General features: G+C 71.8%; 107 protein-coding genes and 2 pseudogenes (1 of these 109 running past the window's edge). 51 read left to right on the forward strand and 58 right to left on the reverse strand.

Features of this window, described 5'->3' with window-relative positions; genetic code table 11:
• Positions 1–331: 331 nt before the first annotated feature.
• Entirely contained in the window at positions 332–1,102 is a 771-nt protein-coding gene (locus ACIPSJ_RS46355) for a DeoR/GlpR family DNA-binding transcription regulator (protein WP_401355473.1), read from the forward strand.
• Positions 1,103–1,178: 76 nt separating this feature from the next.
• Here the strand turns inward: ACIPSJ_RS46355 and ACIPSJ_RS46360 are convergent, their stop codons facing one another.
• From ACIPSJ_RS46360 to ACIPSJ_RS46375, 4 genes are all read right to left on the reverse strand, one after another.
• A complete protein-coding gene (locus tag ACIPSJ_RS46360) occupies positions 1,179–1,664 on the reverse strand; it encodes a hypothetical protein (RefSeq protein ID WP_401355476.1) in 486 nt (161 codons plus the stop codon).
• A gap of 91 nt (positions 1,665–1,755) precedes the next feature.
• Positions 1,756–2,310: a DUF402 domain-containing protein gene (locus tag ACIPSJ_RS46365; RefSeq protein ID WP_401355479.1), complete on the reverse strand. Its 555-nt coding sequence runs from the start codon at positions 2,308–2,310 to the stop codon at positions 1,756–1,758.
• A 267-nt stretch (positions 2,311–2,577) separates the two neighbouring features.
• Positions 2,578–2,922, reverse strand: a complete 345-nt coding sequence (locus ACIPSJ_RS46370; protein WP_401355481.1) for a hypothetical protein — start codon at positions 2,920–2,922, stop codon at positions 2,578–2,580.
• Positions 2,919–3,380, reverse strand: coding sequence for a cupin domain-containing protein (locus tag ACIPSJ_RS46375; RefSeq protein ID WP_401355484.1), 462 nt, complete (start codon positions 3,378–3,380; stop codon positions 2,919–2,921). The genes ACIPSJ_RS46370 and ACIPSJ_RS46375 overlap by 4 nt, the downstream gene beginning before the upstream one ends.
• Before the next feature lie 145 nt (positions 3,381–3,525).
• Between ACIPSJ_RS46375 and ACIPSJ_RS46380 the strand changes: the two genes are divergently transcribed.
• Positions 3,526–4,146 (forward strand): TetR/AcrR family transcriptional regulator, encoded by a 621-nt coding sequence (locus ACIPSJ_RS46380; protein WP_401355487.1) that lies wholly within the window; start codon positions 3,526–3,528, stop codon positions 4,144–4,146.
• A 31-nt stretch (positions 4,147–4,177) separates the two neighbouring features.
• On the opposite strand, the gene ACIPSJ_RS46385 is transcribed toward ACIPSJ_RS46380, so the two are convergent.
• A complete protein-coding gene (locus ACIPSJ_RS46385) occupies positions 4,178–4,819 on the reverse strand; it encodes a LysE family translocator (RefSeq protein WP_401355489.1) in 642 nt (213 codons plus the stop codon).
• A 114-nt stretch (positions 4,820–4,933) separates the two neighbouring features.
• On the opposite strand from ACIPSJ_RS46385, the gene ACIPSJ_RS46390 reads away from it, so the two are divergent.
• Entirely contained in the window at positions 4,934–5,869 is a 936-nt protein-coding gene (locus tag ACIPSJ_RS46390; protein ID WP_401356021.1) for a LysR family transcriptional regulator, read from the forward strand.
• 21 nt (positions 5,870–5,890) lie between these two features.
• On the opposite strand, the gene ACIPSJ_RS46395 is transcribed toward ACIPSJ_RS46390, so the two are convergent.
• Entirely contained in the window at positions 5,891–7,084 is a 1,194-nt protein-coding gene (locus ACIPSJ_RS46395; protein WP_401355492.1) for a hypothetical protein, read from the reverse strand.
• 176 nt (positions 7,085–7,260) lie between these two features.
• Here ACIPSJ_RS46395 and ACIPSJ_RS46400 point away from each other — a divergent pair, with 176 nt between their 5' ends.
• The 4 genes from ACIPSJ_RS46400 to ACIPSJ_RS46415 all read left to right on the forward strand — a co-directional run bounded on the left by ACIPSJ_RS46400 (position 7,261) and on the right by ACIPSJ_RS46415 (position 12,735).
• Positions 7,261–8,706 (forward strand): glyceraldehyde-3-phosphate dehydrogenase, encoded by a 1,446-nt coding sequence (locus tag ACIPSJ_RS46400; protein ID WP_359214677.1) that lies wholly within the window; start codon positions 7,261–7,263, stop codon positions 8,704–8,706.
• 164 nt (positions 8,707–8,870) lie between these two features.
• Positions 8,871–10,394 carry an alpha-N-arabinofuranosidase gene (locus tag ACIPSJ_RS46405; protein ID WP_401355496.1) on the forward strand — a complete coding sequence of 508 codons (1,524 nt, stop codon included), beginning with the start codon at positions 8,871–8,873 and terminating at the stop codon, positions 10,392–10,394.
• Positions 10,395–10,411: 17 nt separating this feature from the next.
• Entirely contained in the window at positions 10,412–11,725 is a 1,314-nt protein-coding gene (locus tag ACIPSJ_RS46410) for a glycoside hydrolase family 27 protein (protein WP_401355499.1), read from the forward strand.
• A gap of 2 nt (positions 11,726–11,727) precedes the next feature.
• The gene (locus ACIPSJ_RS46415) at positions 11,728–12,735 is read left to right on the forward strand and encodes a LacI family DNA-binding transcriptional regulator (RefSeq protein ID WP_401355502.1); all 1,008 of its coding nucleotides are present in this window, start codon (positions 11,728–11,730) and stop codon (positions 12,733–12,735) included.
• A 37-nt stretch (positions 12,736–12,772) separates the two neighbouring features.
• Here the strand turns inward: ACIPSJ_RS46415 and ACIPSJ_RS46420 are convergent, their stop codons facing one another.
• The 5 genes from ACIPSJ_RS46420 to ACIPSJ_RS46440 all read right to left on the reverse strand — a co-directional run bounded on the left by ACIPSJ_RS46420 (position 12,773) and on the right by ACIPSJ_RS46440 (position 19,843).
• Entirely contained in the window at positions 12,773–14,137 is a 1,365-nt protein-coding gene (locus tag ACIPSJ_RS46420; protein ID WP_401355505.1) for a cytochrome P450, read from the reverse strand.
• 93 nt (positions 14,138–14,230) lie between these two features.
• Positions 14,231–14,950, reverse strand: a complete 720-nt coding sequence (locus ACIPSJ_RS46425) for a class F sortase (protein WP_401355508.1) — start codon at positions 14,948–14,950, stop codon at positions 14,231–14,233.
• Positions 14,951–15,060: 110 nt separating this feature from the next.
• Positions 15,061–15,540, reverse strand: coding sequence for a hypothetical protein (locus tag ACIPSJ_RS46430; RefSeq protein WP_359214694.1), 480 nt, complete (start codon positions 15,538–15,540; stop codon positions 15,061–15,063).
• 235 nt (positions 15,541–15,775) lie between these two features.
• The gene (locus ACIPSJ_RS46435) at positions 15,776–17,164 is read right to left on the reverse strand and encodes a glycoside hydrolase family 43 protein (protein ID WP_401355510.1); all 1,389 of its coding nucleotides are present in this window, start codon (positions 17,162–17,164) and stop codon (positions 15,776–15,778) included.
• A 108-nt stretch (positions 17,165–17,272) separates the two neighbouring features.
• Positions 17,273–19,843: a glycoside hydrolase family 2 TIM barrel-domain containing protein gene (locus ACIPSJ_RS46440; RefSeq protein ID WP_401355512.1), complete on the reverse strand. Its 2,571-nt coding sequence runs from the start codon at positions 19,841–19,843 to the stop codon at positions 17,273–17,275.
• 110 nt (positions 19,844–19,953) lie between these two features.
• Here ACIPSJ_RS46440 and ACIPSJ_RS46445 point away from each other — a divergent pair, with 110 nt between their 5' ends.
• The 3 genes from ACIPSJ_RS46445 (at position 19,954) to ACIPSJ_RS46455 (ending at position 23,604) form a co-directional block, all read left to right on the forward strand.
• Positions 19,954–21,183 (forward strand): MFS transporter, encoded by a 1,230-nt coding sequence (locus ACIPSJ_RS46445; protein WP_401355514.1) that lies wholly within the window; start codon positions 19,954–19,956, stop codon positions 21,181–21,183.
• 363 nt (positions 21,184–21,546) lie between these two features.
• On the forward strand, positions 21,547–22,524 hold the full coding sequence (locus ACIPSJ_RS46450) for a hypothetical protein (RefSeq protein ID WP_401355517.1): 978 nt from the start codon (positions 21,547–21,549) through the stop codon (positions 22,522–22,524).
• A gap of 153 nt (positions 22,525–22,677) precedes the next feature.
• Positions 22,678–23,604, forward strand: a complete 927-nt coding sequence (locus ACIPSJ_RS46455) for a GNAT family N-acetyltransferase (protein WP_401355520.1) — start codon at positions 22,678–22,680, stop codon at positions 23,602–23,604.
• Positions 23,605–23,661: 57 nt separating this feature from the next.
• Here ACIPSJ_RS46455 and ACIPSJ_RS46460 read toward each other — a convergent pair whose 3' ends face one another.
• Positions 23,662–24,408: a phosphotransferase family protein gene (locus ACIPSJ_RS46460; protein ID WP_401355523.1), complete on the reverse strand. Its 747-nt coding sequence runs from the start codon at positions 24,406–24,408 to the stop codon at positions 23,662–23,664.
• A 188-nt stretch (positions 24,409–24,596) separates the two neighbouring features.
• Here ACIPSJ_RS46460 and ACIPSJ_RS46465 point away from each other — a divergent pair, with 188 nt between their 5' ends.
• From ACIPSJ_RS46465 to ACIPSJ_RS46485, 5 genes are all read left to right on the forward strand, one after another.
• Entirely contained in the window at positions 24,597–25,064 is a 468-nt protein-coding gene (locus ACIPSJ_RS46465; protein ID WP_401355525.1) for a hypothetical protein, read from the forward strand.
• A 27-nt stretch (positions 25,065–25,091) separates the two neighbouring features.
• On the forward strand, positions 25,092–25,958 hold the full coding sequence (locus ACIPSJ_RS46470; protein WP_401355528.1) for a fructosamine kinase family protein: 867 nt from the start codon (positions 25,092–25,094) through the stop codon (positions 25,956–25,958).
• Between the two features lie 176 nt (positions 25,959–26,134).
• The gene (tgmA, locus tag ACIPSJ_RS46475; protein ID WP_089102565.1) at positions 26,135–26,326 is read left to right on the forward strand and encodes a putative ATP-grasp-modified RiPP; all 192 of its coding nucleotides are present in this window, start codon (positions 26,135–26,137) and stop codon (positions 26,324–26,326) included.
• Between the two features lie 15 nt (positions 26,327–26,341).
• Positions 26,342–27,325 carry an ATP-grasp ribosomal peptide maturase gene (gene tgmB / locus ACIPSJ_RS46480; protein WP_355722096.1) on the forward strand — a complete coding sequence of 328 codons (984 nt, stop codon included), beginning with the start codon at positions 26,342–26,344 and terminating at the stop codon, positions 27,323–27,325.
• Positions 27,326–27,372: 47 nt separating this feature from the next.
• Complete coding sequence (locus ACIPSJ_RS46485) at positions 27,373–28,260, forward strand: Gfo/Idh/MocA family oxidoreductase (protein ID WP_359214726.1); 888 nt, start codon at positions 27,373–27,375, stop codon at positions 28,258–28,260.
• Between the two features lie 7 nt (positions 28,261–28,267).
• On the opposite strand, the gene ACIPSJ_RS46490 is transcribed toward ACIPSJ_RS46485, so the two are convergent.
• Both ACIPSJ_RS46490 and ACIPSJ_RS46495 read right to left on the reverse strand, forming a co-directional pair.
• Positions 28,268–28,600, reverse strand: a complete 333-nt coding sequence (locus tag ACIPSJ_RS46490; protein WP_401355531.1) for a hypothetical protein — start codon at positions 28,598–28,600, stop codon at positions 28,268–28,270.
• 46 nt (positions 28,601–28,646) lie between these two features.
• Positions 28,647–29,555: a GNAT family N-acetyltransferase gene (locus ACIPSJ_RS46495; protein ID WP_401355533.1), complete on the reverse strand. Its 909-nt coding sequence runs from the start codon at positions 29,553–29,555 to the stop codon at positions 28,647–28,649.
• A gap of 243 nt (positions 29,556–29,798) precedes the next feature.
• Here ACIPSJ_RS46495 and ACIPSJ_RS46500 point away from each other — a divergent pair, with 243 nt between their 5' ends.
• Positions 29,799–30,896, forward strand: coding sequence for a PP2C family protein-serine/threonine phosphatase (locus ACIPSJ_RS46500; protein ID WP_401355536.1), 1,098 nt, complete (start codon positions 29,799–29,801; stop codon positions 30,894–30,896).
• A gap of 12 nt (positions 30,897–30,908) precedes the next feature.
• Here the strand turns inward: ACIPSJ_RS46500 and ACIPSJ_RS46505 are convergent, their stop codons facing one another.
• Positions 30,909–31,349: an Lrp/AsnC family transcriptional regulator gene (locus ACIPSJ_RS46505; protein ID WP_359214735.1), complete on the reverse strand. Its 441-nt coding sequence runs from the start codon at positions 31,347–31,349 to the stop codon at positions 30,909–30,911.
• Positions 31,350–31,369: 20 nt separating this feature from the next.
• Positions 31,370–32,719: a transaminase gene (locus tag ACIPSJ_RS46510; protein WP_401355538.1), complete on the reverse strand. Its 1,350-nt coding sequence runs from the start codon at positions 32,717–32,719 to the stop codon at positions 31,370–31,372.
• Positions 32,720–33,018: 299 nt separating this feature from the next.
• Here ACIPSJ_RS46510 and ACIPSJ_RS46515 point away from each other — a divergent pair, with 299 nt between their 5' ends.
• Positions 33,019–33,486, forward strand: coding sequence for a hypothetical protein (locus tag ACIPSJ_RS46515; RefSeq protein WP_401355541.1), 468 nt, complete (start codon positions 33,019–33,021; stop codon positions 33,484–33,486).
• A gap of 14 nt (positions 33,487–33,500) precedes the next feature.
• Here the strand turns inward: ACIPSJ_RS46515 and ACIPSJ_RS46520 are convergent, their stop codons facing one another.
• The gene (locus tag ACIPSJ_RS46520) at positions 33,501–33,659 is read right to left on the reverse strand and encodes a hypothetical protein (protein WP_401355544.1); all 159 of its coding nucleotides are present in this window, start codon (positions 33,657–33,659) and stop codon (positions 33,501–33,503) included.
• 252 nt (positions 33,660–33,911) lie between these two features.
• Between ACIPSJ_RS46520 and ACIPSJ_RS46525 the strand changes: the two genes are divergently transcribed.
• The 7 genes from ACIPSJ_RS46525 to ACIPSJ_RS46555 all read left to right on the forward strand — a co-directional run bounded on the left by ACIPSJ_RS46525 (position 33,912) and on the right by ACIPSJ_RS46555 (position 40,704).
• Entirely contained in the window at positions 33,912–35,171 is a 1,260-nt protein-coding gene (locus ACIPSJ_RS46525) for a serine hydrolase domain-containing protein (protein WP_359214744.1), read from the forward strand.
• 217 nt (positions 35,172–35,388) lie between these two features.
• On the forward strand, positions 35,389–36,879 hold the full coding sequence (locus tag ACIPSJ_RS46530; RefSeq protein WP_401355547.1) for an ATP-binding protein: 1,491 nt from the start codon (positions 35,389–35,391) through the stop codon (positions 36,877–36,879).
• Positions 36,876–37,298: a roadblock/LC7 domain-containing protein gene (locus ACIPSJ_RS46535; protein ID WP_355722127.1), complete on the forward strand. Its 423-nt coding sequence runs from the start codon at positions 36,876–36,878 to the stop codon at positions 37,296–37,298. The genes ACIPSJ_RS46530 and ACIPSJ_RS46535 overlap by 4 nt, the downstream gene beginning before the upstream one ends.
• Entirely contained in the window at positions 37,295–37,657 is a 363-nt protein-coding gene (locus ACIPSJ_RS46540) for a DUF742 domain-containing protein (RefSeq protein WP_359214750.1), read from the forward strand. Before ACIPSJ_RS46535 ends, ACIPSJ_RS46540 begins: the two co-directional genes overlap by 4 nt.
• A complete protein-coding gene (locus ACIPSJ_RS46545) occupies positions 37,629–38,252 on the forward strand; it encodes a GTP-binding protein (RefSeq protein ID WP_401355551.1) in 624 nt (207 codons plus the stop codon). The genes ACIPSJ_RS46540 and ACIPSJ_RS46545 overlap by 29 nt, the downstream gene beginning before the upstream one ends.
• Positions 38,249–39,475, forward strand: coding sequence for a cytochrome P450 (locus ACIPSJ_RS46550; protein WP_359214757.1), 1,227 nt, complete (start codon positions 38,249–38,251; stop codon positions 39,473–39,475). The genes ACIPSJ_RS46545 and ACIPSJ_RS46550 overlap by 4 nt, the downstream gene beginning before the upstream one ends.
• On the forward strand, positions 39,472–40,704 hold the full coding sequence (locus ACIPSJ_RS46555; protein ID WP_359214760.1) for a cytochrome P450: 1,233 nt from the start codon (positions 39,472–39,474) through the stop codon (positions 40,702–40,704). The genes ACIPSJ_RS46550 and ACIPSJ_RS46555 overlap by 4 nt, the downstream gene beginning before the upstream one ends.
• A 122-nt stretch (positions 40,705–40,826) precedes the next feature.
• Here ACIPSJ_RS46555 and ACIPSJ_RS46560 read toward each other — a convergent pair whose 3' ends face one another.
• Positions 40,827–42,356, reverse strand: coding sequence for a helix-turn-helix domain-containing protein (locus ACIPSJ_RS46560; RefSeq protein ID WP_401355553.1), 1,530 nt, complete (start codon positions 42,354–42,356; stop codon positions 40,827–40,829).
• Between the two features lie 441 nt (positions 42,357–42,797).
• Here ACIPSJ_RS46560 and ACIPSJ_RS46565 point away from each other — a divergent pair, with 441 nt between their 5' ends.
• The 3 genes from ACIPSJ_RS46565 to ACIPSJ_RS46575 all read left to right on the forward strand — a co-directional run bounded on the left by ACIPSJ_RS46565 (position 42,798) and on the right by ACIPSJ_RS46575 (position 45,646).
• The gene (locus tag ACIPSJ_RS46565) at positions 42,798–43,418 is read left to right on the forward strand and encodes an L-threonylcarbamoyladenylate synthase (RefSeq protein WP_355729751.1); all 621 of its coding nucleotides are present in this window, start codon (positions 42,798–42,800) and stop codon (positions 43,416–43,418) included.
• Positions 43,419–43,530: 112 nt separating this feature from the next.
• Positions 43,531–44,286, forward strand: a complete 756-nt coding sequence (locus tag ACIPSJ_RS46570) for a dienelactone hydrolase family protein (RefSeq protein ID WP_401355556.1) — start codon at positions 43,531–43,533, stop codon at positions 44,284–44,286.
• 193 nt (positions 44,287–44,479) lie between these two features.
• Entirely contained in the window at positions 44,480–45,646 is a 1,167-nt protein-coding gene (locus ACIPSJ_RS46575) for a glycoside hydrolase family 64 protein (RefSeq protein WP_401356023.1), read from the forward strand.
• Between the two features lie 58 nt (positions 45,647–45,704).
• On the opposite strand, the gene ACIPSJ_RS46580 is transcribed toward ACIPSJ_RS46575, so the two are convergent.
• Positions 45,705–48,107, reverse strand: coding sequence for a M4 family metallopeptidase (locus ACIPSJ_RS46580; RefSeq protein ID WP_401355558.1), 2,403 nt, complete (start codon positions 48,105–48,107; stop codon positions 45,705–45,707).
• Between the two features lie 289 nt (positions 48,108–48,396).
• Positions 48,397–48,840, reverse strand: coding sequence for a GNAT family N-acetyltransferase (locus tag ACIPSJ_RS46585; protein ID WP_401355561.1), 444 nt, complete (start codon positions 48,838–48,840; stop codon positions 48,397–48,399).
• Between the two features lie 403 nt (positions 48,841–49,243).
• Between ACIPSJ_RS46585 and ACIPSJ_RS46590 the strand changes: the two genes are divergently transcribed.
• From ACIPSJ_RS46590 to ACIPSJ_RS46605, 4 genes and pseudogenes are all read left to right on the forward strand, one after another.
• The gene (locus ACIPSJ_RS46590; protein WP_401355564.1) at positions 49,244–49,945 is read left to right on the forward strand and encodes an NADPH-dependent F420 reductase; all 702 of its coding nucleotides are present in this window, start codon (positions 49,244–49,246) and stop codon (positions 49,943–49,945) included.
• Positions 49,946–50,056: 111 nt separating this feature from the next.
• Positions 50,057–50,914, forward strand: a pseudogene (locus ACIPSJ_RS46595) (MHYT domain-containing protein); the annotation flags it as partial.
• 285 nt (positions 50,915–51,199) lie between these two features.
• A complete protein-coding gene (locus tag ACIPSJ_RS46600; protein WP_401355567.1) occupies positions 51,200–52,702 on the forward strand; it encodes a metallophosphoesterase family protein in 1,503 nt (500 codons plus the stop codon).
• A gap of 77 nt (positions 52,703–52,779) precedes the next feature.
• Complete coding sequence (locus tag ACIPSJ_RS46605; protein ID WP_401355570.1) at positions 52,780–53,814, forward strand: LLM class flavin-dependent oxidoreductase; 1,035 nt, start codon at positions 52,780–52,782, stop codon at positions 53,812–53,814.
• A gap of 1 nt (position 53,815) precedes the next feature.
• Here ACIPSJ_RS46605 and ACIPSJ_RS46610 read toward each other — a convergent pair whose 3' ends face one another.
• Positions 53,816–54,775 (reverse strand): TauD/TfdA dioxygenase family protein, encoded by a 960-nt coding sequence (locus ACIPSJ_RS46610; RefSeq protein ID WP_401355573.1) that lies wholly within the window; start codon positions 54,773–54,775, stop codon positions 53,816–53,818.
• Between the two features lie 137 nt (positions 54,776–54,912).
• Between ACIPSJ_RS46610 and ACIPSJ_RS46615 the strand changes: the two genes are divergently transcribed.
• Entirely contained in the window at positions 54,913–55,890 is a 978-nt protein-coding gene (locus tag ACIPSJ_RS46615; protein ID WP_401355575.1) for a phosphotransferase enzyme family protein, read from the forward strand.
• Here the strand turns inward: ACIPSJ_RS46615 and ACIPSJ_RS46620 are convergent.
• The gene (locus tag ACIPSJ_RS46620; RefSeq protein ID WP_401355577.1) at positions 55,880–57,430 is read right to left on the reverse strand and encodes a glycoside hydrolase family 32 protein; all 1,551 of its coding nucleotides are present in this window, start codon (positions 57,428–57,430) and stop codon (positions 55,880–55,882) included. The genes ACIPSJ_RS46615 and ACIPSJ_RS46620 overlap by 11 nt on opposite strands.
• Before the next feature lie 181 nt (positions 57,431–57,611).
• On the opposite strand from ACIPSJ_RS46620, the gene ACIPSJ_RS46625 reads away from it, so the two are divergent.
• The 4 genes from ACIPSJ_RS46625 to ACIPSJ_RS46640 are packed head-to-tail and all read left to right on the forward strand — an operon-like array spanning position 57,612 to position 62,215.
• Positions 57,612–59,021: an extracellular solute-binding protein gene (locus ACIPSJ_RS46625; RefSeq protein ID WP_401355579.1), complete on the forward strand. Its 1,410-nt coding sequence runs from the start codon at positions 57,612–57,614 to the stop codon at positions 59,019–59,021.
• Positions 59,018–59,971, forward strand: a complete 954-nt coding sequence (locus ACIPSJ_RS46630; protein ID WP_401355582.1) for a carbohydrate ABC transporter permease — start codon at positions 59,018–59,020, stop codon at positions 59,969–59,971. Before ACIPSJ_RS46625 ends, ACIPSJ_RS46630 begins: the two co-directional genes overlap by 4 nt.
• A 28-nt stretch (positions 59,972–59,999) precedes the next feature.
• Positions 60,000–60,854 (forward strand): carbohydrate ABC transporter permease, encoded by an 855-nt coding sequence (locus ACIPSJ_RS46635; RefSeq protein ID WP_359223423.1) that lies wholly within the window; start codon positions 60,000–60,002, stop codon positions 60,852–60,854.
• Positions 60,851–62,215, forward strand: coding sequence for a glycoside hydrolase family 32 protein (locus ACIPSJ_RS46640; protein WP_401355585.1), 1,365 nt, complete (start codon positions 60,851–60,853; stop codon positions 62,213–62,215). The genes ACIPSJ_RS46635 and ACIPSJ_RS46640 overlap by 4 nt, the downstream gene beginning before the upstream one ends.
• On the opposite strand, the gene ACIPSJ_RS46645 is transcribed toward ACIPSJ_RS46640, so the two are convergent.
• Positions 62,178–63,242: a LacI family DNA-binding transcriptional regulator gene (locus tag ACIPSJ_RS46645; RefSeq protein ID WP_401356026.1), complete on the reverse strand. Its 1,065-nt coding sequence runs from the start codon at positions 63,240–63,242 to the stop codon at positions 62,178–62,180. The two genes, ACIPSJ_RS46640 and ACIPSJ_RS46645, sit on opposite strands and share 38 nt — an antisense overlap.
• Before the next feature lie 96 nt (positions 63,243–63,338).
• Here ACIPSJ_RS46645 and ACIPSJ_RS46650 point away from each other — a divergent pair, with 96 nt between their 5' ends.
• Together ACIPSJ_RS46650 and ACIPSJ_RS46655 are read left to right on the forward strand one after the other, a co-directional pair.
• Entirely contained in the window at positions 63,339–64,169 is an 831-nt protein-coding gene (locus ACIPSJ_RS46650; protein WP_401355587.1) for an aldo/keto reductase, read from the forward strand.
• 90 nt (positions 64,170–64,259) lie between these two features.
• Complete coding sequence (locus tag ACIPSJ_RS46655) at positions 64,260–64,697, forward strand: cupin domain-containing protein (protein WP_359223428.1); 438 nt, start codon at positions 64,260–64,262, stop codon at positions 64,695–64,697.
• 15 nt (positions 64,698–64,712) lie between these two features.
• Here ACIPSJ_RS46655 and ACIPSJ_RS46660 read toward each other — a convergent pair whose 3' ends face one another.
• The 7 genes from ACIPSJ_RS46660 to ACIPSJ_RS46690 all read right to left on the reverse strand — a co-directional run bounded on the left by ACIPSJ_RS46660 (position 64,713) and on the right by ACIPSJ_RS46690 (position 72,124).
• Entirely contained in the window at positions 64,713–67,076 is a 2,364-nt protein-coding gene (locus tag ACIPSJ_RS46660) for a SpoIIE family protein phosphatase (RefSeq protein WP_401355590.1), read from the reverse strand.
• Positions 67,077–67,130: 54 nt separating this feature from the next.
• Positions 67,131–67,598: a peroxiredoxin gene (locus tag ACIPSJ_RS46665; protein ID WP_359223433.1), complete on the reverse strand. Its 468-nt coding sequence runs from the start codon at positions 67,596–67,598 to the stop codon at positions 67,131–67,133.
• Positions 67,599–67,976 (reverse strand): DoxX family protein, encoded by a 378-nt coding sequence (locus ACIPSJ_RS46670; RefSeq protein WP_359223435.1) that lies wholly within the window; start codon positions 67,974–67,976, stop codon positions 67,599–67,601.
• A gap of 66 nt (positions 67,977–68,042) precedes the next feature.
• The gene (locus ACIPSJ_RS46675) at positions 68,043–69,485 is read right to left on the reverse strand and encodes a family 43 glycosylhydrolase (RefSeq protein ID WP_401355594.1); all 1,443 of its coding nucleotides are present in this window, start codon (positions 69,483–69,485) and stop codon (positions 68,043–68,045) included.
• Between the two features lie 37 nt (positions 69,486–69,522).
• Positions 69,523–71,007, reverse strand: a complete 1,485-nt coding sequence (locus ACIPSJ_RS46680) for a family 43 glycosylhydrolase (protein ID WP_401355597.1) — start codon at positions 71,005–71,007, stop codon at positions 69,523–69,525.
• 151 nt (positions 71,008–71,158) lie between these two features.
• Complete coding sequence (locus ACIPSJ_RS46685) at positions 71,159–71,581, reverse strand: VOC family protein (RefSeq protein WP_401355600.1); 423 nt, start codon at positions 71,579–71,581, stop codon at positions 71,159–71,161.
• A gap of 9 nt (positions 71,582–71,590) precedes the next feature.
• Positions 71,591–72,124, reverse strand: coding sequence for a MarR family winged helix-turn-helix transcriptional regulator (locus tag ACIPSJ_RS46690; RefSeq protein ID WP_401355602.1), 534 nt, complete (start codon positions 72,122–72,124; stop codon positions 71,591–71,593).
• A gap of 99 nt (positions 72,125–72,223) precedes the next feature.
• Between ACIPSJ_RS46690 and ACIPSJ_RS46695 the strand changes: the two genes are divergently transcribed.
• The gene (locus ACIPSJ_RS46695; RefSeq protein WP_401355605.1) at positions 72,224–73,162 is read left to right on the forward strand and encodes an alpha/beta hydrolase fold domain-containing protein; all 939 of its coding nucleotides are present in this window, start codon (positions 72,224–72,226) and stop codon (positions 73,160–73,162) included.
• A gap of 93 nt (positions 73,163–73,255) precedes the next feature.
• On the opposite strand, the gene ACIPSJ_RS46700 is transcribed toward ACIPSJ_RS46695, so the two are convergent.
• The 5 genes from ACIPSJ_RS46700 to ACIPSJ_RS46720 all read right to left on the reverse strand — a co-directional run bounded on the left by ACIPSJ_RS46700 (position 73,256) and on the right by ACIPSJ_RS46720 (position 79,706).
• Positions 73,256–74,299 carry an Ldh family oxidoreductase gene (locus ACIPSJ_RS46700; protein WP_401355607.1) on the reverse strand — a complete coding sequence of 348 codons (1,044 nt, stop codon included), beginning with the start codon at positions 74,297–74,299 and terminating at the stop codon, positions 73,256–73,258.
• A gap of 18 nt (positions 74,300–74,317) precedes the next feature.
• Positions 74,318–76,027 (reverse strand): thiamine pyrophosphate-dependent enzyme, encoded by a 1,710-nt coding sequence (locus ACIPSJ_RS46705; protein ID WP_401355609.1) that lies wholly within the window; start codon positions 76,025–76,027, stop codon positions 74,318–74,320.
• Between the two features lie 13 nt (positions 76,028–76,040).
• The gene (locus tag ACIPSJ_RS46710) at positions 76,041–76,901 is read right to left on the reverse strand and encodes an amidohydrolase family protein (RefSeq protein ID WP_355723464.1); all 861 of its coding nucleotides are present in this window, start codon (positions 76,899–76,901) and stop codon (positions 76,041–76,043) included.
• A gap of 131 nt (positions 76,902–77,032) precedes the next feature.
• Entirely contained in the window at positions 77,033–78,253 is a 1,221-nt protein-coding gene (gene lhgO / locus ACIPSJ_RS46715; RefSeq protein WP_401355611.1) for an L-2-hydroxyglutarate oxidase, read from the reverse strand.
• Entirely contained in the window at positions 78,246–79,706 is a 1,461-nt protein-coding gene (locus ACIPSJ_RS46720; RefSeq protein WP_401355613.1) for an aldehyde dehydrogenase family protein, read from the reverse strand. Before ACIPSJ_RS46720 ends, lhgO begins: the two co-directional genes overlap by 8 nt.
• A gap of 181 nt (positions 79,707–79,887) precedes the next feature.
• Between ACIPSJ_RS46720 and ACIPSJ_RS46725 the strand changes: the two genes are divergently transcribed.
• Positions 79,888–80,175: a putative quinol monooxygenase gene (locus ACIPSJ_RS46725; protein ID WP_401355615.1), complete on the forward strand. Its 288-nt coding sequence runs from the start codon at positions 79,888–79,890 to the stop codon at positions 80,173–80,175.
• A 119-nt stretch (positions 80,176–80,294) separates the two neighbouring features.
• On the opposite strand, the gene ACIPSJ_RS46730 is transcribed toward ACIPSJ_RS46725, so the two are convergent.
• The 9 genes from ACIPSJ_RS46730 to ACIPSJ_RS46770 all read right to left on the reverse strand — a co-directional run bounded on the left by ACIPSJ_RS46730 (position 80,295) and on the right by ACIPSJ_RS46770 (position 87,788).
• The gene (locus tag ACIPSJ_RS46730; protein ID WP_401355617.1) at positions 80,295–81,299 is read right to left on the reverse strand and encodes a methionine synthase II (cobalamin-independent)-like protein; all 1,005 of its coding nucleotides are present in this window, start codon (positions 81,297–81,299) and stop codon (positions 80,295–80,297) included.
• Positions 81,300–81,303: 4 nt separating this feature from the next.
• Positions 81,304–81,768, reverse strand: coding sequence for a heme-binding protein (locus ACIPSJ_RS46735; RefSeq protein ID WP_355723478.1), 465 nt, complete (start codon positions 81,766–81,768; stop codon positions 81,304–81,306).
• Positions 81,765–82,550, reverse strand: coding sequence for an alpha/beta fold hydrolase (locus ACIPSJ_RS46740; protein WP_401355620.1), 786 nt, complete (start codon positions 82,548–82,550; stop codon positions 81,765–81,767). The genes ACIPSJ_RS46735 and ACIPSJ_RS46740 overlap by 4 nt, the downstream gene beginning before the upstream one ends.
• Before the next feature lie 25 nt (positions 82,551–82,575).
• On the reverse strand, positions 82,576–82,947 hold the full coding sequence (locus tag ACIPSJ_RS46745; RefSeq protein ID WP_355723483.1) for a VOC family protein: 372 nt from the start codon (positions 82,945–82,947) through the stop codon (positions 82,576–82,578).
• Positions 82,944–83,714 carry a fumarylacetoacetate hydrolase family protein gene (locus ACIPSJ_RS46750; protein WP_401355624.1) on the reverse strand — a complete coding sequence of 257 codons (771 nt, stop codon included), beginning with the start codon at positions 83,712–83,714 and terminating at the stop codon, positions 82,944–82,946. The genes ACIPSJ_RS46745 and ACIPSJ_RS46750 overlap by 4 nt, the downstream gene beginning before the upstream one ends.
• Positions 83,711–85,159 carry an NAD-dependent succinate-semialdehyde dehydrogenase gene (locus ACIPSJ_RS46755; protein ID WP_401355627.1) on the reverse strand — a complete coding sequence of 483 codons (1,449 nt, stop codon included), beginning with the start codon at positions 85,157–85,159 and terminating at the stop codon, positions 83,711–83,713. Before ACIPSJ_RS46755 ends, ACIPSJ_RS46750 begins: the two co-directional genes overlap by 4 nt.
• Positions 85,160–85,179: 20 nt before the next feature.
• Positions 85,180–86,100, reverse strand: coding sequence for a VOC family protein (locus ACIPSJ_RS46760; RefSeq protein WP_401355629.1), 921 nt, complete (start codon positions 86,098–86,100; stop codon positions 85,180–85,182).
• A gap of 103 nt (positions 86,101–86,203) precedes the next feature.
• Complete coding sequence (locus ACIPSJ_RS46765) at positions 86,204–87,115, reverse strand: LysR family transcriptional regulator (protein ID WP_359223468.1); 912 nt, start codon at positions 87,113–87,115, stop codon at positions 86,204–86,206.
• Positions 87,116–87,236: 121 nt separating this feature from the next.
• Complete coding sequence (locus tag ACIPSJ_RS46770; RefSeq protein ID WP_355723529.1) at positions 87,237–87,788, reverse strand: carboxymuconolactone decarboxylase family protein; 552 nt, start codon at positions 87,786–87,788, stop codon at positions 87,237–87,239.
• Between the two features lie 219 nt (positions 87,789–88,007).
• Between ACIPSJ_RS46770 and ACIPSJ_RS46775 the strand changes: the two genes are divergently transcribed.
• From ACIPSJ_RS46775 to ACIPSJ_RS46785, 3 genes are all read left to right on the forward strand, one after another.
• Positions 88,008–88,412, forward strand: a complete 405-nt coding sequence (locus ACIPSJ_RS46775; protein WP_355723496.1) for a cupin domain-containing protein — start codon at positions 88,008–88,010, stop codon at positions 88,410–88,412.
• A gap of 128 nt (positions 88,413–88,540) precedes the next feature.
• The gene (locus ACIPSJ_RS46780) at positions 88,541–88,966 is read left to right on the forward strand and encodes an SH3 domain-containing protein (RefSeq protein WP_355723498.1); all 426 of its coding nucleotides are present in this window, start codon (positions 88,541–88,543) and stop codon (positions 88,964–88,966) included.
• Positions 88,967–89,160: 194 nt separating this feature from the next.
• Positions 89,161–89,919: a DUF2690 domain-containing protein gene (locus ACIPSJ_RS46785; protein WP_401355632.1), complete on the forward strand. Its 759-nt coding sequence runs from the start codon at positions 89,161–89,163 to the stop codon at positions 89,917–89,919.
• 61 nt (positions 89,920–89,980) lie between these two features.
• Here ACIPSJ_RS46785 and ACIPSJ_RS46790 read toward each other — a convergent pair whose 3' ends face one another.
• The 7 genes from ACIPSJ_RS46790 to ACIPSJ_RS46820 form a co-directional block, all read right to left on the reverse strand.
• Entirely contained in the window at positions 89,981–91,306 is a 1,326-nt protein-coding gene (locus ACIPSJ_RS46790) for an MFS transporter (RefSeq protein WP_401355635.1), read from the reverse strand.
• A gap of 246 nt (positions 91,307–91,552) precedes the next feature.
• Positions 91,553–92,503 (reverse strand): catechol 2,3-dioxygenase, encoded by a 951-nt coding sequence (locus tag ACIPSJ_RS46795; RefSeq protein ID WP_359223473.1) that lies wholly within the window; start codon positions 92,501–92,503, stop codon positions 91,553–91,555.
• Complete coding sequence (locus tag ACIPSJ_RS46800; protein ID WP_401355638.1) at positions 92,484–93,611, reverse strand: 4-oxalomesaconate tautomerase; 1,128 nt, start codon at positions 93,609–93,611, stop codon at positions 92,484–92,486. The genes ACIPSJ_RS46795 and ACIPSJ_RS46800 overlap by 20 nt, the downstream gene beginning before the upstream one ends.
• Positions 93,608–94,303, reverse strand: coding sequence for a 4-carboxy-4-hydroxy-2-oxoadipate aldolase/oxaloacetate decarboxylase (locus ACIPSJ_RS46805; protein WP_401355641.1), 696 nt, complete (start codon positions 94,301–94,303; stop codon positions 93,608–93,610). Before ACIPSJ_RS46805 ends, ACIPSJ_RS46800 begins: the two co-directional genes overlap by 4 nt.
• Positions 94,300–95,052 carry a PIG-L deacetylase family protein gene (locus tag ACIPSJ_RS46810; RefSeq protein WP_401355644.1) on the reverse strand — a complete coding sequence of 251 codons (753 nt, stop codon included), beginning with the start codon at positions 95,050–95,052 and terminating at the stop codon, positions 94,300–94,302. Before ACIPSJ_RS46810 ends, ACIPSJ_RS46805 begins: the two co-directional genes overlap by 4 nt.
• A 51-nt stretch (positions 95,053–95,103) precedes the next feature.
• Positions 95,104–95,754 (reverse strand): GntR family transcriptional regulator, encoded by a 651-nt coding sequence (locus ACIPSJ_RS46815; protein ID WP_355723516.1) that lies wholly within the window; start codon positions 95,752–95,754, stop codon positions 95,104–95,106.
• Between the two features lie 116 nt (positions 95,755–95,870).
• On the reverse strand, positions 95,871–96,728 hold the full coding sequence (locus ACIPSJ_RS46820) for a LysR family transcriptional regulator (protein WP_401355646.1): 858 nt from the start codon (positions 96,726–96,728) through the stop codon (positions 95,871–95,873).
• Between the two features lie 68 nt (positions 96,729–96,796).
• On the opposite strand from ACIPSJ_RS46820, the gene ACIPSJ_RS46825 reads away from it, so the two are divergent.
• Positions 96,797–97,654 carry an EamA family transporter gene (locus tag ACIPSJ_RS46825; RefSeq protein ID WP_401355649.1) on the forward strand — a complete coding sequence of 286 codons (858 nt, stop codon included), beginning with the start codon at positions 96,797–96,799 and terminating at the stop codon, positions 97,652–97,654.
• A 91-nt stretch (positions 97,655–97,745) separates the two neighbouring features.
• On the opposite strand, the gene ACIPSJ_RS46830 is transcribed toward ACIPSJ_RS46825, so the two are convergent.
• The 4 genes and pseudogenes from ACIPSJ_RS46830 to ACIPSJ_RS46845 form a co-directional block, all read right to left on the reverse strand.
• Entirely contained in the window at positions 97,746–98,906 is a 1,161-nt protein-coding gene (locus ACIPSJ_RS46830; protein WP_359223484.1) for an FAD-dependent oxidoreductase, read from the reverse strand.
• Positions 98,903–99,100, reverse strand: coding sequence for a ferredoxin (locus tag ACIPSJ_RS46835; protein ID WP_401355653.1), 198 nt, complete (start codon positions 99,098–99,100; stop codon positions 98,903–98,905). Before ACIPSJ_RS46835 ends, ACIPSJ_RS46830 begins: the two co-directional genes overlap by 4 nt.
• Before the next feature lie 34 nt (positions 99,101–99,134).
• A pseudogene (locus tag ACIPSJ_RS46840) lies at positions 99,135–99,278 on the reverse strand (cytochrome P450); the annotation flags it as partial.
• Positions 99,279–99,636: 358 nt separating this feature from the next.
• Positions 99,637–100,362 carry a response regulator transcription factor gene (locus ACIPSJ_RS46845; protein WP_359223488.1) on the reverse strand — a complete coding sequence of 242 codons (726 nt, stop codon included), beginning with the start codon at positions 100,360–100,362 and terminating at the stop codon, positions 99,637–99,639.
• A 304-nt stretch (positions 100,363–100,666) separates the two neighbouring features.
• Between ACIPSJ_RS46845 and ACIPSJ_RS46850 the strand changes: the two genes are divergently transcribed.
• Complete coding sequence (locus ACIPSJ_RS46850; protein ID WP_401355655.1) at positions 100,667–101,707, forward strand: zinc-binding dehydrogenase; 1,041 nt, start codon at positions 100,667–100,669, stop codon at positions 101,705–101,707.
• Here ACIPSJ_RS46850 and ACIPSJ_RS46855 read toward each other — a convergent pair.
• A complete protein-coding gene (locus tag ACIPSJ_RS46855; protein ID WP_401355657.1) occupies positions 101,691–102,347 on the reverse strand; it encodes a TetR/AcrR family transcriptional regulator in 657 nt (218 codons plus the stop codon). The two genes, ACIPSJ_RS46850 and ACIPSJ_RS46855, sit on opposite strands and share 17 nt — an antisense overlap.
• 209 nt (positions 102,348–102,556) lie before the next feature.
• Between ACIPSJ_RS46855 and ACIPSJ_RS46860 the strand changes: the two genes are divergently transcribed.
• From ACIPSJ_RS46860 to hemC, 6 genes are all read left to right on the forward strand, one after another.
• A complete protein-coding gene (locus ACIPSJ_RS46860; RefSeq protein ID WP_401355659.1) occupies positions 102,557–104,038 on the forward strand; it encodes an MFS transporter in 1,482 nt (493 codons plus the stop codon).
• 314 nt (positions 104,039–104,352) lie between these two features.
• Positions 104,353–105,567 (forward strand): sensor histidine kinase, encoded by a 1,215-nt coding sequence (locus ACIPSJ_RS46865; protein WP_359223495.1) that lies wholly within the window; start codon positions 104,353–104,355, stop codon positions 105,565–105,567.
• Positions 105,564–106,250: a response regulator gene (locus ACIPSJ_RS46870; protein WP_401355663.1), complete on the forward strand. Its 687-nt coding sequence runs from the start codon at positions 105,564–105,566 to the stop codon at positions 106,248–106,250. Before ACIPSJ_RS46865 ends, ACIPSJ_RS46870 begins: the two co-directional genes overlap by 4 nt.
• A gap of 93 nt (positions 106,251–106,343) precedes the next feature.
• Positions 106,344–107,303: an ATP-dependent DNA ligase gene (locus ACIPSJ_RS46875; RefSeq protein ID WP_401356028.1), complete on the forward strand. Its 960-nt coding sequence runs from the start codon at positions 106,344–106,346 to the stop codon at positions 107,301–107,303.
• A gap of 110 nt (positions 107,304–107,413) precedes the next feature.
• Complete coding sequence (locus ACIPSJ_RS46880) at positions 107,414–108,190, forward strand: NPP1 family protein (protein ID WP_359223499.1); 777 nt, start codon at positions 107,414–107,416, stop codon at positions 108,188–108,190.
• 150 nt (positions 108,191–108,340) lie between these two features.
• Positions 108,341–109,276 carry a hydroxymethylbilane synthase gene (gene hemC, locus ACIPSJ_RS46885; protein ID WP_401355666.1) on the forward strand — a complete coding sequence of 312 codons (936 nt, stop codon included), beginning with the start codon at positions 108,341–108,343 and terminating at the stop codon, positions 109,274–109,276.
• A 138-nt stretch (positions 109,277–109,414) separates the two neighbouring features.
• On the opposite strand, the gene ACIPSJ_RS46890 is transcribed toward hemC, so the two are convergent.
• On the reverse strand, positions 109,415–109,945 hold the full coding sequence (locus ACIPSJ_RS46890; protein WP_401355669.1) for a hypothetical protein: 531 nt from the start codon (positions 109,943–109,945) through the stop codon (positions 109,415–109,417).
• 197 nt (positions 109,946–110,142) lie between these two features.
• On the reverse strand, positions 110,143–110,384 hold the 3' end of the coding sequence (locus ACIPSJ_RS46895) for an ABC transporter permease (protein WP_401355672.1). 613 nt of this gene lie beyond the right edge of the window; only the last 242 of its 855 coding nucleotides appear in the window; the start codon falls outside the window, past its right edge; its stop codon occupies positions 110,143–110,145.

The raw sequence follows: 110,384 nt of genomic DNA on the forward strand, positions 1-110,384 counted from the left end.
CCGCTACGAGCGCAAGCCGGAACACTTCCTCGCCTTCACCGCCATCGCCGCGACCCTCATATGTCACCGCCGACTCACCAAATGAAATGGCGTCTAAAACAGCCAACACAATGCGACGGACGGCCATCAGAGCCACCTGCCCTGCACGAGAGTGAGCAGTCTCTCGACGATGTGTGGTGCCCTGGTCCGTCTTCGAGCGGTCTGAACCGATCGGTTCGTGGGCTGGGCGAGCGGCACAGCGTCAGGGCCGCCTGGGTCTGTATGCCTGGTCGTCAACTGCGGTTAGAAGCAGGGAGGTTGCCTTACCCGGCAGCGTGTAGTGTCCCGTTGCGTGCTGGCTGAACAACGACACCAACTCATCCTGCGGTCCCTGCGTTCCGGCGGCACTGCCTCCGTGACCGACCTCGCCGAGCAGCTTGACGCCAGCGCGGCAACTATCCGCCGGGACCTCCTCAAACTGGAGGCGGACGGGCTGATCACCCGCGTCCACGGCGGAGCAGTGATCGAGGATGGTCAACCGCCCTTCAACGAGGCCGCCGAAGTTCAGGTGGCGGAGAAGGACGCCATTGCCGCCCGAGCAGCCGCATTGGTCGAGGACGGCCAGTCGGTCATTCTCGACAGTGGCACAACGGTCCACCGGCTGGCACTTCAGCTGCGCGGTCGCCGGATCACCGTGATCACCAACAACCTCGCTGTGTATGACGAACTCATCAGTGACGAGAACGTCGACCTGATGTTGCTGGGGGGCATGGTCGTCCGTGAGTCACGCATGCTGGACGGCTTCATGGCCGAGGACAACCTCCGCCAGGTTCACGCAGACTGGCTCTTCATGGGTGCTTGCGGCCTCCGGCCCGGGGGCCAGGTCATGGACACCACCGTGGCCGAGGTGCCCGCCCGCCGAGCCATGATCGCCGCTGGCGACAAGGTGGTGCTCTTGGCCGACAAGACCAAGTTCCCCGGAACCGGCATGGTGAAGATTTGCGGTCCCGAGGACCTGGACATAATCATCACGAACGCATCCAAAGACGACGCGACCTGTGTGGCCCTGCGGGAAGCCGGTGTAAGGGTGGTGCTGACGGCTTCGGCCACAATCGACGGCTGACAAGCAAGGAACAGCACTGGTCCTAGTGGACCAGCCGACCGCCGGAGGTCGCGAGGGAATTGGGCTGCCTGGTCGCCTACCTGTCCGGTGAGTTGGCGAGAAGGACGACTCGATCGGCCTCGACGTCGAAGCCGAGGACCGGATGGCCGTAGTCGCCTTCCGGGTCCATCAGCACCGGTTTGCCCAGCCGCCGCCCGATCTCCCGAAGGAAGTCGCAGAACACATCGAGTCGGTCCTGGCCCTGCAACTCCCGCAGGTCGACATCGAAGTCGACATCGTCATCGGCCTGGAAGCGGAAGATCACCAGCACATCGGCCGTCGGCCAGACCCGCAGCTCCGGGAACTCGGTACCCGCCGGACGGGACAGCACGGTCTCCGCCCGAGGGACCGCAAGCACCGTTTGTCCTTCGGAGTACTGGCACGTCCAGCCCTTCTCCGTGACGAGGTCGAGGACCTCCTGCCAGTCCTCCACCGAGGTGTTCGGGACCCGCACGTCCGGCAACGACCCCACCAGGTCAAGGTCGAAGAAGCACTTCACGTCATCCCACAACAGGTCGGCCACCCCGCCATGCTGCCGGGCTCATCGGCTCACCGCACTCCCGTTTCCCCTTGGCCCAAGGCACAGGGGCCCGTTGCCGCCGGGCGTCGGCCGATCAGTCGAGACCGAACGTCCGGACGTCGGCGGGCAGGGCGGGGGGCGGCCCGTTGGGCTCGGGGTGCCAGTCCCGCCAGTGCGCCCCGGCCGCGAACGGTCCGCCGCGTTCCTCAACCATCGCCACCGCCTGCCGGCGGGCTTCTTCGACTGCCCGATGATCGGCGTCGTTCACCACGCCGAGCCGACGGCCGTGGGCGTACTCGCCCTCGTCCTTCCACTCCCACCGCGACAGGTCAGGCGCTACGACCAGATCCAGGAGGAGGTCGAAGGTGTCGAAGCCCAGGGCCGTGCGGTGCATCGGCCGCTGGAAGTTGACGTACCAGTGAGTCAGCCGATGGCCGTCCGAGGCGTCGTAGAACGCGTTCACGCTGAACCATGCCCCCGGCGGGACCCACTGCAGATGCGCCGTGTCGCGCCAGGACCAGTGCCCGAGCCGCCACGAACCACGGGCGAGGTTCGGCAGGGCCTGAAACCTCAGTTCGTCGTCGCCGGTCAGCAGCCACTCGATCCAGGTCGTCGGAGCCAGAACCTCCGCGCCGGGAACGCACCCCACGACAAGCGCCTCAGCCCCGTCCTCAACGACGTGGAACGCCTGCGCGCTCCACACCTTCTGACGGAACACATCGCGTCGAACAGCGGTCTCACCCGGCCGGAACCGTCGCATGGAGCACCCCCGGCCATCATGACGCGCAACGCGGTCGCGGAGGTTGCGCGTCGGACCCTTCGCTGCCCCATGCACGATCGTTCCAAGACCGAGTACGTCGCGTCCTGCCGCTGCCGCCGGCGCCGGGCCGAATGCGCGGCCGGGAGTGAGCCGCGCTCACGCGGTGGCGACGGCCGTCGCGGCGTGTACGACCGTCAGGAGCGAGGCACCCGCGATCATCGTCCATTTCCGCGTGGCGATCCCGATGGCGGCGTCGCCCACCTGGGCCGCGGCCGCCGCGGACAGAATGAGTGAACTGGCCGGCCCCGACCACGCGAGCGGTGCGACGAGGGCAGCCACCCCCAGTGGCACTCCCCTGGTCGCGTACATCCAGCCGTAGAAGCGTTCCCCGGCACTCGGCGTGCCGCTGTCGCTCAGCGCCGCCGGGCGCGCACCTCCCACGAGCGCGAAGGCGATGGCGGCGACAGCCGCGACGGCGTTGGCCGCAAGCAGGGCGTTCACGAGGCGTAGTCGGTCGACGGTTCGGTGCCGTACTTCGTCCAGACCGCCGCGATGGAGTCGTGCGACAACGGCTGCCCGGAGTCGACCATCGCCTTGAGGTCGCGGAAGTACTGCACGTACAGGTCCGGGGTGAAGGTGTTGAGCATGACCGCCGTTTCGTCGCTCACGTTGGCGAAGGTGTGCGGTGCGCCCGGCGGGACCATGACCCACGTGCCGGTTCCGGCGTCGTAGTCCTCCTGCCCGACGGTGAAACGCACGCGGCCCGACAGTACGTAGAAGCCTTCGTCGTGCTGTGCGTGGCGGTGTTGCGGAGGACCCGGGGTGTGCGGCGGGATCGTGATCTCGCCCATTCCCAGCCGGTGTTCGGTGTTGCTGCCGTCTTCGAGGATCCGGATCGTCGAGGGCCCGCTGGCGATTAACTCGCCCTCGCCGGGACCGATGATCGACACCTTGGCCATGAAGCCTCCCTGCCTGGTGGTTGCGAACACCAGGACCATATGATCAGTGGCGATCCGCATGCAAGTCCACTCTCAAAAAAAGAGTGTGCTCTCATAGCGATGGTGATCCCGCCGGTATGCTCTCGGTCGGCAGGAAAGGACGATCATGGTCGAGCGGAGTGGCCCGCACGGGCTCAGCAGTCAGATGGAACGCACCAGGTCGGCGATCGTGGCGGCGGCCCGCGACCTCGCCGATACCGGGGCGGAGATCACGATGCCGAAGGTCGCGGCCGGGGCGCGGGTCTCGGAAGCGACCGCCTACCGCTACTTTCCCGACCTCCTCTCGCTCCTGCGTGCCGCGGTGATGTCGGAGGATCTGGTCGCGGTCCTGCGCTCGGCGACACGCAGCGACGACCCCGTCGAACGGATCGGTCAGGCCGCGGAGATCCTGGGCCGGGCGGTGCTGCGGCGGCAGGGCGCCGTCCGGGTGGTCGTCGCCTCGACCATCGCGAAACCCTCGACGGCCAAGGACCGTCCCGCGCACCGCTTCGGACTCATCGAGCATGCTCTCGCCCCCTGGATCGAAAGGTCCGGCTCCGCAGGACGCTCGGACGTGGAACAACTGGTGCGTGGGCTCGCCCTGGTGATCAGCGCCGAGTCGCTGTTCGCTCTGATCGACCTCTGTGACCTGGCTCCCGACGACGCGATCGCCGGCCTGGTGACCACGGCACGGCAGATGACCGCAGCAGCGGTCGCGGCAGCGGTCGCGACCCCCGCCGCCGACTGAACCCCCGGCGCCCGCCGCTCACACGCCCCCGTCACACGCCCCCGGCGACCGCGACGCCCAGCCCGCACAGCACCACGCCGGTGACGATGTTCAGGGTGCGGCGGACCGCCGGGCGGGACACCAGGGCCCGGCCGCGGCCGACGGCCCAGGTGAAGAGGAGGTACCAGCAGACCTGGACGACGGCCCAGAGGACGCCCAGCGCGATGCTGCTCAGCAGGACGGGACCGTGCGGGGAGACGAACTGCGGGAGCACCGAGACGGCGAAGACTCCGGCCTTCGGGTTGCCCAGCGTCGTCCCAAGGCCGGCGCCGTACGCACCCCAGAGCCCGCTGGGGCCGACGGCCGCGGCCCCCGTGGCGCTCACGGAGGAGGTGTCGGCAGCGGCCTGCCGGGCCGCCGCCCTGAGGGTGCTGACCCCGAGCGCGAGCAGCACCGCCCCGCCCGCGAGTCGGACCGCCAGATAGGCGTGCGGGTTGGCGAGAAGGACGGCGGAGAGGCCCACCGCGGCGGCGGTCGACCAGACCAGCAGTCCGGTCGCGTTGCCCGCGACGGTGGCCCGGGCTGGGCGGGGGCCGAACTCCAGGGTCTGGCGGATCATGAGCGCCTGCCCGGCGCCCGGGAGCACGGCCAGCAGCCAGGTGGTGATCACGAACAGGGGCAGATGGGTGGGCACGGTGCCGCTGACCTTCTTCCTGGGGTGGGAGGCGATCCACCACCAGGCTGGCGCGGGGCACGTGTGAAGAGAAGTTAGGGATCTATCGGTCAGCATTAAGATGATTTAGTGACGATGACCTCGGATCCGGGCCAGCTGCGGCTGCTCGCCCTCATCGACCGCCATGGCTCGCTCACCGGCGCCGCGCACGCGCTGGGTGTCACTCCGGCGGCCGTGACCCAGCAGGTGGCCCGGGCGGAACGAGACTGGAACGCGCCGCTGGTGGTGCGCGGGCCGCGCGGGGCGTCGCTCACCGCGGCCGGGGCGCTGCTCGCGGAGCACGGGCGGATCATCGACGAGCAGACCGACCGGGCCGGCGAGCGGCTCGCCGCGCTCCTCGGTCATCTGTCGCTGCGGCTGCGGGTCGGCGCCTTCCTGGCCGCCGCGCTGCATCTGCTCCCGCCCGCCCTGACCGCGCTGCGCCACCGGTATCCGAAGGCGGACGTGTCGGTGGAGGACCTGCTGTCCGACCGCGGTGTCGAGCGGGTCGCGGCGGGCGAGCTCGACGTCGCGGTGATCGCCTCCTGGGCCCTGCCCCCGGAGCCGCTCCCGAACGTCGCCGTCCACACCCTGCTGCGCGACCCCATGGTGATCGTGCTGCCCGACCACCACCCGCTGGTCACCGGCTCCCCCGACGGCACACCGCTGCGCCTTGAGCAGCTCCGCGACGAGTCCTGGGTGACGATCCTGGCCGGGCACGCCGCCCGCGAGCAGCTCGACCGGGCGGCGGGCGGAGCCGGGTTCACGCCCAGGATCCGCTTCCAGACGGCGTCGTACGACCTCGCCCAGGCGCTGGTCAGCACCGGTTACGGCGTGGCGCTCGTCTCCCGGCTGGCCCTCACCCGGGTCCCCGGGACCACGCACCGCCCGATCGCCGAGCCGCCGCTCCACCGCGATCTGCACGCCGTGACCCGCTCCGACACCGCGCTCACCCCGCTGGCGGACGTCTTCTGCGCCCTGCTGCTGGACGTGGCGGCCGAGCTGAAGGACGCCTGGCCGTCACAGGGATGAGGCCGCCACCAGGCTGAGGCCTCACAAGGGTGAGCGGGCGACCGTCATGACGTAGGCCCCGAACAGCAGCGAGACCGCGGTGAGGGCGCCGACGACGAGGACCGCCTGCGCCGGCCGCGCCCGGCGGCTCCTGACCAGGGCCCGGGCCAGCGGGATCAGCAGGGGGAAGGCGGGGAGCAGGAAGCGGGGCTTGGAGGAGAAGTCGCCCGAGCCGCCCACGACGACCAGGACCAGGACCCCCGCGAAGACCACCAGGACCAGCGGGGCCCGGTCCAGGCACAGCAGGCAGAAGAGCAGTACGCCCGCAGCGACGACCGCCAGGTCCACGGTGTGGACGAAGGCGCCGCCGCGCAGCAGCAGCCCCTTGAGGAAACGCAGGGACCCGGCGCCGAAGTCGAAGCGGGAGCTCCAGGCGCGCTGCACCTCGAAGTAGCCGCCGAGCAGGTCCCCGGTGCGGTGTCCCACCCACAGGACGTAGCCGAGCCAGCCGAGCGGGGCCAGCAGGCACCCCGCCCACAGTTCCACGGGGACGCGGCCCCGTCGTCGTACCGCTTCGTACCCGCCCGCGACCACGACGGCCGCCGCGACCGCGAAGCCGCTCGGGCGGGACAGACCGGCCAGGGCGGCCAGGGAACCGGCCCACAGCCAGCGGCCCTTGAGCACGCAGTACAGGGACCAGGCGGCGAGGGCGGAGAAGAGGGACTCGGTGTAGCCGATGGTGAGTTCGACCGACTGGGGCAGGACCGCCCACAGCACGACCAGCGCGGTGGCGACGGCGCCGCCGTACAGGTGGTCGCCGATCCGGTGGATGCCCCAGGCCGCCACCGCGGCGGCGGCCGCGGCGACCAGGAAGGCGGCCTGGCCGGGGGTGAGGAGCAGCACGGTCGTCAGGGCACGGACGAGTCCGGGGTAGAGCGGGAAGAACGCCCAGTCGGTCTGTACGGCTCCCTGGCGGGTGATCTCGATGAGGTGCCCGTAGCCGTGGGCGGCGATGTGCTGGTACCAGCGGGCGTCCCAGGCGTGCGCCAGGTCCCTGACCAGGGGGCGTCCGGTGAAGTGGTTCGCCGCGACGACGGCGGCGACTCCGGCGAGCCGGACGGCCGTGAAGAGCGCCAGGGCGCGCGCCGGGCCGGACGGGGTGCGGCGGAGGGCCGGGGGGTGGGCGGGACCGAGCTGCGCGGCGGATCCGGGCCGCGGGACGGATGACGTGCTCACGCTCCGACGATCGGCAGCGGCCCGCGGCGGCGCAACGCGTCACGGAGGTTTCTTACGGTCTTCCGCACCCGTTCAGACCCGGGCGACCCGCATCACACGGAGACCCCCTTGATCGATCATTCCCCTGTCGGTTTACCATATGAGCGCCACCCAGCTCGATCGAGAGATGCAGGTCTGTGACTGTCAACGAGGACTCGTTCACCAACTGGAAGAACCGTGAGGAGATCGCGGAGTCGATGATCCCGATCATCGGGAAGCTGCACCGGGAGCGGGACGTGACGGTCCTCCTCCACAGCCGCTCCCTGGTGAACAAGTCGGTGGTCAGCATCCTCAAGACCCACCGCTTCGCCCGCCAGATCGACGGCGCCGAGCTCTCGGTCACCGAGACGATGCCCTTCCTCCGGGCGCTCACCACGCTCGACCTCGGCCCGTCCCAGATCGACATCGGCATGCTCGCGGCCACCCACAAGGCCGACGACCGGGGCCTGAGCGTCGAGGCCTTCACCGCGGAGGCGGTCGCCGGGGCCACCGGCGCCAACAAGATCGAGCAGCGGGAACCGCGGGACGTCGTCCTGTACGGCTTCGGCCGCATCGGCCGTCTGGTCGCCCGGCTGCTCATCGAGAAGTCCGGCTCCGGCAACGGCCTGCGGCTGCGCGCCATCGTGGTGCGCGGGGCCGGCGGCGAGGACATCGTCAAGCGCGCCTCGCTGCTGCGCCGGGACTCCATCCACGGCCAGTTCCAGGGCACGATCACCGTGGACGAGGAGAACAGCACGATCCTCGCCAACGGCAACGAGATCAAGGTGATCTACGCCGACGACCCGTCCGCCGTGGACTACACGGAGTACGGCATCCGGGACGCCATCCTCATCGACAACACGGGCAAGTGGCGGGACCGCGAGGGTCTGTCCAAGCACCTGCGCCCCGGTATCGAGAAGGTCGTGCTGACCGCGCCGGGCAAGGGCGACGTCCCGAACATCGTGCACGGCGTCAACCACGACACCGTCAAGCCGGACGAGCAGATCCTGTCCTGCGCGTCCTGCACCACCAACGCGATCGTGCCGCCGCTGAAGGCGATGGCCGACGAGTACGGGGTGCTGCGCGGGCACGTGGAGACGGTGCACTCGTTCACCAACGACCAGAACCTGCTGGACAATTACCACAAGTCGGAGCGTCGCGGCCGGTCCGCGCCGCTCAACATGGTGATCACCGAGACGGGTGCCGCCTCCGCCGTCGCGAAGGCGCTGCCCGACCTGAAGGCGCGGATCACCGGCAGCTCGATCCGGGTCCCGGTGCCGGACGTGTCGATCGCGATCCTCAACCTCCAGCTGGCCCGCGAGGCCTCCCGCGAGGAGGTCCTCGACTACCTCCGCGAGGTGTCGCTGACCTCGCCGCTCAAGCGCCAGATCGACTTCATCACCGCCCCGGACGCGGTCTCCAGCGACTTCATCGGCTCGCGCCACGCGTCGATCGTCGACGCCGGCGCGCTGAAGGTGGAGGGCGACAACGCGATCCTCTACCTCTGGTACGACAACGAGTTCGGCTACTCCTGCCAGGTGGTCCGGGTCGTCCAGCACGTCTCGGGCGTGGAGTACCCGACGTTCCCCTCCCCGGCGGTCTGACCCTCCCCGCCTCCGACGGCCCGGCCCCCTGCGACCGCAGGGGGCCGGGCCGTCCGCGCTCTTGACGCGGCCACGGTCCGATGGCAGTTTTTTATCGATACAACCGGAGTCACGAACGCCGTTCTGTATATCGAACAACCCTAGGCCTGGACAGGAGTACCCGCGTGCCCACCGCCACCGCGATCATCAACCTCGACATCGAGGGCCCGACGATCAGCCGCCATCTCTACGGCCACTTCGCCGAGCATCTCGGCCGCTGCGTCTACGGCGGTTTCTGGGTCGGCGAGGACTCCCCGATACCCAACGAAGGAGGCATCCGCCTCGACGTCGTGGCGGCCCTGCGCGCCCTGGACATCCCCAATCTCCGCTGGCCGGGCGGCTGTTTCGCCGACGAGTACCACTGGCGGGACGGCATCGGACCGCGCGAGCAGCGGCCCCGGATGGTCAACACCCACTGGGGCAACGTCGAGGAGAACAACCACTTCGGCACCCACGAGTTCATGGCCCTGTGCGAGCTGCTGGGCGCGGAGCCCTACATCAGCGGCAACGTCGGCTCCGGGACCGTCCGCGAGATGAGCGAGTGGGTGGAGTACCTCACCCGGGACGGCGACAGCCCGATGGTGCGGCTGCGCAAGGAGAACGGGCGCGAGGAGCCCTGGCGGGTGAAGTACTGGGGCATCGGCAACGAGACCTGGGGCTGCGGCGGCAACATGCGCGCCGAGTACTCCGCCGACCTGGCCCGCCAGTACGCCACCTACTGCCGGGACCACGGCGACAACAAGCTCTACCGGATCGCCTCGGGCGCCTCGGACGCCGACTACAAGTGGACCGAGACCCTGATGCAGCAGATCAGCTGCTTCGGCTGCGAGGCCACCCCGAAGAACTTCTTCCAGGGCCTCTCGGTGCACTACTACACCCTCGCGGGCCCCTGGGAGGCCAAGGGCAGCGCCACCGACTTCGACACCGACGACTACTACCGCACCCTGCTGTCGGCCCGCCGTATCGACCGCATCCTCACCGGCCACTCCACGGTCATGGACGTCTACGACCCGGGCCGCACGGTCGGCCTCGTCCTGGACGAGTGGGGCACCTGGTGGGACGTGGAGCCCGGCACCAACCCCGGCTTCCTCTTCCAGCAGAACACCCTGCGCGACGCGCTGGTGGCGAGCACCCACTTCGACATCTTCCACAAGCACGCCGCCCGCCTGCACATGGCCAACATCGCCCAGACGGTCAACGTCCTCCAGGCGATGATCCTCACCGACGGCGACGCACTCGTCCTGACCCCGAGCTACCACGTCTTCGAGATGAACAAGGGCCACCAGGACGCCACCTCGCTCACCGTGCACCTCAACGGCGAGGGCGCCCGGCGCCGGGCCGGGGACGGGGAGCTGGAGACGCTGTCCGCCTCCGCCAGCGTCAAGGACGGCCAGGTGCTGGTCTCGGTGAGCAACCTGGACGCCGAGGAACCCGCCGAGGTCACCCTCGACCTGCGCGGCGGCACCCTCGGGACGCCGGCCGCGCGCATCCTCACGGCCGACAGGCTCCAGGCCCACAACACCCCCGAGGCGTCGACGACGGTCGCGCCGCGGCCGTTCGACGGCCTGGCGGTGACCCCCGGCGGACTGCGGCTCACCCTCCCGCCGCACTCGTTCGTCACCGTCCAGGCCCCGCTGAACCAGCGCTGACCGGAAGGAGTGCGCACATGACCCGATCCCCGCGCCCGCTGCCCGCCCGGAAGCTGCGCCCGCCGATGGGCTGGAACAGCTGGGACTGCTACGGCACCACCGTCACCGAGGACGAGGTCCTCGCCAACGCGGAGTTCATGAGCGAGCACCTGCTCCCGCACGGCTGGGACACCGTCGTGGTGGACATCCAGTGGTACGAACCCACCGCGCGCTCCCACGGCTACAACCCGGACGCGCCGCTCGTCCTGGACGGCCACGGCCGCCAGCTCCCGGCGCCCAACAGGTTCCCCTCCGCCACGGCCGGGGCCGGGTTCGGGCCGCTGGCCGCGCGGGTGCACGCCATGGGCCTGCGGTTCGGGCTGCACATCATGCGCGGCATCCCCCGGCGGGCCGTGGCGGCCGAACTGCCCGTGCTAGGCACGGAGTTCACCGCCGACCAGGTCGCCGACACCGACTCCGTCTGCCCCTGGAACTCCGACAACTACGGCCTGAACCACGACCATCCCGGCGCCCAGGCGTACTACGACGCGCAGGTCGCCCAGTTCGCCGCATGGGGCGTGGACTTCGTCAAGGCCGACGACATGCTCTTCCCGTACCACGAGCGGGAGATCGCCGCCTACGCACGGGCGATCGAGCGCAGCGGGCGCCCGATCGAGCTGAGCCTCTCCCCCGGCACCGACATGTCGGTCGCCCGCCTGGACCATCTGCGGGAGCACGCCACCATGTGGCGGGTCTGCGACGACCTGTGGGACCGCTGGGAGGACGTCGAGGCGCAGTTCGCGCGCATGGCCCGCTGGGCCCCCTGGCAGGACGGCCCCGGCTGGGCGGACGCCGACATGCTGCCGCTGGGCCACATCGGCATCCGCGCGGAGCGGGGCGCGGACCGGCAGTCCGCCCTCACCCATGCCGAGCAGACCAGCCTCCTCACCCTCTGGCTGATCTCCCGCTCGCCGCTGATGATGGGCGGCGACCTGCCCACCTCACCGCCCGAGACCATCGCCCTGCTCAGCAACGACGAGGCGCTCGACGTCCTGTGGCACAGCACCGGCAACCGGGAGGTGCTGCGCGAACGGGACCTGGTGCTGTGGACCGCCCGGGACACCGACGGGCGCACCCGGTACGCGGCGGTGTTCTCGCTCGCGGACCAGGCGCGCCGCTTCGAGGTGCCGCTGGGGTCGGTCGGGGCCCTGCCCGGCGACCGGGTCCGGGAGCTGTGGACCCACGCCGACACCGCCCACGACGGCCGGCGGCTGGTCGTCGAACTGCCCCCGCACGGCGCCGCCCTCTATCGTCTTGCGGAGGCCGGCGGGGAGGACAGCGGACGGGAGTGAGCGTGGCGACCATCCAGGACGTGGCGAAGGCGGCCGGGGTGTCGGCGATGACCGTCTCCAACGTGATCAACGGCCACCCCAACGTCCGCCCGGCCACCCGGGACCGCGTCCTGGCGGCCATCACCCGGCTCGACTACCGGGTCAACGTCGCCGCCCGCAACCTGCGCAAGGGCCGTACCGGGACCATCGGTCTGGCGGTCCCCGAGATCAACCGCCCGTACTACGGCCGGCTGGCCGCCTCGATCATCGCGGCGGCCGACCGGCACGGCCTCCGGGTGAGCATCGAGCAGACCGGTGCCCGCCGCGAGAGCGAGCTGGCGGCTCTGTCGCTGTCCCGCAACCGGCTCTACGACGGCCTCATCCTCGCCACCGTGGGGATGGGGCCGGCCGATGCCGAGGCGCTGGACGTCGACCATCCGGTGGTGATCCTGGGCGAGCGGATCTTCGGCGGTCCCGTCGACCACGTCGCCATGCCGAACGAGGCCGCGTCGGAGGCGGCGACCCGTCATCTCGTCGAGCGGGGCTGCCGGCGGATCGCGATCGTGTGCGGGCGGCTCGGCGGCGAGGCCGGTGTGTCGACCCTGCGGCACACCGGGTACCTGCGGGCGCTGGCCGCCGCGGGCCTGCCGGCGGATCCGGAGCTGGTCGTGACCGCCGAGTCGCTCACCATGCAAGGGGGCGCCCGTGCCCTCCGGGACAGGCTGGCGGACGGCCTCGACGCCGACGGGGTGTTCTGTGTGACGGACTCGGTGGCCATGGGGGTGCTGCGCGCGCTCGCCGACGCCGGGATCCGGGTGCCGGAGCAGGTCAGGGTGATCGGCTTCGACAACGTCGACGAGAGCGCGTATCTCGTCCCCTCCCTCTCCACCGTCGACCCGGACCACGACCTGATGGCCGAACGCGCGGTCGCCCTGCTGGCGGCGCGCATCGACGGGGCCGGGCCCGGGCCGGAGCGGGAGGAGTTCACCGGTCCCTTCCGCCTGGTGGTGCGGGAGTCGACGGGCGGCTGAACCGGTCGGCCGCCCTGTTACCTCGCCCCCGCCGGCGTCACTCCGCCGCGGTGCGTGACCGTACCCGCATCACGAGGGTGCGCGGCCGGACCGTGGCCCGGGCCACCGGCCGGACGGTCCGGCCGGGGTCGAGCTCCAGGCGGACCCGCCGGAGCAGGGTCGCCAGGGCGGTGATCAGCTCGGTGACGGCGAACCGGTCGCCGATGCACTTGTGCCGGCCCGCGCCCCAGGGCAGGAACGCGCCCGGCGGCAGGCTCCGTTCGCCGTCCAGCCAGCGGTCCGGGTCGAAGGCCAGGGGGTCGGGGAAGAACGCGGGGTCGCGGTGCAGGGCGTGCTGGCAGTAGGCGAGTTCGGTGCCGGGCGGCAGGGTCCAGTCGCCCAGCCGGGTCTCGGTCATCGTCCGGCGGGTGACCAGCCAGCCGGTGTGGTGCAGCCGCAGCGCCTCCTTGATCACGCGGTCCAGGTAGGGCAGCCGGGTGATGTCCCCGAAGGCCACCGGACGGTCGCCGAGCACCTCGTCGAGTTCGGCCAGGACCCGGGACTCGATCGCGGGGTCGCGGGCGAGCTCGTAGAGGATCCAGGACAGCACGGACGCCGTGGTCTCGGTGCCCGCCACAGCCAGGGTGAGGATCTCCGAGCAGATCTGGTCCTCGGTCAGCGGCTCCCCGGTCGACTCGTCGGTGGCGGCCATCAGCATCGAGAGCATGTCGCCGGTGCCGGTGCCGGTGGCCTGGAGTGCGGCGATGGCTTCGTTGATGGTGGCGCGCGCGTCGTCGCGGGCGCGGTCGAAGCGGCGGTTGAAGGGAAGGGGCAGGCGTTCGAACCAGTCGGGCAGCATGATGCGGACGCCGACCCCGTTCATGACCACGGAGAGGTCGCGCCGCAGCTGAGTAAACGTTTCTGCGTTGATGCTGCCCGAGAACACGGTCTTCACGAGCATGTCGAGGGAGAGCTTGACCATGGCTTCACGGACATCCAGGTCCTCGCCCTCGGTCCACCGGTCCACGGCGGAGTCGGCCTCGCCGCGCATCAGGTCGACATAGCGGGCGATCTCCGCGCGGCCGAAAGCGGGCTGCAGCTGCCGCCGTTTCCGGACATGCTCCGGCCCGGCGACGGTGACCACCGACTCGCCCATCAACTGGCCCATCTTCTCGAAGAACCGGCCCTTGTCCAGGCTCGGTCCCAGGTCGGTGAGCATCGTCCGGATGAGTTCGGGGTCCTGTACGACGATGGTGCGGGTGCCCGGCTGGAGGGTGATCTCGACGAGGGGGCCGTACTTCTCGCGGAGTCCGGCGATGAAGGCGAGGTTGTCCCGGCCGAGTTGTACGGCGTGACCCAGCAGCGGGAGCGAACCCGCCGCCCTGGGTATGGGGGGAGGCGCCACAAGCGTCACGAGTCTCATGTCCCTTCACGGCGATCATGACCTCGCTCATGGCTGCCCATCTCCGGCCATGGCCCAATCTGTGCTGTCCGACACGCGATCACGCGTTCGAAATCAGACGAGGTGGCCGAAGACCACCAGGTTCTCCGTGTAGTCCTTGACGTCGTGGTCGTAGTCGCCGGCGCAGGTGATCAGCCGGACCTCGGGACGGCGGGTGTCCGCGTAGACGCGTTCGCTCGGGAAGTCGTCCTTCGCGAAGGTGTCGGCGCTGTCGACCACGAAGTGGGCGTCGGTGCCGTCGGCTCGGCTCACCGTGAAGCGGTCGCCGGGTTCGAGTTCGTCCAGCCGGACGAAGACGGCCGCCGAGATCTTGGTGTCGACATGGCCCGCGATGATCGCGGTGCCCGCCTCACCGGGAGCCGGTCCCCCGGAGTACCAGCCGACGAGGTTGATGTCGTCGGACGGCGGGGGCTGGAGCTGGCCGGCGGGGCCGAGGGTGAGGTCGGTGAAGGGGGCGTCCACGGAGATCTTCGGGATCACCAGACGCGTCGGAGCGGACCGGGACAGCGCCGTGGCGGTCCCGCGGACACCGGCCGAGGGGGCCGCGTCCGCGCTCTCGGTGGGCGCGGTGCCCGAGCCGTCGGAGGCCTTGCCGTGTCCGCCGAACAGCGCCACGGCCAGCAGCAGCACGGCCACGGCCCACACGGGCAAGCGTCCGCCGCGACGCGGGCCGTCCGGTTCCCCGGTGTTCGGGCTGTCGGGAGGCGCGCCGACGGTGTGCGGGGGGTCGGCGTGCGGGGCGCCGGGGCGCGGGGAGGAGGCGCCAGCTGCCATCGGGGATCACCTTTCTGGGGCACGGCAGCGGGATGGTCGGCAACGGGGGTCGCGGTGCCGTCGGCGTGTCGGACGTCGGCGGCACCGCGGCCCCCGGCTGCGTATGCCCATCAGGACACGGAGCCCGGGACTCTCCTGCGCCGCAGCGCGTAGGCGCCGGTGGCCGCTACGCCGAGGACGGCCAGCCCGCCGGCCGTGACCCCGGGCGTGGCGAGGCCGCCGCCTCCGGTGTGCATGCCGCCGTGCGGCTTGCCGCTCTCCTCGTCGTCACCCCACGAGCCGCCCTGGTCGTCGCCCTTGTCCCCCTTGCCGCCCTGGTCTCCCTTACCGCTCTGGTCTCCCTTGCCGCTCTGGTCTCCTTTACCTCCCTGGTCCTCCTTGCCTCCCTGGTTTCCCTTGCCTCCCTGGCCCTCGTCCTCCTGGTCCTTGTAGGTGTCGGGGTCGAACTTGCTGTCGCTGCTGCTGTAGGAAGAGTCGTCACGGCCTCCGTCGTCCCAGTCACCCGCGACCGCGGCGTGGGCCGCGGGGGCGGCGAACGCGAGGGCGGCGGTGGCGGCCGTCGTCGCGAGGATCATGCGGGCAGAACGCATCTCGATGTCCTTCCGCCGTGGCCGGGCGCCGATACTCCATCAGCTGTAACGACCCGGCTCCGACATGAACCACCGTCAGCCAGGCCCCCGCCCGGCACCATCCCGGCCGCCCATCCGTGGTGACGACACGCCCAACACCGCCCGGCTGGGTCAATCCTCGGGGCGGGCACACCGCCATTCGGGCACGAACGGGCCCGCCGTCGGCGTGTCCGCGGACAGCGGGCCCGCCGCCGCGTCAGTAGCCGACGTAGAAGGTGGCGTCGGCCTGCTCCGTGCTCGTGGAGATGGGGTCGATCCGCAGGACGTAGTTGGAGTGGCGGATGTAGCGGGTCGGGTAGTTGTACGACCGGAACGAGGACCACGAGGAATCGGCGAGGCCGGCCGTACGGTAGAACGTGGCGTCCTGCGCGAAGGACGTGGTGCTGTCGTTGACGTCGAGCTGCAGCTGGTAGTTGTAGTGGCGCAGATAGCGGGTCGGGTAGTTGACCGACTGGAAGGACACGCCGCTGCTGTCGGCGAGGCCCGGGACCAGCTTCCACAGGCCGTCGGTGTACGGGTCGAAGGCGTACTCGTCGATCCGGCCGACGAAGTTGCTGTGCCGGACGTACCGGGCCGGGTAGTTGTACGACTTCAGCCGGTTCCAGGTGGGGGTGGACCACTGGGCGACGAGGTTGGTGTACTCGGTCGAGGTGATCGGCTGGATGCCGCAGTGCTTGGAGTTGAGCGGCTGGGTGTAGGTCTTCTGGTCGAGGGCCGTCCAGGTGCCGGCCGACAGGGCCGAGGTCTGCCAGGCGTAGAACACGCCGTTGGGGTCCCAGGTGTCGCCCCACAGGTACCAGGTGGAGCTGGACGTGAGGGACTTGACCAGTGTCGGGGCCTCGGTTCCGTTGTGCGAGACGGCCGTGCTGAACTCGGTGAAGCTGCCCGGGTCCAGTGAGGTGGAGCGGGCGCCGACGAGCGTGGAGTTCTTCTTGAAGTACAGGTAGTTGACGCCGCTGACACCGACCGCCAGGTCGCCGTCGATGACGTCGTAGCCGGGGTCGAAGAAGACCTGGGGGTCGCCGGCGGTGACGAAGTCACCGGTGTAGTTGATCATGATGACGTTGTGGCCGCTGCTGTTGACCGCGGAGTAGATGACGCCGTACTGACCGCGGCCCGCGTCCCAGAACGCCTCCGGCGCCCAGCTGTGGGTGTCCATGTCGTGCAGCTTCATCCGCCGGTAGCCGGTGAAGCTGCGCAGGTCGGTGGAGTCCCAGACGTGGATGTACTGGCTGACGTAGGTCCAGTCGGTGCCGTTCAGGTCGGTGGCGAGCACCACGAAGGTGCCGTCCTGCTTGCGCAGGATGAACGGGTCGCGCAGGCCGAGGGAGCCGGCCGTGGGGGTGGCGACGGGGTTGTTCTGGTTGAGCGGGGTCCACTGGAGGCCGTCGGTGCTGACGGCCAGGTGCAGGCCGTAGTTGGCGGCCAGCATGTCCGGGGACTCGGTGAAATAGCACATCACGTAGGCCGAGTTGGTGGCGGCCTGTGCGCTTCCGGCGCCGAGGGCCAGGGCACCGGTGGCGGCGAGGGGGACGGTCGCGGTCATGCCGAGGAAGTGGCGGCGCGACAGGGGGGTGCCGTTCATGTGCGCTCCAGACAGGGGGGATTGTCCGAGATATCGGACGCGGTTCGGAAAACCGATCAGAAACTAGAGGGACGCGTGAGGCGCGTCAATCCTTGCGTAACAAGGGAGTTACTCGGATTTCCCACTCTCCACCGCGAGCGTCAGGGTCGCCGGACGCAGTCCGGGGGCCGTCGCTGTGAGCCTCATGTGACCTGGCTGTTTGCCGGGACGCAGGACGGCCAGCGCCCGGCCGTGCCAGGTGTGGTGGCGCGGGCGCCGGAAGCTGTCCACGTTGTGCGGGTTGCCGTTGGCGACCCCGGCCAGCTCACCGGCGCCCCCGACCTCGAACCCGGCCTGGACCGTCGCGTCGGGGACGAGCCGGCCGTGCGCGTCGACGACCTCGACGAGGACATGGGCCAGGTCGTCGCGCCCCGTGGTCAGGGACCGTACGTCGGGGACGAGACGCAGGGCCGCCGGGGCACCGGCCGTGCGCAGGGCCGTCCGGCCGATCTCCCCGCCGTCGCGGAACGCCACGGCCGTCAGCTCGCCCGGCCGGTAGGGCACGGTGAGGGTGGCCATGGCGCGTTCGGGAGCCGCCCGGCCGATCTCCTCGCCGTCGAGCAGGAGCAGGACGCCGTCACCGGGCGTGTAGACGTGCACGGTCATCGGATGGCCGGGATCCACGTCCCAGGTCCAGCCGGCGAGTTCGTCGAAGTAGCCCCACCAGACGGCGACCTGCTCGGTGCCGGGCAGCGTCGGGCGTTCCACCAGGACCTCCACCGGGCTGCGGCCGGTGAGCGCGGCCCGCCAGTGGTTCTGCGGCTTGCGCTGCCCGATGAGGTCCAGGTCGCCGCAGTTGCCCTGGAAGTAGGGGTACGGATAGCCGAAGCCGCCCCAGGAGTGGTGCAGGGTACGGGCCAGGGACCAGCCCGGCATGACACTCTGGTCGCCGATCGAGGCGGCCGTGCCCTCCGGAGCCATCGGCGTCTTGCCGATGCCGGACTCGCCGAGGTAGTCCCAGGCGGCCCACACCCAGTTGCCGACGGCCCAGGCGTGCTCCTCCACGAACCTGGTGTCCTGGTGGATGGTGGCCGGGAAGCCCTCGCTCTGGGTCATCGCCCGCTCCGGGTGGGCGTCGTGCATCGGGCCGTACGTCTTGCCGTTGGCGTTGTAGTGGACGTCCCCGACGTCCACATAGCTCCAGGACGGGTCGTCGGCGCTGAAGGTGGAGCCGCCGCCGAGAGTGAGGGGGCGGGTCGGGTCGAGGGCGCGGACGGCGGCGGCCAGTTGGGCGCCCCTTCGGCCGTTCGTCGTGTCGGTGATCTCGTTGCCCAGGGACCAGATCACCACGCTGGGGTGGTTGCGGTCGCGCAGGACGGTGGCGGTCAGGTCGCGCTCCCACCACTCGGCGAAGTGCAGCGCGTAGTCGTCCGGGTTCTTCCCGGTGTCCCAGACGTCGAAGAACTCGTCCATCACCAGCATGCCGAGCCGGTCGCAGGCGTCGAGAAGGGCGGGGGTCGGCGGGTTGTGGGCGGTGCGCAGGGCGTTGAAGCCGGCCGCCTTGAGGAGTTCGACCCGGCGTTCCTCGGAACGGTCGAGGGCGACGGCGCCCAGCGGCCCGTGGTCGTGGTGGACACAGCCGCCGGTGATCTTGACGGTCTCGCCGTTCAGCCGGAAGCCGACCTCGCCGTTCCAGAGCAGGGAGCGGATGCCGAAGGCGGTGCTGACGGTGTCGACGACCCGGCCGCCGACCAGCACCTCGGCGCGGGCGGTGTAGAGATCGGGCGAGTCCGGGGACCACAGCGCGGCGGAGCGGACGGGCAGGTCGAGGGCGGCCGTGCCGGTGGTGCCGGTGGCGGTGCGCCGGGTCGCGACCGGGTCGCCGTGCGGGTCGAGGACAGTGACGCGCACCTCCGCGGGAGCGCCCTCGACGGTCACCTCCACATGCACCGTCGAGCGCTGGGCACCGACCTCGGGGGTGGTGACATGGACGCCCCACAGGGGGATGCGGACCGGGCCGGTCACGGTGAGCCAGGTGTGGCGGTAGATGCCCGAGCCCGAGTACCAGCGGCTGTTGCGCCCGCTGTTGTCGACCCGGACGGCCAGCAGGTTGGGTCCCGTGCGGTCGAGGTGCGGGCCCAGGTCGTACGCGAAGGAGGTGTAGCCGTAGGGGTGGAACCCGAGGTGGACGCCGTTGAGCCAGACGTCGGCGTTCTGGTAGACGCCGTCGAAGCGCAACTCCGCGTGTTCCGCGTCGAGTTCGAAGTGCTTGCGGTACCAGCCGAGGCCGCCGACGGTGTAGCCGGTCGAGCCGCCGTTCTGGCTGCGCGCGGTGTCGAACGGACCGATCTCCTGCGGGGCCGGGGGCTGGGCCGGGTCCGGGTCCTTGAGGACGAGCAGCGAGGGGTCGCTGGTGGCGGCGCCGTCCGTGGAGCCGGCGTAGGGCAGGTCCTCGATGCTCCAGTCGTGCGGGAGGTCCAGCGTGCGCCAGGCGGTGTCGTCGTACGACGGCTGCTGCGCGCCGTCGGGGTCGCCGCGCAGGAAGAGCCAGCCCGCGTCGAAGGACCGCTCGCGCGGCACCCGGGCAGCGGTGGCCGCCGCCCGCGCCGCCGGCAGGCCGACCTCCAGGGCCGCCGCCGTCGCCGCGGCCAGCCCGAGGGCCTGACGTCGGGTCACTCCGCCGGTGTGCTGTTCGCTCATGGTCGGCTCTCCGTCTCCTGAGAGGAATTCAGCAAAGGGTTTGTTCCTGCAAGTAATATGCAACAAGCTGTCGGGGTCCTTACCGTCGCCTCACGACGCGGAGTCCTGCCATGCCCCGACTCATGCCGGACACCGGCCCGCAGCGCGTCCTCGCCCTCTCCAACCTCGTCTTCACGGTCGGCAGCGGCCTGTATCTGACGGCGGGCGTGCTGTACTTCACCGAGGCCGTGGGGCTGCCCGCCGGACAGGTGGGGCTCGGGCTCGCGGTCGCGGGGCTGGTCTCCCTGGCGCTGGCCGTCGCCGTCGGCCATCTGGCGGACCGGCGCGGGGCGCGCGGTGTGTACGCGGCCACGCTCGTGGCGCAGTCGCTGGCGACGGCCGCGTTCCTGTCGACGGCCGCCTTCTGGCCGTTCGTCCTCGTGGTGTCCGTGGCGAGCGCGGCGAAGGCGGCCGGGACGGCGGCCCGCAGCCCCCTGATCCGGCACTACGGAGGCGACCGCCCGCAGGAGTTCCGCGCCTATCTGCGGGCCGTGACCAACGTCGGCGTCTCCGTCGGCGCGCTGGGCGCCGGCTGGGCGGTCCAGGTCGGCACGGTCACCTCGTACCGGCTCCTGGTCGTCGGACTGTCGGTGTCCTGTGCCGCCGCCGCGCTGGTCCTTCTCGCCCTGCCGCCGGTCACACCCGCTGCCGCCGCCGACGGCCCCCGCCGGGCGGCGCTGCGGGACCGGCCGTATCTCCTGCTGACCGCTCTGGACGGAGTCATGGCGGTGCAGTTCAAGGTGCTGACCGTGGCCGTGCCCCTGTGGCTGATCGGTGCGACGGCCGCGCCGCGCTGGCTCGTCTCGGGCACCATGCTCACCTGCACGGTGATCGTCGTCGCGTTCCAGGTGCGGGCGAGCAGGGGCGTCGACTCGCCGGCGGCCGGCGGGCGCGCTTACCGCCGCGCCGGGATGGCGTTCCTCCTCTCCTGCTCGCTGATCCCGCTGGCCGCCGGGGTGCCCGGCCGGGTGGCGACGGGTGTGCTGCTGGGGGCGGTGGTCGTGCACACGGTCGGCGAGCTGTGGCATGCGGCGGCGGGCTTCGAGGTGTCCTTCGGGCTCGCCCCGGAGCGGGCGACCGGGCAGTACCTCGGCGTCTTCGGGATGGGCGCCGGGCTGGCCGAGGCCTTCGGCCCGGGCCTGCTGATCTGGCTGTGCATCGACCGGGGCCGGCCCGGCTGGTACGTCATGGGCGCGCTGTTCGCCGTCACCGGACTGGCGGCGCCGCCCGCCGTGCGCTGGGCGGAGCGCCGCCGGACGGCCGCCGGACCGGAGCGGGTACCGGTGACGGCCGCGTCCTGAACCCGTCACGCCCCGGCCGGGGTGGGGCGGGCTCGTCCGTTCAGGATCGGGGGCACGGGGTCCTCCGCATGTCGAGGGCGTGGGGCGAGGGAGTCCCGTTCCCCGCCCCACGAGCTGTCGTTCGATATGCCGAAAGCAGTGCGACATGCTGTGCTGAGTTCCACGGTAGGGGACGGACCGGTGATGTCAATGACGCCTCCCGAGCCCCTTCGCCTCTCTCCCTCGACGGCATCGCCTCCCCCGTCCGGACGGGCCGGGTCGTACGGCCGTGCCACCGCGCCTAGCCTCGATCTGACACTCCGTCCGAGACTCGGCCCCCGCGTCCGGGACTCGACCCGACACCGCGTCCGAGAAGGGCCCCACATGCCCGGCCGCCTCCCCCGCCGCCTGTTCGCCCTCCTGCTCGGCGCCCTCACCGGCGCCTCGGCCGTCGCGGCCCCCGCCCGCGCCGACGCCAGGGATGTGACGGAGTATCCGATCACCACCACCGCCGACAGCCTGCCCGCCGGAATCACCGCCGGGCCGGACGGCGCCCTGTGGTTCGCCCAGTCCGCGGCGGGCCGGATCGGGCGCATCGCCACGGACGGCACGGTCGCCGACTACCGCACCCCGACCCGGGACAGCGGCCCCTTCGGCATCGCCGCGGGACCGGGCCGTGCCCTCTGGTTCACCGAGCAGTCGGCCGGACGGATCGGACGGATCACCACGTCCGGCACCGTCACCGAGTTCGCCCTGCCCAGGGCCGCGAGTGCCCCGGCCGGCATCGTGCAGGGCCGCGACGGCGCGCTGTGGTTCACCGAGCTGGGCACCGACCGGATCGGCCGGATCACGGCCGGGGGCAGGATCACCGAGTACCGGGTACCCACACCGCACAGCCTCCCGTACGGCATCGCGGCGGGCGCCGACGGAGCCCTCTGGTTCACCGAGCTGGCCGGCGGCAGGATCGGGCGGATCCGACCCGGCGGCCGGATCACCGAGTTCCCGCTGCCGAGCCACGTGGACTTCCCCGAGGACATCGTCGCCGGGCCGGGCGGGATGTGGTTCACCGCGTCCGGGTCGAACTCCGTCGACCGGATCGACCGCACCGGCCACGTCACCCGGTACCGGCTGCCCGACGCCGACGGCGACCCCGGTGGGATCGCCGCGGGGCCCGACGGCCGGGTGTGGTTCACCGACGAGTCCGGCCGGATCGGCCGGGTGACGGCAGCCGGCCGGATCACCGTCGTACGGGTGCCGCACGGCCCCGACAAGGCACCCTTCCGGCTCACCACCGGCCCGGACCGCACGGTGTGGTTCACCGAACTGCTGGGCAACGCGATCGGACGGATCCGGTCCCTCTGACGCACGCCACCGGGTCCCTGAGCGCCGACCGCCCGCCCGCCGCGGACGGCGCGGAGGTCACCCCCTTGTGACGCCCGACGCCCGACGCCATGGCGGGCGGGGAAGGCGAAAACTCGATTGCGGCCGGCCGGCCGCCTCCCGGACGCTGCCCCCATGTCCCCTTTCGTGCGCCCCGCCACGCTCGCCGACGCGCCGGCCGTCACCGGTCTCCTCAACGAGATCGACCGCATCGAGATCGGGCGGCCGGAGACCGATCTGCACACGGTGGAGGCCGACCTCCACCACCCCGACGTCGATCTGGCGCGCGACTCCTGGCTGGCCTTCCACGGCGAACGGCTGGTGGCGTACGCGCTGGTCTGGGACGAGTCGCACGGCGAGCGGATCGACGCCGACCACTACGTGCTCCCCGACCACCAGGACGCGGGACAGCTGCTCCTGGCGGCCCTGGAGGCCAGGGCCCTGGAGATGGCCCGGGCCAACGGCGCCGAACGGGCCGTGCTGCACCTGCATCTCAACGTGGCGCCCACCGTCGACCAGGCGCTCGTCCGCGCGCGGGGCTGGACCGTCGTACGCCGGTACCACGTGCTGGAGAGGGCGCTGCGGCCCGCCGACGGCCCGCTGCCCGAGCCACCCGCGGGCGTCCGGGTGCGGTCGTGTGCCGGTGAGGCGGACCGGGAGGCCGTGCACGCGCTGTACCAGGCGGCCTTCGCCGAGCACTTCGACTTCCAGCCGCGGACCTACCGGCAGTGGCTGAACGACATCGACGCCGACGGGCTCGACTGGTCGCTGGTGTGGATCGTCGCCACGGACGGACCGGGCGACGCCGGTTTCCTGATCGCGCGGGACGACCGGGAGGCCATGGGCTGGATCCGCAGCATCGGCGTCCTGGGCGAGGCCCGCGGGCGGGGCCTGGGCGGGCTGTTGCTCCGCCACGCGTTCGCGGCCTTCGCCGCGCGGGGACGGCGGACCGTGGGGCTCGGCGTGGACACCGCGAACGAGACCGGGGCACCCGAGCTGTACGCCCGCCACGGCATGACCGTCCACTTCGCCGTGGACACCTGGGAGATGGTCGCGGGCTGAGGGACGACGGGCGGGCGGGCCGGTGAACGCACAGGTGGCGGCCCGGCCCGCGCGGCCTCACATCCGGGATCTCAGCACGTCGACCTCGCAGCCCGGCGCGAAGGGGTCGAAGCCGTGCTCGGTCAGCCAGCGAACGATCAGCAGGCTCCGCAACGACCACCATGCGTGGATCACGTCGAGGTCGATGTCGGTGCCGTAGCCGGCGATGACGTCGTCGAGGTGTTCCTCGTGGCCGAGGGTGAAGGTGGCGAGGTCGTACAGGGCATCGCCCCGGCCCGCCTCGGACCAGTCGATGATGCCCGTGACCTCGTCACCGTCGACGAAGACGTGCGCGATCTGCAGGTCGCCGTGGGTGAACGCCGCAGTCCACGGCCGCAGCGCGGCCTGGGCGACCTGGCGGTTGCGGGTGACCAGGTCGGCGGGCAGGACGCCGTTCGTCACGAGCGACGCGCACTCGGCGTCGAGTTCCGCCGTCAGCGCGTCGATGCTCCGGCCGGCCTGTCCCCGCCGGGCCGGCAGCGGCGCGTCGTGCAGCTTCCGGATGGCGGCGCCCGCCGCGGCCCACGCCGCCGGCGACCCGGTCGACGGCCCGCCGAGGCGCCCGAGTGTCGTGCCCGGGAGTGCGGCGAGCGCCAGCACGGGCGGCCTGCGCCACAGGATCTCCGGGGTCGGGACCGGCGCCAGGGCCATCGCCTCGACCTCGGCGTCGATGCGCGCCTGGTCGGCGTCCACCTTCAGGAACACGTCACCCACGCGCAGCGTCGCGCGCTCGGAATGGGCGACGACGACTTCGACCTCATCCATGGACGACCAGTATCCCGGAGGTGATCGCCGACGTCACCGCCCTCCACTCAACCTGGCCCGGACTGGAGTTCGGACAGGCCCTCTATGGAAGTCCTGTGGAAATTCGGCTGCTTTCGGGTGGGCGAGATGGGAATCTTCTCTACGGTCCGATGAGTACCACAGGGGGAGGTATCACCACAGTGAACCGTATGAACACGTCTTTCGGGGTGCTGGTCGCCACCGGCATCGTCACCGCCGCCCAGCTCGGCCTGGCCACCGGGGCGTCGGCGCGGGCCGAGGCGCCGCAGAGCACGGGGTGCCCGGTCGACATCGTCTATCCGAGCCGTTTCTATGTGAACTCGAGCGGCTGGGTGACCAACGGCGGCCTGTACTTCGCGGTGAAGAACAAGAGCGCGACCACCAGCTTCAAGAAGGTCACGTTCACCGTCACGGACGTCAAGAACATCCGCTTCGGCAGTGCCACCGCCAAGGGCGGCAAGGTCACCCACAAGACGTCGAAGACGGTGTCGGTGTACACGACGACGCTGAAGAAGAAGGCCAGCCTCGGGGTGAAGGTGCAGACGCACCTGCTGAACACCAGCACCTACAAGGTGAAGTTCGCGCTGCACGGCACGGGGTGGAACTGCGCCGTGGACCAGGGCACCTGGGGCTCCTGATCCCGGCCGGACCGTACGCTGGGAGCCGTGGTCGACTGCGGCGAGGATGCGGGCGCGGCGGCCGCCCGGCTCACCGGGCGGCCGGTCTCTGCCGAGCGGACCCGGTCGGGCGGCCCGGCGGAGGTGCTGCTCGCGGACGGGCGTGCCGTCATGGTCAAGCGCGGCGACGGTCCCGGCGCGGCACGGGCGGAGGCGGCCGGGCTGCGCTGGCTGGCCGCCGCGGGGGCGGTCCCGGTCCCGGAGGTCCTGGGGCATGACGAGCGGTGGCTGGTGACCGAGCTGGTCCCGACGGGACAGCCGGACGCGGAGGCCGCGATCCGCTTCGGCGCGCAGCTGGCCGCCCTGCACGGTGCGGGCGCCCCGGCCTTCGGGGCGGCCCCGCCGGACGGCCCGCGCGACGCCTGGATCGGGCGCGCCCCGATGCGCAACGAGCCGGGCGCCGACTGGCCGCGCTGGTACGCGGAGCAGCGGGTGCTGCCGTACGTGCGCGCGGCGGTGGACCGGGGGACCCTGCGGCCCGGTGAGGCCGTGGTGGTCGAGCGGGTCTGCGAGCGGCTGCCGGAACTGGCGGGTCCGGCCGAGCCGCCCGCACGGCTGCACGGCGACCTGTGGAGCGGCAACGTCCTGTGGGGCGCCGACGGCAGGCTCCGGCTGATCGACCCAGCCGCGCACGGCGGGCACCGCGAGACCGACCTCGCGATGCTCCGCCTCTTCGGCTGCCCGTTCCTGGACCGGATCCTGACGGGCTACCAGGACGCGGCCCCGCTCGCCGACGGCTGGGCGGAGCGCGTCGGCATGCACCAGCTGTTCCCGCTTCTGGTGCATGCGGTGCTCTTCGGACGGAGCTACGCCGAACAGGCGTTGGCGACATCCCGGACGATCTCTGACATGTGACGCCGTCATGTGCCGGACGGGCATGTGAAATCGGCCACGTGCGGTGACGATTCGCCGCTGGTTCCCCGCTGGTTCCTTAACAAGCTCTTAATTAGGACTGAGATTACGCAGAGTAAGGAAACCAACCACGCGTTCGAATCGTATAAGTGCATGGAAGAACGAAACAGGGAGAGACCATGCAACCGTTCGCGCTCAACTACGCACGCCCCGCAGTGCAGTTGGACGTCACCACTCCGTACGCGTATGACTCCGGACTGCAGTTGAACGTTCTCCATGATGGCCGGATCGCAGCCACCGATCACGCAACGCTCAGAGCCCTGGGGACCACGACCTCCACCGCGGGCTCCAAGACGCACTTCGACGACTGAGCGCGGACCCCGACGATGACCGTGCTCATCCTGACCAGTGACGAGGACGTGACGGCGGACATGGTGGTCCTCCGGCTGCACGAGGCCGGAGTGCCCGTCGTCCGCCTCGATCCTGCCGATCTGACCAGTGGTGTGGCCCTGTCGGGCGAGTATGTGCAGGGCGCCAGTCGCGGACACCTGTCCGTGAACGGGCGGCTGGTGAGCGTGAACGGCCTGCGCTCCATCTGGGTGCGCAGGCCGGGAGCGGCGGCCTCCCGGGCCGCCCAGCCGTCCCCGTGGCTGACGGAGGAGTCCGCGCAGGCGCTGTACGGCATGCTGCGCGGCACCGACGCGCGCTGGATGAACCATCCGGACGCGTCCCTGCGGGCCCGCCACAAGCCGTGGCAGCTGCGGCTGGCGCAGCGCAGCGGGCTCGCCGTGCCCGCGACGCTGATCACCACCTTCCCGCAGGCGGCCCGGGAGTTCGCGGAGCGGTTCCCGGACCTGGTCGTCAAGCCGGTGTCGGGGGCGCATCCGCAGGAGCCCCCGCGGGCGGTGCCCACCAGCCGGGTGGCACCGGACACCGACTTCGCGGCGGTGGCGTTCGGGCCGACGCTGCTCCAGCGTCGGGTCGCCAAGCGGGCCGACATCCGGCTGACGGTGGTCGGCGAGCAGCTGCTGGCCGCCCGCAAACCGGTGCACCCGGACGCCCATCCCGACGACGTGGACGTCCGGTTCGCCCCGTCCGTCTCGCCCTGGGTGGCGGCGGAGGTACCGCCCCGGGTCGCCGAGGCCGTCCACACGTACATGAAGGACGCCGAGCTGGCCTACGGCGCCTTCGACTTCGCGGAGGACGCCGACGGCATCTGGTGGTTCCTGGAGTGCAACCAGTCGGGCCAGTTCGGGTTCGTCGAGATGGACACCGGACAGCCGATCGCCGGGGCCATCGCCGGGTGGCTGGCGCACGGCACGCAAGAATGCGGGTCGTACGCCGGCGGCGGGCGGAGCACGACGTCTTGACCGCCCGGTCGGCGGTGTGGAAGCGGGTACGGAGAAAGGAACGGGACATGCGCATCGGACTGCTGGGGACCGGGCCGTGGGCGCGGGCGGCCTACGCCCCCGCGCTGGCGGGACACGGTTCGCTGGACTTCGTCGGGGTGTGGGGCCGCCGCCCGGAGGCCGCGGCGGAGCTGGCCGAGGAGTACGGCGTCCGGGCGTTCGACACGGTGGACGCCCTGTTCGCCGAGGTCGACGCGGTGGCGGTGGCGCTGCCGCCGGCCGTCCAGGCGGAGCTGGCGGCGCGGGCGGCGGACGCCGGGCGGCATCTGCTCCTTGACAAGCCCCTGGCGATCGGCGTCGCCGAGGGCCGGGCGGTGGTGGAGGCGGCCGAGCGGGCCAAGGTCGCCTCGGTGGTGTTCTTCACCACCCGGTTCCAGCAGGAGCCGGAGGCGTGGATCGGCGAACAGGCCGCCGCGGCGGGCTGGTTCACGGCGCGGGCGCAGTGGCTGGGCTCGGTGTTCACCGGCGACAGTCCGTTCGCCGACTCGCCGTGGCGCCGGGAGAAGGGGGCGCTGTGGGACGTGGGCCCGCACGCCCTGTCCGTGCTGCTGCCGGTGCTGGGCGACGTACGGCGGGTGGCGGCCGCCGTGCACGGGCCCGCGGACACCGTCCATCTCGTGCTCGACCACACCGGCGGGGCGTCGAGCACGGTGACGCTGAGCCTCACCGCGCCCGAAGCGGCGGCCGGGGCCGATGTCGAGCTGCGGGGCGAGGCGGGGGTGACTCTCCTTCCGAGGAGTGCGGAAGGAGCCGTCCCCGCCCTGACCCGGGCCGCCGACGCCCTGCTGACGGCCGTACGCACGGGCCGGGCGCATCCCTGTGACGCCACGTTCGGGCTGCGGGTCACCGAGATCCTCACGGAAGCGGAGGCCCTCCTGGGCAAGGACATCGGCTAACCGCCGGCTACGCCTCGTCGGGCGGCGGGTCGAACGGCTCGTCGCTCCATCGGAACCAGGCCCGGTCCCCCTCGATGTGCAGCAGGAACTCGGGGACCGGGCCGTCCGGCGCGATCAGCGACAGCTGCCGGCGGATCTCGTCGTGGACCTCCTCCCAGGCCGTCCAGTCCTCGGCCTCGGCCAGCAGCAGCTCCCGGGCGAACAGGTCCCGGACCGCGGCGAAGCCGGGCCCGGGCGTGAAGCCGCCGGACAGCCAGGGGAAGTCGGCCTCGTCGATGACGATCTCGCCGACCGGCTCGCGCCCGCCGCGCACCTGCCAGACACCGCCCTCGAACCCCATGCCGACTCCCCCCCCGTGAGCGGTCGATCAACGTCCTCTCAGCATGTCACCCGGCACTGACAGCGGCCGACGCCCAGAAGTTCACCCGTTCCCGGGTGACGGGGTAGCCCGCCCTGGCGAAGTGCGCGGCCATCGGGAAGTTGTCCTGGTCGGTGGCGGCGCCGATGGCCTCGGCGCCGTGTTCGACGAGGAAGCGGGTGCACTCCACGAGCAGGTCGTAGGCGTAACCGTGGCCGCGCTGCCCGGGCAGGACGCCGATGAACCCGATGCACGGGCCCGACGGGTTGCGGACGGGGATGTGGATGCCGACCGGCTCCCCGTCGGGGGTGCGGGCGACCTGCCACCACTCGCGGGGCGAGGGGAACCAGTGAAAAATCTCCAGGTCCTCCTGGGCCGCCAGTTCCACTCCGCCCTTCTCGATGGCCCGGCGGGAGTGGGCGTCCAGGGTGGCGGAGTTGACGGCGCGCAGGACGTCGAGGAAGACCTCGTCGTCGGGTTCGGCGGTGAAGACGAGGCGGCCGGGTCGCTCGGGCAGACCGCACTCGGGTGTCCAGCGGTAGTTGTAGCGCTCGACGAGCAGTTCGAAGCCCGCCTTGCGGGCGGCGCCGAAGCGGATCTCGGCGGCCGTGCGCAGTGCGGGGTCGTCGCGCCAGCCGGCGGGCAGGTCGAGTTCCAGTTCGTCGACCTGCCAGGGTGCGGTGCGCAGCAGCTCGGCGCCGGCCTCCTCCTCGCCCTCGGCGACGTCGAACCAGTTGACCAGGAGCGGAGCGGTGTCTTCGGGCCGGGCCCACCAGGCGGCGCGGGCCACGACCCGGCCGTCGCGCAGGGCCACCCGCTTCCAGTCGGAGCGGTACTGGGTGTTCTGGTGCTTCTCGCGCAGGCGCAGCGGGTCGGGCAGGTCGTCGAAGAGGTGGGCGGTGCTGTCGTCGAGCGTACGGATGACCGGATCGGTCACGGATTCCTCCGGGATGCGTGCAGCGGGACGCGCTCCCGGGTCAGCTCAGACCAGTCACGCCCGGGAAACGGGGAGGGAGCGCGGGATGGGTGTGATGTACATCGCACTCGCCTCCTTCCATGGGGTCTCGGGCGTGCGCTCATACGTTAGGGGCCGGGCCCGGGCGCGTCCACGGGTTTTCGCACCCCCGGAATTCAAGATCGGGACGAGTCGGGCGTACGGGCACGGGCGTAGCTTAGGGATGTGACTTCGGTGCGCGGCTGGTCGCCGCGTGGCTACCGGGACGGTCGTGGCTGGTTGCAGGGTGCGCCGCCGCCACGCTGGGTCCGGGTGCTGCCCGTGGTGCTGCTCGGAGTGGTGGCCGCGGCGACGCTGCTCAGCCCCAACGGCCACGACTTCGGCTTCCTCCTCGGGGCCATCCCGCCGCTCGCCGTCCTGTCGTACGGCCCGCTGGCGACGGCCGTGCTCAGCTGCCTGGTCGTGGTCCTGCTGAACGTGCCCGCGACCCATCTGAACCACCCCGGCGACACCGACCTGCTCACGGTCACCTTCGTCGCGGTACTGAGCGTGTTCGTGTCCTATGTGCGCAGTCACCGGGACGCGCAGCTGCTCACCGAGCGGGCGGTGGGCGAGGCGGTGCAGCGGGCCGTGCTGCCGCCGCTGCCGGAGCGGGTCGGGGCGGTGGGGTGCGTGGGGCTGTACCGGGCCGCGCAGCACGGGACGCTGGTCGGCGGCGACTTCTTCGACGTGCGCGACGGGCCGTACGGGGTGCGGGCGGTGATGGGGGACGTACGGGGGCACGGGCTGGCCGCCGTCTCCACGGTGGTGTCGCTGCTCGGGGCCTTCCGGGAGGCGGTCCTCGACGAGCAGGACCTGGAGTCGGTGGCGGCGCGGATGGACCGCAGGCTGACGGTGGACTCGGCCGACGTACCGCACACGGAGCTGTTCGCCACGGTTCTGCTGCTGGAGTTCTCCGCCGATCTGCGGTCGGTGCGGGTCGTGGTCTGCGGTCATCCGGCGCCCGTGCTGCTGCGGGACGGCCGGACCCAGGAGCTGGCCGTCCCGCCGGGCGCACCGTTGGGAATCGGGCTGGTGGGGGTGGAGCAGGCCAAGGAGGTCACGGTCGAGCTGGGGCCGGGAGACCGGCTGTTCGTCGCCTCGGACGGGGTCTGGGAGGCACGTGACAAGGCAGGGAGCTTCTACCCGCTCGCGGAGCGGCTCGCCGGGTTCGCCGGCGCGGAGGCGGCCGCGCTCACCGAACTGGTGTGGGCCGACCTGACCCGCCACTTCGAGGTGCGGGACGACGCCACCATGCTCGTCCTGACGCCCGTCATCGTCTGAGGCGGAGGGGTCTCAGCCCACGTCCCACAGGAAGCGGTGGGTGTGGATGCCGAAGTACGGGAAGGGCTGGACCTCACGGACGCCCTCGATCGGCCGGACCACGTCGTTGACGAAGTCGAGCAGCTCCTTGGGGCCGGGGGTGACCACCTCGGCGAACAGGTCGAAGCCGCCCGAGGTGAACACGGAGTACACCACCTCGGGGTGGGCGGCGAGGGCGTCGGCGACGGCCCGCGGGTCGCCGTCCGCGGCGATGCCGAGCAGCGCCATCGCCTGGCCGCCCATGGCCATCGGGTCGGTGACGCCCACGACCTGCACGGCCCGGGAGTCCAGCAGGCGCTGCAGCCGCTGGCGGGCCGCGGAGGCGGACAGGCCCACCTTCGGTCCGAGGTCGGCGTACGCGATGCGGCCGTCGGTCTGTAGCTCGCGCAGGATGGCCCGGTCGATGTCGTCCACGGGTGTCCCGGCCCCCTTCCTCAGCCGGCCAGTTCGAGCAGGGCGGCCCCGAACACGGCGGTGTGGGTGTCGACGTCCTGCTCGGTGGTGTCGGGGCACATCAGCGCCATGTTGTGGAACGGGGTGAGGAGGATGCCCCGGTTGGCGAGGTAGAGGTGCAGGAAGTCCTCCAGCTCGGCGTCGGCGGCGGCCTCGGACTCGGTGCCGGTGCGCGGGGCCGGGGAGGCGAAGCGGTACTCGGTGCGGGCGCCGAGGCGGCTGACCGACCAGGGCAGGGCATGGGCCTCGACGGCCGCGCGGACGCCCGTCTCGAAGCGTTCGGAGAGCGCCGTCATACGGGCGAACGCCTCGTCGGTGAGCACGTGCTCCAGGGTGGCCCGGGTCGCGGCGACCGAGAGCGCGTTGCCGGCGAGGGTGCCGCCGACTCCGCCCATGTCGACCAGGTCCAGGTCGGCGCGGGCGAGCAGGCGTTCGGCGAGCTCGGCGGAGAGGCCGTAGGCACCGGCCGGGATGCCGCCGCCGATGGCCTTGCCGATGGTGAGCAGGTCGGGTTCCAGCTCCCAGGCCGCGGTGCAGCCGCCGGGTCCGGCGGAGAAGGTGTGCGTCTCGTCGTTGACGAGCAGCGTGCCGTACTGCCGGGTCAGGGCGCGTACGCCCGCCAGGTAGCCGGGCTCGGGCAGGACGATGCCGATGTTGGTGAGCGCGGGTTCCATGAGGACGGCCGCCACGTCGCCGTGGGCGAGCTCGCGCTCCAGCTGCTCCAGGTCGTTGAACTCGGCGACCCGGCTGGTCAGGGTGACGTCGCAGGGCGCGCCCACGTTGCCGGGGCGGGGTGCCCCCTTGCCGTCGGGTCCGACGACGATGAGGGACTCGTCGACGCTGCCGTGGTAGCTGTAGCTGTTGACCAGGATCTTCGGCCGGCCGGTGACGGCGCGGGCGAGCCGGATCGCCCAGCGGTTGGCGTCGGTCGCGGTCAGCGAGAAGCTCCAGCGGGCGAGCCCGAAGCGGCGGGTCAGCTCCGCGCCGACCCACTCCGCGTCCTCCGTCGGCAGCATCGCGGTGGCCCCGCCCAGCTCGGCGAACCTGCGGTGCACCGCCTCGGTCACGACGGCCGGCGAGTGGCCGGCCATCGCGCCGGTGTCGCCCAGGCAGAAGTCGATGTAGGTGTGCCCGTCGACGTCGGTGACCCGGGCGCCGCGCGCGGTCGCCAGATAGCGGGGGAAGGCGCCGGCGGTCTTGTTCATCCAGGTCATCGGGACCCGGCCGAAGAGGTGCTCGGCGCCGGCATATGCCGCTCGGGAGCGGGGATTGCGCCGCTCGGCCTCGGCGCTCTCCCGGGCCAGGAGGGTGTGCAGTCGGGTGCGGTCCATGGAGTACCCCTGGTCGGGAGCGGCGGCGACGGAACGACGGGAGCGTACGACCGATATCGACCGCATTTCAAGATGTGACGCTCGAATCAATTGCCAGGACGACGGATTCGAGTGCCACCTCCTCCCGAGTGCGACCAGGCTGCGACCAGGCTTGAAGCCCGGCAACCGGACGGGCGTTCCGTGTTCGAACATTCGCCCTGAAACGCCATGGTTCGCCACCCCTTCCGCCAGTTAGAAATATCTACCAGCATGCATATGCCGGGTTGGCGTGCGGACGCGGAGATTCCTCGGAGCAGTGCATGACGAACAGGATGTGGATGCAGGGTGTGGAGTGGCTCGCGGCGGCCTCGGCGGACCCGCGGGCGTGCAAGTGGGAGTGGGACCACGGAGAGGGCGTCACGCTGCTGGAGGCGGGCCGCTTCTGGGATGTGCTGAGCGTGCCCGACCAGCTCGGTCTGCTCACGCTGGACCTGCTGTGGCGGCCTTCGCTGCCGGTGCCGGGGCCGACTCTGGTGGACACCGCGGCGGGCCGGGTCGGCTTCTTCCTGCCGCCCGATCCGTCCGGCGGCTGGATCGGTTCCGGGCTGCGGTACGCGTGCAAGGGGACGTGGGTCGCCGTACCGCCGCCGTACCGGCCCGCGCGTTACCTCGAATGGCTGGTGCCGCCCGACGGCAGCGGTGGACTGCACGCGCCGGGCACGCTGGAGCTGGCGTTGCAGGAGGCCAACGGCACACTGGCGGTGCTGCGGCCGCTCAGCGCCGAGTAGCGGGGCCGGCGGGGTCAGCGGCGGGGCGCCAGGACCAGGACGGTGGCCCAGCGGCCGTCCGGGTCGGCCGGTACGGCACGGCCCTGGTCCCGCCACTCCCGGACGAGCTGGGCGTAGATCGGTTCACGGCAGCACAGCGCCCGGGGCTGCGGGGCGGGGCGCCAGGGCGTCAAGGAGGTTCCGTCCATGACGGGGCAACGCCGGGAACGCGCCGGTGGTACGCGCCGTCCGGCGTGCTCACCGGGTCGGGTGAGCGGGTCGCCCGATCGGGCCCGCCGGTCCGTCGTACAAGCACTCCGGCGGCCGGGCATTCCGGCGGCCCGCGGCCGACAGGCGCCGCCGGGGGCACGCTCGTATCCTGGGGAGCCAGGGTTCTGACGTCCGACCCCACCGCACGTTCCCTTCCACGTGCTTGGAGTCAGCCCATGTCGCACTCGTCCGCCAAGCCGCGCCGCGGGGCCGCGACGGTCCTCGCCCTGGGGATCCTGTCGGTGCCGCTCGCCGGAGGGACGGCCGGCGCCCTGCCCGCCGCCGTACCGGCCGCGTTCGCCGCGCCCTCCCCCACCCCGTCGCCGTCCGGCAGCGCGGCCGTGCGGGACATGACACCGGCGGTCGCCCGCCGGCTCGACGCGGCCGTGCAGCACGTCATGCGTGAGGCGGACGTGCCGGGTGTGACCGTCGGCGTGTGGACCCCCGGCCAGGCCGACTACGTTCGCTCGTTCGGGACCGCGAACAAGGCCACCGGTCAGCGCATGTCGTCCGACCTGTACACGCGGATCGGCAGCGAGACCAAGATGTTCACCGTGACGGCGGTGCTGCAACTGGTCGACCAGGGCAAGGTCGGTCTCGACGATCCGATCGGCAAGTACGTCGACGGGGTGCCGAACGGCGACCGGATCACCCTGCGGGAGCTGGCCGGGATGCGCAGCGGACTGTTCAACTACTCCGAGGACGACGGCTTCTTCAAGGCCCTGACCACGGACCCCCGACGCCACTTCACCCCGCAGGAGTTGCTCGCCTACTCCTTCAGGCACCCGGTGATGTTCCAGCCCGGGCAGAAGTTCTACTACTCCAACACCAACCTGATCCTGCTCGGCCTGCTCGTCGAGAAGGAGAGCGGGCAGGGGCTCGGCGACTACATCGGGCAGCACATCCTCGCTCCGGCGGGCATGCGCCACACCCTGTTCCCGACCGGGAACGAGTTCCCCACCCCGCACGCACAGGGCTACACCGACCAGACGGCGACCGGAAAGGTCGAGGAGACCGCCGGCTGGGACCCGTCCTGGGCCTGGGCGGCCGGCGCGATGATCTCCGACCTGGACGACCTGCACAGCTGGGCCCGCACGGCGGCCACGGGGGTCTTCCCCGACGGCAGCACCATGGTCAGCCCCGCCGTCCAGCGGCAGCGGCTGACGACCCCGCCGACCGGGATCACCGGCGCCGGATACGGCCTCGGCATCTTCGACGTCCAGGGCTGGATCGGGCACAACGGCTCACTGCCGGGCTACGAGGCCCTGACCGTCTATCTGCCGTCGACGCGGACGACCGTGGTCGTCCTGCTCAACACCGACATCAGCTACCGCGGAAACATCGAGCCCAGCACCCTCTTCGGCCAGGCGATCACCCGGATCATCTCCCCGGCCCATGTCTTCGACCTGCCCGCGCCGGCCGCCGCCACCCGGTGACTCCGCACGACACGCCGGACCTCAACTCACCCTCTGTGCACGGCATTTCAGACACTTGACACAGAAGCGAACAGTCACCGAGCGGATTCGAAGCGATGTAACGATTCACCGTGCGGGGCCGGTCAATGACGGTGTGTACTGTGCTGCGAGCGCCACATGGGAGGGCCCTGGGCTCCCCCCTGCCCACTGCTGCCCTACTCCCCTGGAAACCGATTCCATGATCGAATTACCGGAACTGGTGGCCGGTGGTCTCGCCGCCGGAACGCTCTCCGCGCTCGTCCTCGGCGGCGGCCTGCTGCGGTCGCGGCGCCAGAAGGCGCTGCTGCGGGCCGAGGTGGCGGAGTTACGGACCCGACTGGACGGTTCCGAGGGCGCGTTCGTCTCCGAGATCGAGCATCTCGCCGCCCGCCGGATGCCCGCGGCCGCGGCCCAGCTCGCCCATCCGCACCTCAAGGTGCCGGGTCCGGTGCGGCCGAACACGCCCGGGACTCCGACCGGGATCGCGATGGAGTACGTGCTGACCGCGCTGCGCGAGGAGCTGACCGCGCAGCGGGTGCGGATCGACGCGGCCGCGCAGGCCGGCCTGAGGGGCGCCACCCGGGAGATCCAGGCCGCCCTGTACCGGCTGCAGGACGCGTTGCGGGGACTCCAGCAGCGCTACGACGAGCCGGAGTTGGCGCAGACCCTGTTCGCGCTCGACCACGAGAACGAGCAGTCGCTGCGGCGGGCGCAGGTCGCGGCGGTGGTGTGCGGGGCCTGGGTGGGGCTGGCCCGCGAGGAGTCCCATGTGGTGGACGCGGTGACCGGTGGCCAGGCCCGGCTCGCGGGCTACCACCGGGTCAAGGTCCACAACCATCTGGAGCCGGGCACCGCCCTGGTGTCCCACGCGGTGGAGCCGGTCGCCATCATCGTCGCCGAACTCCTCGACAACGCGCTCAGGCACTCGGCGCCGGACACCGATGTCGTGGTCAACCTGGAGCACGTCCACCACGGGGTGTGCGTCACCGTCGACGACGCGGGCCTCGGCATGACCCAGGACGAACGGGCCCGCGCGCAGCGGCTGGTGGCGGGCAGCGACCCGATCCTGCTGACCGACCTCGGCGACCCGCCGCGCATGGGGCTGGCCGCGATCGGCCAGCTCACCCGCCAGTTCGACCTGGGCGTCGACGTCTCCTCGCCCTCGCCCTACGGCGGGGTGCGCGCGGTGCTGCGGGTGGACACCCACCTGCTCGGCCGGATCGACCCGGAGGAACGGCCGCCGTCGGTCAGCGCACCCCGTTCGACCCGGGAGCGCCCGGAGCGTGCGGCCCGCCGGGAACCGGTGCGCGAGCCGGCCGTGCCGACGACGACGCCGGCCGAGCCCGCGGCGCCGGCCGCACCCCTCGTACCGGCGCCCGCGCCCCTCGTACCCGCGCCCGCACCTGTCGTACCGGCGCCCGAGCCCGTCGCGTCCGCCCACGAGGCCGAGCACGAACGCGCTGTCGGCCACCAGGAGCCGGGTGACCTGGGCGGTCTGCCGAGGCGACGGCGGCGTAGCCGTACCCCGGCCGCCGGCGCACCCCAGCAGCAGCCCGCCGCGCGACGGCCCGAGGAGGCGGCCGCCGCGCTCGCGGCGCTCCAGTACGGCACCGCGGCGGCGCGGACCCCCAAGCGGGCGAGCGCGCCCGAATCCCAGCGGACCGAAGACGAAGGAGGAGCGACCGGATGACCAGCCGCGACGCGGGCGAGACGGCATGGGTGCTGGAGCCCGTCCTGCAGGTACCGCATGTACTGGCCGCCGTCCTGCTCACCCGGGACGGCCTCGCGACCGGTTACACGGACGCCCTCTCCCGGGCGACCGCCGAGCGGGTGGCCGCGATCACCAGCACCGTGCAGGGCGCCTGCCGGGCCGCGGCCGCCGCGTTCGCGGACCGGGACCGGGCCGAGGTGCGGCAGGTGGTCATCGAGTCGGACCACGGGTACGTGCTGATCGTGCCGACCGACCACGGCACCTGTGTGGCGGCCTACGGCGACCCGGAGGTGCGCCTGGACCTGCTGGCGCACCGGGTGCACTCGCAGGTGGCCCGGCTGGGCGAGAAGGCGATGGCGGCATCGCCCAGAGGCTCCGACGGCGGCGCGCCGGCATGACCGGCCGCCGTGGCGGCCGTCCCCTGGTCCCCGCGTATCTGTCGACCGGCGGGCTGGCCCGGCCCAGCCGTCCGTATCTGGAACGGCTGACGGTGCTCAGCCGCGACGGCACCCCGCTGCCCGCCGGTCTGCCCGCCGCCGAACTGGCCCTGCTGGAGCTGCTGTCCGGCGGCGCGCTGACGGTGGTGGAGGCGGCGGCGCTGCTGCGGCTGCCGGTCTCCGCCGTCCGGGTGCTGGCCGCCGACCTCGTGGACCGGGACCTGGTCCGGGCCCGCGCGCCGATCCCGCCCGCCGAACGGTTCGACCCCGACCTGCTGAAGAGAGTGGCCGATGGCCTCCGCGCCCTCAAGCACCGGTGAGCTGCCCCGCGCGGGCGGCTCCCATCTCCCCGAATCCGCCCGGGACCTGGTGAAGATCCTGGTCACGGGAGCGTTCGGGGTGGGCAAGACGACCCTGATCGACTCGGTGTCGGAGATCCGCCCGCTGCACACCGAGGAGCACCTCACCGAGGCCTCCGTCCATGTCGACGACCTCGACGGGGTACGGGAGAAGGAGACGACGACCGTCGCGATCGACTTCGGGCGGATCAGCCTGGCCGGCGGGATCGTGCTGTACCTGTTCGGGACGCCGGGGCAGGACCGGTTCCGGACGCTGTGGGACGACATCTCCTACGGCGCGCTCGGCGCCCTGGTCCTGGTCGACAGCCGCCGGATCGACGCCTCGTTCGACGTGCTGGGCCTGGTGGAGGAGTCGGGGCTGCCGTACGCGGTCGCCTTCAACACGTTCCCCGACTCGCCGGACCACTACACCGGCGAGCAGCTGCGGGCCGCCCTGGACCTGGAGCCGGGCACCCCGCTGGTGACCTGCGACGCCCGGGACGCGCACTCCTCGGTCGACGCGCTGCTCGCCCTCGTACAGCATCTGATCGACGACCGGCCGACGGAGGCCACATGACCGCGCAGCAGTCCTTCACCGTGTCCGGTCCGGTACGGCTGTGGGAGGACGGCTTCGCCCGGAACCCGCACGGCTACTACGCGGCGCTGCGCGCCCAGGGCCCGGTCGGCTGGGCGGAGCTGGCGCCGGGCACGCCCGCGTACGTGGTGACCGAACGGCGGGCCGCCCTCGATGTACTGCGGGACGTGCGGACCTTCTCGCACGACCCGCGGGACTGGGAGGCGACCGTCCCGGAGGACTCCCCGCTGCTCGGCATGATGCGCTGGCGGCCCAACGCCCTGTTCTCCGACTCCGACGCGCACCTGCGCTACCGGGCCGCGCTCATCGACGTGTTCGACCTGATCGAGCCGCACGATCTGCGCTCGCTGGTGCACCGCGCGGTGCGGCTGCTGGTGGACCGGTTCGCGCCCCGGGGCGAGGCGGATCTCGTCGTCGATTTCGCCCGCCCGCTGATGGCGCTGGTGTTCAACAACCTGTTCGGGCTGCCGGACAGCCAGGGCGACCGGCTGAACGCGGGCGTCCACAAGATGATGGAGGGCGGCGCGCAGGCCGCCGAGGGCGAGGCGGAGTTCGCCGACTACGTGCTGCGGCTGATCGCCGCCAAGGTCGAGGAGCGCGGCGAGGACCTGCCGAGCATGCTCCTGGACCACCCCGCCCGGCTCACCCCGGAGGAGGTCACCTGGCAGGTGTTCCTCACTCTCGGCGCGGGCTACGAGCCGACCACGAACCTGGTGTCCAACGCGCTCTCCCGGATCCTCGGCAACCCGCTCTACTACTCCACGCTCACCAGCGGGGCCCGCCCGGTCATGGACGCGGTGGTGGAGGTCCTGCACCACGAGACCCCGCTGTCCAACTACGGCATCTACTACGCCCGCAGACCCCTCTCCTTCCACGGGGCGTGGGTGCGGCCCGCGATCCCGGTGGTCGTCTCCTTCGGTGCCATGGGGCTGTTCGCCGAGCGGGAGATCACCGACGGGCGGCGGACCGGGGACGCCTCGCACCTGTCCTGGGGGGCGGGACCGCACGCCTGCCCGGTCCGGCACCACGCGCTGCTCATCGCGACCGAGGCGATCGAACGGCTCACCCTGTGGCTGCCCGACCTCGACCCCGTCCTGCCCCGCGAACGGCTCAGCTGGCGGCCCGGCCCATTCCACCGCTCGCTGACGTCGCTTCCCGTCCGGTTCAGCCCCCGCTCCCCCGATCAGCCTGGAGAGACGTCGTGACCGTCACCGACCGCATCGCTCTCGACCCGTTCGGCTCCGACATCCCGGCCGAGAGCGCACGGTTGCGCGCCCTCGGCCCCGTCGTGCCCGTCGAGCTGCCCGGCGGCATCCCCGCCTGGGCGCCCACCGGCTACGACGTCCTCAAGGAACTCATCCTCGATCCCGAGGTCAGCAAGGACCCGCGCCGGCACTGGCGGCTGTGGCCGGAGATCGGCGAGCACCCCTCCTGGGGCTGGATCCTGGGCTGGGTCGGCGTGATCAACATGCTGTCCACCTACGGCCCGGACCACACCCGGCTGCGCAGGCTGGTGGCGCCGAGCTTCACCCACCGCCGTACCGAGGCGATGCTGCCGCGGGTCGCGGCGATCACCGCGGAGCTGCTGGACGGCGTCGCGGCGGCCGGCGCCGACGGCGCGGTGGTGGACCTGCGGGCCGAGCTGGCGCATCCGCTGCCGATGCGGATGATCTGCGAACTCTTCGGTGTCCCGGACGAGTTGCGGGACGCCACCGGTGAGCTGATCGCGGCCATCATGGACACCTCCGACCCGAGCCCGGAGCACGCCGCGTTCGTGCAGGAGCGGATCGGCACGGTCCTCGGCGCGCTCATCGCGCACAAGACCGAGCACCCCGGCGACGACATGACCACCGAGCTCATCCGGGTCCGCGACGAGGACGGCGACCGACTCGGCGACGAGGAGCTGCTCTACACCCTGCTGCTGGTCATCGGCGCCGGCTTCGAGACCACGGTCAACCTGATCGGCAACGCGGTGGTGGCGCTGCTGACGCATCCGGTGCAGCTGGCGGCGGTGCGCTCCGGGACGGTCGGCTGGGACGCGGTGATCGACGAGACGCTGCGGGTGCACCCGTCGATCGCCTCGCTGCCGCTGCGGTTCGCGGTGAGCGACCTGAAGGTCGGGGGCGTCACCATCCCGGCCGGGGACGCGATCATCACGACGTACGCGGCGGCGGGCGTGGATCCGGAGCGCTACGGCCCCGACGCGGCCGTGTTCGACGCGGCGCGCGGCGCCGACGACCATCTCTCGTTCGGGATCGGGGTGCACCGCTGCATCGGCGCGCCGCTGGCCCGGGCGGAGGCGCTGGCCGCGCTGCCCGCGCTGTTCGACCGCTTCCCGGGGCTGCGGCTGGCGGTCGGGGAGCGGGAACTGCGCCAGGTGCCCTCGTTCATCGCGTTCGGCTGGCAGGAGATCCCGGTACGGCTCGGCGGGTGAGGCGCTGACCGCGGGGGCGTCGACCGGTCCCCCGTTCCGGTCGTGCCCCCGCGTACCGTGAACCTACGTGCGGATCCGGCCGTTGGGTATCGCGCCGATGCCCGTTCGGGCACGCCGAGGGCTCACCGGTGCACAGGTGAGTCCGGTTGACCCGGATTCGCCCGGTGCAGAACGGGTGCGGTGAGGTCGCCGAGGACGAGATGGGCGAGGACGACCTCGTACAGATCGGTGCCGGCCGCCAGCAGCTGGCGTTCCAGGACGGGTTCGGCGCCCCGGACGTGTTCGCGGACGGTCTGGGCGTGCATGCCCAGGTCCTGGGCGGCGCGTTCGGCGTTGCCGCCCGCCGCGATCCAGGCGCGCAGGGTACCGCGCAGGTCCCGGCCGTCCTGGGTCAGGCGGTCCAGGAGGTCCTGCGCCCAGGCGTGCAGCGCGGGCGAGGCCAGCAGGTCGGCCAGCAGGACGCCGGAGGCCCGGGGCGCCGCCCGGACGAGGTCCTCCGTGCGGGCCGCCTGGGTGTTGAGGGCCAGATGGGCGGCGGCCCGCACGGTGAGGTCGGAGAAGTCGGCACCGAGCAGCGCCTCGACGCGGTCCATGCGGGCGCGCACGGTGTTGCGGCTGACACCGAGGACCTTGGCCGCGTTGACGGCGGTGGCCTCCAGTCCGAGGCGGGTGGTGGCGAGGAGTTCGGCACGGGTGTGGTGGGGCAGGACGTCGAGCGGTCCCAGCACGGCGGTGGACCAGGCGTGCAGCGCGGCGGGGTCCATCAGCCGTTCCGGGTGGGTGCGTTCGGCGTAGACGGCGGACTGGTCGGGGCGGAAGTGGGCGACGGCGAGGGCGCTGACGGCCTGGCCGTAGGCGGTGGCGGTACGGCCGAGGCTCTGCCGGACGCTGCCGCCGAGGAAGATGCCGGGGCGGCCGTCGACGAGCGTGCGCAGCCACTCCCCCGCCGTGGGCGAGGGACTGACGACGATCACGTGGCTGTCGATCGCGGGGCAGCGGACGACCAGGGCCTGGCCGCGGGTGATGTCGAGGCAGTCCTCGGCCAGTCCGTCGCGTTCGGCCGGGTGCGTCTCGACGACGTACACACTGGCGCTGTCGGTGTCCAGGAGGCCGGGCCACAGGCCGGCGGCGACCCGGCGGGCGGCGACCGTGTCCTCCACCATCAGCAGTTGCAGGATGGCGAGGCGCAGGTCGGCGGTGGCCCGCCGGAGCCGGCGGCCGGCCGTCGTCCGTTCGCGTTCCCCGAGGAGGAGTTCGACCACCCCGGCGGCGTGGGTGACGATCTCGGCGGCGCGCCGGTCGAAGGGGGTGGTGCGGGCCACGGCGAGCAGTCCGGCGGCCGTCGAACGCGGGTCGGGGCCGCGGACGGCCACCAGGCGCAGGTGCCGGTCGCCGTCCTGGACGGCGGCGGAGGAGATCCGCCCGGCGACCACGTCGGCCACGAGCCCCTCGTCGAGGGGGATCCGCTCCCCGGCCAGCAGCGTGCCGTCGGCGGCCTGGAGGCAGACGGTCGCCGGCACGGCCCCGGCGAGCCAGTCCACGACCCGGCGCGGATCGCGGGCGCCGGGGCGCAGATGGTCGAGCAGCTGCGCGGCCCAGCCGTCGCCGTCGGGGTGTCGGGGGTGCGGGCCCCCGCCGGCTCGGCCTGCCATCTCGCCCTGCTCCTCGTCCATCGCGTTGACCTCGGCCTATGGACGTTACCCGATGAAGTCGCCCCGGTCGCGGCCGCCGCCCGCCGCGCGCCGGGTACGACTCCGCCGGCGGCCCACGGGGGACGGGTCGCCGGCGGAGAGGGCCACGCCCGGGGCGGGGGGAGGCCCCGGGTGGCTCGATGGTCGGGTGCCCGGTAACCGGCGGGGTATGCACACGGATTTCGGGCCGCCGGGGAGTGACGTCGGCTGCGGGTTGGTGGGGGTCGTTCGCGCAGTTCCCCGCGCCCCTTTCAGGGGCGTCCACTCGGCGCCCCTTCAGGGGCGCGGGGAACTGCGCGACAAGCCCCCACCGGCCCGCAGCCGACGTCTCCGGCCGGCCCCCGGTGCGTGGCGCGGGGGCCGCGCGGGCCGCTTCCCGCTCGTACGGCATAAGCTCGGCGAATGGCGAAGTACTTCGACGTTCACCCCGACAACCCCCAGCCCCGCAGCGTCTCGCAGATCGCCGACGCGGTGCGCTCGGGCTCGCTCATCGCATACCCGACCGACTCGTGCTACGCGCTCGGCTGCCAGCTGGGCAGCCGGGACGGCATCGACCGGATCCGCTCGATCCGGCATCTGGACGACCGGCACCACTTCACGCTGATGTGCCGTGACTTCGCCCAGCTCGGCCAGTTCGTGCGGGTGGACAACGACGTGTTCCGGGCGGTGAAGGCGTCGACCCCCGGCAGCTACACCTTCATCCTCCCGGCGACCCGGGAGGTCCCGCGCAAGCTGCTGCACCCGAAGAAGAAGACCGTCGGTGTGCGCATCCCCGACCATGTGGTCACCCAGGCGCTGCTCGCGGAGCTGGGCGAGCCGCTGCTGTCCAGCACCCTGCTGCTGCCGGACGAGGAGGAGCCGCTGACCCAGGGCTGGGAGATCAAGGACCGGCTCGACCACCAGGTGGACGCGGTGGTCGACTCCGGGGAGTGCGGCACCGAGCCGACGACGGTCATCGACTTCTCCGGCGGGGAGGCGGAGATCGTGCGCCGGGGCGCGGGAGACACCGCGCGCTTCGAGTGACCGCTTCCGCCCCCGGAGCGGTTCTCCCGCCTCCGCGTGCCACGATGATCAGGACATGCCGCGCCGGGTGTCCCGCACTCCGACGCCGACTCCGCAGAGAGGCACTTGCGCCATGACCGCCGTACAGGGAACCGATGTGGACATCACCACCGCGGACGGTGTCGCCGACGCCTACCTGGTCCACCCCGCCGACGGGCTCCCGCACCCGGGAGTGCTGTTCTACCAGGACGCCTTCGGCATCCGCCCGCACCTGAAGGCGATGGCGGACCGGCTGGCCGGCGAGGGCTACACCGTGCTGGTCCCGAACGTCTTCTACCGCCACGGCCGCACCCCGGTCGGGGAGCTGCCGGAGTTCATCGACCCCTCCGCGGACCCGACGATCTGGCAGCGGATCATGCCGGTGATGATGTCGCTGACCCCGGAGCTGAGCGACCGGGACTCGGCCGCCTACCTGGACTGGCTGGCCGCGAGCCCGCTGGTGGCCGACGGGCCCGTCGCGATCACCGGTTACTGCATGGGCGCCCGGCTCGCGATGCGGACCGCGGCCGCGTTCCCGGACCGGGTCGCGGCGGCGGGCGGCTTCCACGGCGGCCGGATGGTCATCGACGGCGCGGACAGCCCGCACCTGCTGGCCGACCGGGTCACCGCCGAGCTGTACTTCGGCTTCGCCGACCAGGACCAGTCGATGACCGAGGAGCAGATCCACACCTTCCAGGAGGCGCTCGACGCAGCCGGGGTCCGCAACACCGTCGAGATCTACCGGGGCGCGGAGCACGGCTACACCCAGGCCGACACCCCGTCGTACTCCGCCGAGGCCGCCGAGCGGCACTGGGACGCGCTGCTCGGCCTGCTGAAGCGCACGTTCTGACCCGACCGCGTCCGCGTCACGGGGCCTCCGCCGACCGGCGGGGGCCCCGATCTCGTCCCGCACATTGACATGCACCCGCCCCACCGGCACGCTGAGAGCGCTCTCAGAATTGGTCCGGACCAATGTCCGCGCCAACCCCGACCCCACACGGAGGTGGAGAGTGCGCACAGGACTCGCACGCCGGACGCTGCCCCTGGCGGCCACGGCGGCGCTGCTCGGCGGGGCGCTCACCCTGGGCACCCCGCACTCGGCCGACGCGGCGGTACCGGACACGATCCCGCTGAAGATCACCAACAACTCCGGCCGCGGCGACCAGGTGTACGTCTACGACCTCGGCACCCAGCTCTCCTCCGGGAAGCAGGGCTACGCCGACGCCAACGGCACCTTCCACGCCTGGCCGGCCGGCGGCAACCCGCCGACCCCGGCGCCGGACGCCTCGATCACCGGCCCGGCGGCGGGCCAGTCGAAGACGATCCGCATCCCGAAGTTCTCCGGCCGGATCTACTTCTCCTACGGCCAGAAGCTCGACTTCAGGCTGACCACCGGCGGCCTGGTGCAGCCCGCGGTGCAGAACCCGACCGACCCCAACCGCGACATCCTCTTCAACTGGTCCGAATACACGCTCAACGACTCGGGCCTGTGGATCAACAGCACCCAGGTGGACATGTTCTCGGTGCCGTACGCGGTCGGGGTGCAGCGCGCCGACGGCAGCACGGCAAGCACCGGGCACCTCAAGTCGGGCGGCTACAACGGGTTCTTCAGCGCCCTGCGCGGACAGTCCGGCGGCTGGGCGAACCTGATCCAGACCAGGTCCGACGGCACGGTGCTGCGCGCGCTCTCCCCGCTGTACGGCGTGGAGACCGGGGCGCTCCCGTCCACCGTCATGGACGACTACGTCAACCGGGTCTGGGCGAAGTACGCGTCGTCGACCCTGACCGTCACCCCGTTCGCGGACCAGCCGAACACCAAGTACTACGGCCGGGTCTCGGGCAACGTCATGAACTTCACCAACTCCTCCGGTGCGGTGGTGACGAGCTTCCAGAAACCGGACGCCGGCAGCGTCTTCGGCTGCCACAACCTGCTCGACGCGCCCAACGACCAGGTCCGCGGCCCGATCTCCCGCACGCTGTGCGCGGGGTTCAACCGCTCGACCCTGCTGACGAGCGCGAACCAGCCGGACACCAACCCTGCGGACTTCTACCTCGACTCGGTCACCAACCACTACGCGCGGAAGATCCACGCGCAGATGGCGGACGGCAAGGCGTACGCCTTCGCCTTCGACGACGTCGGCAACCAGGAGTCCCTGGTCAACGACGGCAGTCCGCAGCAGGCGTACCTGACCCTGGACCCACTGAGCTGACACGGCCGAGCGGCCCGTGACCGGAATCCGGTCACGGGCCGCTCAACTGCCCTGTGTGTCAGCCGGTCGTGACGGCGGTGTCGTCGACGACGAAGCTGGTCTGCAGCGAGGAGTCCTCGACACCGCTGAACTTCAGGGTGACGGTGGAGCCCGCGTAGGACCCGAGGCTGAAGGACTTCTGCACGTAGCCGGAGGCCGCGTTGAGGTTGGAGTACGTGGCCAGGGTGGTCGAACCGGCGGTGACCGTCAGCTTGTCGTACTGGGTGCTGGTGGTGGTCTCGCTGGTGTCGATGTGCAGGTAGAAGGTGAACGTGGTGTTGGTGCAGCCGCTCGGGATCGTCACCGACTGGGACAGCGTGTCGGTGTGGGTCGATCCGTAGCCGTCGAGCCAGGCGTAGTAGGAACCGCCGTGCGCCGACTCACTGCTGGAGTTGGTGATCACTCCGCTGGTCGCCGTCCAGGTGGTGTTGCCCGACTCGAAGCCGTTGTTGCCCAGCAGCTGCGAGGAGGTGCAGGTGCCGCCGCCTCCGCTGGAACTGACGGTCCAGGTGAAGGAGGCCGTGCCGGTGGCGCCGGTGGAGTCGGTCACCGTGACGGTCGTGCTGTAGGTGCCCGCCGTCGTGGGTGTGCCGGTGATGGCGCCGGTCGAGCTGCTGATCGACAGGCCGGTGGGCAGGCCGGTCGCCGCGTAGGTCAGCGAGCCGCTGTTGGTGCTGCTCGCCGAGACCTGCAGGCTCACCGCGGTGCCCACGGTCGAGGACTGGCTGCCCGGGTTGGTCACCGTGACACCCGAGGTGGGCACGGTGATGTGGCTGCCCACGTTGATGCCGGCGAACGCGTTGCCGACCCCGGCGTACTGGGTGGAGCTGGAGCCGTACAGCGCGGAGGCCGCGTTGAGGGCCGCGGTGCGGGCGGCGGCGTAGTTGGTGCTGGACGTCATGTACGTCGTCAGCGCCTTGTACCAGATCTGCAGGGCCGCGGCCCGGCCGATGCCCGCCACGGCGACGCCGTCGGAGGTGGGGCTGTTGTAGGTGACGCCGTTGATGGTCTTGCTGCCGCTGCCCTCGGACAGCAGGTAGAACATGTGGTTCGCGGGGCCCGACGAGTAGTGCACGTCGAGGTTGCCGACGCCGGAGTACCAGCTGTCGGCCGACGAACCGTCCTTGTCCGGCTCGTCCATGTACCGCAGCGGCGTGCCGTCGCCGTTGATGTCGATCTTCTCGCCGATGAGGTAGTCACCGACGTCGGTCGAGTTGGCCGCGTAGAACTCCACGCCCGTGCCGAAGATGTCGGAGGTCGCCTCGTTCAGCCCGCCCGACTCACCGGTGTAGTTGAGACCGGCCGTGTTCGAGGTGACACCGTGGCTCATCTCGTGGCCGGCCACGTCCAGCGAGGTCAGCGCGTGGGTGCCGCCGGAGCCGTCGCCGTAGGTCATGCAGAAGCAGTCGTCGTCCCAGAAGGCGTTGACGTAGCTGCTGCTGTAGTGGACCCGGGAGTAGGCCGCGACACCGTCGTTCTTGATGCCGCTGCGGCCGAAGGTGTTCTTGTAGAAGTCCCACGTCATCTGGGCGCCGTAGGCGGCGTCGGCGCCGGCGGTCTGGGTGTTGGAGCCGGAGCCGGTGCCCCAGACGTCGTCGGAGTCGGTCATCAGGGTGCCGGTGCCCGACGTGGCGTTGTTGAGGTTGTACGTCTTGTGGCCGCCGCGCGTGGTGTCGTACAGCTGGTACGTCGACCCCGACAGCGTCGTGTTGAGGGTCACCGTGCCGCTGTACTGGGTGTTGCCGGTGCCGGTCTGGACGGCCTGGTAGCGGTACAGCTCCTTGCCGGTGGTGGCGTCCGTGACGACGTGCAGCTTGCTGGGCGTGCCGTCGTCCTGGAAGCCGCCGATCACGGTCTCCCAGGCCAGCTTCGGAGTGCCGTTGCCGGCCCAGATCACCTTGCGGGCGCTGTCGGCGGCGGGCTTCCGCGCGTCGAGGGCCTTGGCGGTCTTCAGCGCCTTGGTCTCGGCGGCGGACTTGGCGACGGTCGCGGTGGTGGAGGCGACCTTGATGGTGTGCTTGTTGTTGAAGGTGGTGCTGACCGTGCCGGCCGCGAGGGAGGCGGGCGGGGTGTGCACGATCAGGTCGCCGCCGAGGACGGGCAGTCCGGCGTACGTCCGCTCGTAACGGGTGTGCAGGGTGCCGTCGTTGTCCTTCACGACGTCCTTGACGACCAGCTTCTCCTTGGCACCCAGGCCGATCGTGCGGGCCGTCGTGCCGGTCTTCTGCTGGGCGCTCTTGATCAGCGCGGTGTGCTGCGCGGGACTGAGCTTGGCCTCCAGGCCGCCCGTACGCACGGGGCTGGGGTGGGGGGCGGCGGGCTGGGCGTTCGCCGGGACCGACTGGATGCCGACGGCGAGGAAGGCCGCGGTGGAGACCAGGGCGGCCCCTACCGTCGCGCGTCTGTGGGGAAGACGTCTCACTCGTACTCCTCCTGCTGCGGCCGCCGGGTCGCGGCCGGTGACAGACCGGGCAGACGGGTGTGCTGTCCGGGACGAGCTGAGCTGTGCGGGAACCGGGATCAGGGATCGTGGAACGGGCAACGCGGTGCGCGATCCGGGATCCGTGGACACGCCGTGGAGAGATGGAGAAAGCGTGTGCTGAGCGAGGATTCCAGTTTTGACCCGCACATGTCAGCCACGTCGAGGTCAATCGAGGGTTTTCCCTATGCACCGTGGGGCTGCCGGGACGGGCCGCGACCCGGGTGGCGGCTCAGCGGGTCGGCGTACGCACCATGAACACGTCCACCGCGCCCTCGGTCTCGACCATGAATCCGTGCCGCTCGTACAGCCGCCGGGCCGCACTGCCCCGCAGGACGTTCAGCCGGACGACGACACCCTCACGATCACACCGCTCCAGCAGCTCACGCAGCACGGCCGAACCCACGCCCGCGCCCTGAACCGCCGGTGCCAGATAGAAGTGTTCCAGCCAGTGGGCGTCCCCGGCCGGGCGCAGCGCCACACAGCCCGCGAAGCCGCCGCCCACCTCGATCACCCAGGTGTACGCCGCGTCGAACCCGTCCCGCAGCCGCTGCCGGACCCTCCGGGGGTCGTACCGCCCCAGCCGCTCCAGATCGGCCCGCAACACGACGGCCCGCAGCTCGGCCACCGCCTCGACATCCGCCACCGACGCCGGCCGCATCTCCCAGTCCCCCACGAACGCCAGACTATCCCGGGGCCGGTGGGTCCACTGGAGCCGGTGGGACCGTTCGGCGAGTGAGGCGGGGCGGGTCCGGCGAGTGAGGCGGGGCTGATCCGGCGGGTGAGGCGGGGCGGATCCGGCAGGTGCGGCGGGGCCGGTCCAGCAGGTGCGGCGGGGCCGGTCCAGCTCGCAACAGGCGCACGGTGGCGGCAAGTTCGGGGCCGACCGACGAGCACGCCGACGAGACGCCGGAGAGGTGGGGCACCCCGCACCGCCCCGGACACCGCGCACCCCGCACCCGCGCCCCTCCTCCCCACCCCCCACCTCCCCGGAGAACATCACGCGATCTCCCGGCCAGCCCTGCCGAGCCACCCCACCTCGCCCCATTTATCCTGATTCGCGTCCGAGGTCTGCCTTCGTGCCCGATCCGGACATCGGCAGCTCCCACCCCCACGGAAAGGGCTCACCCATGCGGGTCTTCATCGTCGGCACAGGCAACATGGCGGGCGGTATCGCCACCCGGGCCCTGGCGGGCGGGCACGCGGTCCGGCTGGTCGGTACCGATCCGGCGAAGGCCACCGCGCTGGCCGACGCCCTGGTCGAGCGGGTGGCCGGGGCCGATGTGGCCCCGGCCGTGCCGGACGCGGTCGGGGCGGCGGACGTGGTGGTGCTGGCGGTGCCGTTCGACGCGGCGAAGCAGGTCGTGGCCGAGTACGGGGACCAGCTCGCCGGGAAGACGGTCGTCGACATCACCAACCCGGTGGACTTCGCCACCTTGGACTCGCTGACGGTGCCCGCGGACAGTTCCGGCGCGCAGCAGATCGCGGAGGCCGCCGCGCCGGGCACCCGGGTGGTGAAGGCCTTCAACACCACGTTCGCGGGCCCGCTGGTCGCGGGTGAGGTCGGCGGGCTGCCGCTGGACGTGTTCATCGCCGGGGACGACGCGGCGGCCCGCGACCAGGTGGCCGAGCTGGCCGCGTCCGGCGGCCTCAACCCGGTGATCGTGGGCGGACTGCGCCACGCCCGCGAGCTGGAGGGCATCCAGCTGCTGCACATGGCCCTGCAGTCGCGGCCCGAGGGGCACGGCTGGATGAGCGCGCTCAAGATCGTCGCCCCCTGAACCTCCCCCTGGTGCCCGAGAGACGGCTGAAGTCCTGGTGAACCCTGCGGCGCACGCCCCCGGTGCGTAGTACTTTCCTCACAACAGCCGTGACTCTGGGGGGAGTTGCATATGCACGGCACGATCAACGGGTTCCACTACGGCGCCGTGACTCCGGTGGCCGCGTATCTGATGGCCTGTCTGGGCGGCGCACTGGGGCTGCGCTGCATCGTCCGGTCGCTGTACCACAACGGGCAGTCGTGGAAGCCCGGCTGGCTCGCGCTGGGGGCGGCGGCCATCGGCTGCGGCATCTGGACCATGCACTTCATCGCGATGATCGGCTTCCACGTCCAGGAGACCACGATCCGCTACGACGTGGCCCTCACCCTGCTCAGTCTGGCGGTGGCGATCCTGGTGGTCGGCATCGGCGTCTTCGCGGTCGGCTACCGGGGCGCGACCTCCGGGACGCTCTGGACGGCGGGCGTCATCACGGGTCTGGGTGTAGCGGCCATGCACTACCTGGGCATGGCGGCGCTCCGCCTTGACGGAACGATTCACTACGCCCCGGTGACGGTCGCCCTCTCGGTGGTGATCGCGATCGCGGCGGCCACGGCCGCGCTCTGGGCGGCCGTCTCGATCAGGGGATTCACGGCGAGCCTGGGCGCCAGCCTGGTGATGGGTCTGGCGGTCTCCGGCATGCACTACACGGCCATGGCGGCCGTGAGCGTCGAGGTGCACCCGGCCTCCGCCACCTCCTGGTCGAGCGCGTCACCGACCTCGCTGCTGCTGCCCATGCTGCTGGGCCCGATCGTGTTCCTGCTGCTGGCCGGGGTGGTGGTGATGTTCGATCCGCTGCTGGTGCTGGGCGAAGGCGACTGGAGCGGACGGCGGCCGGCCGGCCGGGAGGGGGCGTCGGCACCGGTCCGCGCGACGCGGTCACGGCCGCCGGGTCCGCGCGGCGGGCGCACCCCTCGCAACCGCGGCGGCCGCCCGGCACCGGGCGCCACGGACCGCAATGGCACCCCGGCGCGCCCCGCCACGGCCGGCCCGGACCGGTACGGCACACCGGGCCGCCCGGCGCCGGGCGGAGTCGGCCCGTACGGCACGCCACACGGCACGCCGGGCGGGAGCGGTCGGCCCGGTACGCAGGCCCGGCCCGCGCCCGGTGGTCCGCAGGACCCGTACGGCGCCCCCGCGAACCCCTATGAGTGGTGACGGGGGACGCACACAACCCCCTCGCCCCACCCGCCCGTTGGGCATTGCTACGGTTCCCGCGTGTCTGACTCCTCACGCAAGACCGCGGCGGGCGCCGGCTGGGGCGAGGCCGAGCGCGGTGCCTATCGCCGGCTGATGCCGGACCATGTCGAGAAGATCTTCTGGTTCAACCCCAGGACCATGTGGGCCGCCCGCAACGGCGTGCTGGCCTCCTGGTTCGGGGACCCGACCGGCCGTACCCGCAGCCGCTGGGTGGCGCGGCGGGCGGCCGCCGGCGCGCCCGCCGACAAGGTGATCCGGCGTCATGAGGCGGACCGGTTCTCGTTCATGGTGATCGGCGACACCGGCGAGGGCGACGACTCCCAGTACGCGGTCGTGCCGGGGTTCCTGAAGGCGGGTCAGGACACCGACTTCGCGGTGATCGCGAGCGACGTGATCTATCCGGTCGGGACCACCGACGACTACGGCACCAAGTTCTTCCGGCCGTACCAGGACTATCCGGCGCCGATATACGCGATACCCGGCAACCACGACTGGTACGAGGATCTCGGCGCGTTCATGCGCGTCTTCTGCGACGACACCCCGCCGCTCCCGCCCGAGCCGAAGCCCCGCCCGCTCACCCGGGCCTGGTGGCGTGCCCTGCTCTGGCACCGGCCGCGCCCGGCGGACGAGCAACTCCTCGTGGAGGCACGGAAGTTGCGGCCGGGCCCGGAGCAGACGGCCGTCCAGCCGGGTCCCTACTGGGCGATCGACGCCGGCCCGGTGCGGATCGTCGGCATCGACACCGGCCTGCTCGGCACGATCGACGCGGAACAGGGCGCCTGGCTGCGCGAGGTGTCCCGGGGGCCGCGTCCCAAGATCCTGGTCACCGGCTCCCCGCTGTACGTGGACGGCGAGCACCACCCCTGCCCGATCGAGGGCGGCGGCACGGTCGACGACCTCGTCCGCGACCCGGACCACCACTACGTGGCGGCGATCGGCGGTGACATCCACAACTACCAGCGCTACCCCGTCGACGTCGACGGCCGCACCATCCAGTACGTGGTCGCGGGCGGCGGCGGTGCCTTCATGCACGCCACCCACACCATCCCTCCCGTGTCGATCGCGAACGTCACCGAGGACGACTTCCGCTGCTACCCGCTGCGCGGCGACTCCCTCGCCTTCTACAGCCGCCTGTACGCCCGCAAGCTGCGGCTCCGCCGCTTCCTCACGCTCACCGAGGCCGAGGCGACGGCCGTGATCGCCGAGCGCCTGGGCATCACGCCCGGCCGCGCTCCCGCCCCGGACACCCGGGTCACCCGGCGCACCCGGCTGGTCGCGACCCTGCTCGGCGCCGGCAGCCGCCCGGACCGCGGCCCGCGCTTCCGGCTGCCGGTGAAGAAGATCTACACCCAGCTGTTCTCCCCCGGCTCGGCCACCTACAGCCCGCCCTTCTTCAAGTGCTTCCTGCGCCTCGACGTCAGCCCCGAGGCGGTACGGCTGCGCTGTTTCGCCGCCACCGGGAACCGCCCGCAGGAGCTGGATCCGCCGGTCGAGGACGAGATCACCATCCCCCTGACCTGACCCGGAACCGATCACACTCCCGCAATGTTCGGATGCCACAATCGGGGCAGAACTGACGTACGACCGCTGGAGGACCCGTGCCGTCCACCCCCCGCCCGCTGCGCAGACTGGGCTTCCTCACCATCGGCCTGTTCGACGGGGCGGACCCGGGCAAGGGCCACGAGTCCACGCTGGAGATCATCGAGCTGGGCGAGCGGCTGGGCTTCGACAGCGCGTGGGTGCGCCACCGGCACCTCCAGTACGGCATCTCGTCGCCGGTCGCCGTACTGGCGGCGGCCTCGCAGCGCACCAGCCGGATCGAACTGGGCACGGCGGTGATCCCGCTGGGCTGGGAGAACCCGCTGCGGCTCGCCGAGGACCTGGCGACCGTCGACCTGCTGTCCGGCGGGCGTCTCAACCCCGGCGTGAGCGTGGGCCCGCCCATGCACTACACGCAGGTCAAGGAGGCCCTCTACCCGGACACCGCCGACAGCGAGGACTTCGGCTACGAGCGGGTGCGGCGGCTGCTGGACTTCGTGCGCGGCAAGCCGGCCACCGACTTCAGCGGGGTCGAGGGCTTCGAGGTGTTCTCGGACGTGGTCCAGCCGCACTCCCCCGGCCTGGGGCGGCGGCTCTGGTACGGCGGCGGCAGCCTGGGCTCGGCGCGCTGGGCGGGCGAGCACGGGATGAACTTCCTGACCAGCAGCGTCGTCAAGGCCGAGGGCCCGGAGGGGCCGTACGACTTCGCGGAGATCCAGCGGGCGCAGATCCGCGAGTTCCGCGCGCACCACCCCGACGGCGAGGCGGCCCGGGTCTCGCAGGGTCTGGTCGTCATCCCCACCGACTCCGCCACGCCCGAGCAGCGTGCCCGGTACGAGGCGTACGCGGCCAAGCGGCTGCCCCGCACCACGGCCCCGCAGGGTCCGGCGCGGCTGCTGTTCGCGCCGGACATCGTGGGCACCTCGGCGGAGATCGCCGAGCGGCTGCACGCGCACGCCGGGTTCCGCGAGGTCGACGAGGTGGCCTTCGCGCTGCCCTTCGACTTCGAGCACGACGACTACGTACAGATCCTCACGGACATGGCGGCCCACCTCGGCCCGGCGCTGGGCCGGCTCCCCGGCTCCGCCGCCTGAGTCACCAGCGGCGCGCCTCCGTGCCGGTGACCGGCTCCGACGGCTTGCCGTCGACGCCCACCGGCACCTCGCCGTGCAGCATCACCCGGTGCATGACCCGGGGGAGGCCGAGGTGCGCGTTGTCACTCGGGGCCAGATGGATGGTGGCCCGGTTGTCCCAGAAGGCGACACTGCCGGGCTCCCAGCGGAAGCGGACCGTGTACTCGGGCCGTACGGCCTGTTCCAGGAGCATCTCCAGCAGGGCGGCGCTCTCCGGGCGGGAGACGTCGGCGATCTGCTCGACGTAGTAGCCGTTGACGTACAGCACCCGCTCGCCGCTCTGGGGGTGGACGCGCACGAGCGGGTGTACCGAGGCGACCTGGTGGTCCAGGAGGTGGCGCAGATAGGTGTCATCGCCGGGGCGGGGCTGGTAGCCGACGCCGAGCCGGTGCTCGGCGCGCAGTCCGTCGACGAAGGCGCGCACGGGTGCGGAGAGTCCGGCGTAGGCGGCGGCGAGGTTGGCCCAGGTGGTGTCGCCGCCGTAGGGCGGGACGGTCTCGGCGCGCAGGATCGTCGCGGCGGGCGGGTCGATCCGGGCGCCGTGGTCGCAGTGCCAGCCGCGCAGCAGGGTGTGCCGGCGGCGCCGCAGCCATTCCTCGTGCTCCATCCCGAACCGGCCGCCCAGCTCCAGCCGGTCGGCGGTGGTCTCCACCTCGGGGAAGCCGGCGGGTGAGGCGCTGCCGCGCCGGCCGAGCACGACCGGCTCGCCGAAGCGGCGGGCGAAGGCCACATGACCGGCGTGGTCCAGCCGCTGCCCCCGGAAGAAGACGACCTTCCAGCGCAGCACGGCCTCCCGGATCAGCGCGACCACGGCGTCGTCGAGGTCCTCGGTGAGGTCGACCCCGGTGATCTCGGCGCCGATGTACCCGGCGACGGGCTTCACCTCGGCCGCCCCGGTCCCCGTGCTGCGTTCCGTCGTCATGCGCGCTCCGATGGTCGTCGGTGTCGGTTCCCCAAGATCGTGACAGCCGGGGGCGCGCAAAAAAAGACGTGTCGCATCGCGTCGGCCACGTGATGATCGCAGGGCACGACAGTGGATCCGTCCCCGAGGAGCGACTCATGATCGACAGCGCCGACTTCATCGCCGAGGCCTATGAACTCGGTCCGGGTCCCTGGACCTTGACGCCCGTCGCCCGTGGCGCGCTGGGGCAGATCTGGCGGCTCACGGGCCCGGACGGATCCGCCCGGGCGGCGAAGCAGCTGCTCTTCGACTGCGACGAGGGGGACGTGGCGCGGGAGGCCGCCTTACGGCTCGCGGGCGAGGGCCTGGGCATCGCCGCTCCGCGCCTGTTCGCCAACCGGCACGGCGCCCACCTCACGCGGGTCCCGGCCGCCGGCGGGACGACCCATGTGAAGCTGTACGACTGGATCGAGGGCACCCGGGCGGACGTCGCCGACCCGGCGGTGCTTGACTGGTTCGGCCGGACCATGGGCCTGCTCCACCGCGCGGGCGCGGGCGCGACGGAGGCACCGCACAAGTGGTACGAGCGGTGCCCCCGCGAGAGCGACTGGAAGGACCTGCACGGGAGGGTGACCGAGGCCGGGCTGCCCTGGGCGGACGCGCTGGGCCGGTTCATCGGCACCGAGGCGGTGGAGCTGGCCCGCTGGGTGAGCCCGTCCGACGCGGCCGACCGGGTGATCTCCCACCTGGATCTGCAACCCCAGAACGTCCTGGTCGGCACGGCCGGCCCGGTTTTGCTCGACTGGGACAACGCCGGACCCACGTCCGCGGAACGGGAGCTGGCGCGGGCCCTGTTCGTCTGGTCGGGCGGCAACCACGGGGACCCGGCGGCCGCCCGGCGCCTGGTCCACGCCTACCGGCGGGCGGGCGGCCCCGCCACCGTCCGGGGCCCGGAGTCGTTCTCCATGCTCTTCGCGACCGCGCTGAACTACATCCAGGTCCAGGCCGAGGCCGCCGTGGACCCCGAACTGACGCCTGAGCAGCGCGAGTTCGGGAGCGGCGAGGTCGTGGCCCGGCTGGCCGACGTGCCGGACCTCGCGGCCGTGTCCCGGCTGGTCGCGGCCGTCACACGGTGAACTCCCGTACGGCGGTGTTCCGGAACACCGCCGTACCGCCGATGGTGAACAGTGCCAGCCGGTCGTCGACGAGATACGGGAACACCTCGGCGGAGTGCGTGTAGCGGCCGTCGCCGACGAACATCTCCACGGAGGTGCGGTCGACGAGGATGCGCAGCTTCACCGAGCCCGTGGACAGGTCGAACGGGGTGTGGCTCTCCTGCCGGTCGCCGCTGGTGTCGGGATTCACGGTGTTGCGCCGGTTGAGGAAGGCGTAGTCGCCGTAGACCCCGGCGTCGATGTGCCGGGCGCCGTCCGGCGAGCGCCGCAACTGCACCCCGGCTCCGGTGAGTCGGGACCAGGTGATCTCGGTGGTCAGTTCGTACGAGGTGCCCGTGTAGTCGAGGAGGAGGGTGCCGTCGACGGTCAGGTCGCCGAGGTCGACCGTGCGGGAGACGTACGAGTCGAGCGCGGCGACCGGCTGGGAGGCGAGGTGGTAGCCGCCGTCGGAGGCGTGCTTCAGGGTGACTTCGCGGACGATGGAGTCGGTGCCGTTGAAGCCGTCGCAGTCGATGGTGGGGGTGGTGTTCGGGTAGGCCCAGTCGTTGAGCCAGCCCAGCGCGTAGCGCGCGGAGTCGTCGAGGATGCCGGTCGCGTCCCGCTTCTCGAAGGTGACGGCCGCGTACCAGTCCCAGCCGTGGTCGAGCCACTGCGGGTCGGCGGAGTCGGCGGTGAAGGCGCTCCCGTCGAACGAACCGGTCCAGTACGCGTACGTGTTGGGCAGCCCGGAGCCGGTGCCGTCCGCGCTCACCCCCAGCACCCACTTGACGGTGCCGTCGTCCGCGGTGATCCGGAACAGGTCGGGGCACTCCAGTGTGCCGATGCCGTCCTTGATGAAACCGCCCACGTAGGTCCAGGACTTGAGGTCCGCCGAGTGGTAGAAGCCGACCTTGTTCCGCTCGGCGAGGGCCATCACCCAGCGGTCGCCGGCCTCGTCCCGGATCACCTTGGGGTCGCGGAAGTCGGCGACGCCCGGGTTGGGCAGCACCGGATCGGTGCCGTGGTTGGTGAAGGTCCGGCCGCCGTCCGTGGAGTAGTACAGGAACTGCTCCTGGTGGTCGGTGCCGCCACCGGGTGACATGGTGACGATCACGACGACCGCGTCCGCCCCGAAGCCCGCGGTGTCGCCGGTGTCGACGACGGCGCAGCCCGACCAGACGTCGCCGTTGACGGTGGTGTCCTTCGGCACCGCGATCCCGCGATCGGTGAAGGAGACCAGGTCGGTGCTGGTGGCGAGGCGCCAGGCGGTGCCCACGACGCCGTCGAGGTAGTCGGCGTTGTAGAGGTAGTAGTAGTGGTACTCGCCGTCGACCCAGACCGGGCGCTGGGGGTCGTTCTTCCACTGGTCGGGGACGGTGAAGTGGTAGTCGGCCCGGTAACTCGCGCAGGTACGCACGGCTTTGGGCTCGGGCCTGGCGGCGGCCGGTGTGGTGGACAGCAGTGCGGCACTCGCCCCCGCCGCCGAACCGGCGAACAGCGCCCTTCTGGACAGCCCTGGCATCAGGCATCGTTCCTCTCGTGTCAACCGGCCGTCTCCGCGGCTCAGAACGACGGTCGGCTGAATCCAGGACTGTAGACCTAACTCGTTAAAGGTCAAGCGTTCACGGCCCTTGACAGGGATGTGACGCGCTTCTCATCATCTGGGGCGTCGAACCTTTCCTAAAACGAGTTAGGCACCTTGGATGACCGACTCGCACTTCTCCCGCCGCGCCCTGCTGCGGTACGGCGCCTACGGCGCGGGGGCCGCCGCGCTGGCCGGCACCGCCGCGAGCTGGGACCGGCTCACCGGGGCCGACATACCCGGCCGGGACGACGGTTCACTCGTCGTCGCCACCCTCGGTTCCGCCTTCGACCCGGCCGCCGTGCACGCGCTGAGCACCGGCTTCCGCAAGCTCCACCCCGACGTCCCGCTGCGGGTGAACGCCGTGCAGGCCGTGGACTGGTCGGACTTCTTCGCGAAGATCCTCACCCAGATCGCGGCGGGCACCGCGCCCGACCTGGTCTATGTCGCCACCGAGGGCGTGCAGTTGTTCGCCGAACGGCTCGGCGTGCCGCTGGACCGCTGGGTGCGGCGGGACGCGGCCGAGCTGCGCGAGTACTTCGCCGACGTCCACCCCTCGCTGGTGGAGTCGATGATGTACGAGGGGAGCCTGTACCAGCTGCCGGTCGAGTTCAACGCGGCCGACATGTACCTCAACGAGCAGGTGCTGAAGCGGGCCGGCGCCGGCTTCCCGCCCGCCGACTGGACCCGCGACGACTTCACCGCGCTGCTGCGCGAGATGAAGCGGTCGAGCGACTCCCACTTCACCCCGTACTTCTGGACCAACCGGCTGTGGGGCGGGGTGGTGCCGTGGCTGTTCAACAACGGCACCAATCTGCTCGCCGAGTCCAGGGCGCCGGGCGGGAGCTGGCTGTGGGACGCCTTCTACCCGGCGGCCGACCGCCTGGGCCGGGGCGGCGGCTTCCGCTGGACCACCCCGCAGGCCACCTCCGCCCGGGTCGAGGAGGTCTACGACTATCTCGCCTCGCTCATCCAGGAGGACCTGTGCACCCGGCCTGAGGGCGGCAACGGCAGCAACCTGGTCGGGGTCTTCTCCACCGGCCGGGTCGGGGTGACCCCGGCGGGCGGCTTCTGGGCGGGCGGTCTGCGTCTGGCCGGGATGAAGGCGGACGCCTACGACGTCCAGTACTTCCCCCGCTGGCGCACCCAGCGCATGCAGTTCGGCGCGGCGGGCTACGCGCTGCTGCGGACCTCGAAGAAGCAGGACGCGGCCTGGGAGTTCATCAAGTACGCGGCGCGCAAGGACGTGATGACCGAGCTGTTCGCGGCCAACCAGACGACCCCGGCCCGGCGTTCGATGCTCACCACCGGCCGCTACCGGGAGACCGGTCCGGCGCACTGGAGGGTCTTCTACGACACCCTCGACAAGTTCCCCGACACCGGCCCGATCCCGGCGCCGCCGCAGGTCGCCGAGGTGACCGACGTGCTGCTCAAGTACACCGGGACGGCGCTGGCGAGTCCGCGCTCGGTGGCGCCGGCGCTGCGCCGGATGCAGGGCGATCTGGAGCAGGCCATGGAGCGTGAGCTATGACGAACACCCAGATCACCGCCGGACGGGCCCGGTCCGTGTCCGCTCCGCCCGCGGTGTCCGTGCGACCGCCGGGCCGGGAGCGGGGCACCCGGTTGCTGGCGGCGCTGTTCCTGACGCCCACGATCGTCGGGATCGTCGTCTTCACGGTCGTCCCGATCATCGGGTCGATCGTGCTGAGCTTCTTCGACTGGAACGTGATCGATCCGCCGCGCTTCGCCGGTGGCGCCAACTACCGGGAGATCGTGGGAGATTCGACCGTCCTCGTCTCGTTCCGGAACACGCTCGTCTTCATGGTGCTCGCGGTCGCCCTGCAACTGGTGATCGCGCTGTCGCTGGCGCTCACGCTGAACGGCCGGATGCCCGGCTGGCTGCGCTCGGTCTTCCGGTCGGCGTTCTTCTTCCCGCTGGTGCTGTCCGCCGCGTCGATCTCGGTGGTGATGAAGTACCTCTTCAACCAGGACTTCGGCGTCGTCAACTGGCTGATCGGGTTGTTCGGCATCGCGCCGGTGCCCTGGCTGACGTCGGAGCACGGGGCGATGGCCACGGTGGTCATCGTCTATGTGTGGCAGCAGTTCGGCTTCTCGTTCCTGCTGTTCGTCGGGGGTCTGAACAACATCCCGAAGGAGATCCACGAGGCCGCCGCCCTCGACGGCGCGACCGGCCTGCGCAAGCACCTCGCGATCACGCTCCCGCTGCTGTCGCCGACCCTGCTGGTCGCCTCGGTGGTCGGCATCATCAACGCGCTCCAGGTCTTCGAGCAGCCGTACGTCCTGACCGACGGCGGCCCCGGCGACTCCACCCGCACCGTCGTCATGGTGATCTACGAGCGGGCCTTCGAGCAGCTCCGCTTCGGCGAGGCCTCCGCGGTGGGCGTCCTCCTGTTCGTGCTGATCATGGCGGTGACCGCCGTCCAGTTCCGGCTCAGCCGGCGCTTCGTCCACTACCAGTGAGCCGGTGAGTCCCTTGAGCCAAGCGACCATGAGCCAAGCACATCCGACCCTCGGCGGTGTCCGGTACCGGCTGGCGCCCTGGGCGCGGATCGCCGGACTGACCGTGTGCGCGCTGCTGACGCTCGGGCCGGTCATCTGGACCGTCTCGACCTCCCTGCGCACTCCGGCCGAGTCCTTCGACCTGCCACCGCAGATCATCCCGACCCATCCGAGCACGGCCGCCTACCGGGGCGTCTTCGACCAGATCGACGTCTGGCTGCTCGCTCTCAACTCCACCCTGGTGACCGCCCTGATCGCGGTCGGCCAGATGATCACGGCGGGGCTCGCCGGGTACGCCTTCGCACGCCTCGAATTCCGGTTCAAACGACCGCTGTTCGGGCTGGTCCTGGCGACCATGATGGTTCCCCTGCAGGTCACGATCGTGCCGGTGTTCCTCGTACTCAAGTCGATGGGGCTGACCGACACCCTCCTCGGCCTGATCGTCCCGGCGTTCCCGACCGCGTTCGGCACCTTCCTGATGCGGCAGTACTTCCTCGGCATGCCGAAGGACCTCGGCGAGGCGGCCATGCTGGACGGCGCCGGGCCCTGGCGGATCTTCCGGTCGGTGTACGCGCCGCTGGCCACGCCCGGCCTGGCGATCGTCGGTGTGCTGGCCTTCAACTACCACTGGAACGAGTTCTTCCGCCCGCTCATCCTGGAGACCTCCGGCCAGAACTACACACTGCCGCTGGGTCTGGTCTCCCTCCAGGGCAACCTGGGCACCGGCTCCGTCTCGGTCGTCCTCGCCGGTGTCGTGCTGTCGATGCTCCCCGCCGTCGCCGTGTTCCTCGTCGGCCAGCGCCCTCTCCGCGAGGGCATCACCTCAGCAGGAGTCAACCGTTGAGCCTCGCCGCTCCCCAGGACCCCAACGCCCCGCGCTTCCGGGTCCGTCCGCCCGCCAACTGGATCAACGACCCCAACGGCCCGTTCCGTTGGCGGGACCGCTACCACCTCTTCTACCAGTACAACCCCGCCGCGCCCGTGCACGCGAACATCCACTGGGGCCACGCCTCCAGCCCCGACCTCGCCCACTGGGAGCACCACCCGATCGCCCTCACCCCGACCCCGGGCGGCCCGGACGAGGGCGGCTGCTGGTCGGGATGCGTGGTCGACGACGACGGCACCCCCACCGCCGTCTACACCGGGATCGGACACGACCACACCGGCCTGGGCACGATCTGCCTGGCCCGGGCGGCCGACCCGCTGCTCGTCCGGTGGCAGCCGGTGCCTGCCCCCGTCGTCGGCGCACCGCCCGAGGGCCTCGACGTGGTGATGTTCCGCGACCCCTTCGTCTTCCGGCACGCCGGGCGCCGCCACGCCCTCGTCGGCGCCGGTCACGCCGACGGCACCCCGTCCGTCCTGGTGTACGACTGCGACGACCTGACCGACTGGCGGTTCGCCGGGGTCCTGCTCGACGGCGACGACCCGGTCGCCTCGGACGCCTTCGGGGACAAGGCGGTGGGCTGGGAGTGCCCGCAGCTGTACCGGACGGCCGACGGCGGCCATGTCCTGGTGGTGTCCCTGTGGGACGGCGATCCGTGCTCCACCGGATACCTGACGGGCCGTCTTGTGAGCGACACCGGGGGCGGGTTGCGCTTCGAGGCCGCTGTCGGCGGGCGGCTCGACCACGGCCGGGACTTCTACGCGCCCGCCGTGCTCCAGGAGGAGGACCGTGCCCTGCTGTGGGGCTGGTCCTGGGAGGCGCGGGACACCCCCGAGGGCTGGGCGGGTGTGCTCACCGCGCCCAGGGTCGTCGGCACGCGTCCCGACGGCGGCCTCCTGGTCTCCCCCGCGCCGGAGCTGGACCTCCTGCGGGCGCCGGACCCGTTCGGCGCCGGACCGCTTCCGGTGTCGTACGACCTGGAGATCACCGCGCACGACCGTGCGACGGTGACCCTGCTCCGGTCCGGCGACAGCCGGCTGACGATCGGGCTGGATCCCCGGCAGGGGACCGTCACCCTGGACCGCACCGGCTGGCCCCGGGCCGGCCGGGAAGGGTCAGCGCCCCTTGCCCTGGGCACTCCCCCGGCCGCACCGCTCACCGTGCGCGTCCTCGTCGACGGCTCGCTGCTCGAACTGTTCGTGGCGGACCGGGCGACGGTCACCGAGCGGGTGTATCAACGTCCCGCAGATGTGCGGGAGTTGACGGTCGAGGGGGACGCCGAGGTCATCGGGTGGGAGCTGGTCCCACCGACGAGCGGCTGACCACCGGGCAGGCGAGGCGCCGGACGGTGGCGGGCGGGGTGCGGCCGGTGTCGATGGTGTCGAGCAGCAGCCGGGCCGCGGCCTCGCCCATCGCCCGGTGCGGCAGCCCGACCGAGGTGAGCGGCGGGGCGAGGAAGGCGGCCATGTGTTCCTGGTCGTCGTAGCCGATCACCGACAGTTCCTCGGGTACGGCGATCCCGAGCCGGGTCGCCGCGTGCAGGACGCCCGCCGCGACCCGGTCGTTGTAGCAGAAGACGCCTGTCGGGCGCTGCCGCGGGGCGACGCCTTCCAGGAGACGTGCGGCGCCCTCGTAACCGGCGACGATCTCGCCGCCGGACCGCACGACCCACTCCTTCGGGAGCGTGACCCCCGCGGCGCGCAGGGCGTCCCGGAAGCCGCGCAGCCGTTCGACGGAGGCGATGTCGTCCTGACCGCCGACCATCGCGATCCTGCGGTGCCCGGCGTCGAGCAGCAGCCGGGCCGCCGTACGGCCGCCGGCCCGTTCGGCCGGGACGACGGCCGGCAGCGAGTCGTCCTCGGGCAGGCAGTTGGCGAGCACGGAGTGGGTGCGGTGCAGGCCCTCGGGGACGCGCACCCGGCGCAGCGACATCGCCGCGTAGATGATGCCGTCGACGCGCCGGTCCAGGAGTTCGGCGACGGCCGCGTCCTCCTTGGCCGGGTCGCCGCCGGAGTCGATGGTGAGGACGAGGTGGTCCTGGTCCCAGGCGGTCTCCATGGCTCCGCGCAGCAGCCGTCCGGCGAACGGCGAGGAGGCGATCTCGTCGGTGACCAGGCCGATCACGGCCGTGCGTCGGCGGCGCAGGCCCCGGGCGACGGGGTCGGGCCGGTAGCCGAGTTCGGCGGCGGCCACCCGGATGCGTTCCTGGGTGGCGGGTGAGAGGTTGCCCTCGGCACGGCCGTTGAACACGAAGGAGACGGCCGTGTGCGAGACGCCGGCGCGCCGGGCCACGTCCTTCGACGTGGGCCGTCCGCCGCCGCTGCCGTTCCTGTCCTCGCCGCCGCCCATACCGCCCGCTGCTCGCTCGTCGCGCCCGCCCCGCTTGATCACCACTCACCCTATCCGTGAGGGTGGGGCAGGACACAGTCGACGGAAGGTCCCATCGTGACAAGCACTCCGGCGTACACGCTCAACGACGGTACGACGATCCCCGCCGTCGGCCTCGGCACCTGGCCGATGGACGACACGCAGGCCGAGCAGGCCGTTCGCCATGCGCTCGGAGCGGGTTACCGGCTGCTGGACACGGCCGTGAACTACCGCAACGAGACCGGGGTCGGCCGGGGTGTCGCGAGCAGCGGCGTCCCCCGCGAGGAGGTGGTGGTGACGACGAAGCTGCCGGGCCGCCACCACGGTTACGAGGAGACCCTCGCCTCCTTCGAGGAGTCCCGGCAGCGGCTGGGCCTGGAGTACGTGGACCTGTATCTGATCCACTGGCCCAACCCCCGGGTCGGCAGGTACGTCGACTCGTGGAAGGCGATGATCAAGCTCCGCGAGGAGGGGCTGGTGCGCTCGATCGGCGTCTCCAACTTCACCGAGGAGCACCTCGCGCGGCTGGAGAAGGAGACCGGGGTGCTCCCGTCGGTGAACCAGGTGGAGCTGCATCCGCTGTTCCCGCAGGAGGAGCTGCGCGCCTTCCACGCCGAGAAGGGCATCGTCACCGAGAGCTGGAGTCCGCTCGGCCGGGACGGCCGGCTGCTGCGCGACCCGGCCGTCGTCGGCGTGGCGGAGGCGCTCGGGGTGACGCCCGCTCAGGTCGTCCTGCGCTGGCACGTCCAGCTCGGCGCGGTGGCCATCCCGAAGTCGGCGGACCCCGAGCGGCAGCGGACCAACCTGGACGTGTCCGGCTTCCGGCTGAGCGCGGCCCAGACGGCGGCCGTCTCGGAGCGGGCCCATCAGCGCGTCGGCGGCGACCCGGACAGTCACGAGGAGTTCTGAGCCCCGGATTGCGCCGTTCCGGCCCCGCCCGGCCTCCTGGCGGCCTATGTTCACGACGGCACTCGATCTTCGGCTCAGGAGGCCTCTCGTATGCGCACCACCGCGCTCCGTACCGCCGTGGCCGGGGTGGTGGCCGCCGGCACGCTGCTGACCTGCGGCACCGCCCAGGCCACCCCCGCCGGACCCGGGGTGACCGGCAGGGTGATCAGCCAGACCACCGTCGGGGACACCGACTACGTCCTGCGGGAGATCACCGTCCCGCCCGGCCAGACCACCGGCTGGCACTACCACGACGGCCCGGTCTACGGGTACGTCCAGAAGGGCACGCTCAGCCACTTCCACTCCGACTGCCGGGAGGACGGCGTGTACAGGCGGGGCGGCACGGTGTACGAGCCGGGCGGCTCCGGCGATGTGCATCTGGGCGCCAACCTGGGCGACACCGACCTGGTCCTGGACGTCCTGTATGTCCTGCCGCACGGCTCCCCGTACGCCGAGTCGGTGCCGAACCCGGGCTGCGACTTCGAGTAGTCCGGGTGGTCCCCTTCACTGCTCCATGACCGGCAACGGGCCCTCGGGCAGCGGCTGTTCGGCCCAGATGGTCTTGCCGCTGCCCGTCTGCCGGCTGCCCCAGCGCTGGGTGAGCTGGGCGACGAGGAGCAGCCCGCGGCCGCCCTCGTCGTAGGCGTGCGCCCGGCGCAGATGCGGCGAGGTCGAACTGCCGTCGGAGACCTCGCAGATGAGGGCGCGGTCGCGGATCAGCCGGAGCCGGATGGGCGGTACGCCGTAGCGGATGGCGTTGGTGACGAGTTCGCTCACGACGAGTTCGGTGACGAAGGCGGCCTCGTCCAGGCCCCAGGCGGTGAGCCGGTCGGTGGCCTCCTGCCGGAAGTGGGCCACCTGGGCGGGGTCGGGCGGCACCTCCCAGGTGGCGACCCGGTCGGCGCCGAGGGTGCGAGTGCGGGCCAGCAGCAGCGCGACGTCGTCGGAGGGCTGCTCGGGCATGACGGCCTTGAGCACGTTGTCGCTGAGGGACTCCAGGGAGTCGGCCGGCGCGCACAGGGCCCGGCACATCTCCTCGGTGGCGCGGTCCACGTCCCGGTCGCGGTCCTCGACCAGTCCGTCCGTGTAGAGGGCGACGACGGCGCCCTCGGGCAGTTCGAGCTCGGTCGCCTCGAAGGGGAGGCCGCCGACGCCGAGCGGCGGGCCCGCGGTCATCGGGATCAGCTCGGCGGCACAGCCCGGCAGCACCAGGGCGGGTGCCGGATGGCCGGCGGCGGCGAGCGCGAGACGGCGTGAGACGGGGTCGTAGACCGCGTACAGACAGGTGGCGCCCGACTCGGCGACCTCCTCGCCGGGGCCGTCGGCGGCCAGGTGGGTGACCAGGTCGTCGAGGTGGGTGAGGAGCTCGTCGGGCGGCAGGTCCACGTCCGCGAGGGTGCGGACGGCGGTGCGCAGCCGGCCCATGGTGGCGGAGGAGCGGATGCCGTGGCCGACGACGTCGCCGACGACCAGGGCGACCCGGCTGCCGGAGAGCGGGATCACGTCGAACCAGTCGCCGCCGATGCCGGCCACCGATCCGCAGGGCAGATAGCGGTGGGCCACCTCGACGGCGGCCTGGCCGCGCGGCAGGCCGCTGGGCAGCAGGCTGTGCTGGAGGGCGAGGGCGGTGGAGCGCTCGCGGGCGAAGCGGCGGGCGTTGTCGATGCAGACGGCGGCGCGGCTGGCGAGTTCCTCGGCGAAGAGGGTGTCGTCGGTGACGTAGTCGTCGGGGTGGTGCATCCGCACGCCCACGACGACGCCGAGCAGCGTGCCGCGTGCCTGCAGGGGCACGGCGATCATGGAGTGGACGCCCTCGCGGTGGGCGCGGCCCTCGGGCGAGCGGGCGTTGCGTTCGTCGACCCAGCGGCGGAACTCGGGCTCGCCGGCCTGGCTGACCACCGCCCGCCGCTCCCGCAGCGCCCGCGCCGGCGGTGAGGCCGCCAGGTGCACCTCGGTCTCGCCCAGCCGTACGGCGGCCTCGGGGGTGCCCTCGGTGGCGGAGCCGTGGGCGACCCGGCGCAGCACGATGTCGCCCTCCGGCACGATGGGCAGTTCCTCGGAGCCGAGGACCCAGTCGAGGAGGTCGACGCTGGCGAAGTCGGCGTACCGGGGGACGAGGAGTTCGACGAGTTCCTCGGCGGTGCGCACCACGTCCAGGGTGGTCCCGATGGAGGTGGCGGCCTCGTTGAGGAGGGCGAGCCGCAGCCGGGCCAGGTACTGCTCGGTGCTGTCGAAGGCGGCGAGGGCGACCGCGGTCAGCTCCCCGCCGGGGTCGCGCAGCGGCCACATCTCGATGCTCCAGGCATGGTCCCGGTTGAGGGCCGGGGCGCCGGTGAAGCTCTCGTAGCGCAGGGCCCGGCCGGTCTCGACGACCTGGCGCAGATGGCGCAGGAAGCCCTCGCTGTGCGGGGCCTCCTCGACGGTGTCCGGGAAGAAGCGGCCGAGCAGGGCTTCCTCGGGGATGCCCATGACATGGCAGGCGGCCGCGTTGGAGCGGAGGTAGCGCTGGCCGACGTCGAAGACCGACATGGACATGGAGGCCTGCTGGAACGCCTGTCCGGCCAGGGTGGGGTCGGCCTGCCAGGGCGGGTCGGCGGTGAGCACGTATCCGGTGGTGCCGCCGTCGGGGCCGAGGACCGGGCAGGCGGTCAGGGCGATCTCCAGCGGCCGCCCGTCGGCGTGGCGCAGGGTGACGGTCCCGGAACGGGCGGCCAGCGTCCGCGCCGGGACCTCCTCGGCGAGCAGGTCGGCGGCGGGCCGGCCCACGACCTCCTGGGCCGGGCGCCCGGTGAGCACCCGCGCGCCCTCGCTCCACCCCGTCACCCTGCCCAGGGCATCGATGACCGCCGCGGCCGCGACACGCTCCATACGCCCCAGGATGAGACCTATGGCCCGGGGCATCAAGCGCGGACGCGGACCGTCTCAGCCCTGGTGGCCGCGGAGGGCGGCCAGCGCCCGGTCGGCGTGGGTGTTCATGCGCAGCTCGCTGCGGACGACCTCCAGGACGGTGCGGTCCTGGGCGATCACGAAGGTGGCCCGCTTGGTGGGGGCGAGCGAGAAGCCTCGCTTGACGCCGAACAGCTCCCGGACGGCGCCGTCGGGGTCGGAGAGCAGCGGCATGCCGAGGGTGTGCTTCCCGGAGAACTCCTGCTGGCGCTCCACGCTGTCCCCGCTGATTCCGACCGGTTGCGCGCCGGCGGCGGCGAACTCGCTCGCCAGGTCCCGGAAGTGGCAGGCCTCGGCGGTGCAGCCCGCCGACAGGGCGGCCGGGTAGAAGAACAGCACCACCGGCCCGTCGGCCAGCAGCTCCGTGAGCGTCCGGGTCGTACCGGTCTCGTCCGCCAGCGCGAAGTCCTCGACCTTGCTTCCGACCTCGACGGTTCCCGCCATCTATCGGCCCTCCTCGTTGCGTGCGACACCGCGCGCCCACAGCACCAGGGGGATCTGGAGCGGCAGGCGGGCGAGGGCCGCGGTCCTGAGCGGCTCGGGCCGCTGCTGCCAGTCGACGGCCATCTGCACATTGGCCGGGAAGACGCCGACGAAGAAGGCGGCGGCCGCCTTGGCCGCCGCCTTGCGGGTGCGCGGCAGGGCGATGCCCGCCGCCAGCGCCAGTTCCACGGCCCCGCTCCCGTACGTCCACGCCCGGGGCGCCCCGGGGAGCACCCTGGGGATCGTGGCGTCGAAGGACTTCGGCGCCACGAAGTGGGCGACCCCGGCGGTGGCCAGCAGCCCCGCCAGGAGCAGGGGTGAACGTTCGGACCGGGACACGAAGCCTCCTCAGACGACCTGCCGCCGGATATTACCCGGCGGTACCGCCCCGGTCCGCGCCGGGCCCTACTCCAGGTAGTAGGTGGCGTCCTCCTTGTCCAGCGTGGTGCCGGGCGCCTGGACGTAGAGCAGGTTGTTGTAGTGCCGTATGTACCGGCCCGGGTAGTTGTACGACTCCAGGGAGACCCCGGCCGGGTCGGCGAGGCCGGAGCGCTGGTGGAAGGAGGCGTCGCTGTCGAAGGCGGTGCTGCCGTCGTCCTTCTCCACCCACACTTCGAAGTTCTTGTGGCGCAGGTAGTAGCCGGGGTAGTTCGCCGACTCCAGGGAGACCGTGCCGGAGCCGGCGAGTCCGGTGACGATCCGGAACTGGGAGTCGGCGAGGTCGGTGACGTTCGCCTCGATCCTCGCGCGGAAGTCGTAGTGGCGGATGTAGCGGTCCGGGTAGTTGTACGAGGACAGGCGGACCGGGGAGACGCCGTCGGCGACCGGGGTGCCGAAGTCGGGGGTGCCGTCGGCTTTCCAGTAGACCTTCTGCAGACGGGTGCGGCGGTTGGGGTCGTTCAGCGGGTCGCCGGTGATGTCCTTGTAGCCGCGGTCGTGGTAGACGAGGATGTCGGACTTTCCGTCCTCGGAGACGGTGAACGAGTTGTGCCCGGGCCCGTACTGCGAGGTCGAGGCGTTGGTCTTGAAGACGGGTGTCTGGCTCTTGGTCCAGGAGGCGGTGTCCAGCAGATCGCTCGACGCGGACGCGGTGAGCATGCCGAGGCAGTAGTTGGCGTCGGTGGCGCTGGCGGAGTAGGTCAGGAAGACCTTGCCGCCATGCTGGATGACGGCCGGGCCCTCGTTGACCTTGTAGCCGATCGTCTCCCAGGAGAGCGTGGGCTGCGAGATCTCCACCGGGGTGCCGCTGATGGTCCAGGGGTTGGCCAGCCTGGCGATGAACAGGCTGGTGTTGTTGTCCTCGGCGGGGTTGTGCTGTGCCCAGGCCAGATAGCGCACGCCGTTCACGACGAAGGTGGTCGCGTCCAGCGAGAAGCTCTCCCAGGTGGTGGTGATCTGGCCCTTCTCGGTCCAGGTCCCGGTGAGCGGGTTGGCGGCGTCGGTCTCCAGGACGTACATCCGGATCGCCCACACGTCACTCGTCGAGCCGGCGGCGAAGTACACGTACCACTTGCCGTCGATGTAGTGGATCTCCGGTGCCCAGATGTGGGCGCCCATGACACCGCTGGCGTGCTTGGTCCAGATGGTGGTCTCCGGGGCGGTGGAAAGGCCCTGGAGGGTGGTGGCCCGGCGCAGCACGATGCGGTCGTACTCGGGGACGGTGGCGGTGAAGTAGTAGTAGCCGTCGAGGTGCTTGTAGATGTGCGGGTCGGCCCGCTGTTCGGCGATCGGGTTGGTGAAGGTCACGGCGGGAGAGGTGGGGACGGCCGCGTGCGCGGGGGTGACGGTCAGGACGAGGGCGAGGGCGGCGAGGACGGCGGTCAGCGTCCGGCCGACGATACGTCTCACGGTGCGGGTGGTTCCTCTCGGTGGCGGCGGGTGCGGGTCAGGTGGTGGGCGTGAGGCGCCACTGCTGGCAGGTGTTGTTCAGCCAGGTCCACTGGCGTACGTCGGTGCCGTCGGCGGTCCCGCAGTCGGCGACGTCGGCGACCTTGCCGCTGTTGGCGTTCGCGATCCGGACGTGGTCGCCGCCGGTGTAGATCAGCCGGAACTTCTGGCAGTTGTTGTCGAGCCAGGACCACTGGCGCAGGTCGGCGCCGTCGGCGGTGGAGCAGTCGGCGGTGTCCAGGACCTTGCCGGTGGCCACGTTGACGAGCCGGCTGGTGTCGTTGCCCTGGTCCTCGACGCGCCACTTCTGGTTGGCGCCGCCGTTGCAGGTCCACTGGAACACATTGGTGCCGTCGGCGGTGTTGCCGCCCGCCACGTCGAGGCACTTGCCGCTGTTGCGGTTGACCAGGGTGTACGCGGTCGGGGTCGTCGCGGTCTCCCCGGACGGTCCGGCGAGGGACGTCCCGGTGGCGACGGGCGTGCCGAGGTTCGGGGTTCCGTCGGCGTTCCAGGTGAACTTCTGCGCGCGGGTCGTCCGGGCGTTGCCGCAGCCGCCGCTCGCCGAGCTGTTGGCGTGGTAGACGATCCAGTTCTCGGTGCCGTCCGGCGAGCTGAAGAAGCCGTTGTGGCCGGGGCCGTACACGCCGTTGGCGTCACTGCGCTGGAAGACGGGCGATGCCGACTTGGTCCAGGAGGCGGCATTCAGCGGGTCGGTGCCGGTGAGTTCCAGCAGGCCGAGCTTGTAGTCGGCGGTCTGGCAGTAGCTCGCGGAGAAGGTGAGGAACGTCCTGCCGTCGTGGTACAGCGGTTCGGGGCCCTCGTTGACGGCGGCGCCGGAGGTCTCCCAGCCGAGGGTGGGCTGCGAGATCACGGTGAAGGCGGCACCGCTCACCGTGTACGGGTTGCTCATCGGCGCGATGACCAGGCTCTGCGCGCTGCCGCCGACGAAGCCGCTGCCGACGAGGTAGAGCCTGCCGCCGTACTCCAGGACGCTCGGGTCGATGAGCCAGCCGCCCGGGGTGAGGTTGGAGCCGGTGAGCTGGTTCTTGTAGGTGTACGGGCCCATGGGGTCGGTGCCCGCGCTCTCCAGTACATAGGTCCGCTGGGTGTCGCAGCAGGCGGCGCCGGACTGGCCGGCCACGTAGTACAGGTACCAGTGACCGTCGAAGTAGTGGAACTCCGGGGCCCACATGTTGGCGTTGCGTCCGGCGGTGGTGTCGGACCACACCTGGACGCCGGGCGCGGTCGCCAGGCCCGCGAGCGTGGGCGACCTGCGCATCAGCAGTTCGTTCGTGAACGTCGTGTTGATCAGGTAGTAGTTGCCGTCGTAGTACTCCAGCCAGGGGTCGGCGCCCTTCTGCGCCTTGACCGGGTTGGTGAACGGGCGGCCGTCGGCCGCCGCCGCGGGCTGTGTGGTCACGACGGACCCGAGTACGGCGAGCAGCGCCGCGACGAGCACGAGCCAGGGGCGGGTGCGGAGCACGGTGAGTCCCTTCCGGCGGTCAATTCGTTCGGAATACCGAACGACGTACGGAACTTCGACCAGAAGGTAAGGGGGTGGCAATGACACGTCAATGGGTTGGACGTGTCGAGTTGGGTTTCAAGAGGCGTGCGGGGGTGGTGCGTTGACCGCCCTAGCCGGCGTCGCTCCCGTCGACGTACAGGCAGAAGGGATGGCCCGCCGGGTCGAGCAGCACGCGCACATCGGCCTGCGGCTGATGGCCGGCCTCGCGCGCGCCGAGTTCGACGGCGTGCGCGACGGCGGCCCGCAGGTCCGTCACCTCGAAGTCGAGGTGCATGGTCATCCGTTGGGCCCCCGCCCGTGCGGGCCAGACGGGCGGGACATATCCCTCGGAGAGCTGGAAGGCGAGGTAGGCGACGCCTTCCGGCGGGGCGACGGCCGCCCCGTCGGGCTCCTCCTTCACGATCTCCCAGCCCAGCAGTTCGGCGTAGAAGCGCGCCAATGCCTGCGGATCGGGGGCTTCGAGCACGACGCCCCACCAGTCGTGCCGGGACATTCGGGGAACACCGGGCTGACCCTCGGACCGTCCGCGCATGCCGGAAACCTACATGGTCCCGGCCGGACGCACCGTCTCTCCGGACTCCTGGCCGGGCTCGTCCTCCACCGCGTACGCCAGGAAGTCGTCGACCATGCGATGGAAGAGCACGGCAAGCTGCCGCAGCTCCTCCGGCTTCCAGGCGCCCAGCGCGAGCTGCATTCCGCGCGCCCCGGCGTCCCGGACACGGTCGACGGCGTCCCGGCCGGCGTCGGTGAGCTCGATCCGCTGGGCCCGGCGGTCGTCCGGGTCGGGGACACGGGTGACATAGCCCGACTTCTGGAGTTGCTGTACCGTCCGCGTCACATGGGACGCCTCGACACCGAGGCGCTGCGCCAGCTCCCCCGGGCGCAGCGGCTCGGAGTCGGCGACCTGGCGCAGCAGGGCGACCGCGGCGCGGTCCAGCGGGACGCCGGCGAGGGCCATCAGCCGCTCGTGCTGCCGGGCCCTGGTGCTCAGATAGGTGATACGGGTCAGGGCGCGCTCGATCTCGACCACCTCCGGGGTGGCGGCGGGGACGGCTGGTAGCGGTTCTGTGGACATACCAGCCAGTTTACCATATCGTTGCGTAACTCAAGTAAGTTACTGCGTGCGTTTACGCACAGTACTGCGTGGCGCGCAGCGTTCACCGATCGGAGCCGTATGTCCCTCCTGGCCCGTCCTTCGATCGCCGCCCTCGGCGCGAAGACCCTGCAGCGGCTCACCCTCCTCGCGAGTAGGCGCCCGAGCGGCCCGGGCTCCGACGCCGCCTCGCACGCCCGGTTCCCCGAGTACCCGCGCCGGGTCCGCGAGCTGACCGTCCCGACGTCCGTCGCCCCGGCCCGCGCCACGGTGTACCTCCCGGCGGCCGAGGTCATCGCTCCCCCGGTGCACGTCAACTTCCATGGCGGAGGTTACGTCATGTCGCTCACGGAGCTCGACGACCCGCTCTGCCGGTTCCTGGCGGCCAAGGCCGGGGTGGCGGTGGTGAACGTGGACTACGTCGTCGCCCCGCAGCACCCCTTCCCGGCTCCGCCCCGGCAGGCCTACGAGGTGGTCCGCTGGGTCGCCGAGCACGCGGCCGAGCAGGGCTGGGACGGATCCCGGCTGACCGTGGGCGGGCAGAGCGCGGGGGGCGGGCTGGCCGCGGCGGTGGCCCGGCAGGCGTGGGAGGAGGGCGGGCCCTCGATCGCGCTGCAGGTGCTGCACTATCCGCCGCTGGACCTGGTGACGAGCGCGGCGGACAAGCGGGCCGCCATCGCCAAGCCGATGCTGCGGCCGTGGATGGCGGAGGTGTTCGACACGGCGTATGTGCCGGACCCGAAGCGGCGGGCCGACCCGCTGGTCTCTCCGGCGCACCCGTCGGACACGGCCGATCTGACCGGGATCGCCCCGGCGGTGGTGATCACCGCGGAGTACGACCTGTTGCGGGCGGAGGGTGAGCGGTATGCCTCGCGGCTGGGGGCGGTGGGGGCGCTGGTGGAGCATCACGAGGTGGGTGGGGTGGATCACGGGTATGACGGGAAGGACGACGTGAAGGCGCGGGAGGTGTATGCGCTTGTTGCGCATCATCTGCGGGCGGTTCGGGAGAAGGGCGCCTGAGAGCTCGGGGGTACTGATGGTGCGCGACTGACCGTCGTCGGTAGCTGGTCGCGCAGTTCCCCGCGCCCCTACGGGGCGCGGGTGTACCGGGGTTCAGATGGGGAGGGAGACGCCCAACTTGTCTGCGTACTCGGTGAGTTCGCGCCAGACCTTCGGCGCCACGGGGATCCCCTTCTCGCCCCGTTCCGCGGCCTTCGCCGCGCTGCGCTCGCCCGGGTAGAAGACGCCGGCCGCGCCCTCGGCGGGCGGGAGGGACTTGAGCGTGGTGAGGGTGTCGTCGACCGCGGTGAGGAAGGTGGTCGGGTCGCCGAAGGCCGCCGGGTCGAGGGCGATGAGGAGGGCGTTCTGGCGGTGGGCGCGGTCGCCGGTGTGGAAGGAGGCGAAGATCGGGGCGCCGACCAGGACGCTGGTGAGGAGTTCGAAGGCCAGGGACATGCCGGAGCCCTTCGCGCCGCCCAGGGGCAGGGGCATGACGGCCTGTTCGGGGTCGGTCGTCGGGGTGCCGTCGGCGGTCGCGGCGGCGCCCTCGGGCAGGGGCGTGCCGCTCGCCTTGGCCTGGCGGATCTTGCCGAGGGCGATGGTGGCGGTGGCCATGTCCAGCAGCAGCGGGGCGTGTTCACGGGCCGGTACGGCGATGGCGAGCGGGCTGGTGGCGACGGCGGCGCCCTGGACGCCGGTGTAGCCCATGTTGGGCATGCCGGCCACGAACCCGAGTCCGACCAGGCCCTGTTCGGCGATCCGGGACACGTAGTAGCCGATGGCGCCGGTGTGGACCGTACGGCGGACGCCCACCGAGGCGATGCCGGTGCCGCGGGCCCGTCGTACCGCCTCGTCGGCGGCGGCGGTGAGGGCGACCGGGCCGGGGGCACGGTCGGCGTCGAGGACGGCGACGGCCGGGGCCGTGGATTCGACGGTCAGGTGCGGGTCGGCGTTGGCGACGCCCTTGGCGAGCAGGTCCAGGTAGGCGGGGACCCGCGCGGTGCCGTGCGAGTCGACGCCGCGCTGCGCGGCCCAGACGAACACGTCGGCGGTGGTCCGGGCGTGCTCGGCGCTCAGGCCGCCCTTCTCCAGGAGGGCGGCGGAGAAGGCGCGCAGGTCGTCGGCGGGCACCAGGGTCTTGGTGGGGGTGTCGGACATGGTGACGGGTCTCCTGGGCTAGCGGGTGACGAGGACGTCGACGACGGCGGTGGTGCCCTCGGAGACGGCTTTGAGGGCACGTTGGAGGGCGGGCGCGAGGTCGTTCGCGGTGTCGACGGTCTCGGTGTGCATGCCGAAGGGCTCGGCGAAGTCCGCGAGCCGGGGCAGCCGGTGCAGGTCGGTGCCCAGCCACTCGCCGGTCTCGGCGGCGGCGCCGTCGGGGTAGAAGCGGCGGTGGTTGAGGTTCATCGACTTGTAGACACGGTTGTTGAACACCACGACCAGCAGCGGCAGTTCGTACGCCTTCGAGGCGTCGTACGACGGGATCACCGGGTTGTAGGTGAAGGCGCCGTCGCCGATGGTGAGGACCACCGGGCGTTCCCGCGCGGCGAGTTTGACGCCGAGGGCGACCGCGATGCCCTGGCCGAGTCCGCCCTGGACGTAGAAGTAGGAGTCGGGGTCGGCGGTGCGCAGATGGCGTTTGACGACGCGGCTGTGGGTGATGGTCTCGTCGACGACGATCCCGTTCTGGCCGTCGAGGAACTTGCGCAGCGTGGCGGCGACCAGCACCGGGTCCACGCCCGTCCTGCCGGGCTCCTCGCAGGCCTTGACCTCGGCCCGGGCGAGTGCGCCGGTCTCCTGCGAGTACCGGGTGTGCTGGGCCGCCCGGCGCTCGGCGACGGCCGTCTCGTCGAGGTCCCGCGCCCGCTTGGTCAGCTGGCGCAGCGTGTTCGCGGTGTTGCCCTCCAGGTAGGTGTCGGCGAACAGCACCTGGTAGACGACGTGCGGGCGCTGCGGCACCTCGTCGATGACGACGATCTTCGCCTTCGAGGGCCGGCGGGAGGGCGGGTAGAAGGGCGCGCGGCAGTTGACCAGCAGGATGAGATCCGCCTCGTCCATCCACGGCCCGATGTCGCTGCCGGCGTGCAGCGGGTGGGTGCGCGGGAAGTTGCCGCACACCGCCGAGTCCGGCTCGACGACCGGGATGTTCCAGGCCTCGGCGAAGGCCACCAGAGCCTCGAAGCCGCCCGCCTCCCGTCCCGCCGTCTCGGTGACGATCACGGGGTTGACCGCCTCGCGGATCGACTGGGCGACGGGGTCGACCTCTTCGGGCGAGCTGTGGGTGGAGCCCGGCGCCACGACCGGCTTGGCCTCGCGGCCGTCCCACTCCTCCAGGAGGATCTCCAGGGGGATGTTCAGGTACGCCGGCCCGGCGGGCGCCCGCCAGGCCAGTTCCGCCGCCCGGGTGACCATGGTCGGCAGCGTGTGCACGCTGGCGGCCTCGGTCGACCACTTGGTGAACGGCTGGGCGATGCCGTGCGGGCCGCCCACGATCGACAGGTTGCGGTACCACTGGCCGCCCGGGTCGTGGCCGGGAGCGTCGCCGTAAGTGGTCGACTCCGAGGAGGCGACGACCATGGGCACGCCGGCCAGCAGCGCGCCGTGCACGGCCATCGAGCCCTGCAGGAGGCCGGGGGCCGCGTGCAGCAGCACGCCTTGCGGACGGCGCTTGACGAGCCCGTAGCCGGTGGCCATGCCGACGGCGACCGTCTCGTGCGTCAGGTCGAGATATCCCGGCGCGGGTGCGCCGTCACGGTGACGGCGGGCCAGTGCCTCCCACACCGGGGCCCACTCGGACCCCGAGGAGCAGAAGACGTAGTCGGCGCCGACGGCGTTGAGGGCGGAGACGAGGGCGTCGCCGCCGTCGGTTCCTGGGGTGTTGGTCATGACAGGGGTTTCCTCAGCCCTCGATCGGCCAGTTCAGGACCTCGGAGATACCGCGACCCAGGATCCATTCAAGCTCCTCGGGCGTGAAGTCCCAGTGCTTGGTGAACTGCTCGATCGTGTCGGTGTAGGTGATGCCGTGGCCGAGCAGCCGGGTGATGTCGGTGCCGTAGAAGCAGCGCTGCGGGCCCATCTTGTCGACCATCTCGCGCACGTACTTCTGGATGTTGTTGTTCGGGAAGGGCTGCGTGGAGTAGCCCGGCAGCGCCGACACCTTGACGTAGATGTTCGGGTGGACGGCCAGGTCCGCGGTCTCCTGGACCCAGTAGCCGATCGCGTCGTCGACACAGCGGGCCATGATGCCCATGTGGTCGATGATGATCTTCAGCTCGGGGTGCTTGGCGGCGATCTCACCCAGCTCACGCTTCCAGATCGGCGCGTGGACCATGGTCGGAATGCGGAGTTCCTCGGCGAGCGGCCAGTACCAGTCGTTGGTGCCGTCGATCATCCAGTTGCGGTCCTGCGGCCGGTGGAAGGTGAGCCGGGTGCCCTTCACATGCGGGTTCTGCGCGAAGTCCTTGAGCATGGCCGTGCCCTCTTCGGGCTTGTTCTGCGGGATGCGGGCCATGATCCCGAACCGGTCCGGGTGGGCCTCGCAGGCCTCCAGGGCGTAGTCGATGCGGTCGCCCTCCCAGGACGGCGGCAGGATCAGCGCCCGGTTCACGCCGGCCTCGTCCATCAGCTCCAGGGCCTCCTCGTAGGAGAAGGGGTCCTCGCGGTGGCCGTTGAGGCGGATCCGCTCACGGGCGCCGGGCACCCAGGGGCGGTCCGGGGTCTCTTCCTTCCAGATGTGGATCTGCGTGTCGACGACGAACATGGCGCGAACTCTCTTTCTCGGTGGGGATCTTGGGGTGGTGCGGAAGGAACGCTAGGCGTCCGGTGCGCTCTTGCGGAGATCCCGGAGCGCAAGCTGTTGTTGCGCGGAAGCGCCCTGTTCACAGCGGACTTTCAGGCCCCGGAGCGGGTACCCCGGGAGCCGTCGAAGACGGCCGCGGCGATGTGTTCGGCGATCGCCATGGAGGCCGTGGCGGCCGGCGAGGGCGCGTTGCGTACGGCCGTGATCCGGCCGACCTGATGGATGCGGAAGTCGTCGACGAGCGTGCCGTCGCGGTCCAGCGCCTGCGCCCGTACGCCCGCTCCGCCGCGCACGACGTCACGGACGCCGACCTCGGGGACGTACAGCCCGGCGTCCTTCATGAAGGCGGCGGTGGAGAAGGAGCCGCGGTACTCCCTGATGCCGGTGCGCCAGTGCTGGGCGGCCATCCGCCAGGCGCCCGGGTAGGCGGCGAGGGCCAGCAGGTCCCGGGGGGAGACGCGGCTGCGCCGGTACCCCTCCTTGGCGAGGGCGAGGACGGCGTTGGGGCCGACCTCCACCGAGCCGTCGACACGCGGGGTGAAGTGCACGCCGAGGAAGGGGTAGCGGGGGTCGGGCACCGGGTAGACGAGCCCGCGCACGAGATGCCTCTTGTCGGGCTTCAGCAGCATGTACTCGCCGCGGAACGGGATGATCCGGGGCTCCTGCTTGTCCTGGGCGAGTTCGGCCACGGTGTCGGACTGGAGGCCGGCGCAGAGGATCAGCCGGTCCACCCGCACCCGGTCCTGGCCGGAGGCGGCCTCGATGCCGCCGGGCACGGTGGTGATGGACGTGACCGGGAAGTCCAGCCGCACCTCACCGCCCCCGTCGACGACGTCCTGGGCGAAGGCGCGGGCGACCGCCGGGTAGTCGGTGATCGCGGTGCGCGGGGAGTGCAGGGCGGCGGCCCCTCCGGCGTGCGGTTCGATCTCCCTGATCTCCTCGCGGGAGACCTTCCGCAGCTCCGGCACGTGGTTGTTCTTCGCCCGGGTGTACAGGTTCTCCATCCGGCCGAGTTCGTCCTCGCGCACCGCCACGACCAGCTTGCCGATCTCGTCGTACGGCAGCCGCCGGTCCTGGCAGTACTCGCGCAGCAGCGACACGCCCCGCACGCACAGGTCGGCCTTGAGGCTGCCCGGGGTGTAGTAGATGCCCGCGTGGACCACGCCGGAGTTGTGGCCGGTCTGGTGCCGGGAGACCTCCTGCTCCTTCTCGAACACCACGACCCGGGCGCCGGGGCGGCGCAGGGCGATCTCGCGGGCCGTGGCCAGGCCCACGATCCCGGCGCCGACCACGCCGATCGTCTCGTCAGCCATCGGCCCGCTCCGGGGCACCGATGTGGACCGCCACCGTCTTGACGCGCGTGGAGAACCTCAGGACCTCCTCGCCCTGCTCCTTGTAGGCCGTACCGGAGTCGTGGAAGCCGCCGAACGGGAGGTGGACGTCCCAGCCGGTGGTCGTCGTGTTGACCGCGACCTGCCCGCACTCGGCCTCGTCGGCGAAGCGGTACGCGGAGCCGAGGTCGCGGGTGAACACGGCGGCGGCGAGGCCGAAGGCGGAGTCGTTGACCGCCTCGACGGCCGCGTCGAAACCGTCGACCGCGCGGACGGCGAGGACGGGCCCGAAGACCTCCTCCCGCCAGACGGCCATGTCGGGCGTGATATCGGCGAGGACGGTGGGTCGCACGTAGCACCCGTGCGGCCGCTCGGGGTCCGTGCCGCCGCCCGTGAGCACGGTCGCGCCCTGCTCGACCGCCCTGGCCAGGTCGGCGAGGACGCTGTCGCGCTGCTTCGGGCTGGACAGCGGGCACAGGGTCGTCGCCGGGTCGTCGCCCGGGCCGACCGCCAGCGCCCGCACCTCCGCGACCAGCAGCGCGACGAACTCGTCGTACACCGGCCGCTCGACGATCACCCGGCTGGTGGCCGTGCAGCGCTGTCCGGCCTGCCCGAAGGAGGCGGCGACGACGGCCCTGGCGGCGGCCGGCAGGTCGGCGTCGCGCAGCACCGCGGACGCGTTCTTGCCGCCGAGTTCGCCCTGGAAGCGGACGTTGCGGTCGGCGAGGCGGCGGCGGATGCGGTTGCCTACGGCGTTGGAGCCGGTGAAGGTGATGCCGGTGATCCGGGGGTCGTCGAGGAGCGCCTCCTCGATCTCGGCGGTCCGGCCCGTGACCACGTTCAGCACCCCGGGCGGCAGGCCCGCGTCGTGCAGGGCGCGGGCGAAGTGCAGCCCCGACAACGGTGTCTCGCCGGCCGGCTTGAACACGGCCGCGTTGCCGGTGGCGAGCAGCGGGGCGAGCTTGCGGGCGGGGGTGATCAGCGGGTCGTTCCAGGGGCTGATCACCAGGATCACGCCGATCGGCTCACGCTGGGTGTGCGTACGGTGGTTCGGGCGTACGTCGTGCAGGAGGGTGCCGTAGCCCTGACGGGCCAGACCCGCGTAGTACTCCAGGAAGTCGGCGGCCTTGAGGGTCTCGCCGGTCGCCTCCGCGACGGTCTTGCCGTTCTCGGCGGTGACGTCGGCGGCGATCTCCTCGACCCGTTCCCGGATCAGCCGGGCCGCCTCGGTGAAGACCCGGGCCCGCTCGAAGGGGCTGGTGCGCTTCCAGACGGCGAAACCGCGCTCGGCGTGGTCGTAGGCCCGGGTGACGTCCTTCGCGGAGAGCGCGGGGACGCGGGCGAAGGGGGTGCGGACGTCGGCGGGGTCATGGACGTCGATCCATTCACCGGTCGTCACCCACTCCCCGCCCAAGAGGGTTTCCAGGGTGCGCATGGAGATCACTTCCTTCGTCGTCCGCGGTGCCGCCCGTGTGGGGCCGGATGCGACAACACACCATGTGGGAGGGGGTCCACCAGCCCCGTGGGGGCAGGCATTGATTGCGCCGTGCGCGCCTCGGCGGCCGGGTGATCCATGCTGGAATCGGCGGGTCCGACACGTCCTGAGGAGAGAACGCATGGCATACGCAGTCGTCGCCCAGTACCGCTGCGCACCGGCCGACGCGGACGCGGTGCGTGCCGCGTTGCGGAAGGCGCAGGCCGCTTCCCGTGCCGAGCCCGCGAACCTGATGTACGAGGTGCACGAGGTGGAGGGGGAGCCGGGTGGGTTCCTGCTCTATGAGCGGTACGTCGACAAGGAGGGGTTCGAGGCGCACAAGGCGGCCGAGCACTTCAAGGAGGTTGTGGTGGGGGTGGTGTGGCCGTTGCTCGTGGAGCGCACGGTGACGTTCGCGGAGGTGCTTTAGCGTCGGCCGTCTCAGGGGCGCGGGTGGAGTGTGGTTCTCGCGCAGTTCCCCGCGCCCCCAAAAGAAGGGGGCGCGGGGAACTGCGCGACCGGCCACGACGGACCCGCGGACGAGAGCGCTCAGAACTCGTTGCCCCAGACGTACCGGGCGATGGTCTCGACGAGGACCAGCTTCTTGCGCTGGTCCTCGGCTCCCAGGAGCGGCCGGCTCGCCACGTCGGCGAATCCCCGTGACGGGGACACCGCGCCGTCCTCCAGGTCCTTGAACTCGCCGGCCGCGTCGATGCGGGACATCACGGTGTCGACGTCCTCCAGGTCCGCCGTGGTCGCGTCGACGACGCCCAGGCAGAAGTCCCGTTCGTCCGGCAGTGCCCTGAGCAGGTCCAGTTCCGCCGGCGTGCCCTGGTCGAAGGGCAGGATCCAGCGGTCGGCGGCGATGGCGTCGTAGAGATGCTCGGCGCGGGTGCGGTCCAGCTCGGTCGGGGCGCTCCAGCCGGGGGCCACGGCGATCCGGACGCCCTCGGGACGCTCGTCGAGGCGTACCGCCAGGGCGTCGACGGTGAGGGCGTCCGCGAAGGGCAGGGCGCCGGGGTCGGCCGGGTCGGTGCTCAACTGGTCCAGCAGCAGCGGGTTGTTGAGCTGGATCAGGCGGACGCCCTTGGAGACGAGCAGCTCGATCTCCGCCCGGACGATCTCCGCGAGGGCCTCGCCCAGTTCGCGGGCCGAGGAGACGCCGAGGCCCGGCTGGAAGGTGGTGGCCGCGAGGTAGGCCGGGGAGGGCAGGGCGGCCTTCGGAGCGATCACCGTCAGGTCGGCGAGGCGGGCGGCCCGGTCGGCGAGCAGCGGGCCGTTGGCCTTGGGCAGCGACTCGGCCACCCAGCGGACCAGGCCGTCGGGGTCCGTCTCGTCGGTCCGGCGGAAGCCGGAGACGGTGTCGAGGACGGCGCCGCGGAAGTCCTCGCGGGGGAAGTCGCCGTCGGTGACGACGGTGGAGCGCAGCTTGCGCTGATAGGCGACGGCCTCCCGGACCGCCGCGTCGACGGCCTCCGGGTCGGCGGTGGACAGGCCGGGCGGTCGGACCAGGCTGCCGTGGTGGTCGATGCGGTAGTTGAACGTGTCCGCCATGGTGTCAGTCCTTTCCACCGGAACCGGTGACGCCCCACGCGGCGAACTCCAGTTCGTAGCCGAGGTCCTTGAGGACGTCCTCGGCGATCCGCTGGTCCTCGTCCGCCGTGCCGCCGGCGATGCCGAGCCCGCCGATGATCTCGCCGTCCTTCTTGATGGTGACGCTGCCCTCGGCCGCCATGATCGGCAGGGCGGCGCCGGGGAGCTGGGAGAGCTGGGCGAAGAAGACGGGCTGGCTCTCCTGCCACTTCTTCAGCATGGGGCCGGGGCGCTGCATGACGGCCGCGGTGTAGGCCTTGGCGCGGGCGATGTCGGGGGTGAGCGGGCGGGCGCCGTCGGGGCGGCGGATGGCGATCGGGAAGCCGCCGGCGTCCACGACGGCGACGCTCACCGCCTTCCCGATCTCCTGGGCGCGCTCGTGGGCGGCGCCGATGATCTCCTCGGCGGCGGCCAGGGTGAGGCTGGTCATGCTGCTTCCTTCGGTGCGGTGAGGGTGCGGCGGAGCCGGGCGACGGCCGCGTTGTACTTGTCGGGCGCCTCCCAGTACATGGAGTGCGGGGCGTCCGGGACGATCTCCAGGTGGGAGCCGGGCAGCAGTTCGTGGGCGCGGGTCACCGTCTTCACGCTGAGCACCGCGTCCTTCTCGCCCGCGAGGAAGGCGACCTTGACGCCGGAGGCACCGATCTCCTCCAGGGAGGGGCCGTCGGTGTCGAGGTTGCGCAGGTCCTGCATCCTGGCCACGTTGAAGGTGCCCATCTGCTGGAAGAGGAAGGTGAGGTCGGCCCGCTCCCGCTGGAACGTCTTGGTGAGCAGCCGGTCGATCACGGGCAGCTTCACGGCCTCCGCCCGGTCGGCGGCGGCGAGTTCCTTCAGCTCGGGGTGGCTGATGCCGCCGAGGGAGTGGCCGAGGACGACCGAGGAGACGCGTTCGGGGCGGAGCAGGCCGGCGCGCAGGGCGGCGACGGAGCCGATGGACTGGCCGACGAGCATGGCGTCGGTGATGTCCTCCTGGTCGAGGACGGCGACGACGTCGCCGGGGAAGTCCTGGCCGTCGAACTCGTCCATGGAGGAGTCGGACTTGCCGAAGCCGCGCAGGTCCACGGTGAGGACGGTGAACTCGTCGCGCAGCGCGGCCACCTGCTGCCACCAGGCGGCGTGGTGTCCGCCGCTGCCGTGCACGAAGAGGATCGCCGGGCCGCTGCCGTGGCGCTCGTAGTAGATGGCGGTGCCGTCGGAGTCGGCGAGGGGCATGGGGTGAACTCCCGTACTGATGCGCTTAGTTGGGGCGGCGGCCGTGGTGGACGAGCTCGATCATGGTGTGGTCGGGGTCGTGGATGTAGCAGAACTTGGACTGGTTCTCGGGGCGTTCGATCGGCCGGGTGTGCCGGATGCCCAGCTCCGTGAGGTGGGCGAGGAAGTCGTCCCAGTCGTCGACCTCGACGGCGAAGTGGTAGGGCGCCATGCGCTCCATCTCCTCGACGGGGGTGAAGTGCAGGTCGAAGTTGCCCCGGGTCATCAGCACCACGCGGGTGTTGGACTTGGGCTGGATCCGCTTCATCCCGAAGACCTTGGTGTACCAGGCCGCGGTGCGATCGGGGTCGGTGGTGGGGAAGTTGACGTGGTGGATGTAGCGGGGTTCCGCGCTCATGAGTGGTTCCCTTCCAGGTGTACGGGGTTGGACAGCACGCCGATGCCGCTGATCTCGACCTCGACGGTGTCGCCGGGTTCGAGCTGGCAGGTGGATTCGGCGCCCATCCAGAGCACGTCACCGGGGTGCAGGGTGATGTGCTTGGTGATCTCGACGATGTGGTCGAACGGGTCGAAGACCATGTCCCCGGTCGGGAACACGGCGCGGACCTCGCCGTTGACGCGCAGAGTGGTGGTCTGCGCGAGCGCGTCCACGTCGGTCTCGATCCAGGGGCCCATCGGCTTGAAGGTGTCGCTGTTCTTGCTGCGCCAGAAGGTGCGGTCCTGGTGCTGCCAGGTGCGGGCGCTGACGTCGTTGCCGATGGTCCAGCCGAACACCGCCTCGCGTGCCTGCTCGTGGTCGGCGTGCCGGAGCGTGCGGCCGATGACCGCGACGAGTTCGGGCTCGGCCTCGAAACGTCCGGTCACCTCGGCGGGCCGGACGATCGGTGAACCGTGCCCGGTGAGGGCGTTGTTGGCCCGGTAGCCGACCTCGGGGCGCTCGGGGGTCGGGGCGCCGGCGTGCTCGATGTGCCGGGGGTAGTTGTAGCCGACGGCGTAGAAGACGCCGGGTACGACGGGCGGCAGCCAGACGGCGTCGGTCACGGGGACCGTGCCGAGGACGTCGAAGCCGCCCTCCAGCGGCGAGCCGGAGAGGAGGTCGACGTCCTTCTCCCCCACCCGCCCCCAGACCGGCCGGCCGTCGATGGCCACCCGTGCGAACCTCATGGCGTCAGCAGGTGGGAGACGCGCTTGGTGACCAGGTAGGCGTCCAGCGCCTCCGGCCCGCCCTCCCGGCCGTACCCGCTGTCCTTCACCCCGCCCGACGGGGCTTCGTGCACCGAACCGCCGCAGTGGTTGAGGGAGAGGATGCCGGCCTCCAGGCCGTCGGAGAGCTTCTCGGCGGTGGCGGCCGACTCGGTGAAGCCGTAGGCGGCCAGCCCGTACGGCAGTGAGTTGGCGGTGGCCAGGGCCTCGTCGAGGTCGCGGAAGGGCACGATGGGCGCCAGCGGTCCGAACGGCTCCTCGGACATCAGGTCCGCGTCGGCCGGTACGTTGGTGAGGACGGTCGGCGCGAAGAAGTAGCCGGGGCGGTCGAGCCGTTCGCCGCCGGTGCGGACCGTGGCGCCCTTGCTGACCGCGTCCGCGGTGAGCCGCTCGATCGACCGCAGCCGGCGCTCGTTGGCGAGCGGTCCCATGGTGGTGCCCCGGGTCAGTCCGTCGCCGGTGACGACCGCCTCGGCGGCCTTCACGAACTCGGCGGTGAAGTCGTCGGCCAGGGACTCGTGGACGAGGAAGCGGCTGGGCGAGGTGCAGACCTGGCCGGCGTTGAAGAACTTGGCCTGGGCGGCGCGCCGGGCGGCCTGTGCGGGGTCGGCGTCGGCGCACACGATGACGGGGGCGTGGCCGCCCAGCTCCATCAGGGACGGCTTCATGACCTTGCCCGCCTCGGCGGCGAGGAGCTTGCCGACGGGCACCGAGCCGGTGAAGGCGATCATGCGGGTGACCGGGGAGGCGATGAGGTGGGCCGAGACCTCGGCGGGTTCGCCGAAGACCAGGTTGAGCACGCCCGCGGGCAGTCCCGCGTCCGCGTAGCACTCCACCAGGGCGGCGGCCGTCGCCGGGGTCTCCTCGGAGGCCTTGATGATCAGCGAGCAGCCCGCCGACAGGGCCGAGGAGATCTTGCGGTTGGGGCCGCCGACCGGGAAGTTCCAGGGCACGAAGGCGGCGACCGGGCCGATGGGTTCGCGGCGGACGGTGAGGACCGTGCCGGGTGCGGACGGGACGATCCGGCCGTACGCGCGGCGGGCGTCCTCGGCGTGCCAGCGCAGGGTGTCGGCGGTGCGCCCGGCCTCGCCGGTGGACTCGGCGAGGGTCTTGCCCTGTTCCAGGGTCATCACCCGGCCGATCCCGGCGGCGCGTTCGGCGATGAGGTCGGCGGCGCGGTCGAGGATCGCGGAGCGCCGGGCGATCGGGGTCGCCCGCCACACCCGGAAGCCCTCGGCGGCGGCTTCGAGGGCGCGGTCGAGGTCGGCCGGGGTGGCGAGGGGGACCTCGCCGATCGTCTCCTCCGTGGCGGGGTTGACGACGGGGGCGGTCCGTCCGGAGCCGCCCTGGCACCACTCGCCCGCTATGTACATGCGGACGGCGGGATAGCCGTGGTCGGTGGTCATGAAGGGGTGCCCTCTCAGATTCAGGAGGCGGTGGGGGCTTCCTGGTCGCGGTTGGTGCGCAGGGCCCAGATGTGGTGCGGCGGGGTCGTCTCGTGGACCCGGGTGCCGTAGGTCGCGTCGGCCCGGTCCATGTCGGCGGCGTACTCGACGCGGCCGCCGCACGGGGCGTGCAGGAAGCGGAAGACGTTGGAGCCGATGGTGTGCCGGCCGAGCCTGCGGGCCTCCCGCCAGCCGTGCTCGATCATGTAGTTGCCGCCCTCGATGACGTCGTCGAAGCCGGGGACCTCGTAGGCGATGTGGTTGATCCCGGCCCTGTCGGGGCGGTGGCAGAGCAGCATGGTGTGCTGGTCGTCGTCGCCGGGCGCCTGCATGAAGACGCCCATGGGCTCGACCACGTCGGTCGGGCGGAAGCCGAGCCGGTCGACGTAGAAGCCGACGGCCGCCTCGCGCCCCTCCTTGGGGATGTTCAGGGCGACATGGCACATGCGCAGCGGGCGGACCCGGGTGATCGGCTCCAGGGCGGTGTTCCAGCGGTTGACGTGGCCGAGCGCGTTGGCCGGGCGGGGCTCGACCGGCGCGGGCCTGGGGCGGGCCAGGGTCAGGCCGACGCCGAAGCCGGTCTCGTCGACGGTGTGGTGGACGCCGTCGGCGCTCTCGCGGATCTCGCGGTCCCGGCCGGCCGAGGTGACCAGCCGGTCCAGTTCCTCGGGCGTGTCGACGCCCCAGACGACCTCGCGCAGCGTGGGCCCGTCCTCGACGGGGGCCGGCAGCGGCGGGCCCGGCAGGGTGTCGAGGTGGAGGGTCTGGCCGGTGCGGGTCTCGAACACCGCGTGCTCGTCGGTCAGTTCCAGCTGGTACAGCCCGAAGTCGTCGAAGAACCGGGCGCATACGGCAAGGTCGTCGATGCCGTAGGTGACCGATTCGATTCTCTGGATTCCCATGGATTCCTCGTTTCCGGGTCGCCCCGCGAGCGTAGATTTCGGCGCGCGAGGGCCTCAATGCCCTGAGCTCTACGGAATGCGCAAGCGTTTCTTGCGGCCCCGGCTATGCGCGGATCGCGGGAATCGGGTTCTGCGCGAACCAGTCGGCGAGGAAGTCCAGGAACACGCTGACCTTGCGCGGGGTGTCCTGCCCGGGACCGTAGATCGCGTAGAGCGGGCGGTCCGGTACGGCGAGATCGGGCAGCAGCACCCGCAGGGCGCCGGAGACGAGGTCGTCGTAGACCGGGCGCTGGGGCAGCAGGGCGATGCCGCGGCCGTGCACCGCCGCCTTCTGCAGGGCGATGTAGGAGTTGGACGAGAAGGCGATGTTGCGGATCTTGTGCAGGGTGCTGGCGTGCCCGTGGCCGATCCGCCACACCGGGTCGTTGACGTGCACCAGGCAGTCGTGGGCCGCGAGGTCGTTCGGGTGGGCGAGCGCGCCGCACCGCTCGATGTACTCCTCGGCGGCGCACAGCACGAACGGCAGCGAGGCGATCTTCTTCAGCCGGACGCTGGAGTCGCGCAGATCGCGGGTGTGGAACGCGACGTCGAATCCGCTGTCCAGGAAATCGTAGGTGCGGTCGGACATGCCGCCGAGTTCGAACCGGACCTGGATTCTGGGGTGCGCCGCCGAGAAGGCCGCGATCGCGTCGCCGAGGTCGAGGCTGCCTATCCACTTCGGGCAGATGACACTGAGGGTGCCCTCGGGCCGGTCGTGGAGCTGGGCGATGCCGGCGTCCTCGGCCTCGATCTCGTCGAGGATGCGCGCGGCGAACTCCGCGTAGCGTCGGCCGGGCTCGGTCAGGCTCACGGAGCGGGCGGTGCGGTTGACCAGGCGGACGCCGATCTGCCGCTCCAGTTCCGCCACGTGGCGCGAGACCAGGGAGCCGGACGAGCCGAGTTTCTTGGCGGCTCCGCTGAAACTGCCGACCTGGGCGACGGTGACGAAGCTGTGCATGAGGAGCAAGCGGTCCATTTTTCCTCCGAAGGCGCGCGTGCGGCTCGCGCCGGTCACCCACACAAATCGAATGTCGGCAATCTTGTCAACGTCTCTTCGCTTAAAAGATCAGCCGCGTTTCTCATGGTCAGGCCGGGGATCAGGCCCCGTCCGGGGTGATACGGCCGTAGCCGCGGATGTCCGGGAACGGCGGCTCCCGGTCGGCCTGGAGGTCCACCTGGAAGGTGTTGAGGCACATGCCGAGCATGGTGAAGTTGCCGAGCGCGCCGATGGTGTCGACCAGCCCCTTGGGGCCGAAGTGCTCCAGGGCGCGGGCGAAGGTCGCGTCGGTGACGAAGTGGTCCTCCAGGATCTCCCGGCAGAACCGGTAGAAGGCCTGGTCGGCCTCGTCGTCGAAGACCGCCTCACGCTTCTCGGCGATGGCCTGGACGGCGGCCTCGGGGATGCCGGCCTCGATCGCCTGGTGGACGTGGGCGTTCCAGGAGTACTGGGCGTCCCAGTTGCGGGCCGCCATCAGGAGGGTCAGTTCGCGCAGGTGCTTGGGGAGGCTGCAGTCGAACCGGGCGAAGGCGCCGAGGGACTCCGCCCGTTCGCACATCTCCGGGCTGTGCAGCCAGACCCGGAACGGGCCGCGGACCGCGCCGCGGCGCCCGGCGATCCGGGCGGCGAGCTCCTGCTGCCGCGGGTCCATCGCGTCTTCGCTGAGAACGGGGAGCCTCATGGGGCCGGTACCTGCCTTTTCTCTCCGGCGGCCTGGGATGCCGGTGACGGTACCGTCGGTTCCGGCCGCCGCACCCACCTCGGAGCGCAAGGTAAAACTGCACGCCAGGGGGCACCCACGGGCGCGATCACGACCTAGCCTCGGTCGGCGTACCACCTCGCAGTGGAAAGCCGTGGAGAGGAATCCCCGATGACCACGATCATCAAGGCCGCGTCCGTGCCCCTGCTCGACCGGGGCGGCGCGGTCCTGTCGACACCGCTGATCACCACACCGTCGGCGGGCGGGGAGAACCTGATCACCAGCGGGATGAGCGTCTATCCGGTGGGCTCCGGCGCGCCGTTGCACTCGCACAACTGCGACGAGCACGTGACCGTCCTGGAGGGTGAGGCGGAGGTGTGGGTGGACGGCGAGGTGACCCGCCTGGAGCGGTTCGACACCACGTACGTCCCGTCCCCCGTCCCGCACCTGTTCCGCAACGTCGGTGACACTCCGCTGCGGATCCTGTGGGTGTACTCCTCGGGGTACGTCACCCGGACCTTCACGGAGACGGGGAAGACGGTCGAGCACCTCTCCACCGAGGACCAGATGGGCTGAGCCCCGTCCCCGGGGACGTCCCGCGCGTCCCACGGCACGCGGGGACGACATGGTGCCGTGCGGCCACGGCAATCCTCCGAATCGTGATCACGCTTCGTGGTCACGAGCACGACAGCACGGAGGTTTCCATGTCCCGACGGATCCTGAAGAGCGGGCTGCTGGCCACGGTCGCGGTGTTCGCGTTCCTGCCCACGGCCGGGGCCGCCACCGCGAGCGCCGCCACTCCGATCCCCGCGCCGCAGGGAATCGTGCAGTACTACAACTACACCACCCTCCCGGCGCCGGCGGTCCACCGCCTGCACCACCGGCACCACACGTACCGGAGCGTGGGCCGGGTGACCACGAGGCACCACGTCCGGCTCAACGTCCGCTCCGGCCCGAGCACCCGCTACCGCGTGGTCGGCCACCGTCACAACGGCCGGCTCGTCCCGGTGACCTGCAAGACGTACGGCGGTTCGGTGCGCGGCACGCACACCTGGTACCGGCTCCCGCACCGCAAGGGGTACGTCTCCGGCCGCTACGTCCGGGTCGGCCACGCCGTCCCGTGGTGCTGACGGTTCCGTCCCCTCGTACTCCCTGATCGCACCGGCCTGTTCGGGAACCCCGCGTTCCCGAACAGGCCTTCGACATGACCCCCTGATTCACCGTCTTCACACCCGTCCGCCGATTGCGGGCCCGGTCCTTCTGGGAAGCCATCCCGACAACAGGGGCGAAACGCCCATAGCGTTATGAAGTCGAGGCACGCGACATGCGGCACCCCGAAGGAGCGACCACCCCGCCGGAGGACGAACCGGCGGCGAGACTGCGCGAACTCAAGGAGCGCACGGGGCTCAGCCTGGCGGCACTGGCCGCCCGCACCCCGTACAGCAAGTCCGCCTGGCACCGTTATCTCTCCGGCGCCAAGCGGCCGCCGCGCCCGGCCGTGGAGGCGCTGGCCCGGCTCGCGGGCGCCGACCCGGCCGCCGTCCTGGCCCTGTACGACGCCGCCGAGGAACCCCCGCTCACCGAGCCGGCCGAGCGGCGGCGGCCGGCGGGACGGCGGTGGCGGCTGCCGCTGACCGCGCTCGCGCTGTTCACCGTGGCCGGGGTGACGGCGGCGGCCGTCACCGTCTCGGACCGGCGCGGCACCCCGGGCGCGCAGCCGGTGTCGGCGGCGCCGCGCTGCCACGGCCGGTCCTGCCAGGGCGAGCTGCCCGACGCGTCGGCGTGCGCCCGGGACGCGCAGACCAAGACCACCGTCACCGGCACCGCCTACGACGTCCGGCTGCGCTGGTCCCCCACCTGCGGTGCCGCCTGGTCCGAGGTGCGGCTGCGCTCGGCGCACGCCCGGGAGGTCTCGGTCCGGGCCGGGCAGGACGTGCTCTCGGCGAGCTATCCGGCCGAGGACTCCGTCGGCTACACCAGCCCGATGCTCGCGGTGCCGACCCCCCGGGGCGTGGAGGCGTGCGCGGAGGTCGGGGGGCAGCTGGCGTGCACCGGCCTGGAGGGGCAGCCGGACGACGAGTAGACGGCATGAAGGCGCCGCGCCCGTGGAAGGGGCGCGGCGCCGGACCGGTCGGGGGCACCGGTCAGTGGGCGGCGACCAGTTCCTCCCGGTCGGCGCCGGCCGGCGGCTGCTTGGCCGAGCGCAGGGCGGCGATGCCGATGAAGACCATCGAGGAGACACCGGCGAGCGAGAAGGCGGTGAAGCCCCAGTCGCCATTGCCCGCCGCGAGCAGCTGGCCGCCGAGCCAGGGGCCGAAGACGGCGCCGAAGCGGCCCATGCCCGAGGTCCAGCCGACGGCGGTGGCGCGGTTGTCGGGGCTGGAGCGGATGGAGACGGTCGCGTAGATCATCGTCTGGGCGCTGTTGAGGAAGACGCCGGTGAGGAAGACGACCAGCGTGGTCACACCCATCGGCAGGTGGACGCTGAGCAGGTAGACGCCGACGGCGGTGAGGGCGAACCAGACGGCCGAGATGCGCGGGGCGCCGAACCGGTCGGCGGCACGGCCGGCGACCAGCATGCCCACGATGCCGCCGAGGTTGAAGACGACGACGAAGGTCAGGGCGTTGGCCAGCTCGTAGCCCTCGGTGCGCATCAGGGTGGGCAGCCAGGTGGCGACACCATAGACGAGGAGCAGACCGCCGAAGGAGGCCAGCCAGTAGAGCAGGGTCTGGATCCACTCGCCGCCGCGGAACAGGTTCCGCAGCGCGTCCCAGCGGTCGGCGGCGGTCTTCTTCGCGGCGACGGCGGGCAGTTCGACCTCGTAGCGCTCGGCCAGGGCGCCGGCCTCCTCGGTACGGCCCTTGGCGACCAGGAAGCTCAGCGACTCCGGCAGGAACTTCAGCAGGACGGGGACGAAGAGCAGCGGGAGCACGCACACCCAGAACGCGGAGCGCCAGCCCAGCGGGTCGATCAGCCACTTGGCCACGTAGGCGGAGAGGATGCCGCCCGCGTGGTGCGCGGTCATCAGCAGGCCGATGGTGATCGCCACCCGGCCGCCCTTGGCGTAGTCGGAGACCATGCTGATCGCGGTCGGCAGCAGCCCGCCGAGGCCGACGCCGGCCAGGGTGCGGCCGAGGCCGAAGACGGCGACGCTGCCGGAGATCGCGCAGATCCCGGAGGCGAGCGAGAACAGCGTGACGCAGCCGACCATCAGCTGCTTGCGGCCGATCCGGTCCGCGACCGTGCCCGCGGTCAGGGCGCCCACCAGCATGCCGAAGGTGGCGTAGGAGCCGAGGTCGCCGGCCTGGTCCGGGGTGAGGCCGAAGGTCTTGGTCTCCAGCAGGTGGGGCAGCACCGAGCCGTAGATGAACATGTCGAGGCCGTCGAAGAGGACGGCCAGCCAGCACAGGCCGACGACCAGCAGAGCCAGTTTGCCGCCGCGAGCGGACAGGGCGGGGGAGGAGGACATCTTTGTTTTCCTCTCGTCCAGGAGGCGTTCCCTGGAGGGGATCTGTGAGCGGGCCGCGCGGCTCGTGCGGCTGACCCGTGGTGCGCTAGACGTTAAGGACCCGGATCTGATGTGTCAACGTTTTTGTTAACAATCTCAGTGGAGCGAAAGGCAGGGGGAAGGCGGAGAGAAAGACGGGGTGAAAAGGGGGGTGCCCGACGCGCGCACAGCAGCACGTCGTACACCCCCCTGCCGACCGGAGACGGATCAACCGACCGGCGGTGTCCCGTGGGTGTGGAAGGACTCGATCGTCTTCAGACCCCAGGCCTGCCCCTTGGCGCGCTCGGCCTCGGTCCAGGTGATCAGCGGCCAGTCGGGGGCCAGCACCAGCCGGGTGAGCGGGTTGCAGAGCTCGATGCGGTTGCCGCCGGGCTCGTAGACGTACAGGAAGAACGTCTGCTGGATGGCGTGCTTGTGCGGGCCGGTCTCGATGAACACCCCGCTGTCGATGGCGAGATCGGCCGCGCGCAGCACGTCCTCGCGGGTGTCGGTGGCGAACGCGATGTGGTGCAGGCGTCCGGCCGAGCCGGTCCAGTCGGAGGTGTAGACGACGTCGTACGACTTGTTCGTGAAGGTCAGCCAGCGGGCGGCGATCCTTCCCGTGTCGAGCCGGATCTGCTCGGTCGGCCTGGCGCCCAGCACCTGTTCCTGGAACTCGGCGTTGGCGAGCACGTCGGCGGCCAGGAAGTTGACGTGGTCCAGGCGCCGCACCCCCACGCCCCGGTTGGGCTTGGCCTGCGGCTGGTTCTTCAGCGCGGGCCTCAGCTCGTCGGGAGCCTGGTAGTACTCGCTCTCCCAGTACAGGGCGTGCTCGTGACCGTCCGGGTCGGTGGTGACGTAGAGCTTGCCGAGTCCCGGTTCGTCCTCGGTCCAGTGGCCGGTGCCGCCCGCCTCCTCGATCGCCTTGATACGGCGGTGGAGGGCCTCCTCGCTGGAGGTGCGCAGCGCGAGCCGGCCGAGGCCGGGCCGGTCGCGGGCGGTGAGGACCAGGCTGTGGTGCTCGTAGTCGTCGAAGGTGCGCAGGTAGACGGTGTCGCCGTCCTGGCCGTTGACGGTCAGTCCGAGGTAGTCGGTGAAGAAGGCGACGCTGGCGTCCAGGTCCGGGGTGAAGAGCTGGGCGTGGCCGATATGGGCGATGTCACCGAGGGGCGGAGCCATCGTTGCCTCCTTGGGGTCGTGCGGGTGTGGGGGTGGCGGGGACGGACCGCGGGAAGACGGTGCCGTCGAAGATCTTGCGGGCGGTGCGGACGACCGCGGTACGGCGGGCGGCCGGCGGGGTGCCGTCGGAGCCCGGGTCGACGCTGGTGTCGATCTCCAGGAATCCGGTGGGGTGTTCGATGCGGATGCGGTCGCCGTGCTCCGGGAGCCGGGCTATCCCCTCCCCCACACCACCGGGCAGCCGCAGCCCGGCGGCCACGCTCGCGGCGCCGAGGACGCCGATCGAGGTGTGGCAGCGGACGGGGATGAAGGTCCGGGTGGTGACCGCGCCGCCGTCCCGGGGCGCGGCGAGCAGGCTGAGCTTGGGCACGGTGGCGGTCTCGACGTCACCGAGGCCCATCAGCTTCCCCGCCACGAGCCGGATCTCGCGCAGCCGGTCGGCGAGCGCCAGATCCTCCTCCAGGTCCTTGGGCTCCTCGTACCCGGTGACGCCGAGATCGCCCGCCGCGACGAGCACGGTCGGCATGCCGTTGTCGACGCAGGTCACGGCCGTACCGGCGACGGTGTCGCGAACGTTCCCGGTGGGCAGCAGCGGGCTCTCCCCCGCCGGGAACTCGATCACCACCGGGGCGGCGGTGCCGGGCACGCCGGAGATCTCGGCGTCCCCGGTGTAGTCGACCCGCCCGCCCGGGGTCGGGAAGGTGGCGACGGCCGACTCCCCCGTGTTGAGCATCCGGATCCGTACGGAGGTCTCGCCGTCCCCGGGGGCCACGAGCCCCCGCTCCACGGCGAACGGGCCGACCCCGGCGAGGATGTTCCCGCAGTTCTGACGGTCGGTCACTTCCGGCCGTTCGACGGCGACCTGGAGGAAGAGGTAGTCGACGTCCGCCTCCGGGTCGTCCGACACCGAGACGACCGCCACCTTGCTGGTGAGCGGGTGTGCCCCGCCCAGGCCGTCGATCTGGCGCGGGTCGGGGCTGCCCATCACCCGCAGCAGCAGGTCGTCCCGGACGGCGGGGTCGGCGGGCAGGTCCTCGGCCAGGAAGTACGCGCCCTTGGAGGTGCCGCCGCGCATCAGCATGCAGCGCACCTCCGCGGGCCCGGTCATTTGCTGTACTCCTCGTACGTCCGGTACTCGACGCCGAGCCGCTGAAGGGTCTCCCGCAGTCCGTAGCGGTCGAGGCCGAGCTGGCCGTCGATGAAGGCGGCGCGGGTCGCGGCCTCCTTCGCCTCGCGGGCCTCGGACTTCTCGACCGTCTCCCGGACCCGCTCGCGCGGTACGACCACGACACCGTCGTCGTCCGCGAGGATCACGTCACCGGCGTTGATCACCTGGCCGTCGATGGCGATCGGCACGTTGACCGAGCCGCCGGTGGCCTTGACGGTGCCCTGCGAGGAGACCGCCCGGGACCAGGCCGCGAAGCCCATCTGCCGCAGTTCCTCGGTGTCGCGGATGCCGGTGTTCAGGACGACCCCGCGCACCCCGCGCTGTTTCAGGGCGGTCGCGAACAGTTCGCCGAACAGCCCGTCCGTGCAGGGCGAGGTGGTGGTGACGACCAGGATGTCACCCTCGCCGCACTGCTCGACGGCGGCGTGGATCATGAGGTTGTCGCCGGGCCAGCTGAGCACGGTGACGGCCGTGCCGGCGACCCGCACGCCCTGCTGGACGGGCCGGATCTCCGGGCCGAGCAGCCCGGTCCGCCCCATCGCCTCGCTGACGGTGGCCACGCCGAAGCCGGCCAGCGCGTCGACGTCCTTCAGCTCCGCCTTCGGCGGGTTGGTGACGATCACGCCGCTCATGCCAGCTCCTGCGCGATCTGCGGGAAGGGGCGCATGAACGCCTCGGCCATGGTCTGGTGCGCGAGGCCCAGGTTGGGGCCGGCGTTCCGCTTGAGCTGGACGCCCCGGCGGACGGCGAGGTCGGTGTAGTAGGCCCACAGGTGCTGCTGGGCGCCGAGGCACTCCATCGCCTTGCGCTTGGTGTCCCAAACCTCGGTGATGTCGAGGAGGACCTCGGGCCGGAAGCCGCTCATCTCGGGCTGGTGCGGCTCGAAGTAGAAGACCGGCGGGGCGCCGATGATGTCGCCCTCGCCCGGGTAGCCGATGGCCTGGGCGAGGATGCGCGCCTCCAGGGCCATCCGGTTGGCGGCCGGGTGGTCGCCGTTGTAGGGGTCGTCGACGGGGTGGGTGAGCACGACGTCCGGCTGGGTCTCGCGGTAGACGGCGACCAGCCGGTCGGTCAGCTCGGCGGAGGCGACCAGCGGGTAGTCGCCCGCGTCGAAGAAGCGGACCTCGGCGCCGAGGGCGGCGGCGGCCTTCTCCGCCTCCTCCCGGCGTATCGCCTTGATCTCCTCCAGGTTCCTGCCCTCGCGCCACGCCTTGGCGGACTCGCCGCGCTCGCCGAAGGTCAGACACGCGATGGTGACCTTCTCGCCCCGGGACGCGGCCAGGGCGATGGCTCCGCCCGCCCGCCACACGAAGTCCCCGGCGTGCGCGGTGACGACCAGAGTGGATCGTGGTGGGGTGGCGGGGGCGTTGGCGTCGGTCATTGCAGAAATCTCCTTGGTGGACAGGTGTGAGCCCACCCACCCCGGGCGTGCTCAGTCGCGCAGAGCGTCGATCACGCTGGTGAGGTGGGCGCGGACGGCCGCCTCGGCCGCCTGCGGGTCCCTGGCCCTGATCGTCTCGATCATCGCCAGGTGCTCGTTCAGGGAGTGCTGCGGACGTCCCGGACGCAGCGCCAGCTGGAAGCGGTGACGCACCAGTTGGGCGTTGAGCCGCTCCAGCAGTTCCACGGCGGTCTGCTGGCCGGAGATCACCCGGATCCTGGCGTGGAGTTCCTGGTTGAGCTCGGAGTAGGTGACCGGTTCGCCGTCGGCGACGGCCTTGGTCATGGCCGTTCCGAGGTCCGCGAGTTCGGTGAGCTGCTCGTCGCTGGCCGCGACGGCCGCCTTGGCCGCGCACAGTCCCTCCAGGACCATGCGGCACTCCGTGATCGCGACCGCTTCCTCCACGGTCACCACCCGCACCCGCGAGCCGCGGTTGCGGATCCGCTCGACCAGTCCCTGGGCCTCCAGATCGATCAGCGCCGCACGGATACTGGCCCGTGTCACACCGAACTCCTCGGCGAGTTCGTTCTCCACCAGCCGCTGGGCCGGCGCCATCTCGCCGTGCAGGATCGCCTGCCGCAGCTGCGTGAACGCATGCTGCTTGGCCTGCTCTCCGGTGCTCGGACGGGCTTCCTTCGGCATTGCGCCCTCCCTGAGTGAGTGCCTGTCGAACGTAAATCTAGCCAAACAAGATTGTCAACAATTTTGTCTGCCGTATTGCCGCCGCAATCCGCGGACACGTTCCGGCGGACGCGCTCTCAGCCGGTGCGGTACAGCTCGCTGAGCAGTTCGAGAACCGCCTGCTGGGCGGGGTGCGGATCGTCCCGCCACCAGGCCAGCCGGACGGCGACCGGTTCGGCGTCCCGCACCGGCCGGTAGACGATGCCGGGCCGCGGATACTGGTTGGCGGTCGACTCCGCGGTCACGCCGATGCCCCGTCCGGCGGCGATCTCGGTGAGCCAGTCGTCGACGTCGCGGATCTCCTCGACGACGGGACGCGCGTCGGGCGGCCACAGCTCGGGGGTGGTGGTGCCGGTACGCCGGTCGACGAGCAGGATCCGCCCGCCGATGTCGGCGAGCCGTACGGAACGGCGCCGGGCCAGCGGATCATCGGCGGCCAGGGCGCACAGCCGCCGCTCCAGCCCCACGATGGCCGAGTCGAACCGCCGGTCCTCCAGCGGCCGCCGCACGACGGCGAGATCGCAGGCCCCGTCACCGAGCCCGGCGAAGGCCGAGTTCACCCGGATCAGATGCAGGTCGATCCCGGGGTGCGCCGCGTGCCACCTCCGCTGGAAGGCGACGGTGTGCCGCCCCACCGCCGACCAGGCGTACCCGATCCGCAGCCGGGTGTGCCCGGAACCGGCCTCCTGGACCAGGTCGGCGACGTCCGCGAGCACCCGCCGGGCCCGCTCCACCACCCGCAGCCCGGTCGCCGTCGGCGTCACCTCGCGCGAGGTGCGCCGCAACAGCCGGACGCCGAGGGCCCGTTCCAGCCCCGCCAGGGTCCTGGAGACGGCCGCCTGGGACACCCCCAGGGCGATCGCCGCGTCGGTGAAGGTGCCCTCGTCGACGATGGCGACGAGACAGCGCAGCTGCCGCAGCTCGACCTCATCCATACGTACAGCGTATAGATCCGCGAGGACATGCATTTTGCGCATGAGCCGACCGGGCGGACTCTGCTGTCATGCGACGAACCCTCGAACGCCCGGCCGCCTCCCCGGCACTGCCGGCCGGCGTGGCCACCATGTTCGGCAGCGGCCTGTCCAACCAGACCGGCGCGGCCATCGGCTCCCTGGCCTTCCCGGTCCTCGGCCCGCTGGGTGTGGTGGCGGTACGGCAGTACGTCGCCGCCCTCGTCCTGGTCGCCGTCGGCCGCCCCCGCGTGCGCGCGTTCACCTGGCGGCAGTGGTGGCCGGTCCTGCTGCTGGCCGTGGTCTTCGGCACCATGAACCTGACCCTGTACACCGCGATCGACCGCATCGGCCTCGGCCTGGCGGTCACCCTGGAGTTCCTCGGCCCGCTGAGCATCGCGCTGGCCGCGTCCCGCCGCCGGCTGGACGCCGGCTGCGCGCTCCTGGCCGCCGCCGGAGTGGTCGTCCTGATGCGCCCCCAGCCCTCGACCGACTACCTGGGCATGGCCCTGGGCCTCATAGCCGCCTGCTGCTGGGCCTCCTACATCCTCCTCAACCGCCTCGTCGGCCGCCGCGTCCCGGGCGCCCAGGGCTCGGCGGCGGCCGCGTCCGTCTCAGCGCTGACGTTCCTGCCGGTCGGGATCGTGCTGGCGGTACGACACCCACCGACGGCCGGCGCGATCCTCTGCGCGGTGGCCGCCGGCGTCCTCTCCTCGGCTGTCCCCTACCTCGCCGACCTCCTCACCCTCCGCAAGGTCCCGGCCCAGACCTTCGGCCTGTTCATGAGCGTCAACCCGGTCCTGGCTGCGGTGGTGGGGTGGGTGGTGCTGGGGCAGAGCCTAGGACTACTGGAGTGGGCGGCGATCGGAGCGGTAGTAGCTGCAAACACCGTCAGCCTCACGCCCCGATAGGGGCGCGGGGCTGTATCGATGTGCGGCTCCGCCGCGTGGGCGCGACCAGCCCCCACCGGCCCGCACCTCACCCACCGCCGAACGCACCGCCTCACCCCACCGCCTCCTTCCAGGCCGCACCCGCCACCATCGCCTGCCGCCACCCCCGGAGCACCTTCGGCGGCACCCCCACCGCAAGCACCCCGCTCAACCGCTCCCCCGTCCGATACGCGGCCACGAACCGCCCCTCCTCCAACTCCCCCTCCACGACCCGTACTTCCTCGTGCCCGCGCAGGTACCCGTACGCCTGGACCTTCATCTCGTACTGGTCCGACCAGAAGTACGGCACCGGCGCGAACGCCTTGCGCGCCCCGGGACGGAGGAGATTGCGGGCCGCGGCCATGCCCTGCTCCGCCGCGTTCGTCCGATGCTCGATCCGCATGGAGACCCCGAACAGCGGGTTGTACCACCGGGCCACGTCCCCGGCCGCGTACACATCGCGCGCGGCCTCGCAGTACTCGTCGCAGACCACCCCGTCGCCCACCGAGAGCCCGCTCCCGGCCAGCCACTCCGTGTTCGGCAGGGAGCCGATCGCGACCAGCACCTCGTCGGCCTCGATCTCCTCCCCGTCCGCGAGGAGCACCCCGTCCTCGGTCACCTCGCTCACGCCGACCCCGGTCCGCAGGTCCACGCCCCGCTCCCGATGGGCCCGGGACAGCACCCGCCCCACCGCCTCGCCGACCGCGTGCGCGAGCGGCACCGGCGCCGGTTCGAGCAGCGTCACCCGCGCGCCCAGCTTCCAGGCGACGGCGGCGGCCTCCGCGCCGAGGAACCCGGCGCCGACCACCACCAGCCGCTGCCCCGGACCGAGCCGCTCCCGCAGGGTCAGCGCGTCGTCGAGGGTGCGCAGCACATGCGCCCCCTCCCCCGGCAGCCGGCGCGGCCGCACCCCCGTGGCCACGATCAGCCCGTCGTACGACAGCTCCGAGCCGTCGGCCAGACGCACCGTACGGTCCGCCACGTCCAGCCCGGCCGCAGCCACCCCGAGGCGCAGCTCCAGCCCCAGGGCGTCGAGTTCCACGGGCGCCCGCAGTACCACCCGCTCGGGCGCCCACTCGGCCGACAGCACCTGCTTGGACAGCGGCGGCCGGTCGTACGGGGTGTGGAGTTCGTCGCCGACGAGGGTGAGCGTGCCGTCGTAGCCCTCGCGCCGGAGCGTCTCGACCGCCGCGAGCCCCGCGGCGGAGGCGCCGACGACCACGATCCGGTTCACTTCTCCGCCAGCCGGATCGCGGCGGCCGGGCAGATCGCGACGGCCTCGCGGACGTCGTCGAGGGCCTCCTCGGCCGGGTTCTCGTCGATCACGAAGGCGATGCCGTCCTCGTCCCGCTGGTCGAAGACCTCGGGGGCGACGAGCACGCACTGCCCGGACGCGACGCACCTCGGTTCGTCCAGTTCGACATGCATGGTGTTCTCCTCAGCTTTCCTTTGGGGGGTGGGGTCACCAGGTGACGGGGAGTTCGTGGACGCCGTACACACCGCCGTTGTGCTTGAAGGGCGGCCGACCCAGGCACTGGTGGACTCCGAAGCCGAAGGCGACATGGCAACGGGCGTCGCGCGTCAGGTCGAGGCGGTCAGGGCCGGGGGCGGGTCGAAGGGGCAGCCGGTGGCCCGGGACATCGGGTAGTCCGTCAGGGTGTCGGCCATCTCTGTCTCCTCGGGGAGCGAAACATGATGAGCACATGCAAACAGGTAGGACTGACTGGTTCCGGTCAGTTTCCTGACAACGGGCTGACGTGGGCCGGATCACACCGCGGCACTGCTGCCGTAAACAGCGCACCAGTGACAGATGCCATGAACTTCTTATAGAAAGCAGATGTTGACGTGGCGTCATGTACATCTTCGACACCCGAGGACCGACACCCCTCCCCCTTTGGACATCCACGGACGACCGATCAGTGGCGCACTCCGCATATTTGCTCCAGGACGCCATCGCGAACCCTTCACCCGCCGTCCGCCGACTCCCCCAGCCAGTAGCCGAAGCCCCGCCGGGTATGGATGAGCGCGGACGCGTCCTGGTCCACCTTGCGCCTGAGCCGGGAGACCAGTTGCTCGATGGCGTTGTCGCCCCGGAACTCGCCCCAGACGTAGCGGCTGATCTGCTCCTTGGACAGCACCTTGTCGGCGTTGACGAGCAGGTGGCGCAGCAGCCGGTACTCGGCGGGCGTGAGGTCCAGGCTGCGGCCGCCACGGCGGGCCCGGCAGGTGCCGTCGTCCAGGACCAGGTCGGCATGGTCGAGCACGCTGCCCCGGCGGCCGCCGTCGCCCCGGTCCCGGAGCAGCACCTTCACCCGGGCCAGGACTTCGGCGATCCGGAAGGGCTTGGTGACGCAGTCCCGCTCGCCGGCGCCAAGTTCGGGCACCAGCCGGGCCAGGGAGTCGCAGTCGGCCAGGAGGAGGACGGGGGGCCGGTAGGCGGGTTTGAAGCGGCCACCCCGGGTGAGGTCGTCGAGACCGGGCAGTTCGGCGTCGATGACGACGAGGTCGAACCGGTGCTCGGCGAACCGCCGGACCACGTCGGCGCCGCTGTCCGCCAGGCCGATCCGATAGCCCGCCAACTCCAGCGTGGTGGCCAGGAGTTCGTCGATGTCCGGGTCACCGGCGGCGACCAGGAGATGTTGTCCGCTGCCACGGGCGAGCACCTGGGGTGCCGGGGAGCTGCCGTACATGGGGAGCCGTTCCTTCGTGAGCGCCGGGCAATTCGCTTGCTTGACTCAAGTAAGCCACATATGCTTGCCTAACTCAAGTAATCGGGGTCGCTCTGAGCGGAGGCCGCCCCGAGGGGCCTGCCCGGCGGCAGGCCCGGCGCCGGACCCGTGGGGACGGGTACCGGCGCAGCCCTCGGGCCGGGCCGCCGGCCCACTCCCCCCGGCCCGGCACCCGGCCCGAGGGCACCCACCACAACCGCACCACCCCCGGTCGAGCCCCAGCGGCACGCCCGGGCCGGTACTTCCAGAAAGCGAGAGTCACCCCATGGCCACGATGAAGTCCGTACAGACCGGTGGCGTCGGCAGGATCGAGGTCGTGGACGTCGAGCGTCCCGTGCCCGGCCCCAAGGACGTGCTGCTGAAGATCCGCGCGGGCGGTATCTGCGGCACCGACGTCACCTTCCTGCACATGGGCGGCATGCCCGCCCGCGCCCACCTGGGCGGCGACCTGGTCCCGGTCCCGCTGGGCCACGAGCCGGCCGGCGAGGTCGTCGAGGCCGGCGCCGAGGTGACCGGGCTGAAGGTGGGCGACCGGGTGGTGGTGAACCCGCAGGACGCGCCCACCGGGATCATCGGCTGCGGCGGCCGGTACGGCGCGCTGAGCGAGTACCTGCTGATCGAGAACGCCGAGGTCGGCCGGAGCGTCGCGGTGTTCCCGGACACCGTGCCGTTCGAGGTCGCCGCCCTCAACGAGCCGATGGCCGTCTCCCGGCACGCGGTCAACCGCTCCGAGGCCGGTCCTGACGACAAGGTGGTCGTCTTCGGCGCGGGCCCGATCGGACTGGGCGCGGCGATCTGGCTGAAGCTGCGCGGCGTCCGGCACGTGGTCGTCGTCGACGTCATCCCGGCCCGGCTGGAGAAGGCGCTGGCCGTGGGCGCGGACGCGGTCGTCAACTCGGCCGAGGAGGACGTCACCGCGCGGCTGACCGAGCTGCACGGACAGGGCGCCAACGCGCTGGGCCAGCCCCGCCCGGACACCGACATCTTCATCGACGCGGCCGGTGCCCCGGTCGTCTTCGACACCGTGGTGGCCAACGCGAAGTGGCACGCCAGCCTGGTCATGGTCGCCGTGCAGAAGAAGGGGGAGGTCGACCTGGGCGGCATGCTGCGCAGCGAGCTGACGCTCATCGCCTCGCAGGGCTACCCGACCGAGATCTTCGAGGTCACCCCCGAACTGGTCGAGCACCACGAGCGGTTCGCGAAGCTGATCAGCCACCGCGTCCCGTTCACCGACGTGGAGGGCGCCTTCCAGCTGACGCTCACCCCGGGCGCCGCCGAGAAGGTCGTCGTCACCTTCGACGCGTAGTGGTGACCGGCGCCTGCCACATCCCGAGCAGCGCGTCGGCGAGTCCGGTGGCCGCGTCGTCCCAGGTGGCGCGGGGCGTGTCGGTGCCCTCGGCGAGGGCGCGCTCGCGTTCGGCGCAGGTGTGCAGGATCAGGGTGCGGGCCATCTGGGCGCGTTCGGTGCGGACCTCGGCGGGCAGCTCGGGCAGCCGGCGGGTCAGCTCGGCCGCGGCCTGGCGCAGTGACGGCGAGTGCAGCGACTCCTCGACCATGATCTCGTAGAGGGCGGGGTCGGTCGCCACCTGGGCGCAGAAGCGGGCGTACCAGGTGGGGCTGCCCAGCCCCGCGAGGTGTTCGGTGATCGGGCGGACCAGGCAGTCCACCCAGTCGCGGACGTCGTCGGAGTCGCCGACGGAGGCCAGCAGGCGGACCCGGATCTCCTCGATCTGACCGAAGTGCCGGGCGGCGATCGCGCGGACCAGGTCGGCCTTGGTGCCGAAGTGGTAGCCGACGGCGGCGTTGTTGCCCTGGCCGGCGGCCTCGCTGACCTGGCGGTTGGACACGGCGTAGACGCCCTGTTCGGCGAAGAGCCGTTCCGCCGTGCCCAGGATGACCTCCCGTGTCGCGCCGGCCTGCTCCGCCCGCGCCGTCCTGCCCGCCATGCCCACCACCGCTCCGGGACCGCGCACCACCCGGACCGGCCGGTCCCGCGAGCCGTACCGGGGCCTCGCCCGGGGCGGCGAGGTCCAGCCGGAAGAGCCTACGCGGCGGCGGTGCGCGATGCCGCCATCCGTACCAGTAACGTAAGTCAAGCGACTGACTTAAAGAAGGGTCACGTCGCTCCCCGTTCTGCCTACGGAGGCCCTCTCCCATGTCCGAAGCCCCTGTCCGGCCCGCCGGGTCCGCCGGGCCCGCGCGCCCCGCGGGCCCCCGGCCCAACGCGGTGGTGGCGGTGCTGGCCCTGGCCGGTATCACCGTCTCGCTCATGCAGACCCTGGTGATCCCGATCGTCCCGGAGCTGCCGAAGTACCTCGACGCCTCCGCGTCCAACGCGGCCTGGGCGGTGACGGCGACCCTGCTGGCCGCCGCCGTGGCCACCCCGGTGGCCGGCCGTCTCGGTGACATGTTCGGCAAGCGGCTGATGCTGCTGGTCAGCCTGGTGCTGCTGGTCTCCGGCTCGGTGGTGGCCGCGCTGAGCGACACCCTGGTCCCGATGATCGCCGGCCGTGCCCTCCAGGGCCTCGCGGCCGCCGTGGTCCCGCTGGGCATCAGCATCATGCGCGACGAGCTGCCGCCGGAGCGCCTCGCGGGCTCGACCGCGCTGATGAGCGCCTCACTCGGCGTCGGCGGCGCGCTCGGTCTGCCGTCCGCGGCCTTCATCGCCGACCACTTCGACTGGCATGTGCTGTTCTGGACCTCGGCCGCCCTCGGTGTCGTCGCCTTCGCACTGGTCATGCTGCTGGTCCCGGAGTCCAAGGTGCGCTCGGGCGGCCGCTTCGACGCGGTCGGCGCCGTCGGCCTCGCGGTCGGCCTGGTCTCGCTGCTGCTCGCCGTCTCCAAGGGCGCCGACTGGGGCTGGGCGAGCGGCACCACGCTCGGCCTGTTCGCGGTCGCGGTGATCGTGCTCGTCGCCTGGGGCTTCTTCGAACTGCGCACCCCGCAGCCGCTGGTCGACCTGCGCACCACGGTCCGCCGCCAGGTGCTCTTCACCAACCTCGCCTCGATCGCGTTCGGCTTCTCGATGTTCGCGATGTCCCTGGTCCTCCCCCAGCTGCTGCAGCTGCCGACCCAGACGGGCTACGGCCTCGGCAGGTCGATGCTGACGGTCGGTCTGGTGATGGCCCCGCAGGGTCTGGTGATGATGGCCTTCGCCCCGGTCTCGGCCGCCATCACCAAGGCCAGGGGGCCCAAGATCACGCTGATGATCGGCGCGGTGATCGTCGCCGCCGGCTACGGCCTCAACATCGTCCTGATGTCCGAGGTCTGGCACCTGATCCTGGTCTCCTGCGTCATCGGCGCCGGTGTCGGCTTCGCCTACGGTGCGATGCCCGCCCTGATCATGGGTGCCGTCCCGGCCTCGGAGACGGCCGCCGCGAACAGCCTCAACACGCTGATGCGGTCCATCGGCACGTCGGTGGCGAGCGCCGTCGCCGGGGTGATCCTGGCCCAGATGACGATCAGCCTCGGCACCGCCACCCTGCCGTCCGAGAACGCCTTCAAGGTCGTCATGGCGATCGGCGCGGGCGCGGCCGTCCTGGCCTTCGTCCTCGCCTCCTTCCTGCCCGGCCGCCGCCCGGCCGAGGCGGAGCCCGTTCCGGTCCCGGCCGAGCCCACGGCCGAGTCCGTGCACTGAGCGCGGTGAGCCGCGGTGGAGCGGGCCGTTCACCGGCCGGCGGCCCGCTCCACGGCTTCGACGCGGTACGCCGCCTCGCGCGGCGGACCGTCGGCCTCCGGGATGACGGCGGCCGCGCTCGTACTGCGTTCTCAGTAGCCGGGATCGACGGCAACCGCACGACGACAGGACGGGGATGGTTCCGGGAGCCTGGACCGGTCCCCGAGTACAGCGGTACGGCCACCCGGAGCCCCAAGACGCGCTCAGCCGTACGCCGACCGTCCCGGCCGGGCATCGCCGACCATGGTCAGAGCAGAGACCGACCGGAGCGACCGATGAGCACCCCCTGGCAGCGCTATGCCGAAGAACACGCCCGGACCGCCGACACCATGGCGGCCGTCCTGCTGTTCGCCTCGTTCCTGTTCGGCAGCGAGATCACCATGAGCAGCGACGAGCGGCCGCACGAGGTCGGGATCACCATCGCCCTCGCCGCCGTCGGCTGCGGTGCCCTGCTCTGGCAGCGCAGCCGGCCGCGCACGGTCGTCGCCGTCAGCGCGGTGTGCACCGCGGCGGCCTCGGGGCTGGGGCATCTGCCCACCCCGCTGCTGCTGGGCGGGCTGATGCTGGCGCTGTACCGGCTGGCCGTCGACACCGACCGGCCGACCGCGCGCCGCTACTACTTCGCCGGCCTCGCGCTGGTGGTGGGCGCCGCGACGGTCTTCGGCCCCGGGGCCGTCCCCTGGCCGCTGAAGACGATCAGCCCGGCCGCCTGGCTGCTGCTGCCGATCGTGGCCGGCAACGCGGTCCGGCTGCAGGTCGCGTACCTGGAGGCCGTGCAGGCACGGGCGGAGTACGCGGAGCGGAGCCGGGAGGAGGAGGCCCGGCACCGGGTCGGGGAGGAGCGGATACGGATCGCGCGGGAACTGCACGACGTGGTCGCCCACCATCTCGCGCTGGCCAACGCCCAGGCCGGGACGGCGGCCCACCTCTCGCGCACCCACCCCGACCAGGTGCACCGGATCCTCGGCGATCTCGCCGGTACGACCGCCTCCGCGCTGCGCGAGCTGAAGGCCACCGTGGGCCTGCTGCGGCAGACCGACGACCCGGACCTGCCGCTGGCGCCGAGCCCCGGTCTCGCCCAGCTGCCGGAACTCACCGAGGCCTGCGAGACGGCCGGGCTCACCGTGCACGTCAGCGTCGAGGGCACCCCGCGTCCGCTGACGGCCGGCGTGGACCTCACGGCGTACCGGATCGTGCAGGAGGCGCTGACCAACGTCACCAAGCACGCCGCCGCCGAGGCCGCGTACGTCCGGCTCGGCTGGTCCCCGGACCGGCTGACCCTCACCGTCACCGACGACGGCACCGCCACCGCGCCGGCCGCCACCGCCACCGGGAGCGGCTTCGGGCTGATCGGGATGCGCGAGCGGGCCCAGTCGGTCGGCGGCGCCTTCGCCGCCGGGCACCGGGACGGGGGCGGCTTCGAAGTCACCACCCGGCTGCCGCTGTACCCCAGTGCCAGGGAAACGGAACCGGAAGAACGGACCTCATGACCATCCGCGTGCTCCTCGCCGACGACCAGGCCCTGCTGCGGGCCACCTTCCGGATCCTGATCGACTCCTGCGCCGACATGGAGGTGGTCGGCGAGGCCACCGACGGCGCCGAGGCCGTCACCCTCACCCGTGAGCTGCGGCCCGACATCGTGCTGATGGACATCCGGATGCCCGGCACCGACGGGCTGGCCGCCACGGCCGCCGTCTGCGCGGACCCGGCGCTGTCCGCCGTCCGGGTGCTGATCCTGACCACGTTCGAGGTCGACGACTACGTGGCGCAGGCACTGCGGTCCGGGGCCAGCGGCTTCCTCGGCAAGGACGTGACGGCGGAGGCGCTGCTGGCCGGGATCCGCACGGTGGCCTCCGGCGAGTCGCTGCTCTCGCCCACCGCGACCCGGACCCTGATCAGCCGGTTCCTGGCCACGCCCGCGCCGGGCGCCCGGCTCGCCGCCCCCGAGCAGTTGCGGGTGCTCACCGCGCGCGAACGCGAGGTCATGGCGCTGGCGGCACAGGGCCGCTCCAACGAGGAGATCGCCGAGAAGCTCTTCGTCTCACCGCTGACCGTGCGCACCCACGTCCACCGGGCGATGACCAAGCTGGACGCCCGGGACCGGGCCCAACTCGTGGTGATGGCCTACCAGTCGGGGCTGGTGCAGCCCCCGCCGCCCGCCCAGGACGGCTGAGGCCTGTTCGGGGGAACCGGTGCCGCGGGGCGCGTGCGCGGGCCCCGGCCGGGCCACCTCTTCTGCGTGACCGCGCTGCCGCTGATCCCGCCCATGCTCGCCACCCCCGGCAGACTGCCGCCCGCCGCGCAGGACACCCGGTGGGCCTACGAGACCAAACAGGACGGCCAGCGCGCGGTCGTCTATCTGCCCGGGGACGGCAGTCTGCTGCTGCGCGCCCGCTCCGGTGCGGAGATCACCGCCGCGTATCCCGAACTGCGCCCGCTGGCGGGGATTCTGGGCCGGGTCCCGGCGATCCTGGACGGCGAGGTACTGGCCCTCGACGAACACGGGCGCGCCGACTTCCAGCTGCTGCAGAGCCGGATGGGTCTGGCCCACTCCCCCGCGCGGGCGGCCCGGATGGCGGCCCGGGTGCCGGTCCGCCTCGTGCTGTTCGACGTACTGCTCCTGGAGGGCGACCCGCTGCTCAGGGTGGCCTACGCGGAGCGCCGGGCGCGGCTGGAGTCCCTGGCCCTCGACGGGCCGTACTGGTCGACGCCGGCGGCCGTCGTCGGGCACGGCGCCGAGGCGCTGCGGGCCACCCGGGAGCACGGTCTCGAAGGCGTCGTGTGCAAGCGGCTGGACTCGGTGTACGAACCGGGGGTGCGGTCGCGCGCCTGGATCAAGATCCGGAACATGCGCACGGAGGACGTGATCGTCGGCGGCTGGCTGCCCGGTAGGGGCCGGCTCGGCGGGCTGCCGGGCGCGGTGCTGGTCGGCCAGCGCGCCGCCGACGGACGGCTGCGGTACGTCGGCGGGGTGGGCACCGGCTGGAGCGAGACGGAACGGACCGAACTGGCCGCGCTGCTGCGGGCCGCCGGGACCGACCGCTGCCCCTTCGACCCGGTCCCGCCGGTCGCGGGCGCCCGCTGGGTGCTGCCCCGGCTGGTCGGCGAGGTCGGCTACAGCACCCGTACCCGGGCCGGGCTGCTGCGCCAGCCGTCCTGGCACCGGCTGCGCCCCGACCTCGCGCCCGAGGAGTCGGCGGCGGAGCTGCCCGGGGACCTCGCCTGAACCGACTGTTGGACGGGGCTTCACCGACGGGACGCCCACCGCCTCTTGGCAAATCCTTGACCGAACGCGAAGCTGAACCGCCTTGCTCCCCACAGCAGTTGGAGGTTCCCGTGTCGTCACGGACGTTCCGCATCGGCCGCCGCAGATGGCTGACCGGTCTCGCCGGTGCCGCCGCCCTGGTCGTCGCCTTCCCCGCCGCCGCCTTCGCCGCCCCGCCGCAGGCGCTGCCCGCCAACGCCGAGACGGTCGAGAAGACGTATCAGCCGGCCTTCGACTACGACACCGACGGCTGCTACTCGACGCCCGCGATCGGTCCCGACGGCACAGTCAACGGCGGCCTCAACCCGACCGGCGCGCTCAACGGCCAGTGCCGGGACGCCTCCGACCTCGACAACACCAACAGCTACTCGCGCTACAAGTGCAACAACGGCTGGTGCGCCTACATGTACGGCCTGTACTTCGAGAAGGACCAGGCGATAGCCGGCAGCAGCATCGGCGGGCACCGGCACGACTGGGAGCATGTCGTGGTGTGGGTGCAGAACGGCCAGATCCAGTACGTGTCCACGTCCAACCACGGCTCGTTCACCGTCCACGCCGCGTCCACGGTCCGCTTCGACGGCACCCACGCGAAGATCGTCTACCACAAGGACGGCGTCAGCACCCACTGCTTCCGGCTGGCCAACTCCAACGACGAACCGCCGGAGAACCACAAGGGCACCTGGCAGTACCCGCCGCTGGTCGGCTGGAACGGCTACCCGGCCGGAATCCGTGACAAGCTCAGCAGCTACGACTTCGGCAGCGCCAACTTCGGCCTCAAGGACGCGAGCTTCGCCTCACACCTCGGCTCGGCCAAGCCGTCGGGCATCTCCTTCGACCCCAACGCCTGACCGCGGTCAGGACGGCGGCCGGCGGTTCGGGGACGCGTACTGTACTCGGATCGCCGCGCGCCGGCGGGCGGCGGCGGGTTCCCGTCCCCCTGAGCGGCGACCGACAGGATGTCGGAATCCACGGGCGTCACGAAGGTCTATCGTGTCCCCATGTCCGTGCCCGAGTTGATCCGTATCGTCTCCCGTGACTCACCGATGGCGCTCGCTCAAGTGGCCCGTGTCCGTGCCGAGTTGGCCGCCATCCATCCGCATGTGCGCACCGAGGTCGTACCGGTGAAGACGACCGGTGACAAGTGGCTGGGCGATCTCTCCAAGGTGGAGGGGAAGGGCGCGTTCACCAAGGAGGTGGACGCCGCGCTGCTGGCCGGCGAGGCGGATCTCGCCGTGCACTGTGTGAAGGACGTGCCGGCGGACCGGCCGCTGCCCGCCGGGACCGTGTTCGCGGCCTTCCTGAAGCGGGACGACATCCGGGACGCCCTCGTCCACCCGGACGGGCTGACGCTGGACCAGCTGCCGGCCGGCACCCGGATCGGCACGTCCTCGGTCCGCCGGGTCGCCCAGCTGTCGGCCACCCACCCGCATCTGGAGTGCGTGCCGTTCCGGGGCAACGCCAACCGCCGGCTGGAGAAGCTCGCCGCCGGGGACGCGGACGCGCTGCTGCTCGCGCTGGCGGGGCTGGAGCGGATCGACCGTACGGACGTGGTCAGCGAGGTGCTGGACACGGAGACGATGATGCCGCCGATCGGCGCGGGCATCCTCGCCCTGCAGTGCCGGGAGGGCGACAGCGAGCTGATCGACGTGGTGAGCGAGCTCGGCGACCCGGACACCTACCGGGAGGCCACCGCCGAGCGGATGTTCCTGCATGTGCTGCAGGGGCACTGCAACAGCCCGATCGCCGGCTTCGCCCGGGCCGACCGCGGCGGTGAGCTGTCGTTGCGCGCCTGTGTGTTCACCCCGGACGGCAAGACCCGGCTGAACGCGCACGAGTGGGCGGGCCGCCTGGACCCGGCGACGCTGGGCACCTCGGTCGCCGTGGCGCTGCTGCGGCAGGGGGCACGCGAGATCATCGACGGTATCCCCCACTAGGCGCTCCGCGGGGGGGGCGAGGGAAGTGCCGGGCCGCCGTTTTCGTCTGCGGCGACGTCGTGGCTGGTCGCGCAGTTCCCCGCGCCCCTTCGGGGCGCTACCGAACCGGGGAGATACCGAACCGGGGCGCGTTGGTGCTCAGGGGGTGGTGGGGCCGGGCTCTGTCTGGTCCTTGAGGAAGGTGCTGACCTGGTGGGCGAGGCTGCCCGGGGTGGCGCTCTGGCAGGTGGTGGCGGTGGTCGATTCCAGGACTCCGATGCCGCCGGCCCACAGGCGGCGGTCGGTCCACTCCTCGTCGACGCGCAGCTGGATCTGGATGTCGACCTGGGTGAGGGCGGCCTCCGGGCCGGCGGCGTAGAGGACGGCGGTGGCCCGGCGCAGCGGGTAGACGTCGAAGCCCTCGATGAACTGGGAGTTGCGCCAGTCGATGAAGGCGCCCTCGCCGTCGGGGCCGAGGCGGACGTCGACCTGGCCGTCCTCCAGCTGGACGCTGTAGTGGCCGGAGCCGCGGTTCTCGATGGTCACGCGAGCACTGAAGTAGGTGAGCCCGGCCGCGGCGTCGTCCCGGCCGCGCGGCGGCTCGGCCTCCTCCAGGCGGTGGACGCGGACCCGCAGACCGGCATGCTCGTCGTACTCGTGCCAGTCCCCGACCACGTTCGGCTCGTACACAGTGCCCCTCTCGACCCCCGCTGTTTATCTGTGCGCCGAGCGCACTGTCAAATGAGTGGAATGCGCTGTGGCCAGGGGATTCGCCCGCTTTGATCGCTGATCAAGCGTTGCGCAGCGGTTATCCCTCCCGGGGCCTCCGGGGCGGGAGGGAGCCGCGTGCCGCACATCACGTCGGTGCCGTCCCGCCCTCGGCGGGATCAGCGGGCCAGACGGCCGAGCAACGAGGAGGCCGCGGTGATGCCGAGGGCGGCGGCGACCGCCAGCACCGCGAAGTCGAGGCCGAGATGCGCGGGCGTGCCGAGCAACAGGCCGCGCAGGGCGTCGACCTGGTAGCTCAGAGGGTTGACCTTGCTGACCACCTGCAGCCAGCCGGGCATGATCGCCACGGGGTAGAGGGCGTTGGAGGCGAAGAACAGCGGCATGGTGATCGCCTGCCCGA

The sequence above is a fragment of the Streptomyces sp. NPDC090088 genome (assembly GCF_044747345.1).
Taxonomy (GTDB): Bacteria; Actinomycetota; Actinomycetes; order Streptomycetales; family Streptomycetaceae; genus Streptomyces.

Bases quoted from the DNA above. Each gene is read 5' to 3' on its own strand.
- ACIPSJ_RS46430 (WP_359214694.1), bottom strand. From the start codon at position 15,540: ATGCGTTCTGCCCGCATGATCCTCGCGACGACGGCCGCCACCGCCGCC.
- ACIPSJ_RS46760 (WP_401355629.1), bottom strand. From the start codon at position 86,100: ATGGGAATCCAGAGAATCGAATCGGTCACCTACGGCATCGACGACCTT.
- ACIPSJ_RS46450 (WP_401355517.1), top strand. From the start codon at position 21,547: ATGCCCGGCCGCCTCCCCCGCCGCCTGTTCGCCCTCCTGCTCGGCGCC.
- ACIPSJ_RS46735 (WP_355723478.1), bottom strand. From the start codon at position 81,768: ATGACCAGCCTCACCCTGGCCGCCGCCGAGGAGATCATCGGCGCCGCC.
- ACIPSJ_RS46770 (WP_355723529.1), bottom strand. From the start codon at position 87,788: ATGGACCCGCGGCAGCAGGAGCTCGCCGCCCGGATCGCCGGGCGCCGC.
- ACIPSJ_RS46525 (WP_359214744.1), top strand. From the start codon at position 33,912: ATGTCGCACTCGTCCGCCAAGCCGCGCCGCGGGGCCGCGACGGTCCTC.
- ACIPSJ_RS46410 (WP_401355499.1), top strand. From the start codon at position 10,412: ATGACCCGATCCCCGCGCCCGCTGCCCGCCCGGAAGCTGCGCCCGCCG.
- ACIPSJ_RS46720 (WP_401355613.1), bottom strand. From the start codon at position 79,706: ATGCGCACCCTGGAAACCCTCTTGGGCGGGGAGTGGGTGACGACCGGT.
- ACIPSJ_RS46540 (WP_359214750.1), top strand. From the start codon at position 37,295: ATGACCGGCCGCCGTGGCGGCCGTCCCCTGGTCCCCGCGTATCTGTCG.
- ACIPSJ_RS46725 (WP_401355615.1), top strand. From the start codon at position 79,888: ATGGCATACGCAGTCGTCGCCCAGTACCGCTGCGCACCGGCCGACGCG.
- ACIPSJ_RS46865 (WP_359223495.1), top strand. From the start codon at position 104,353: ATGAGCACCCCCTGGCAGCGCTATGCCGAAGAACACGCCCGGACCGCC.
- ACIPSJ_RS46855 (WP_401355657.1), bottom strand. From the start codon at position 102,347: ATGGCGGGCAGGACGGCGCGGGCGGAGCAGGCCGGCGCGACACGGGAG.
- ACIPSJ_RS46850 (WP_401355655.1), top strand. From the start codon at position 100,667: ATGGCCACGATGAAGTCCGTACAGACCGGTGGCGTCGGCAGGATCGAG.
- ACIPSJ_RS46615 (WP_401355575.1), top strand. From the start codon at position 54,913: ATGATCGACAGCGCCGACTTCATCGCCGAGGCCTATGAACTCGGTCCG.
- ACIPSJ_RS46465 (WP_401355525.1), top strand. From the start codon at position 24,597: ATGAACACGTCTTTCGGGGTGCTGGTCGCCACCGGCATCGTCACCGCC.
- ACIPSJ_RS46545 (WP_401355551.1), top strand. From the start codon at position 37,629: ATGGCCTCCGCGCCCTCAAGCACCGGTGAGCTGCCCCGCGCGGGCGGC.
- ACIPSJ_RS46485 (WP_359214726.1), top strand. From the start codon at position 27,373: ATGCGCATCGGACTGCTGGGGACCGGGCCGTGGGCGCGGGCGGCCTAC.
- ACIPSJ_RS46435 (WP_401355510.1), bottom strand. From the start codon at position 17,164: ATGAACGGCACCCCCCTGTCGCGCCGCCACTTCCTCGGCATGACCGCG.
- ACIPSJ_RS46810 (WP_401355644.1), bottom strand. From the start codon at position 95,052: ATGACCGACGCCAACGCCCCCGCCACCCCACCACGATCCACTCTGGTC.
- ACIPSJ_RS46445 (WP_401355514.1), top strand. From the start codon at position 19,954: ATGCCCCGACTCATGCCGGACACCGGCCCGCAGCGCGTCCTCGCCCTC.
- ACIPSJ_RS46705 (WP_401355609.1), bottom strand. From the start codon at position 76,027: ATGACCAACACCCCAGGAACCGACGGCGGCGACGCCCTCGTCTCCGCC.
- ACIPSJ_RS46645 (WP_401356026.1), bottom strand. From the start codon at position 63,242: ATGGGCGGCGGCGAGGACAGGAACGGCAGCGGCGGCGGACGGCCCACG.
- ACIPSJ_RS46820 (WP_401355646.1), bottom strand. From the start codon at position 96,728: ATGGATGAGGTCGAGCTGCGGCAGCTGCGCTGTCTCGTCGCCATCGTC.
- ACIPSJ_RS46775 (WP_355723496.1), top strand. From the start codon at position 88,008: ATGACCACGATCATCAAGGCCGCGTCCGTGCCCCTGCTCGACCGGGGC.
- ACIPSJ_RS46695 (WP_401355605.1), top strand. From the start codon at position 72,224: ATGTCCCTCCTGGCCCGTCCTTCGATCGCCGCCCTCGGCGCGAAGACC.
- ACIPSJ_RS46795 (WP_359223473.1), bottom strand. From the start codon at position 92,503: ATGGCTCCGCCCCTCGGTGACATCGCCCATATCGGCCACGCCCAGCTC.
- lhgO (WP_401355611.1), bottom strand. From the start codon at position 78,253: ATGGCTGACGAGACGATCGGCGTGGTCGGCGCCGGGATCGTGGGCCTG.
- ACIPSJ_RS46530 (WP_401355547.1), top strand. From the start codon at position 35,389: ATGATCGAATTACCGGAACTGGTGGCCGGTGGTCTCGCCGCCGGAACG.
- ACIPSJ_RS46860 (WP_401355659.1), top strand. From the start codon at position 102,557: ATGTCCGAAGCCCCTGTCCGGCCCGCCGGGTCCGCCGGGCCCGCGCGC.
- ACIPSJ_RS46755 (WP_401355627.1), bottom strand. From the start codon at position 85,159: ATGACCACCGACCACGGCTATCCCGCCGTCCGCATGTACATAGCGGGC.
- ACIPSJ_RS46380 (WP_401355487.1), top strand. From the start codon at position 3,526: ATGGTCGAGCGGAGTGGCCCGCACGGGCTCAGCAGTCAGATGGAACGC.
- ACIPSJ_RS46790 (WP_401355635.1), bottom strand. From the start codon at position 91,306: ATGTCCTCCTCCCCCGCCCTGTCCGCTCGCGGCGGCAAACTGGCTCTG.
- ACIPSJ_RS46510 (WP_401355538.1), bottom strand. From the start codon at position 32,719: ATGGACCGCACCCGACTGCACACCCTCCTGGCCCGGGAGAGCGCCGAG.
- ACIPSJ_RS46630 (WP_401355582.1), top strand. From the start codon at position 59,018: ATGACGAACACCCAGATCACCGCCGGACGGGCCCGGTCCGTGTCCGCT.
- ACIPSJ_RS46390 (WP_401356021.1), top strand. From the start codon at position 4,934: ATGACCTCGGATCCGGGCCAGCTGCGGCTGCTCGCCCTCATCGACCGC.
- ACIPSJ_RS46635 (WP_359223423.1), top strand. From the start codon at position 60,000: ATGAGCCAAGCACATCCGACCCTCGGCGGTGTCCGGTACCGGCTGGCG.
- ACIPSJ_RS46425 (WP_401355508.1), bottom strand. From the start codon at position 14,950: ATGGCAGCTGGCGCCTCCTCCCCGCGCCCCGGCGCCCCGCACGCCGAC.
- ACIPSJ_RS46835 (WP_401355653.1), bottom strand. From the start codon at position 99,100: ATGCATGTCGAACTGGACGAACCGAGGTGCGTCGCGTCCGGGCAGTGC.
- ACIPSJ_RS46690 (WP_401355602.1), bottom strand. From the start codon at position 72,124: ATGTCCACAGAACCGCTACCAGCCGTCCCCGCCGCCACCCCGGAGGTG.
- ACIPSJ_RS46375 (WP_401355484.1), bottom strand. From the start codon at position 3,380: ATGGCCAAGGTGTCGATCATCGGTCCCGGCGAGGGCGAGTTAATCGCC.
- ACIPSJ_RS46800 (WP_401355638.1), bottom strand. From the start codon at position 93,611: ATGACCGGGCCCGCGGAGGTGCGCTGCATGCTGATGCGCGGCGGCACC.
- ACIPSJ_RS46825 (WP_401355649.1), top strand. From the start codon at position 96,797: ATGCGACGAACCCTCGAACGCCCGGCCGCCTCCCCGGCACTGCCGGCC.
- ACIPSJ_RS46740 (WP_401355620.1), bottom strand. From the start codon at position 82,550: ATGCCCCTCGCCGACTCCGACGGCACCGCCATCTACTACGAGCGCCAC.
- ACIPSJ_RS46515 (WP_401355541.1), top strand. From the start codon at position 33,019: ATGACGAACAGGATGTGGATGCAGGGTGTGGAGTGGCTCGCGGCGGCC.
- ACIPSJ_RS46785 (WP_401355632.1), top strand. From the start codon at position 89,161: ATGCGGCACCCCGAAGGAGCGACCACCCCGCCGGAGGACGAACCGGCG.
- ACIPSJ_RS46875 (WP_401356028.1), top strand. From the start codon at position 106,344: ATGCTCGCCACCCCCGGCAGACTGCCGCCCGCCGCGCAGGACACCCGG.
- ACIPSJ_RS46565 (WP_355729751.1), top strand. From the start codon at position 42,798: ATGGCGAAGTACTTCGACGTTCACCCCGACAACCCCCAGCCCCGCAGC.
- ACIPSJ_RS46815 (WP_355723516.1), bottom strand. From the start codon at position 95,754: ATGCCGAAGGAAGCCCGTCCGAGCACCGGAGAGCAGGCCAAGCAGCAT.
- ACIPSJ_RS46780 (WP_355723498.1), top strand. From the start codon at position 88,541: ATGTCCCGACGGATCCTGAAGAGCGGGCTGCTGGCCACGGTCGCGGTG.
- ACIPSJ_RS46730 (WP_401355617.1), bottom strand. From the start codon at position 81,299: ATGGCGGACACGTTCAACTACCGCATCGACCACCACGGCAGCCTGGTC.
- ACIPSJ_RS46685 (WP_401355600.1), bottom strand. From the start codon at position 71,581: ATGCGCGGACGGTCCGAGGGTCAGCCCGGTGTTCCCCGAATGTCCCGG.
- ACIPSJ_RS46660 (WP_401355590.1), bottom strand. From the start codon at position 67,076: ATGGAGCGTGTCGCGGCCGCGGCGGTCATCGATGCCCTGGGCAGGGTG.
- ACIPSJ_RS46610 (WP_401355573.1), bottom strand. From the start codon at position 54,775: ATGACGACGGAACGCAGCACGGGGACCGGGGCGGCCGAGGTGAAGCCC.
- ACIPSJ_RS46700 (WP_401355607.1), bottom strand. From the start codon at position 74,299: ATGTCCGACACCCCCACCAAGACCCTGGTGCCCGCCGACGACCTGCGC.
- ACIPSJ_RS46625 (WP_401355579.1), top strand. From the start codon at position 57,612: ATGACCGACTCGCACTTCTCCCGCCGCGCCCTGCTGCGGTACGGCGCC.
- ACIPSJ_RS46665 (WP_359223433.1), bottom strand. From the start codon at position 67,598: ATGGCGGGAACCGTCGAGGTCGGAAGCAAGGTCGAGGACTTCGCGCTG.
- ACIPSJ_RS46420 (WP_401355505.1), bottom strand. From the start codon at position 14,137: ATGAGACTCGTGACGCTTGTGGCGCCTCCCCCCATACCCAGGGCGGCG.
- ACIPSJ_RS46805 (WP_401355641.1), bottom strand. From the start codon at position 94,303: ATGAGCGGCGTGATCGTCACCAACCCGCCGAAGGCGGAGCTGAAGGAC.
- ACIPSJ_RS46570 (WP_401355556.1), top strand. From the start codon at position 43,531: ATGACCGCCGTACAGGGAACCGATGTGGACATCACCACCGCGGACGGT.
- ACIPSJ_RS46560 (WP_401355553.1), bottom strand. From the start codon at position 42,356: ATGGCAGGCCGAGCCGGCGGGGGCCCGCACCCCCGACACCCCGACGGC.
- ACIPSJ_RS46765 (WP_359223468.1), bottom strand. From the start codon at position 87,115: ATGGACCGCTTGCTCCTCATGCACAGCTTCGTCACCGTCGCCCAGGTC.
- tgmA (WP_089102565.1), top strand. From the start codon at position 26,135: ATGCAACCGTTCGCGCTCAACTACGCACGCCCCGCAGTGCAGTTGGAC.
- ACIPSJ_RS46460 (WP_401355523.1), bottom strand. From the start codon at position 24,408: ATGGATGAGGTCGAAGTCGTCGTCGCCCATTCCGAGCGCGCGACGCTG.
- ACIPSJ_RS46710 (WP_355723464.1), bottom strand. From the start codon at position 76,901: ATGTTCGTCGTCGACACGCAGATCCACATCTGGAAGGAAGAGACCCCG.
- ACIPSJ_RS46455 (WP_401355520.1), top strand. From the start codon at position 22,678: ATGTCCCCTTTCGTGCGCCCCGCCACGCTCGCCGACGCGCCGGCCGTC.
- ACIPSJ_RS46550 (WP_359214757.1), top strand. From the start codon at position 38,249: ATGACCGCGCAGCAGTCCTTCACCGTGTCCGGTCCGGTACGGCTGTGG.
- hemC (WP_401355666.1), top strand. From the start codon at position 108,341: ATGTCCGTGCCCGAGTTGATCCGTATCGTCTCCCGTGACTCACCGATG.
- ACIPSJ_RS46620 (WP_401355577.1), bottom strand. From the start codon at position 57,430: ATGCCAGGGCTGTCCAGAAGGGCGCTGTTCGCCGGTTCGGCGGCGGGG.
- tgmB (WP_355722096.1), top strand. From the start codon at position 26,342: ATGACCGTGCTCATCCTGACCAGTGACGAGGACGTGACGGCGGACATG.
- ACIPSJ_RS46745 (WP_355723483.1), bottom strand. From the start codon at position 82,947: ATGAGCGCGGAACCCCGCTACATCCACCACGTCAACTTCCCCACCACC.
- ACIPSJ_RS46845 (WP_359223488.1), bottom strand. From the start codon at position 100,362: ATGTACGGCAGCTCCCCGGCACCCCAGGTGCTCGCCCGTGGCAGCGGA.
- ACIPSJ_RS46440 (WP_401355512.1), bottom strand. From the start codon at position 19,843: ATGAGCGAACAGCACACCGGCGGAGTGACCCGACGTCAGGCCCTCGGG.
- ACIPSJ_RS46870 (WP_401355663.1), top strand. From the start codon at position 105,564: ATGACCATCCGCGTGCTCCTCGCCGACGACCAGGCCCTGCTGCGGGCC.
- ACIPSJ_RS46535 (WP_355722127.1), top strand. From the start codon at position 36,876: ATGACCAGCCGCGACGCGGGCGAGACGGCATGGGTGCTGGAGCCCGTC.
- ACIPSJ_RS46750 (WP_401355624.1), bottom strand. From the start codon at position 83,714: ATGAGGTTCGCACGGGTGGCCATCGACGGCCGGCCGGTCTGGGGGCGG.
- ACIPSJ_RS46490 (WP_401355531.1), bottom strand. From the start codon at position 28,600: ATGGGGTTCGAGGGCGGTGTCTGGCAGGTGCGCGGCGGGCGCGAGCCG.
- ACIPSJ_RS46655 (WP_359223428.1), top strand. From the start codon at position 64,260: ATGCGCACCACCGCGCTCCGTACCGCCGTGGCCGGGGTGGTGGCCGCC.